107 protein-coding genes, 2 tRNA genes and 1 pseudogene (2 of these 110 only partly in view) are annotated in these 115343 nt (G+C 60.0%); 54 read left to right on the forward strand and 56 right to left on the reverse strand.

Going from position 1 to position 115343, the window contains the following annotated elements:
- From GLS_RS02090 to fzlA, 6 genes are all read right to left on the reverse strand, one after another.
- Positions 1–964, reverse strand: partial view of a sensor histidine kinase gene (locus GLS_RS02090; protein WP_080691870.1) — the 5' portion only. Its footprint begins 467 nt before the window's first position; 964 of the gene's 1431 nt are visible here — the first part of the coding sequence; its start codon is at positions 962–964; its stop codon lies beyond the left edge, outside the window.
- Positions 951–1682 carry a response regulator transcription factor gene (locus GLS_RS02095; protein WP_034954579.1) on the reverse strand — a complete coding sequence of 244 codons (732 nt, stop codon included), beginning with the start codon at positions 1680–1682 and terminating at the stop codon, positions 951–953. Before GLS_RS02095 ends, GLS_RS02090 begins: the two co-directional genes overlap by 14 nt.
- 64 nt (positions 1683–1746) lie before the next feature.
- The gene (locus GLS_RS02100; RefSeq protein ID WP_041110864.1) at positions 1747–2979 is read right to left on the reverse strand and encodes a DNA recombination protein RmuC; all 1233 of its coding nucleotides are present in this window, start codon (positions 2977–2979) and stop codon (positions 1747–1749) included.
- A gap of 46 nt (positions 2980–3025) precedes the next feature.
- Positions 3026–3271: a hypothetical protein gene (locus GLS_RS02105; protein WP_024717246.1), complete on the reverse strand. Its 246-nt coding sequence runs from the start codon at positions 3269–3271 to the stop codon at positions 3026–3028.
- A 146-nt stretch (positions 3272–3417) separates the two neighbouring features.
- Entirely contained in the window at positions 3418–4593 is a 1176-nt protein-coding gene (locus tag GLS_RS02110) for a BaiN/RdsA family NAD(P)/FAD-dependent oxidoreductase (RefSeq protein WP_041112555.1), read from the reverse strand.
- 11 nt (positions 4594–4604) lie between these two features.
- The gene (gene fzlA, locus GLS_RS02115; RefSeq protein ID WP_041110865.1) at positions 4605–5273 is read right to left on the reverse strand and encodes an FtsZ-binding protein FzlA; all 669 of its coding nucleotides are present in this window, start codon (positions 5271–5273) and stop codon (positions 4605–4607) included.
- 77 nt (positions 5274–5350) lie between these two features.
- On the opposite strand from fzlA, the gene minC reads away from it, so the two are divergent.
- The 4 genes and pseudogenes from minC to GLS_RS02135 all read left to right on the forward strand — a co-directional run.
- Positions 5351–6079, forward strand: a complete 729-nt coding sequence (minC, locus tag GLS_RS02120) for a septum site-determining protein MinC (RefSeq protein ID WP_041110867.1) — start codon at positions 5351–5353, stop codon at positions 6077–6079.
- A gap of 148 nt (positions 6080–6227) precedes the next feature.
- The gene (minD, locus tag GLS_RS02125; protein ID WP_041110869.1) at positions 6228–7040 is read left to right on the forward strand and encodes a septum site-determining protein MinD; all 813 of its coding nucleotides are present in this window, start codon (positions 6228–6230) and stop codon (positions 7038–7040) included.
- Between the two features lie 4 nt (positions 7041–7044).
- Positions 7045–7323 carry a cell division topological specificity factor MinE gene (gene minE / locus GLS_RS02130; RefSeq protein WP_011251986.1) on the forward strand — a complete coding sequence of 93 codons (279 nt, stop codon included), beginning with the start codon at positions 7045–7047 and terminating at the stop codon, positions 7321–7323.
- A gap of 63 nt (positions 7324–7386) precedes the next feature.
- Positions 7387–7767 (forward strand): annotated as a pseudogene (locus GLS_RS02135) (YidB family protein); the annotation flags it as partial.
- Positions 7768–7839: 72 nt separating this feature from the next.
- Here the strand turns inward: GLS_RS02135 and GLS_RS02140 are convergent.
- Positions 7840–9036, reverse strand: coding sequence for an L-dopachrome tautomerase-related protein (locus GLS_RS02140; protein WP_041110870.1), 1197 nt, complete (start codon positions 9034–9036; stop codon positions 7840–7842).
- A gap of 258 nt (positions 9037–9294) precedes the next feature.
- On the opposite strand from GLS_RS02140, the gene GLS_RS02145 reads away from it, so the two are divergent.
- On the forward strand, positions 9295–11718 hold the full coding sequence (locus GLS_RS02145; RefSeq protein WP_226986663.1) for a TonB-dependent receptor plug domain-containing protein: 2424 nt from the start codon (positions 9295–9297) through the stop codon (positions 11716–11718).
- Between the two features lie 189 nt (positions 11719–11907).
- Here GLS_RS02145 and GLS_RS13225 read toward each other — a convergent pair whose 3' ends face one another.
- Positions 11908–12102 carry a hypothetical protein gene (locus tag GLS_RS13225; protein ID WP_148295876.1) on the reverse strand — a complete coding sequence of 65 codons (195 nt, stop codon included), beginning with the start codon at positions 12100–12102 and terminating at the stop codon, positions 11908–11910.
- Positions 12103–12637: 535 nt separating this feature from the next.
- Here GLS_RS13225 and GLS_RS02155 point away from each other — a divergent pair.
- The 6 genes from GLS_RS02155 to acs all read left to right on the forward strand — a co-directional run bounded on the left by GLS_RS02155 (position 12638) and on the right by acs (position 21705).
- Positions 12638–14746 carry an AfsR/SARP family transcriptional regulator gene (locus tag GLS_RS02155; protein WP_041112557.1) on the forward strand — a complete coding sequence of 703 codons (2109 nt, stop codon included), beginning with the start codon at positions 12638–12640 and terminating at the stop codon, positions 14744–14746.
- Between the two features lie 135 nt (positions 14747–14881).
- Positions 14882–15400 (forward strand): DUF3576 domain-containing protein, encoded by a 519-nt coding sequence (locus GLS_RS02160; protein WP_080691872.1) that lies wholly within the window; start codon positions 14882–14884, stop codon positions 15398–15400.
- Between the two features lie 7 nt (positions 15401–15407).
- On the forward strand, positions 15408–18005 hold the full coding sequence (leuS, locus tag GLS_RS02165) for a leucine--tRNA ligase (protein WP_041110872.1): 2598 nt from the start codon (positions 15408–15410) through the stop codon (positions 18003–18005).
- Positions 18005–18676, forward strand: coding sequence for a hypothetical protein (locus GLS_RS02170; RefSeq protein ID WP_011251995.1), 672 nt, complete (start codon positions 18005–18007; stop codon positions 18674–18676). Before leuS ends, GLS_RS02170 begins: the two co-directional genes overlap by 1 nt.
- Before the next feature lie 3 nt (positions 18677–18679).
- On the forward strand, positions 18680–19681 hold the full coding sequence (gene holA / locus GLS_RS02175; protein ID WP_041112559.1) for a DNA polymerase III subunit delta: 1002 nt from the start codon (positions 18680–18682) through the stop codon (positions 19679–19681).
- Positions 19682–19797: 116 nt separating this feature from the next.
- The gene (gene acs / locus GLS_RS02180; protein ID WP_041110873.1) at positions 19798–21705 is read left to right on the forward strand and encodes an acetate--CoA ligase; all 1908 of its coding nucleotides are present in this window, start codon (positions 19798–19800) and stop codon (positions 21703–21705) included.
- A gap of 20 nt (positions 21706–21725) precedes the next feature.
- On the opposite strand, the gene GLS_RS02185 is transcribed toward acs, so the two are convergent.
- A complete protein-coding gene (locus GLS_RS02185) occupies positions 21726–22037 on the reverse strand; it encodes a hypothetical protein (protein WP_041110875.1) in 312 nt (103 codons plus the stop codon).
- Positions 22038–22197: 160 nt separating this feature from the next.
- Here GLS_RS02185 and GLS_RS02190 point away from each other — a divergent pair, with 160 nt between their 5' ends.
- The 3 genes from GLS_RS02190 to GLS_RS02200 are packed head-to-tail and all read left to right on the forward strand — an operon-like array spanning position 22198 to position 24612.
- The gene (locus tag GLS_RS02190; RefSeq protein WP_041110877.1) at positions 22198–23178 is read left to right on the forward strand and encodes an AEC family transporter; all 981 of its coding nucleotides are present in this window, start codon (positions 22198–22200) and stop codon (positions 23176–23178) included.
- Positions 23175–23642 (forward strand): low molecular weight protein-tyrosine-phosphatase, encoded by a 468-nt coding sequence (locus GLS_RS02195; protein ID WP_041110879.1) that lies wholly within the window; start codon positions 23175–23177, stop codon positions 23640–23642. The genes GLS_RS02190 and GLS_RS02195 overlap by 4 nt, the downstream gene beginning before the upstream one ends.
- Positions 23643–23679: 37 nt before the next feature.
- Positions 23680–24612, forward strand: coding sequence for a 2-hydroxyacid dehydrogenase (locus tag GLS_RS02200; protein WP_041110881.1), 933 nt, complete (start codon positions 23680–23682; stop codon positions 24610–24612).
- A 3-nt stretch (positions 24613–24615) separates the two neighbouring features.
- On the opposite strand, the gene GLS_RS02205 is transcribed toward GLS_RS02200, so the two are convergent.
- From GLS_RS02205 to edd, 13 genes are all read right to left on the reverse strand, one after another.
- Complete coding sequence (locus GLS_RS02205) at positions 24616–25374, reverse strand: NAD kinase (protein ID WP_041110882.1); 759 nt, start codon at positions 25372–25374, stop codon at positions 24616–24618.
- Between the two features lie 438 nt (positions 25375–25812).
- On the reverse strand, positions 25813–27912 hold the full coding sequence (flhA, locus tag GLS_RS02210; RefSeq protein WP_052327603.1) for a flagellar biosynthesis protein FlhA: 2100 nt from the start codon (positions 27910–27912) through the stop codon (positions 25813–25815).
- Between the two features lie 52 nt (positions 27913–27964).
- Positions 27965–28282 carry a flagellar motor switch protein FliN gene (gene fliN / locus GLS_RS02215; RefSeq protein WP_041110883.1) on the reverse strand — a complete coding sequence of 106 codons (318 nt, stop codon included), beginning with the start codon at positions 28280–28282 and terminating at the stop codon, positions 27965–27967.
- A gap of 9 nt (positions 28283–28291) precedes the next feature.
- Positions 28292–28942: a hypothetical protein gene (locus tag GLS_RS02220; RefSeq protein WP_041110884.1), complete on the reverse strand. Its 651-nt coding sequence runs from the start codon at positions 28940–28942 to the stop codon at positions 28292–28294.
- A complete protein-coding gene (locus GLS_RS02225) occupies positions 28942–29955 on the reverse strand; it encodes a flagellar motor switch protein FliG (RefSeq protein ID WP_041110885.1) in 1014 nt (337 codons plus the stop codon). Before GLS_RS02225 ends, GLS_RS02220 begins: the two co-directional genes overlap by 1 nt.
- On the reverse strand, positions 29952–31631 hold the full coding sequence (gene fliF, locus GLS_RS02230; protein ID WP_041110886.1) for a flagellar basal-body MS-ring/collar protein FliF: 1680 nt from the start codon (positions 31629–31631) through the stop codon (positions 29952–29954). Before fliF ends, GLS_RS02225 begins: the two co-directional genes overlap by 4 nt.
- Positions 31632–31805: 174 nt before the next feature.
- Complete coding sequence (locus GLS_RS02235; protein WP_041110887.1) at positions 31806–32546, reverse strand: flagellar hook assembly protein FlgD; 741 nt, start codon at positions 32544–32546, stop codon at positions 31806–31808.
- Between the two features lie 15 nt (positions 32547–32561).
- On the reverse strand, positions 32562–33890 hold the full coding sequence (locus GLS_RS02240) for a flagellar hook-length control protein FliK (RefSeq protein WP_148295877.1): 1329 nt from the start codon (positions 33888–33890) through the stop codon (positions 32562–32564).
- Between the two features lie 214 nt (positions 33891–34104).
- Complete coding sequence (locus GLS_RS02245) at positions 34105–34455, reverse strand: hypothetical protein (RefSeq protein ID WP_041110892.1); 351 nt, start codon at positions 34453–34455, stop codon at positions 34105–34107.
- Positions 34452–36029, reverse strand: coding sequence for a bifunctional phosphoribosylaminoimidazolecarboxamide formyltransferase/IMP cyclohydrolase (gene purH, locus GLS_RS02250; protein ID WP_041110894.1), 1578 nt, complete (start codon positions 36027–36029; stop codon positions 34452–34454). Before purH ends, GLS_RS02245 begins: the two co-directional genes overlap by 4 nt.
- Complete coding sequence (locus GLS_RS02255; protein WP_024716532.1) at positions 36026–36589, reverse strand: metal-dependent hydrolase; 564 nt, start codon at positions 36587–36589, stop codon at positions 36026–36028. The genes purH and GLS_RS02255 overlap by 4 nt, the downstream gene beginning before the upstream one ends.
- A 103-nt stretch (positions 36590–36692) precedes the next feature.
- Positions 36693–37316, reverse strand: a complete 624-nt coding sequence (gene eda / locus GLS_RS02260; protein WP_041110897.1) for a bifunctional 4-hydroxy-2-oxoglutarate aldolase/2-dehydro-3-deoxy-phosphogluconate aldolase — start codon at positions 37314–37316, stop codon at positions 36693–36695.
- A 12-nt stretch (positions 37317–37328) separates the two neighbouring features.
- Positions 37329–39176, reverse strand: coding sequence for a phosphogluconate dehydratase (gene edd, locus GLS_RS02265; RefSeq protein ID WP_041110899.1), 1848 nt, complete (start codon positions 39174–39176; stop codon positions 37329–37331).
- Between the two features lie 412 nt (positions 39177–39588).
- Here edd and GLS_RS02270 point away from each other — a divergent pair, with 412 nt between their 5' ends.
- On the forward strand, positions 39589–40287 hold the full coding sequence (locus tag GLS_RS02270; RefSeq protein ID WP_041110901.1) for a YfdX family protein: 699 nt from the start codon (positions 39589–39591) through the stop codon (positions 40285–40287).
- An 84-nt stretch (positions 40288–40371) separates the two neighbouring features.
- On the opposite strand, the gene GLS_RS02275 is transcribed toward GLS_RS02270, so the two are convergent.
- Genes GLS_RS02275 through aroQ form a run of 4 tightly spaced genes read right to left on the reverse strand, consistent with a single transcriptional unit; the run spans position 40372 to position 43209 of the window.
- Positions 40372–40941, reverse strand: coding sequence for an NIPSNAP family protein (locus GLS_RS02275; RefSeq protein WP_041110903.1), 570 nt, complete (start codon positions 40939–40941; stop codon positions 40372–40374).
- A gap of 14 nt (positions 40942–40955) precedes the next feature.
- Positions 40956–42308, reverse strand: coding sequence for an acetyl-CoA carboxylase biotin carboxylase subunit (gene accC, locus GLS_RS02280; protein ID WP_011252019.1), 1353 nt, complete (start codon positions 42306–42308; stop codon positions 40956–40958).
- Positions 42308–42763: an acetyl-CoA carboxylase biotin carboxyl carrier protein gene (locus GLS_RS02285; RefSeq protein ID WP_041110905.1), complete on the reverse strand. Its 456-nt coding sequence runs from the start codon at positions 42761–42763 to the stop codon at positions 42308–42310. Before GLS_RS02285 ends, accC begins: the two co-directional genes overlap by 1 nt.
- Positions 42760–43209, reverse strand: coding sequence for a type II 3-dehydroquinate dehydratase (aroQ, locus tag GLS_RS02290; RefSeq protein WP_041112562.1), 450 nt, complete (start codon positions 43207–43209; stop codon positions 42760–42762). The genes GLS_RS02285 and aroQ overlap by 4 nt, the downstream gene beginning before the upstream one ends.
- Positions 43210–43362: 153 nt before the next feature.
- Here aroQ and GLS_RS02295 point away from each other — a divergent pair, with 153 nt between their 5' ends.
- Positions 43363–44013, forward strand: a complete 651-nt coding sequence (locus tag GLS_RS02295) for a septal ring lytic transglycosylase RlpA family protein (protein ID WP_052327420.1) — start codon at positions 43363–43365, stop codon at positions 44011–44013.
- Positions 44014–44039: 26 nt separating this feature from the next.
- On the opposite strand, the gene GLS_RS02300 is transcribed toward GLS_RS02295, so the two are convergent.
- Positions 44040–45041: a YihY/virulence factor BrkB family protein gene (locus GLS_RS02300; protein ID WP_405002432.1), complete on the reverse strand. Its 1002-nt coding sequence runs from the start codon at positions 45039–45041 to the stop codon at positions 44040–44042.
- A 459-nt stretch (positions 45042–45500) separates the two neighbouring features.
- Here GLS_RS02300 and GLS_RS02310 point away from each other — a divergent pair, with 459 nt between their 5' ends.
- Both GLS_RS02310 and GLS_RS02315 read left to right on the forward strand, forming a co-directional pair.
- On the forward strand, positions 45501–46640 hold the full coding sequence (locus GLS_RS02310; protein ID WP_041110907.1) for a type III PLP-dependent enzyme: 1140 nt from the start codon (positions 45501–45503) through the stop codon (positions 46638–46640).
- Positions 46641–46771: 131 nt separating this feature from the next.
- Entirely contained in the window at positions 46772–46978 is a 207-nt protein-coding gene (locus GLS_RS02315) for a TOBE domain-containing protein (RefSeq protein ID WP_041112564.1), read from the forward strand.
- 25 nt (positions 46979–47003) lie between these two features.
- On the opposite strand, the gene GLS_RS02320 is transcribed toward GLS_RS02315, so the two are convergent.
- The 7 genes from GLS_RS02320 to GLS_RS02350 form a co-directional block, all read right to left on the reverse strand.
- Positions 47004–47219, reverse strand: coding sequence for a hypothetical protein (locus tag GLS_RS02320; RefSeq protein WP_041110909.1), 216 nt, complete (start codon positions 47217–47219; stop codon positions 47004–47006).
- Positions 47219–47809 carry a hypothetical protein gene (locus GLS_RS02325; RefSeq protein WP_226986608.1) on the reverse strand — a complete coding sequence of 197 codons (591 nt, stop codon included), beginning with the start codon at positions 47807–47809 and terminating at the stop codon, positions 47219–47221. Before GLS_RS02325 ends, GLS_RS02320 begins: the two co-directional genes overlap by 1 nt.
- Positions 47810–47921: 112 nt before the next feature.
- Entirely contained in the window at positions 47922–48434 is a 513-nt protein-coding gene (locus tag GLS_RS02330; protein WP_041110911.1) for a molybdenum cofactor biosynthesis protein MoaE, read from the reverse strand.
- Positions 48431–49270, reverse strand: a complete 840-nt coding sequence (locus tag GLS_RS02335; protein WP_041110913.1) for an NTP transferase domain-containing protein — start codon at positions 49268–49270, stop codon at positions 48431–48433. The genes GLS_RS02330 and GLS_RS02335 overlap by 4 nt, the downstream gene beginning before the upstream one ends.
- A complete protein-coding gene (moaC, locus tag GLS_RS02340) occupies positions 49267–49749 on the reverse strand; it encodes a cyclic pyranopterin monophosphate synthase MoaC (protein WP_041110915.1) in 483 nt (160 codons plus the stop codon). Before moaC ends, GLS_RS02335 begins: the two co-directional genes overlap by 4 nt.
- Before the next feature lie 46 nt (positions 49750–49795).
- Positions 49796–50830: a GTP 3',8-cyclase MoaA gene (gene moaA / locus GLS_RS02345; RefSeq protein WP_080691874.1), complete on the reverse strand. Its 1035-nt coding sequence runs from the start codon at positions 50828–50830 to the stop codon at positions 49796–49798.
- Positions 50820–52016 carry a molybdopterin molybdotransferase MoeA gene (locus GLS_RS02350; protein ID WP_041110916.1) on the reverse strand — a complete coding sequence of 399 codons (1197 nt, stop codon included), beginning with the start codon at positions 52014–52016 and terminating at the stop codon, positions 50820–50822. Before GLS_RS02350 ends, moaA begins: the two co-directional genes overlap by 11 nt.
- A gap of 169 nt (positions 52017–52185) precedes the next feature.
- Between GLS_RS02350 and GLS_RS02355 the strand changes: the two genes are divergently transcribed.
- Both GLS_RS02355 and GLS_RS02360 read left to right on the forward strand, forming a co-directional pair.
- Positions 52186–53157: an XdhC family protein gene (locus GLS_RS02355; protein ID WP_041110917.1), complete on the forward strand. Its 972-nt coding sequence runs from the start codon at positions 52186–52188 to the stop codon at positions 53155–53157.
- On the forward strand, positions 53154–53750 hold the full coding sequence (locus tag GLS_RS02360; RefSeq protein WP_041110919.1) for a nucleotidyltransferase family protein: 597 nt from the start codon (positions 53154–53156) through the stop codon (positions 53748–53750). Before GLS_RS02355 ends, GLS_RS02360 begins: the two co-directional genes overlap by 4 nt.
- Positions 53751–53785: 35 nt before the next feature.
- Here GLS_RS02360 and GLS_RS02365 read toward each other — a convergent pair whose 3' ends face one another.
- The 3 genes from GLS_RS02365 to rplM form a co-directional block, all read right to left on the reverse strand.
- Complete coding sequence (locus GLS_RS02365) at positions 53786–54865, reverse strand: branched-chain amino acid aminotransferase (RefSeq protein WP_041110921.1); 1080 nt, start codon at positions 54863–54865, stop codon at positions 53786–53788.
- Positions 54866–55108: 243 nt separating this feature from the next.
- Positions 55109–55600, reverse strand: coding sequence for a 30S ribosomal protein S9 (gene rpsI, locus GLS_RS02370; RefSeq protein ID WP_011252035.1), 492 nt, complete (start codon positions 55598–55600; stop codon positions 55109–55111).
- A 10-nt stretch (positions 55601–55610) separates the two neighbouring features.
- Positions 55611–56084, reverse strand: a complete 474-nt coding sequence (gene rplM, locus GLS_RS02375) for a 50S ribosomal protein L13 (RefSeq protein ID WP_011252036.1) — start codon at positions 56082–56084, stop codon at positions 55611–55613.
- 328 nt (positions 56085–56412) lie between these two features.
- On the opposite strand from rplM, the gene GLS_RS02380 reads away from it, so the two are divergent.
- Positions 56413–57819: a hypothetical protein gene (locus GLS_RS02380; RefSeq protein ID WP_041110923.1), complete on the forward strand. Its 1407-nt coding sequence runs from the start codon at positions 56413–56415 to the stop codon at positions 57817–57819.
- Positions 57816–58739 carry an SDR family oxidoreductase gene (locus GLS_RS02385; RefSeq protein ID WP_052327422.1) on the forward strand — a complete coding sequence of 308 codons (924 nt, stop codon included), beginning with the start codon at positions 57816–57818 and terminating at the stop codon, positions 58737–58739. The genes GLS_RS02380 and GLS_RS02385 overlap by 4 nt, the downstream gene beginning before the upstream one ends.
- Positions 58740–58769: 30 nt before the next feature.
- Here GLS_RS02385 and GLS_RS02390 read toward each other — a convergent pair whose 3' ends face one another.
- Positions 58770–60191, reverse strand: coding sequence for a mannose-1-phosphate guanylyltransferase/mannose-6-phosphate isomerase (locus GLS_RS02390; protein ID WP_041110925.1), 1422 nt, complete (start codon positions 60189–60191; stop codon positions 58770–58772).
- A gap of 235 nt (positions 60192–60426) precedes the next feature.
- Between GLS_RS02390 and GLS_RS02395 the strand changes: the two genes are divergently transcribed.
- Positions 60427–61359 carry a DMT family transporter gene (locus tag GLS_RS02395; RefSeq protein WP_041110927.1) on the forward strand — a complete coding sequence of 311 codons (933 nt, stop codon included), beginning with the start codon at positions 60427–60429 and terminating at the stop codon, positions 61357–61359.
- A gap of 33 nt (positions 61360–61392) precedes the next feature.
- Here GLS_RS02395 and GLS_RS02400 read toward each other — a convergent pair.
- Positions 61393–61468, reverse strand: a tRNA-His gene (locus GLS_RS02400).
- A 101-nt stretch (positions 61469–61569) separates the two neighbouring features.
- Positions 61570–62433, reverse strand: coding sequence for an SDR family oxidoreductase (locus tag GLS_RS02405; protein ID WP_041112568.1), 864 nt, complete (start codon positions 62431–62433; stop codon positions 61570–61572).
- Positions 62434–62656: 223 nt separating this feature from the next.
- Between GLS_RS02405 and GLS_RS02410 the strand changes: the two genes are divergently transcribed.
- From GLS_RS02410 to GLS_RS02420, 3 genes are all read left to right on the forward strand, one after another.
- Complete coding sequence (locus tag GLS_RS02410) at positions 62657–64111, forward strand: SulP family inorganic anion transporter (RefSeq protein ID WP_041110929.1); 1455 nt, start codon at positions 62657–62659, stop codon at positions 64109–64111.
- 91 nt (positions 64112–64202) lie between these two features.
- On the forward strand, positions 64203–64844 hold the full coding sequence (locus tag GLS_RS02415) for a hypothetical protein (protein WP_041112569.1): 642 nt from the start codon (positions 64203–64205) through the stop codon (positions 64842–64844).
- A 74-nt stretch (positions 64845–64918) separates the two neighbouring features.
- On the forward strand, positions 64919–66079 hold the full coding sequence (locus GLS_RS02420; protein ID WP_041110930.1) for an OpgC family protein: 1161 nt from the start codon (positions 64919–64921) through the stop codon (positions 66077–66079).
- Between the two features lie 10 nt (positions 66080–66089).
- Here GLS_RS02420 and hflX read toward each other — a convergent pair whose 3' ends face one another.
- The 6 genes from hflX to dusB are packed head-to-tail and all read right to left on the reverse strand — an operon-like array spanning position 66090 to position 73369.
- Positions 66090–67403, reverse strand: a complete 1314-nt coding sequence (hflX, locus tag GLS_RS02425) for a GTPase HflX (protein WP_024716520.1) — start codon at positions 67401–67403, stop codon at positions 66090–66092.
- Positions 67400–67654 (reverse strand): RNA chaperone Hfq, encoded by a 255-nt coding sequence (hfq, locus tag GLS_RS02430; protein ID WP_041110931.1) that lies wholly within the window; start codon positions 67652–67654, stop codon positions 67400–67402. The genes hflX and hfq overlap by 4 nt, the downstream gene beginning before the upstream one ends.
- A 48-nt stretch (positions 67655–67702) precedes the next feature.
- Positions 67703–69115: a nitrogen assimilation response regulator NtrX gene (gene ntrX / locus GLS_RS02435; RefSeq protein ID WP_041110932.1), complete on the reverse strand. Its 1413-nt coding sequence runs from the start codon at positions 69113–69115 to the stop codon at positions 67703–67705.
- Positions 69105–71492 carry a sensor histidine kinase NtrY-like gene (locus GLS_RS02440; RefSeq protein ID WP_041110934.1) on the reverse strand — a complete coding sequence of 796 codons (2388 nt, stop codon included), beginning with the start codon at positions 71490–71492 and terminating at the stop codon, positions 69105–69107. Before GLS_RS02440 ends, ntrX begins: the two co-directional genes overlap by 11 nt.
- Positions 71489–72229 (reverse strand): sigma 54-interacting transcriptional regulator, encoded by a 741-nt coding sequence (locus tag GLS_RS02445; protein ID WP_193363835.1) that lies wholly within the window; start codon positions 72227–72229, stop codon positions 71489–71491. Before GLS_RS02445 ends, GLS_RS02440 begins: the two co-directional genes overlap by 4 nt.
- Positions 72230–72253: 24 nt before the next feature.
- Positions 72254–73369: a tRNA dihydrouridine synthase DusB gene (gene dusB / locus GLS_RS02450; protein WP_041110936.1), complete on the reverse strand. Its 1116-nt coding sequence runs from the start codon at positions 73367–73369 to the stop codon at positions 72254–72256.
- A 130-nt stretch (positions 73370–73499) separates the two neighbouring features.
- On the opposite strand from dusB, the gene GLS_RS02455 reads away from it, so the two are divergent.
- Both GLS_RS02455 and GLS_RS02460 read left to right on the forward strand, forming a co-directional pair.
- Positions 73500–74309 (forward strand): alpha/beta fold hydrolase, encoded by an 810-nt coding sequence (locus tag GLS_RS02455; protein ID WP_041110938.1) that lies wholly within the window; start codon positions 73500–73502, stop codon positions 74307–74309.
- Positions 74310–74313: 4 nt separating this feature from the next.
- Entirely contained in the window at positions 74314–75165 is an 852-nt protein-coding gene (locus tag GLS_RS02460) for a sugar phosphate isomerase/epimerase family protein (RefSeq protein ID WP_041110940.1), read from the forward strand.
- Positions 75166–75167: 2 nt separating this feature from the next.
- Here the strand turns inward: GLS_RS02460 and GLS_RS02465 are convergent, their stop codons facing one another.
- Positions 75168–75407, reverse strand: a complete 240-nt coding sequence (locus GLS_RS02465; RefSeq protein WP_041110942.1) for a hypothetical protein — start codon at positions 75405–75407, stop codon at positions 75168–75170.
- Positions 75408–75531: 124 nt separating this feature from the next.
- Here GLS_RS02465 and GLS_RS02470 point away from each other — a divergent pair, with 124 nt between their 5' ends.
- The 3 genes from GLS_RS02470 (at position 75532) to GLS_RS02480 (ending at position 79772) form a co-directional block, all read left to right on the forward strand.
- The gene (locus GLS_RS02470; RefSeq protein ID WP_041110944.1) at positions 75532–76605 is read left to right on the forward strand and encodes a quinone-dependent dihydroorotate dehydrogenase; all 1074 of its coding nucleotides are present in this window, start codon (positions 75532–75534) and stop codon (positions 76603–76605) included.
- A 163-nt stretch (positions 76606–76768) separates the two neighbouring features.
- Positions 76769–79192, forward strand: coding sequence for a DUF3772 domain-containing protein (locus GLS_RS02475; RefSeq protein ID WP_041110946.1), 2424 nt, complete (start codon positions 76769–76771; stop codon positions 79190–79192).
- Positions 79193–79286: 94 nt separating this feature from the next.
- On the forward strand, positions 79287–79772 hold the full coding sequence (locus tag GLS_RS02480; protein WP_041110948.1) for a hypothetical protein: 486 nt from the start codon (positions 79287–79289) through the stop codon (positions 79770–79772).
- 32 nt (positions 79773–79804) lie between these two features.
- Here the strand turns inward: GLS_RS02480 and GLS_RS02485 are convergent, their stop codons facing one another.
- Genes GLS_RS02485 through GLS_RS02495 form a run of 3 tightly spaced genes read right to left on the reverse strand, consistent with a single transcriptional unit; the run spans position 79805 to position 82651 of the window.
- Positions 79805–80818, reverse strand: a complete 1014-nt coding sequence (locus tag GLS_RS02485; RefSeq protein ID WP_041110950.1) for a zinc-binding alcohol dehydrogenase family protein — start codon at positions 80816–80818, stop codon at positions 79805–79807.
- A gap of 41 nt (positions 80819–80859) precedes the next feature.
- Entirely contained in the window at positions 80860–82044 is a 1185-nt protein-coding gene (gene ubiM, locus GLS_RS02490; protein ID WP_041110952.1) for a 5-demethoxyubiquinol-8 5-hydroxylase UbiM, read from the reverse strand.
- Positions 82045–82048: 4 nt separating this feature from the next.
- Positions 82049–82651 (reverse strand): nitroreductase family protein, encoded by a 603-nt coding sequence (locus tag GLS_RS02495; protein WP_011252059.1) that lies wholly within the window; start codon positions 82649–82651, stop codon positions 82049–82051.
- A gap of 210 nt (positions 82652–82861) precedes the next feature.
- On the opposite strand from GLS_RS02495, the gene hisB reads away from it, so the two are divergent.
- The 8 genes from hisB (at position 82862) to GLS_RS02535 (ending at position 87499) form a co-directional block, all read left to right on the forward strand.
- Positions 82862–83458 (forward strand): imidazoleglycerol-phosphate dehydratase HisB, encoded by a 597-nt coding sequence (gene hisB, locus GLS_RS02500; RefSeq protein WP_041110954.1) that lies wholly within the window; start codon positions 82862–82864, stop codon positions 83456–83458.
- Complete coding sequence (locus tag GLS_RS02505; RefSeq protein ID WP_041110955.1) at positions 83455–83859, forward strand: hypothetical protein; 405 nt, start codon at positions 83455–83457, stop codon at positions 83857–83859. Before hisB ends, GLS_RS02505 begins: the two co-directional genes overlap by 4 nt.
- Positions 83844–84482, forward strand: coding sequence for an imidazole glycerol phosphate synthase subunit HisH (gene hisH, locus GLS_RS02510; RefSeq protein WP_041110957.1), 639 nt, complete (start codon positions 83844–83846; stop codon positions 84480–84482). Before GLS_RS02505 ends, hisH begins: the two co-directional genes overlap by 16 nt.
- Complete coding sequence (hisA, locus tag GLS_RS02515; RefSeq protein WP_041112571.1) at positions 84479–85831, forward strand: 1-(5-phosphoribosyl)-5-[(5-phosphoribosylamino)methylideneamino]imidazole-4-carboxamide isomerase; 1353 nt, start codon at positions 84479–84481, stop codon at positions 85829–85831. The genes hisH and hisA overlap by 4 nt, the downstream gene beginning before the upstream one ends.
- Positions 85825–86586 (forward strand): imidazole glycerol phosphate synthase subunit HisF, encoded by a 762-nt coding sequence (hisF, locus tag GLS_RS02520; RefSeq protein WP_041110959.1) that lies wholly within the window; start codon positions 85825–85827, stop codon positions 86584–86586. The genes hisA and hisF overlap by 7 nt, the downstream gene beginning before the upstream one ends.
- A 4-nt stretch (positions 86587–86590) precedes the next feature.
- The gene (locus GLS_RS02525; protein WP_011252065.1) at positions 86591–86992 is read left to right on the forward strand and encodes a phosphoribosyl-ATP diphosphatase; all 402 of its coding nucleotides are present in this window, start codon (positions 86591–86593) and stop codon (positions 86990–86992) included.
- Positions 86993–87006: 14 nt separating this feature from the next.
- Positions 87007–87375 (forward strand): histidine triad nucleotide-binding protein, encoded by a 369-nt coding sequence (locus tag GLS_RS02530; protein WP_041110961.1) that lies wholly within the window; start codon positions 87007–87009, stop codon positions 87373–87375.
- Between the two features lie 48 nt (positions 87376–87423).
- Positions 87424–87499: transfer RNA gene (locus GLS_RS02535), tRNA-Glu, on the forward strand.
- Between the two features lie 285 nt (positions 87500–87784).
- On the opposite strand, the gene GLS_RS02540 is transcribed toward GLS_RS02535, so the two are convergent.
- The 3 genes from GLS_RS02540 to GLS_RS02550 form a co-directional block, all read right to left on the reverse strand.
- On the reverse strand, positions 87785–88930 hold the full coding sequence (locus GLS_RS02540; protein WP_405002422.1) for a c-type cytochrome: 1146 nt from the start codon (positions 88928–88930) through the stop codon (positions 87785–87787).
- A gap of 179 nt (positions 88931–89109) precedes the next feature.
- Entirely contained in the window at positions 89110–90888 is a 1779-nt protein-coding gene (locus tag GLS_RS02545) for a GMC family oxidoreductase (RefSeq protein ID WP_041110965.1), read from the reverse strand.
- A 13-nt stretch (positions 90889–90901) separates the two neighbouring features.
- Complete coding sequence (locus GLS_RS02550) at positions 90902–91600, reverse strand: gluconate 2-dehydrogenase subunit 3 family protein (protein ID WP_052327423.1); 699 nt, start codon at positions 91598–91600, stop codon at positions 90902–90904.
- A gap of 210 nt (positions 91601–91810) precedes the next feature.
- Here GLS_RS02550 and GLS_RS02555 point away from each other — a divergent pair, with 210 nt between their 5' ends.
- On the forward strand, positions 91811–92794 hold the full coding sequence (locus GLS_RS02555; protein WP_231097750.1) for a LacI family DNA-binding transcriptional regulator: 984 nt from the start codon (positions 91811–91813) through the stop codon (positions 92792–92794).
- Positions 92795–92888: 94 nt separating this feature from the next.
- Here GLS_RS02555 and GLS_RS02560 read toward each other — a convergent pair whose 3' ends face one another.
- Positions 92889–94112, reverse strand: coding sequence for a carbohydrate porin (locus tag GLS_RS02560; protein ID WP_226986665.1), 1224 nt, complete (start codon positions 94110–94112; stop codon positions 92889–92891).
- 15 nt (positions 94113–94127) lie between these two features.
- Entirely contained in the window at positions 94128–94514 is a 387-nt protein-coding gene (locus tag GLS_RS13485) for a hypothetical protein (protein WP_226986609.1), read from the reverse strand.
- A gap of 518 nt (positions 94515–95032) precedes the next feature.
- Here GLS_RS13485 and GLS_RS02565 point away from each other — a divergent pair.
- From GLS_RS02565 to GLS_RS02590, 6 genes are all read left to right on the forward strand, one after another.
- Complete coding sequence (locus GLS_RS02565) at positions 95033–95449, forward strand: GlcG/HbpS family heme-binding protein (RefSeq protein ID WP_226986610.1); 417 nt, start codon at positions 95033–95035, stop codon at positions 95447–95449.
- 43 nt (positions 95450–95492) lie between these two features.
- Positions 95493–96161, forward strand: coding sequence for a sorbitol dehydrogenase family protein (locus tag GLS_RS02570; protein WP_226986611.1), 669 nt, complete (start codon positions 95493–95495; stop codon positions 96159–96161).
- Positions 96162–96164: 3 nt separating this feature from the next.
- Positions 96165–97823: a GMC family oxidoreductase gene (locus GLS_RS02575; RefSeq protein WP_041110969.1), complete on the forward strand. Its 1659-nt coding sequence runs from the start codon at positions 96165–96167 to the stop codon at positions 97821–97823.
- Positions 97820–99250: a cytochrome c gene (locus GLS_RS02580; protein ID WP_041110970.1), complete on the forward strand. Its 1431-nt coding sequence runs from the start codon at positions 97820–97822 to the stop codon at positions 99248–99250. The genes GLS_RS02575 and GLS_RS02580 overlap by 4 nt, the downstream gene beginning before the upstream one ends.
- A gap of 43 nt (positions 99251–99293) precedes the next feature.
- The gene (locus GLS_RS02585; protein WP_041110971.1) at positions 99294–100439 is read left to right on the forward strand and encodes a beta-propeller fold lactonase family protein; all 1146 of its coding nucleotides are present in this window, start codon (positions 99294–99296) and stop codon (positions 100437–100439) included.
- A gap of 555 nt (positions 100440–100994) precedes the next feature.
- Positions 100995–102452 (forward strand): sugar porter family MFS transporter, encoded by a 1458-nt coding sequence (locus tag GLS_RS02590; protein WP_080691877.1) that lies wholly within the window; start codon positions 100995–100997, stop codon positions 102450–102452.
- A gap of 208 nt (positions 102453–102660) precedes the next feature.
- On the opposite strand, the gene GLS_RS02595 is transcribed toward GLS_RS02590, so the two are convergent.
- Complete coding sequence (locus GLS_RS02595; RefSeq protein WP_041110972.1) at positions 102661–103236, reverse strand: TetR/AcrR family transcriptional regulator; 576 nt, start codon at positions 103234–103236, stop codon at positions 102661–102663.
- 128 nt (positions 103237–103364) lie between these two features.
- Here GLS_RS02595 and GLS_RS02600 point away from each other — a divergent pair, with 128 nt between their 5' ends.
- The 8 genes from GLS_RS02600 to GLS_RS02635 form a co-directional block, all read left to right on the forward strand.
- Entirely contained in the window at positions 103365–104552 is a 1188-nt protein-coding gene (locus GLS_RS02600; RefSeq protein WP_041110973.1) for a lipase family protein, read from the forward strand.
- Positions 104553–104927: 375 nt separating this feature from the next.
- The gene (locus tag GLS_RS02605; RefSeq protein ID WP_041110974.1) at positions 104928–105818 is read left to right on the forward strand and encodes a LysR family transcriptional regulator; all 891 of its coding nucleotides are present in this window, start codon (positions 104928–104930) and stop codon (positions 105816–105818) included.
- 135 nt (positions 105819–105953) lie between these two features.
- Entirely contained in the window at positions 105954–107567 is a 1614-nt protein-coding gene (locus tag GLS_RS02610) for a serine hydrolase (RefSeq protein ID WP_041110976.1), read from the forward strand.
- A gap of 215 nt (positions 107568–107782) precedes the next feature.
- Positions 107783–109003 (forward strand): FAD-dependent oxidoreductase, encoded by a 1221-nt coding sequence (locus tag GLS_RS02615; protein ID WP_041110978.1) that lies wholly within the window; start codon positions 107783–107785, stop codon positions 109001–109003.
- Positions 109004–109020: 17 nt separating this feature from the next.
- Positions 109021–111408 carry a penicillin acylase family protein gene (locus GLS_RS02620; protein ID WP_226986612.1) on the forward strand — a complete coding sequence of 796 codons (2388 nt, stop codon included), beginning with the start codon at positions 109021–109023 and terminating at the stop codon, positions 111406–111408.
- Positions 111405–112688, forward strand: coding sequence for a serine hydrolase domain-containing protein (locus tag GLS_RS02625; RefSeq protein ID WP_041110980.1), 1284 nt, complete (start codon positions 111405–111407; stop codon positions 112686–112688). Before GLS_RS02620 ends, GLS_RS02625 begins: the two co-directional genes overlap by 4 nt.
- Positions 112685–114757 (forward strand): S9 family peptidase, encoded by a 2073-nt coding sequence (locus tag GLS_RS02630; protein WP_041110981.1) that lies wholly within the window; start codon positions 112685–112687, stop codon positions 114755–114757. Before GLS_RS02625 ends, GLS_RS02630 begins: the two co-directional genes overlap by 4 nt.
- 159 nt (positions 114758–114916) lie before the next feature.
- Positions 114917–115343: the 5' portion of a TonB-dependent receptor plug domain-containing protein gene (locus tag GLS_RS02635; RefSeq protein ID WP_226986613.1), read on the forward strand. Its footprint extends 2462 nt past the window's final position; the window shows 427 of its 2889 coding nt (coding positions 1–427); its start codon is at positions 114917–114919; its stop codon lies off the right edge, out of view.

Below are 115343 nucleotides of genomic sequence, written 5' to 3' on the forward strand. Positions count from 1 at the left end.
GCATGGCAAATCCCGCCCGGCGGCGACCGTTCTCGATTTCGCCGATCCGCAGCAGGGCCGTGATGACGGAAAAACACTGTTCCAGATCCAAAGCCGCCCGCTCGATCGCCCCCTGAAGCGCCGCCGGGTCATTCGTGATGGCCGAAACACGCTCCAGCCGGGCTTTCACCCGCGCCAGAGGGGTCCGCAGATCATGGGCGATGTCATTACCCACATCCCGGATCTCGTCGAGCAGATGTTCCAACCGGTCCAGCATCCGGTTGACCGAGACCGCCAGCCGCTCGATGTCGTCACGCTCGCGACCGGTCGGCAGACGTTCATGCAGATCACCATCCATGATGCGGTCGATCGCCTCATGCATGTCCTTGATCCGCCCCAGCGCACGATGGCTCAGGAAAATCCCGGCCATCAGGGCAAACGCCACGACCGGGACGACGGACATCAGCGCCGCACGCTTGGTGATGTAACGCAGTTCATTGGCCATGTGCAGCGAGCGGGCCAGAACGAGAATACGGTCGCGGTTGCCGTTCGTCCCCTCGACCTCGACGGCCAGATACCGCATTTCGTAGGGCGTATCTCCCGGCGGCGCATCCCACAGACGCTGCGTCCTGGGAGAGACCTCAAGCCCGACCGGCCATTTCTTGATGTCACCCGCAATCCGGTTGCGGCTCATGTCGAACAGGGCCGCCCCGTTGAGGATCACGCGCAGATCGGTCTTGCTGCGCTCGCGGACTTCATATTCAAGTTGGGCCGGTGTTTCGTGAACCAGCAGCGCCGCCTCACGCTGGAGCAGATCGGTCGAGCGCTGCTGCTCGTATCCGCTCATCTGGCCGTAAACAAGCCCGAACTGCAGCGCCATCCCCGCAATGATCGCCACAACAAAGGCCAGTGTCAGCCGGAACGTGGCCGTCCGGAAAAGATCAGCCCGGAAAAGTTCGGAAAGGCGCAGGTCAGCCCGGGACACGCAGACTGAACCCGGCACCGCGGATGCTGTGAATGAGCGGCGGCTCGCCGGGCACATCGATCTTGCGACGCAGCTTCCCGATATGGACATCCACCAGGTTCGTCTGCGGAACGAACCGGTAATTCCACACATCCTCAAGCAGCATGGTACGCGTCAGCACGGTGTCGGGACGGCGCATCATGTATTCCAGCAGCCGGAACTCGCGCGGCAGAAGATCGATTTCCTGCCCGTTGCGGAACACCCGGCGCTCGATCAGATCCATTTCAAGCGGACCGACCCGGAGCATCGTCACACGACTGTCCGTCGGACGGCGCAGCAATGCCTCCAGGCGGGCGGCAAGCTCTTCCATGGCAAAGGGCTTGGTGAGGTAGTCGTCTCCGCCGGCCTTGAGACCGCTCACCCGGTCATCCACCGCCGAAAGCGCAGAGAGCACCAGAACGGGAATGTTGATCCGCTGGGCCCGGACGCTTTCAATGACGGTCAAGCCGTCCAGCTCCGGCAGCATGCGGTCCACGATCATTAGATCGAACTGGCCCGTGCAGGCATGATCCAGCCCTTCGACACCTGTCGCGGCACGCGTGACCTCATAGCCACGGGTCGTGAGTTCCTCGGCGACCTCGGCCGCAATGCTGTCGTCATCCTCGATCAGCAGGAGCCGGGGAGAGGATCCGACAGTGCGCTCGGGCGCCCCATGTTCTTGTACGGACGTCATGGTCATGATCCTCACATGAGGCACTCCCCCATGTCATCCAATTAAAATCGGTCTTAAAGGGGTAAAATGTTCAGGGAGCGGCCGGTTCGTCCAGGGCTTCTTCCATTTCATCGGCCGTACCGTCCAGCGCCCGAAGCCGCCGCCCGAGCACACGCGTCCGGCGGCGGGCCTCTTCGATCGTGTTACCCATGGTCCCGGCATTGCGATGCAGCTTTTCCAGAACCTGATCCATCCGCAGCATCTCCTGCCGCGTCGCCCCCAGAAGCCCGGCGATCGCCTCCGTCCGCTCTTCAAGAGTCAGCGTGACATATCCCAGATGCACGGTCCGCAGCATCGCAGGCAAAAGCGACGGCCCCATCACCATCACCCGATACAACCGGCCGATCTCGTCAATCACGCCGGGCATGCGGGCGATTTCGGCATAAAGCCCGTCCGTCGGCAGATAGAGTACGGCAAATTCGACCGTCACTGGCGGCAGGATGTATTTGGAGGCGATCTTCTTCGCTTCAAAGCGGATGACGTTTTCAAGCTCCCGCCGGGCCTGACGTTCGGCCAGTGCATCGCCTGCTTCCGCGGCATTCAACAGCCGCTCATAGGCTTCGGTCGGGAACTTGCTGTCGATCGCAAGCCGCGGCGGCGTCTCCGTTCCACGCACCGGCATCTTCACCGCAAATTCCACATTCTCGCCCGCGGTTCCGAGGCGGAAATTCGTGTCGTAGCTGCCTTCGGGGAGAATATCGTCCAGAATGGCCCGGCACTGCGCTTCGCCCCAGCCACCACGCGTCTTCACATTCGAAAACAGCCGCTTCAGATCACCAATCTGCGCCGTGACACTCGTGACCTCGCCCAGTGCCTTCTGCATAGCGCTGAACTGCTCCACCACACGCTGGAAGCTGGTCTGCATCTGCTTTTCGACAGCGCCATGAAGCTGTTCGTTCACGGTCGCACGAATGCGCTCGATCTGTTCGTTCTGGCTCTGCGCCATTTCGCGCAGCGCATCGGACAGCAGGAGCCGTCCTTCGGCCTGATCCTGCCCCAGATTACGCGCCAGCGTACTCAGACGCTCACTGGTCTCCAGCCGGAACTGGTCCAGCCGCCCGGACAGCACCCGCTCGACTTCCGACAGATGCGCCCGGTGATATTCGACGTCCTGTGAGCGCTCCTGCGCCTCACGCTCCAGCAGGCGCTCGAACCGGCCACCGCCATTGCCGCCCCGCAGAACAGCCAGAAATGCGACCAGCAGCGCTACAGCCGCCACGATCCAAGGAAGAAACTGCGCCATTCCGGAAATATTCTCCTGCATGGCGCAGTCCTACCCCCTCAGCACAACGGGGCCAATGGTCGGCGTCTTAGGGCTGATGGATATTCCCGTAAGATGCGGCACCAAGACCCGGGCACGAGCACGGCGCGCCCAGCGGAACCTGCGTCGGCATCTTGCAGGTGTAGATCCCCGCCTTGCAGGTATAGCCATACCCCGCGATCGGCGTGCCCGGCGCGACGGGACCGGACGCCGCCGTGCCGACACAGGCGCCAAGCCCCAGAAAGGACAGACCGGCAGCAGCACGCAGAACATGACGGAAAACGGAACGAGACATTTCGATGTGTCCTTGATCGGCCAGTTTCAGAAAACCGGAATTGGAAAAGCGGAAACGGATCGCCACCTCATCGGTTGCCGCGTGATCGGACGTCAGGATGGCAATCCTGTGGCAAAGACATGCTGACGCCCCCGACGGGTGAACGACTAGCGATGTCCGGCCGCCGCCTGGCCTGCCGCAACACCACTCGCCCAGGCCCACTGGAAGTTGTGACCGCCCAGCCAGCCAGTCACGTCCACGGCCTCACCGATCGCATAAAGTCCCGGAACATCACGGGATTCGAGTGTCTGGGATGACAGGTCCCGCGTATCGATCCCGCCCCGCATGACTTCCGCCTTGGCGTAACCTTCCGTACCAGCCGGGCGAAGCTGCCAGTTTGACACACGCTCGGCCAGTGCCTTGATCGCACGGTCCGGCTGGTTCGCCAGCATCGTGTCCCCCAGCCCGGCAGCCAGAACGCGGGCCAGCCGCTGAGGCAGTGCTTCCAGCAGACTCGGCGGCAGGGCTTTCGGACGGTCTTTCTTGACCTTCAGCAGCACGTTCAATGCATTCTGCCCGGGCAGAAGATCGATCTGCGCCGCCTCCCCGGCTTCAAGATAGGATGAAATCTGCAGGATCGCCGGGCCGGACACACCCCGATGGGTGAAGACCATTCCGTCTTCAAACCGCGGGCCCTTCTTACCCACCCGCGCCACGATCGGCAGCGACACACCCGCAAGCTCCGGATCGGCATCCGCCAGAACCAGTGGCACGAGGGCGGGTGCCGGCGACACAATCCGCAGACCAAATTTCCGCGCCAGCCGCAGCGACAGGTCAGACGCTCCGAGCTTGGGAATGGACAAACCACCCGTCGCGAGGATCACCGCCCCGGTCCGGATCTCGCCCCCATCCGTGACAACGATGAAGCCGTGCTCCGCCTGCCGCACGTCGAGAATGCGGGTCTGCATCCGCAATTCACACCTGGCGGTTCGGCACTCCGAAACCAGCATGTCCACGATCTGTCCGGCCGACCCATCGCAGAACAGTTGACCCCGCGCCTTCTCATGCCAGGCAATGCCGTAGCGGTTCACCAGCTTGAGAAAATCCTGCGGCGTGTATCGCGCCAGTGCGGAACGCGCGAAATGGCGATTCTGTGAGATGAAGCAGTTGGGCCCGGTCTCAAGATGCGTGAAATTGCATCGGCCGCCGCCCGAAATCAGGATCTTGCGCCCCGGCTCCGGCCCGTGATCCAGAACAAGGACCCGCGCCCCGTTCTGACCGGCCGTTGCCGCAGCCATCAGCCCCGCTGCACCGGCTCCGAGCACAATCACATCGGGGTTCATCATGGCGGCTCTCAGAAATCCAGATTGGCGTAATGCGCCGGCGGCGTGATGCCACTGACCTTGTCAGACAGCAGCCCCCGGAAACAGGGCCGCGACTTCACCCGCGCATACCAGTCCTTCGCGGCAGGGGCCTTGGACCAGTTTACATCTCCGATGAAATCCAGCGCCGACAGATGGGCCGCAGCCGCGAAATCGGCGAGCGACAGCGCAGGTCCCGCAAGCCAGGACCGCGTCTCCGCAAGCCACCCGATATAATCAAGGTGAAAGCGCATGTTCGCATAGCCGGCCCGCAGCGCATTGCCGTCCGGGTGGCCGCGTCCGAACTGCCGCTTGTCGACCTTTTCGCCGAGCAGGTTGCGGGTGACCTCCTGCGCGAAGCGGGTGTCGAACCAGTCCACGAGCCGCCGCGTCTCGACGCGATCGGCGAAAGTACGCCCCAGAAGCGGCGTGTCGGGATAGGCGTCTTCGAGATATTCGCAGATGACACGCCCGCCCGGCACGGCCAGACCATTTTCCTCAACCAGCACGGGAACCTCGCCCGCGGGATTGAGATGCAGGAATTCCTCACGCTGTTCCCAGACCCGCTCGATGACGGGTTCGAACGGGAGTCGCTTCTCACTGAGGGCGAGCCTCACGAGACGGCATTGCGGAGAAAGTGGAAGGTGATGCAGGATACGCATTGCCACTTTCTAAGTCAGCCGATACCCGCTCACAAGAGCCTCACCGACTGCCCGACACAGGTCCGACGATTTTCACGATGCCCGATCCCGTTTCCGCTACCTCTTCGAACACCCCCATGCGCATCCGTGCGCGCGGCCGCTCCTTCCTGGCGCTCGTCCTGTCCCCCGAGGCGCCCCTTCCCCTCTGGCTGGAAGGTCTCGACTATCAGATCGCCCGTTCAGGCGGCCTTTTCACCGGAAAACCGGTCATTCTGGACCTCGGTCTCCTCAGCGAAACCACGCCGGGCCTGGCGACGCTGCTGGACGATATCCGCAGAAGAGGTGTCCGGATCATCGGCATCGAAGGCGGCAGCCGTCACTGGCCGGCCGTTGCGCACTGGGACTGGCCGGAGACGCTCGACGGTGGCCGCCCGGCCGGGGAAGTCGAGATCCCGGAAGATCCTGCTGCCAGTGCGGCGGGGCCGGTGTCCGGTGGCGGGACGCTCATCATCGAACAGACCGTCCGTTCGGGGCAGAGCATCCAGCACATGCAGGGCGACGTGATCATCCTCGGATCGGTCTCGTCCGGCGCGGAGATCGTGGCCGCGGGGTCCATTCACGTGTACGGAACGTTGCGGGGCCGGGCGATCGCCGGAGTGGGAGGACAGTCCCAGAGCCGGATTTTCGCAAGCCGGATGCTGGCTGAACTGCTGGCCCTGGACGGGTATTATGCGGTGACGGAAGACATCGATCCCGCGATCCTCGGGCAGGCCGCGCAGGCCACCCTAGACGAGGACCGCGTCCGGGTCCTGCCTCTGACGCCGTGAACTGAACTGCGAATTGATGGGGTCTGCCACGAAAGCGCCCCTATTCGCAGGTTGCCGCGGGGTATAAAACTTTCATAGAATGGGAAACCGGTTGCGGTAACCCGTCACAGGCAGACGCCGACCGCAGAGACGTTTTTTTGGAGTATTCATGGCCAAGGTTCTGGTTGTCACTTCCGGCAAGGGTGGCGTCGGCAAGACGACATCGACCGCCGCACTCGGCGCCGCTCTCGCCCAGAGTGGGCAGAATGTGGTGGTGGTTGATTTCGATGTCGGGCTGCGGAACCTCGACCTGGTCATGGGTGCCGAACGCCGGGTGGTCTTCGATCTCATCAACGTCGTGCAGGGCGATGCCCGCCTGTCACAGGCCCTGATCCGGGACAAGCGCTGCGAAACGCTGTCCATCCTCCCGGCATCCCAGACCCGTGACAAGGACGCGCTGACCTCCGAGGGCGTCGCCCGCGTGATGGACGAGCTTCGTGAGAAGTTCGACTGGGTTATCTGCGACAGCCCGGCCGGCATCGAGCGTGGCGCACAGCTCGCCATGTATCACGCCGACATGGCCGTGATCGTGACCAATCCGGAAGTCAGCTCGGTCCGTGACTCCGACCGGATCATCGGCCTGCTCGACAGCAAGACCCAGAAGGCCGAACAGGGCGAGAAGGTCGAAAAGCATCTGCTTCTGACGCGCTACGACCCTGCCCGCGCCGCGCGCAAGGAAATGCTGAGCGTCGAGGACGTTCTCGAAATCCTGTCCATCCCGCTGCTCGGCATCGTGCCCGAAAGCGAGGATGTGCTGAAGTCCTCCAATGTCGGTGCGCCCGTCACGCTGGCTGCGCCTACGAGCCTTCCTGCCCGCGCCTATTTCGAAGCAGCCCGTCGCCTGAGCGGCGAGAAGCTCGAGGTCTCGGTTCCAGTCGAGAAGCGCGGTTTCTTTGACTGGCTCTTCAAGAGGGACGCATGAGTTCATGAGTTTTCTCTCAAACATCTTCGCCCGGCGCCAGCAGTCCAGCAGCGTCGCCAAGGACCGTCTGCAGATCCTGCTTGCGCATGAGCGCGGTGCGGGTGAGGCCGGTGAGTCTGATCTGATCCGCCAGCTTCACAAGGAAATCATGGAAGTGATCGCGCGCCATGTCGCCGTTGATCAGGACAAGGTCCAGATCAAGGTCGACCGTGGCAGCGGCTGCTCCATGCTCGAAATCGACGTCGAGGTTCCGCAGGAACTCAGCGGCAAGCGGGGTTCGTGATCCGGAGCCTTCCGGACATAACCCAGTTTTAGAGATACCGGCTGCGGCCCTGATGCCGCATCTGCAAGAGACGGAACAATACGGATGAGCGGCTTTCTCGGAAACCTCATGAATCAGGCTGTCGGCGCCATTGGCGGACAGCTGGGCGAAAAGTTTGGCGGCAGCATTGGCGATTTCCTCAAGGGAGATGGCCTGAACATGCTCATCAGCCAGGCCCAGAGCGCTGGCCTGACGGACAAGATCCATTCCTGGATCGGTAATGGCGAGAACCTGCCCATCACGGCGGATGAACTGCGCAGCCTCCTGACGGATCAGCAGATCCAGATGATCGTCAGTAAGACGGGTCTGCCCGCCAACACAATCCTGCCGGCACTGGCACAGCTTCTTCCCGCCGCCGTGGACAAGCACACGCCGGACGGTCAGGCACCGTCCACGACGGCCTGAAGCAAAACTTCTACAAAGAAGCTGCAGAAAGCCCCGATGGATTGCTCCATCGGGGCTTTTTCGTATTCGGGGTCAGGTTTTCTGCCCCTGCGGCAGGGCGTTGTAAGGCCGCGGCTGTTCGATCGGAAAGCGGATCAGAAGATAGGGCGTGACCCTGCGATCGGTCCCCTCATTGAACGACGCCAGCCGGTTCCACTGCCCGAACGTGCAATAGACATGATCTGCTGTCGCAAAGATCCCGTCCGGCGAGAGGGCACGAGGATCGCGGAGCATCATTTTGAACGATCCATCCTGATCGCGCCGCAGAATGCAGTCATGCTCGTAATTCGTCGTATAGAGCCGGTTCTGGTCATCCAGGGCCAGACCATCCGCCACTCCCTTTTCGCCTTCATCGCGGATTGCAGGGCCGAGAACAGCATCATCCGACGCCGGATCTGCGAGAAGATCCACCGACAGGCTGTAAAGCCGGCGGCTGGTCAGGGGCGCGAAATAGAGACGTTTTTCGTCCTTCGTCAGCGCGATCCCATCCACGCCGCCTGAGACCAGCTGCGGATGACCAGGGATATAGCGGCGGGGTTCGCCTTCCACGATGGCCAGAAATCCGGTTTCCGGAAGGATTGCGGGATGCGTCGTCAGCACGCGACGGGCCTGCTGGGTCGCGACATCAACAATCACCAGTCCGGGGCTTGTTCCGAACGATGAGTCGGTCACGAAGACCGTCCCCTGCGCCCCATGGGACAGCGACACCCGCAGATCGTTCATGTGACTGTCCGGTAGAAGCACCGGCGCCTTGAGGATGATCTTGTGCGCGACCCGGTTCGTTGCCGGATCAATGCAGACGATCTTCGCTGCCCCCGGCTGCAGGGGATGCCCGGCGCGCTTGCCGTCATCGATCACCCACAGCCTGCCGCTCCGGTCCATGGTCATGCCGTGAACGGAAACAAGACACTCTGCCGGAACATTCCCGGGTAGACTCATTTCGGCACTGGGATAAGGTACAACCTTCCCACCTACCAGTTCGCCAAGAGTTGCTCCCTTATGATCCACGGCATGACGTGGAAAACCGACAAAGGTTCTGCCATTCGGAAGAACCACGATCCCCGAGGGGCCAGGTCCATTGAATTCGGCAACAATATCGAGCTCCCCGTAAGGACCCGTGCCATTATCCTCGTTTCCGGCTGCACGCGCCTGGGCAACCGGCAGCGCTGCAGAAACCGCGAAAGAGGCTGGGGCCGCCGAGGCCGCCCGCAGGAAATGACGTCGCTTCATGCACAAACTCCCGAGATCCATTTGCAAGACACACCGTTTCCATAACGCCCCAACCGTGTAAGGAACGCCACAGCCCCTCCAAAATGTGATCAGAATTTTTCCGGAACCGGAAAATTATGTTGACGTTCCGCAAATACGAAACGACTTTGTATTTCGTATAAATTACTAACTTATCGCGTGGTAAAAGTGCTGACCCAGCTTTCCCTTCGTCATGTGACCCTTCTGGGGACTTCCCTTCTTGGCTCTGCATTTGTCCTGATGATGGACGAGGGCCGGGCTGCGACAACGCAATCCGTTCCGGTTCAGCACAAACAGGCCCATGCAACCCCGACGTCCCGGAAGGCCACTTCCCGGCCGGCTCCGAAGACACCAGTGGAAGTGTCGGGAGGCAGTGAAGCGGTCGTTGTGACGGGGACGCGTGAGTTCGGAAAGAAGGCGCGGGATTCGATTGCTCCTGTCGACATCGTGACGAATCGCCAGTTGACAGGCACCGGCCAGCCCACGCTCCGTGACTCCCTGGCGCTGCTGTTGCCGTCCCTCACCGTTCCCACAGGCGGTTTTGATGCGGGCGCCCTGACCGACACCATTTCACTCCGCGGGCTCAACCCCAACGAAACGCTCGTTCTGGTCGACGGCAAGCGGCGCCATACCACGGCAAACATCTATGCGGATGGCGGCCCGGCGCAGGGGTCCACGCCTGTCGATATCGACATGATCCCCATGTCCATGATCGACCATATCGAGGTCCTGCGTGATGGTGCGTCCGCCCAGTACGGTTCGGACGCCATTGCAGGCGTCGTCAACATCATCCTGAAGAAGCAGAACCATGGTCTGACCATGCGTTCGAACACGGGGATCACGAGCGAAGGCGACGGTTTCCAGCAGGGCGTGTTCATCGACGGCGGCCTGAACCTGAACAATCGCGGTTTCGTTCATATCGGCGGCGATTTCGTGCATCAGGACCATACGGTCCGGTCCGGAGCGGACAACCGGACCAACACCTATGTCAATCAGCTTCTCGGACAGCCCGAACAGACCCGTGAGAGCGTCGCCATCAATGCCGGCTACGACATCACCGATAATGTGCAGGCCTATGCCAGCGCGACCTATGCGCACCGGCATGCGGAATCGTATCAGAACTACCGACTGGCCTCCACGCTCGCCAAGTATCCCGGCTATGCCGCGATCTATCCTTACGGCTACGCCCCCATCGAGGCCCTGAACGAGGACGACTACGAACTGACTGCCGGTTTCAAGGGAACGCTGGCGGGCTGGCACTGGGATGTATCGTCGGTTTTCGGGCGGGATTACGATGCCTTCGATACCGAGAGCTCAACGAATGTGGGCCTGTACACGGCCACGGGGCAGACGCCGACATCCTTCGCCGCGCAGTCCTATAACGACACGCAGTGGACGAACAGCGTCGACCTGAGCCGCAAGTTCCAGACGTCCTTCTGGCCCTATGCCATCAATGTCGCTGGTGGTGCGTCCTATCGTTACGAGGCCTATGCCATCGGCACCGGCTCTCCGGCGAGCTACACCTATTCCAGCTCGGACGGCTTTCCGGGCACCAACCCGGCCAATGCGGGCAAATGGTCCCGTGACGTTGCGGCGGGCTATCTCGACATCTCCACGAACCTGATGAAGCACTGGCAGATCGATCTGGCAGGCCGCGTCGAGCATTACACGGATGTCGGCAACACCAAGACCGGCAAGATCTCGACCCGTTACGATTTCAGCCCGCGCTTTGCCATCCGCGGTACGTTCAGCAATGGCTTCCATGCGCCGACGCTGGCGCAGGAGCATTATTCCGCACTCTCCGTCTCTCCGACGGCGGCCAGCGGCATCATTGCGGCGAACTCCGCCGGCGCACTTGCCAACGGCGCCTCGGCCCTGAAACCGGAATCTTCCACGAGTGCGGAAGGTGGCATCATCGTCGAGCCGATCAAGAAGCTGCACGTCACCGTCGACGTATATCAGATCGACCTGCGCGACCGGATCATGCCCGGGGGTACGATCTACGGATCGCAGGCCTACAGTGCGCTCCAGGCTGATGGTTTCAACCTGCCTGCAGGATCTGAAAACTGGACTGGAAGCCAGCTCGCCACGCACTGGTTTGCCAATGTCGCTAACACCCGCACGCAGGGCCTCGATCTGACGGCGACCTATCCGACTGATTTCGGTCGCTATGGTCATGCGGACTGGGATGTTGCGATCAACCTGAACCGTACGCGTCTGCGCCATCAGGCAACCAGCACGACCGGCGCGGCCCTCCTGAACGCCCAGTATGTCGCCTACCTCACTACAGCGTATCCGCGCAGCAAGATCATCTTCGGTGGGACCTGGCGCTCTGCCCGCAACAAGTGGGCCGTCTCCGTCCATGAGATCCGTTATGGCGAGACAACGTCCCAGCTCACCTACTACACCGGACCTTATACCTACTCCACGAGCCACTTCCTGGAGTTCCAGAATGTGCCGAAATGGACGACGAACGCCTCCGTTACCTACAACATCACGCCCAAGTGGAGCGCTACGATCGGCGGGAACAACATCTTCGCCAAATTCCCGTCCGTCGTACCGGAAGGAAACCGCTATCTGGGCGTACCCAAATATTACATGAGCACGTCCCAGCTCGGCATGAATGGCGGGTATTACTATCTGGATGTTTCAGCCCGCTTCTGAGCGAGCTGCGTACGGCGAGGTGATGGATGCATTACCTCGCTTCAGACTGGAATCTGCGCGGGCGCTCGCCAGACAGGATCGCTTGTAGGAAGAACCCATGCCCCTGACCTGAGGGGATAGAAAATATAGCTCGGGAAATATTATGTTTGTTGGTGTCCGCGAGAGGATTCGAACCTCCGGCCCCAGGATTCATACCACTTCGGTTTTCACCGCCATGCCCGGAAGCATGTTCGTGGTCTGGACTGTCTCTTCACCATGGCCAGAAAGCCAAGGTGTCGCCCGTACAGTCTCTACACCTTCTTGCCGGCACGCCGGAAAGCTTGGCTCGGGATTGGCACGATCGAGATGATCAGAGCGTTCCCCGAATTTGAGCGAATCCACCATGCGGTTTCCCATCATGGCGCCCAATTCAAAACCTTAGGAATCCTGTGCTCTATCCTGCTGAGCTACGCGGACAAACAAGCTGACCGTATCTCAGTTACGGTGCCGCTGCAACCGTACCCTTGCCACATCGGGCAGTGGAAGACGTCGGGAACTCTCCATCCAAGCCAGAGTACCCGGGGAAAAATCAGGGAAACGGGAAGCCTCGACGGGCATATCATCGGGGATGAAGATTACCTGCTCTGTTTATGCTATCTCAACTTTTTCTGGTTAGTCTTTTAAGCGAGGCTTCTGCTACGGCCTTGCATGACACCTCTTTTCCATCAAAAAGGTGATCTGTTTTTCTGGTAGTACCAAATCCTGAGTAGGATAGAGCGCGTTCGCAGCTGGCATCCTACACAATACCTCTTTGTGGGGGTTTTGCAGGTTTGACTGGGTTGAGAATTGCCATGATCTGCGTTGCTGACAACGATTTACTGAAACAGTCTGGAATTTCCGTGCCTTTCGGCAAGGGATCCTGATCGTGGAGGCGGCGAAGATGGTGGACAGTTCATCCCGTCATATCCGCGAGACTGATCCCACCCTTCTGCGCGTGCGACTGATCGGGCAGATGGAAGCAAGAACCCTCACAGGCGAAAGCGTGCTTCCGGTGGGGGGAAAGACACGGGCCCTTCTGGCTATTCTGGCTCTTTCTGACCGGAAACCTGTCCTGCGATCCCGGCTGGCGGAATTGCTGTGGAGCCAGCGGCCTGAAGAAATGGCACGCGCGTCCCTGCGGCAGGAAATCCACCGCCTTCTGGATGCGCTCAGTCCGCTGGGCGTGGACGTCATCGATGTTCAGCGGCACTCGCTGGCCCTGAAGCCAGCCCTTACTTCGGTGGACGCCGAGAGGCTGCTTACAGTCAGTGTGCGAACGATCGACAGCGTGACGCTGCCTGACGAACCGCTGCTCGGCGAGTTGGCAGGTGTGGATCCGGCGCTGGACGAATGGCTTGTCCAGCAGAGAGAGCGCCTCTCAACACATCTCCAGCAGGTTTATGAAAGTGCCGTCCGGGAATTGACCGACCCGGACCAGGTCGAGGACGTGGCCGAACGTCTGTTGAAGTTTGACGGCCTGAACGAGGTTGCCTGGCGGGCCAGGGTTCAGATGGCCCTGCATCGTGGTGACAAGGGTCGGGCAGCCGCACTCGCTGACCAGATGACACATCTTTTCGGAGACGCCGAAGGGCATAATCTTACGCCGGCCACACAGGCGCTGATCAGGAGTATTCCGACTGAAAGCAGCGGCAAGGATCTGGTTCAGGACTTGTCCCAGGCGGCGCTGGCTGCGGGAACTCCTGAAGCATCTTTCACAGCGCCAGTACCGCGCCCGGATCCGATGCTTGCCCTGCCGCTTCATTACGCGTCGCAACATCCGGCTGCGGCAGAACCGCGGAAGATCTCGCTGGTTTTTATGATCCCGTCGTCCACGGATAAAACGCTTGCCGAACAGGGCCAGCGCCTGCGGGATCAACTGGAACTCATGTTCGTCAACATGGGAACTTTCGACATTCTTGCACTCCCCGAAGCCTCCCTGCCCGACCCTGTAGGTGCGGCTGCGGCCTACCGGGCCTGGGGCATGGATTACATCATTTCCGGCAATCTACGGGCAGGCCCTGAGGGAGCTGAAAACCGGCTGATCCTCAGGGTGCTGGACGCCCGGCGCGGGGGCGTCATCATCTGGGGGACGCATTACGATTTCCCACGCTCCGGTCCGAATACGGCAAAAAACAGCCTTCTGGCGCCTGCCCAGGCGATGCAGTGGAGCATCTTCGTCACCGAAGCCCGGCGCATTGCAGCCCGACCCGATGCAGAACTTTCAGCACTCGGAATGGCGCTACGGGCTTTCATGCTGCTCCTGCGGCATGATTCTTCACTTTTCGACAGAATTGGATTTCTGCTGGAACGCGCCGGCGAGCAGGACGGCGACGACGGTGCCATTGCGCTCATTGATGCCCTGCACTGCTATATCCGCTTCCTGAATGAATGGAGCCCTGAAACCGAGGCTGTTTTCGCCCGAGGTCTTCGCAGCGTTCGAACCGCCATTTCGCTGATGCCGGATCTGCATGCAGTCGAAGTTCTTCTCGCCGCGTATCTGATGCACGAGCCTGCCATGCACAGCACGGCTCTTTCGGTTGTCCAGTCCGCGGCTGAGGGAATCTTGCGGATCGAAGGACATCACAAGGATTCTCCTGATCTTCTGATGGCAGAGATTGTCCTGGCCCTGCTGGGGGGGAAGATGAAGGTAGCAGCGGGAAAGGTGAAGCTGCTGCTGAAAAACGGGTATCGCTCACAGTTGCTTGAACTCCTGCGCCCGGTTTTCATGATGGTCCTGCTCCTAGGGGAAGACTATCAGGAAGTAATCTCGATGGGTCGGTTGATATCCGGTCTTTATCCGTCCTGCCCGAGTTCGCTGGTTTATTATCTCATTGCCCTGGTTGAAGTGGGTGACTGCGCCGAAGAGATGCATCAGGTCTGTCGCCACCTCCTTCGTCTGGTGCCGGATCTGACCATTTCCAGAGCTGTCAGCCGGTTTCCTTGTACGGGAAAGACACGACTGACGAGGCTGGCTGAAGCATTAGGCAAGGCCGGCGTGGCTGAAGGATAAGAACATCTTCCTTCTGGTGCTTGGCCTCTTGCCGCCGGCACGATATGAACACTCAAACAGAAGTTGCCGGCTGCAGGCCTCGCCAGTCTGCATCCTTGCTTGTGACCGGCCCTGGCGCGGCCCGCAGGACCACACATGATGTCTCGCATCCAGTTGACCGTTCTTCGCCCCCTTCACCGACCGACAACCCGGCTTGCCTTGGGATTTCTGGCGCTCGGCGCTCTTGCCGCCTGTGGCAGCGGGCGTGACCCCAGCACCCTGACCGCACCTCGCAATCATCTTCTCGGAGTGGATCGCGGTGCCGAAGGTGGCGCTGACGAGCTTCGCGGCGGTGTGAACGCATATCTGTGGCGTGGAGCGATCGACACCCTGTCCTTCATGCCGCTGGCCTCTGCCGATGCCGTGGGCGGTGTCATTCTGACGGACTGGTATCAGCCGTCCGCCAGCCAGAACGAGCGGTTCAAGATTGCAGCCTATGTGCTGGACCGTCGCCTGCGTTCGGACGCCCTGCGGGTTTCCGTGTTCCGTCAGGTTCTGCAGGACGGCCAGTGGGAAGACACTCCCGTTTCCGCCACCACCACTTCCGATATCACCACCCGTATCCTGACACGCGCACGTCAGCTGCGTGCCGAAAATGGCGAGCGGGACAACTGAGTCAGACATGAGCGATACCACAGCCCCCGCATTCGATTTCCAGAACCGCGAACCGTTCTGGCAGAACGAATGGAAGCGGCGGAATACCTTTGCGGTTCCGGATATTCCCCCGGCCGACCGTCCGAAATACTATGTGCTGGAGATGTTCCCGTACCCGTCGGGGCAGCTTCATGTCGGGCATGTCCGAAACTATACGCTCGGGGATGTGGTCGCGCGCTACAAGCGGGCCCGTGGTTTCGCTGTCATGCACCCCATGGGATGGGACGCGTTCGGTCTGCCGGCGGAAAATGCCGCCCGTGAACGCAATGTCCATCCTGGCAAGTGGACGATGGACAACATTGCCACCATGCGGGGCACGCTGCAGCGTCTGGGCTTCTCGCTGGACTGGGACCGTGAGATCGCGACCTGTCTGCCGGAATATTACGGCAAGCAGCAGAAGCTGTTCACCGACATGCTGGCCGCCGGTCTGGTTGAGCGGCGTGATTCTCTGGTCAACTGGGATCCGGTCGATGAGACGGTTCTTGCAAACGAGCAGGTCGTGGACGGGCGCGGCTGGCGCTCGGGAGCGCTGATCGAGAAGAAGAAGCTCTCCCAGTGGTTCCTGAAAATCACGAAATTCGCTCAGCCCCTGCTTGATGATCTGAAGACGCTTGATCGCTGGCCCGAACGCGTCCGGACGATGCAGGAGCGCTGGATCGGCCGTTCGGAAGGTGCGCGGGTCCGCTTTGCGCTGCATCAGCCGCCCGCAGGTTATGACGAGGATCTCGATAGCGTCGAAGTCTTCACGACGCGTCCCGATACCCTGTTCGGCCTGAGCTTCATCGGAATTTCGGCAGAACATCCGCTGGCCCGCAAGGTTGCGGAAAACAACCCGCAGGCCGCTGCCTTCATTGAGGAATGCCGCCGTCTCGGGACGTCCGAGGAAGTGATCGAAGCTGCCGAAAAGCGCGGGTTCGACACGGGGCTGCGGGTGGCCAATCCGCTTGATCCCGAAAAGACGGCGCCTGTGTGGATCGCCAATTTCGTCCTGATGGACTATGGCACCGGCGCTGTTTTCGGCTGCCCGTGCGGCGATCAGCGCGATCTCGACTTTGCCCGCAAGTACGACCTGCCGGTTCCGCAGGTTCTGCTGCCCCCCGGCCAGGATGCCGAGACCTTTGTCCTGGGCAAGAAGGCGGTTTCGGGTGATGCGACCCTGTTCAATTCGGGTTTCCTGGATGGGCTGGATCCTGCTACTGCGCGGACGAAAGTCATTGAGCGCCTTGAAGGTCTGGGGGCTGGCAAGGGCGTCGTGAACTGGCGCCTGCGCGACTGGGGCATTTCCCGGCAGCGCTACTGGGGCTGCCCCATTCCCATCATCCACTGCGACACCTGCGGCCCGGTTCCGGTGCCGGATGACCAGCTTCCCGTCATCCTGCCGGAAGACGTGACATTTGATCGTCCCGGCAATCCGCTCGATCACCATCCGACCTGGAAGCACGTCAACTGCCCGCATTGCGGCAAGCCTGCGGTTCGTGAGACCGATACGTTCGACACGTTCGTTGACAGTTCCTGGTATTTCGCCCGCTTCACCAGCCCGCATGCCGAGACCCCGACGGTTCCGGCGGCGGCGAATGGCTGGCTGCCGGTGGACCAGTATATCGGCGGCATCGAGCATGCGATCCTGCATCTGCTCTATGCGCGTTTCTTCACCCGCGCGATGCATGAAACCGGGCATCTGGATGTGGACGAGCCGTTTGCCGGCCTCTTCACCCAGGGCATGGTGACGCATGAGAGCTACCGCGACGACAGCGGCTGGCTGTATCCCGAAGAGGTCGAGCGGCAGGGCGATCAGGTCGTGCGCCGTGAGACGGGAACGCCGGTTCAGGTCGGCCGCTCGGAAAAGATGTCCAAGTCCAAGCGCAACACGGTGTCTCCGGTCGACATCATCGAGCGTTATGGTGCGGATACGGCCCGCTGGTTCGTTCTCTCCGACAGCCCGCCCGAGAGGGACATGGAATGGACGGCCGCAGGCGTTGCCGCTGCTGCCCGCTTTGGCCAGAGACTGCATCGTCTCGTGGCATCCGTGGCCGCACGGGATGCAGTCGACAGTGCGCATGGTGCGGCGGGAGATGACCTGCGTCGTGTCACGCACCGGACCATTGCCGCCGTCGGTGAAGCTCTCGAAGCCTTTACGCCGAATGTTGCCGTGGCCCGTCTGCATGAACTGACCTCGGCTCTGGCGGATGCCGAACGCATCGAAGGCGCTGGTATTGCCGCTGCGCGCCGTGAGGCGGCCCGCGTGCTGTGTCTGCTGACGGCTCCGATGATGCCCCATCTTGCGGAAGACATGATGGCGGTTCTGGAACCGGGCAGTGCGCTGGTTGTGGAGCGTCCCTGGCCGGAAGCCGAAGAAAAATGGCTGGCCGTGCAGAGTGTGACGATCGGTGTGCAGATCCTTGGCAAGCTGCGCGGAACCATCGAGGTTCCGCCCAATGCGCCGAAGGAAGAGGTGCTGGCCGCAGCGAAGAGCGAGCCGAACGTGGCCCGTCTGCTTGAAGGAAAACGGCTGGTGAAGGAAATCCATGTTCCGAACCGGATCGTCAATTTCGTGGTGGCGGGCTGATGTCTGACCGGCGCGGCGCCTTTCTGCTCACGGCTTTCCTTATGCTGGGGGGGTGTGGTTTTTCCCCCCTCTATGGCAAGCTGACCCCGAAAACCGACATGTCGGAAGAGTTGGCACAGATTTATGTGGACAACATTCCGGGGCGTTATGGCCAGGAACTCCGTCTGGCCCTGCAGAAAAACCTGGCTGGCGCCGGGCCGGAAGATCCTCATAAATACATGCTGAAAGTCTCGTCCGGCATGAATGAGGAAGCGGTCGACATCCATCAGGACAATACATCCGGCCGCACCCGGAGCACGGGCTCGGCACACTGGATGCTCATCACGGTCGAGCAGAATCCGCGCCTGCTGGCGCAGGGGGATGCCACGACACTCGATGGTTTCAACACCACGTTCGAGCAGTATTTTGCCCAGACGCTAAATGATGAAACGCTTCAGGCACGCGTCTCGGACACGCTGGCGCAGACCATGACGCAGCAGATCGCGATCTGGTTCCGCAATCACAACATGCCCGAGAAAGCCGCCCCGGATGAACTGCCGCGCTACCTGAACACGGACCGCATGCCGGATGACAACGGCAATGCCGCCACCGACCGGACGGGTGTCGATGGCTTCCCGGCTTCCGCAACGGGCCGTCTGTCCAGAAGCACGACCAGCACGTCTGCGCAGTAAGTGGTGAAGATCGACGCACGAAGCATCAGTCGGACACTGGCCGATGCCGGGTCCTGGCGGGCCATCGTGCTTCATGGCGAAGATACCGGTCTTATTCGCGAGCGTGCCGCGCAGGCAGTCAGGCTGGTGGCCGGGACGACGGATGATCCGTTCCAGGTGGCGCAACTGGATCGGGAAACACAGGACCGGCTTGAAGAAGAGGCCACGGCGCTTTCCCTGATCGGCGGGCGACGGGTGGTCTGGGTGCGTGAGGGGCAGGACAGTCTGGCCCCTCTGTTCAAGCGGGTGCTTGAAACCGACACGGAAACGCTGATCGTTATCGAGGCTCCGGGAATTACGGCGCGCTCGAAACTGCGTGCGCTCGCCGAAGCCCACAAGCAGGTCGCGTCCATCGCCTGTTATCCCGAAGAAGGACGCGCCCTCTCCCAGACCGTGACGGATGCTCTCGGTCAGGCCGGTGTGACGATCGACCGCGATGCCCTGAGCTGGCTGATGGGCGTGCTTGGCTCCGACCGCAGTGGCGTGCGGGGCGAAATCGAAAAACTTGTTCTGTATGCGGGCGAAAATGGCCGTCTCGATCTGCAGGCCGTTCAGGACTGTGTCGGCGATGCAGGCGGCAATTCTTTGGAAGACGCCGCTTTTTCCGCGCTGTGCGGAAACCGCATGATGGCCGATCAGGCTCTTGAACGGGCGCTGGCCGATGGTGCCAACCCCGTAGCCGTTGCGCGGACCGTTCTGGGCGTTCTGGTGCGGCTTCAGAAGGTTGCGCAGGGCGTGCAGGATGGTCAGGGGCGGGCCGAGTCCATGAAGGCTCTCAAACCGCCCGTATTCTTCAAGCGGACGGCGGCTTTCAATCAGGCGCTTGACCGGTGGCCTCTTGCGGCACTGGCCGCGGCAGCCCGGGAAACGCAGGCGTTCGAACTGGCCTGCAAGCAGAGCGCATCCCCCGACATGGCGCTGTGCAGGCGGCACATCGCTTCTCTGTGCACCGTCAGGAAGGCCTGAACCGTTCGGGCAAGAATGGGGATGAGTAATTTTCCTCTATTTCCGATCCTGCAAGCCAAATATAACGATGCGCCCGCTATATGGCGTTCGTCTTTCGTGCGTAAGGTTTCAGGTCCATGTCTCTTTCCTCCCAACCTCATACATTCCGCCTGACTCCGGCGGACTATGGCCATCTGGTGGAGCAGGCCACTGTCGCGCCTGAACATTACTGGGAGCGTGAGAGCACACGGCTGAACTGGAGCGCCACGCCCACTCAGGCCCATTGCACCGAACGCGGCTGGTTTCCGGATGGGGTGCTCAATGCGAGCGTCAACTGCCTGGACCGGCATCTTGAGACGCGCGGTGATCAGAACGCCCTTGTCTGGCAGGCCGAAGAAACCGACCGGGTTGTGACCTTCACCTACCGGACACTCCACGAGCGCGTCTGCCGCATGGCGAACGTGCTGCGTGAACAGGGCGTACAGACCGGGGACCGGGTTGCCATTCACCTGCCGTCCGTGCCTGAAGGCCTGATCGCCATGCTTGCCTGCGCGCGGATCGGCGCCATCCACGTGGTTCTTTTCGGCGGGTTCTCTCCGGAAGCGATCGCCGACCGGCTGGCTGACAGTGGCGCAGTGCTGGTCATTACCGCCAATATGGGACGCCGCGGTCCCAAGCGGATCCCGTTCAAGACGACGCTGGACGCCGCTCTGGACCTCCGTCCGGAAGCTCTCGCCGTCAGGCATGTTCTGGTCGTGAGCGTGACGCAGGACGACGTTGATCTGACGGCGGGACGGGACCTGTGGCTGACGCCCCTTCTGGATGAGGCATCGGCCGACTGCGCTGCGCAGGACATGCCGGCCTCAGCCCCGCTGTTCCTGCTGTACACATCGGGCAGCACCGGAAAGCCCAAGGGGATCGTGCATGGCACGGGCGGCTATCTGGTCTGGGCATCCTACACCCATGAATTGGTTTTCGATCATCAGGAAGGCGACACCTTCTGGTGCACCGCCGATATCGGCTGGATCACCGGGCATACCTATGGCGTTTACGGCCCGCTGCTGAATGGTGGGACGATTCTGCTGTTTGAAGGCATGCCGTCCTATCCTGGGCCGGGCCGCTGGTGGAGCGTCATTCAGGACCATAAGGTCACGACATTCTATACGTCTCCCACCGCCATCCGCGCCCTCATGCGCGAAGGCGACGAGGTCGTGCAGCGCCATGATCTCTCTTCCCTGCGCGTTCTGGGGACTGTCGGCGAGCCTATCAGCCAGGAAGCCTGGTCCTGGTTCAATGACCATGTCGGCGGCGGCCGCTGCGCTTTCGTCGATACCTGGTGGCAGACGGAAAGCGGCGGGATCATGATTTCGCCCGTTCCGGGCGCCGTCCGGGAGAAGCCCGCTTCCGCCACGCTGCCTCTGCCCGGCGTCCATCCGGTTCTTCTGGACGAACGCGGCGCTCCGAAAGAAGGCGCAACGGAAGGTGTGCTCTGCCTCAGAGGTTCCTGGCCAGGCCGGGCGCTCACGATCTGGAATGATGCGGCCCTTTTCGAGCGCACCTATCTTCAGCCCTATCCCGGCTATTATTTCACGGGTGACGGCGCGCGGCGTGACGAGGACGGTTATTACTGGATCACCGGACGCGTTGACGACGTGATCAACGTCTCGGGTCACCGGATCGGCTCTGCCGAAATTGAAGACGCTCTGGCGACTGAGCTGGCCATTGCGGAGAGTGCAGCGATCGGCGTGCCGCATGACCTCAAGGGACAGGGGATCGTCGTCTATGTCGTCCCGCGCGATAACGCGCCCGAGGATCTTCACGTCCGGGCAGCGAAGGCCATTACGTCAAAAGTGGGCCGCTATGCGGCACCGGAGCGCATTCATGTCGTGCCGGACCTTCCCAAGACACGCTCGGGGAAAAGCGTTCGTCGCCTGCTTCGCAAGATTGCGTGCGGAGAGACCGAAGGATTTGGTGATCTCTCCACGCTCGCCGATCCTGAGATCGTTGCAACGCTGATCGCGCTGATCCAAGTGCCAAAAGGCTGATCTGTCAGCCCTGACAGGGTTCAGACATCGGTCGTGCCGCCCGATGTCTGAACCGGGATGAGCGCATCGCTCAGGAACCCGAAGACGACATGCATGAAATAGACGGAAAAAGCCGCGACCAGCAGCACGGCAAACAGCCGTCCGAAAATCCTGAACGACGCCACGATCAGCGCTCCCAGGAGCAGGAACAGCAGCACCGTCTGTGAGTTTCCCTGTATCCCGAGACTGGCCAGGACGGTGCGGGCCATGACCTCGATGATCGCCACACCGGCCACAACCACGCCCAGCAGTCCGAGGATCAGACCCCACAACGTATCGAGTATGGATTGCATCACGTGATCTGGCACCGATTAAAAGAGGACAAGATCACTCCACAAAGCCATTCTCCGCGGCTCCGGTCAACTGTCATCTGCCATGGGGATAGACGAATGTTGGAGCGACCGTTACGAAAGGTGATCCTTTCCTGACCGGATTTTCTGACATGGATCATCGATGACGAATTCGCCTGCCCTGCTGCTGACGATCGTTCAGTCCATTCTCCCGATTCTCGTAACGCTGGGATTTGGATATTTCGCGGCATACCGAAAGGATTTCGATGCCCAGCAGGCTGGTGTTCTGACACGTCTGGTCATGCTCTACGCGCTTCCGCTGGAACTGCTGGCATCCATTCTCAGTACGCCCCGCAACCAGGTTCTGGCAGCCGGTCCGGTCGCAGCGCTGATCCTGCTGGCCATGATCGGCGGCTATGGCCTGATCTTTGCCATCCTGCGCGTAGTGCTCAAACGCCGTCTGGGCGAAGCGGCCCTGATCGCGATGACCATTACGGGCCCCTCCGTTCCCTTCATCGGTATTCCTGTCCTGGGACAGATCTTCGGGCCGGCCAGTTCGGTGCCGATTTCAATCGCGTCCCTGGCCATGAATCTGGTTCAGCTTCCCATCACCCTGATCCTGATGGGACATGACCGTGGCACCCGCCATCGGGTCGAGACTGAAGGGGAAACCCGGAACGAACTCCGCGAGCTTTTCGGGCATCTGATGCATTCCTGCCGGGAGCCGGTCGTCTGGGTTCCGATGATGGCGCTTGTCCTGGTCAGTGCCGGCGCCTTCCTGCCACAGTTTCTGAAGGGCTCACTTCAGTTGCTCGGCCGCACGACAGGTGGCGCGGCGCTGTTCGCATCAGGCGTGGTGCTCTTCACGCGTCAGGTGAAATTCAGCCCTCTGGTCGGCGTGATCGTCAGCGTCCGGAATGTCATTATTCCCGGAATCATCTATGCGCTGGCCCGTCTGTGGCACCTTCCCCTGCCTGCACTTCAGGAGAGCGTCCTGACGATGGCGATCCCCAGTGCGTCGATCAACGTCATCCTTGCCATGCGCTATCATGTTCTGGAACGTGAAATTGCATCCGTTCTGTTCTTTGGAACGTTAAGTTCAATCTTCACGATGGCATTTTTCATTTGGCTGACAGGTGCATGACCAGTTTTCTTTTCGTGTGTACGGGCAATATCTGCCGCTCACCTCTGGCCGAACTGGCCATGCGCCGCGAAGCCAGCCTTCGCGGACTAACCCTCGATATCGACTCTGCGGCAACCGGACGCTGGAATCTCGGCGAGGCTCCTGACCCCCGTGCGCGTGTCGTCGCGTCCAGACAGGGTCTGGATGCCTCACCGCTTCGGGCACGTCTGGTCACCGAAAAAGACTTCGACCGGTTTGACCACATCATTGCGATGGACCGTTCCCATCTCGCCATCCTCAGGCAGATGCGCCCTCACCACTCAAAAGCGCGCCTTTCCCTGATGCTGGACCATATTCCCGCCCGTACCGGACAGGACGTCATCGACCCCTATTACGGGCCGGATGAAGGATTCGTCACGACATGGGAGGACGTGGAGGGCGCTTGTGCCGCCCTTGCCAGAACAGTTCTTGGTCCCCGCCCCTGAAGCTTCTAGCTTGAGCGGAACAGAAATGGAGAGTTTCATGTCATCCAAACCTGACATTCTGACGATTGATCCCCTCGTACCGCTTATGAAGGAAAGGCTGGAGAAATCGTTTACACTCCACCCCTACACCTCACTGGAAAATCTGAAGAACATTGCTCCTGCCATTCGCGGGATTACAACAGGTGGCGGGTCCGGGGTTCCTTCCGAAATCATGGACGCCCTGCCCAATCTTGAAGTCATTTCCGTCAACGGTGTGGGTACGGACCGCATCAATCTGGATGAGGCAAGACGCCGCAACATCGGGGTCGCAACCACCCAGAACACCCTGACGGACGACGTGGCCGACATGGCCGTGGCGCTGATGATGGCTGTGATGCGGGACATCGTAACGAATGATGCCTTCGTCCGGGCTGGAAAATGGCCGTCCGCCACGGCTCCCCTCGGACGAAGCCTGACCCGGAAAAAAGTGGGCATCGCAGGATTTGGACATATCGGCCAGGCGATTGCCAAACGCGTCTCGGCGTTCGGTATGGAGGTGGCCTACTTCAACTCACATGCCCGGCCTGAAAGCACCTGCCACTTCGAGCCTGATCTGAAGGCGCTGGCAACCTGGTGCGACGTCCTGATCCTGGCGGTCTCAGGCGGTCCACGGTCCGCCAACATGATCGACAGGGATATCCTGGATGCTCTGGGCAAGGACGGTTTCCTGGTCAATATCGCCCGAGGAACAGTGGTGGACGAAGCCGCACTCCTGAGCGCCTTGCAGGAAAAACGCATCGCGGGCGCCGGACTGGACGTTTTCCAGAATGAACCGAATATCAACCCGGCTTTTCTAAGTCTGCCCCACACCGTTCTGCAGGCCCATCAAGCGTCGGCCACAGTCGAAACCAGGACGGCCATGGCTAATCTGGTTGTGGACAACCTGATTGCCTATTTCACCCACAAAACCCTGCTGACACCCGTCATCTAAGACCTATGCCACGAACTGTTCGGCAATGATCCGCTCTGAAAGACCGTGATCGGGATCGAACAGGATCGTGGCTTTCCGGGAGCGGTCTTCCCGGACGACAACCTCCGCCACATCACGGATTTCCGTAAAATCCGCTACCGCTGCTGTCGCCCTTTTCTCGGTATCAAGCAGTGTCAGTTTCACGACTGCGCTCGACGGCAGGAGAGCCCCCCGCCAACGGCGAGGCCGAAAAGCGGAAATCGGTGTAAGAGGAAGAATATTGGCGCTTAAAGGCACAATAGGTCCATGAGCGGACAGGTTATAAGCTGTTGAGCCGGCCGGCGTGGAAACGATTATTCCGTCGCAGATCAGTTCCTCAAGCCGCAACCGGCCATCTATTTCTATCCGGATACGGGACGTCTGCCGCGTCTGACGGAAAAGAAACACATCATTGAATGCCAGTGCGCTTTTGACTTTCCCGGCCACTGTCGTGGCAGTCATGTGCAGCGGGTGAAGAACCGAAGGCTGGGCATTTTCGAGGCGCTGTAAAAGGTCCCCCTCATCAGCAGCATTCATCAAGAACCCAACTGTTCCATAATTCATGCCGTAAATGGCAATGCTTTTATCCAGAACCTTGTGCAGGGCCTCGAGCATGAAACCGTCCCCCCCCAGACAGACAACAACATCCGCCTCGTGAAGCCGCACATTTCCACATTTCTGTGAAAGTCGAGCCAGTGCAGCTTGGGCGCTGTCAGTGGAAGAGGCAACAAAATGAATTTTCATAAAAATCGCATCAGCCTGAAATCAGCAGAGATCATTTTTCCTATTGCCGAACTCCTTAGCAGATGAAGGGCTTGAGGGAGGATTATTTTTCAGAGCCGACAGAAGGGTCGCAAATCGAATACCAGACCTGAGAACGCTCACCTACACGCCACTGGCCGAGCTTTAAAGCAGAGTGACATCAGAAATGTCTGCATTTTTCGAAACCGGATCGACAACAGAAGCTCAGGGGAGCCCGAAAGAAACATTGCACCTTATTGAAAGATTGAAGCGGCCATGTCCCCATATCAGAACTTCGAAGAATGGCCGATATTCCTTCGTTCATCAGGCAGACCGAAGAAGATTTCGCATGTCGGTAAAATCTCTACCCCACTATCCTCTGGCATATACATCTAGAGGTCAAACAACTCAGTTCGACCAACCAAAATTGTAACGAATTGATTATATTGACCCAATAGTCCGTATTTTAACACGCGGGAAAATTTCCTCTTGTGCCAAAACACTTATAGAAGGCTGTATACGCTCTATTATGCGCCGTATGGGAAGGCGGATACTCCTCGAAACCAATATTACTGGCACCTCTCCTTGCTTGGAGGCACTATCAAGACAGAATTTAACGCGAGACACAAATTCATTCATTTTTGACGGAGAAAAATTAATCTGCTTTTCTTCACCCGAATTAGACAAATGATCCAAAATAAATATCTCCCAGTCAGGGCTGAGAGTCACAATTGGAATATATCCTTGGGGCCCCGTGACTGATGCGCTGATTTGACGCGCCAGTCTGATCCGAACATGGGCGACTAGTGCAGCAACAGTTTTTAATCCCTGGCTACATCCCTCCTGCAACGCCTCCAGAATACTAACCAGATCACGGATTGATACCCGTTCTTCAAGAAGGGACTGCAGAGTTCTTTGTATTACACTAACTGAAATCTGAGAGGGAACCAGATCTACGACCAACTTCTGCTGCTCTCTAGGCATCTCATCCAGCAGTTTTTGCGTCTCCGAATAAGAAAGAAGATCTGGCATATTATCTTTAACCAATTCGGTTAAATGCGTGATGATTACACTTGCAGGATCAACAACCGTATATCCCTGAACAATGGCATTCTCACGCAAATTTTGATCTATCCACAATGCAGGCAAACCGAAAGCGGGTTCTTTAGTTTTCTCTCCCTCGATATTTGGCTCCCCCCCCCGTGGATCCATCGCTAAAAGCTTATTCAGTCTGACTTCACCATGACCGACCTCTATCTCCTTAATAGAAACAGAATAAGAATCAGGCGGCAAAAGCAGGTTATCTTGAATACGAACAGGCGGAAGGACGAAACCCATATCGCTTGCGATTGTTCGACGAAGTATTTTTATTTTTTCTGTTAAACGCGTTCCCTCACCGCTTGCGATCGCCAACAAATTAAAGCCCAATTCCAGTCTCAATAGATCCACCTTCAGGCTTTCCGAAATTGGAACCTCTGCGGGAACAGGATTTTCGGGAACTACAACAGAATCTCCATCATTATCCGTACCAACCACGGGTGTCCGGTATCTTATCCAAGCCGCTCCCCCAGCCAAAACTGCTAGAAACAAAAAAGGAAATGTCGGCAAACCTGGTATTAATGCCAAAACCACTGCTGAGCCGGAAGCCAAGGCAAGCGGTTTAGAATTGCCACCCAATTGACGGACCAGAGCAACGTCAGCTCCGCCTTCAGTCCCACCCTTTGTTACGACAATACCTGAAGCCGTAGAAACCAACAGGGCAGGGATTTGCGAGACAAGGCCATCACCTATTGTCAACGTCGTAAACGAGGTAGCTGCATCTGCTATCTGCATACCGTGGCGAACAACACCTATAGTTAATCCGCCTACAATGTTGATAGCGGTTATGATCAGACTGGCAATCGCATCTCCTCGCACGAATTTGGCAGCACCATCCATCGCGCCATAAAAACCACTTTCTTCTTCAAGTTCTCTACGTTTTTTACGTGCTACAGAATCAGTAATAGCGCCTGAGGATAGTTCAGCATCAATTGCCATTTGTTTTCCCGGCATGGAATCCAGAGAAAACCTAGCCGCAACCTCGGCAATACGTCCTGAGCCTTTGGTAATAACCATAAAGTTAACAACCAGAAGTATCGAGAACAAGATAGCCCCGATAACTACGTCTCCGCCCATTAAGAAGCCACCAAAAGCCGCAACAACATGGCCAGCGGCGTAGGTACCTTCGTATCCGTGACTCAGAATCAAGCGTGTAGTTGCTACCTCGAGCGAAAGCCTCAGTAGGGTTGTTAGCAGAAGCAGTGTTGGAAAAGATGTAAAATCAAGAGGCTTATTTAAAAATAACGCCACCATCAGAACCAGAATAGATAACGTAACTGACAACGATAATCCGACGTCTAAAACAAACGTCGGAAGAGGCAGAACCAATATCGACAACAGCGCAGAAACAGAGAGAGCGAGCCCGATATCTGAGCCAGGCACCCACTTTTTTAAAGTGAGTACGCTCTGAGGAATATTATTTGATGAAAAAATCCTTCCCATCTCGGAAGAGAAACTTTTTTTTATATTATTCATTTTTCTTCCGATATGGTTTTTAATTTTCTGACTTTACAATTTCAGTCATGGTGACGCCTAAACGCGTCTCATCAACCATAACCACCTCGCCTCTTGCAATTAAGCGGTTATTGACAAGAATATCGATTGGATCTCCAATCTTTCGGTCCAACTCCACCACAGCTCCCCGCCCCAGCTTCAATAGTTGGTTTATCGGCATTGTAGCCCGCCCCAATACTGCACTTACTGTAACAGGAATATCATAAATAGCCTGCAAATCATTAGGCGTTTTATCGCCAGAAAATTCTTCTTTTGAAAACTGTTCTTTTTCTACACTGAAATCATCTTTATCCAGCATTTTTTCCTCCTATTTTTCCTGAGAGAGCGAGAGAATTTCTGACGTTATTTCAGAAACAACTTTATCCGCATTCCGAACAAACAGACCTGTATCCCAAGACACCTTGAAATCCCCACCTTTCTTCGCTTCATCTACAATAATATTTATTGTTTTTTGTTTAGATTCTCCAAAATACCCTTCTATTTTTTCAGAAAGCTCTTGAGAACAAGTTAATTCCAGCTGAAATTTATCTTTTATGAATGAATTAATTTTTCCGATCGTTCGCTTTGCCTCTTCCACTCCAAACTGCGTCAAAAGCTCCGGAAACAGATTCACAAGCATTTTTAGGAAGAAAGACGTAGCCTGCTTAGAAATATCCTTTTCTATGTTTTTTATACTATCAGATATTCTATATATTTCTTTTTTTATTTCATTTTTATAAAAACTCTCCATGCTTATTTTTTCATTATCAAATGCTTCCTTTTCTAATATTCTTCCTTCCTGCAGTCCTCTTTGATAAGATTCTTCTAAAAGTTCATCAGATAGCGTATTAGTGTTTTCATTCTCGGTGGGCGGCGATATATCGTCATTTTTCTCTACATTGTCCGGCAAGACCCTATCGAAGTCCTCCGCGTAGAGAATTCCAGAAGCATTATTGCCTCCTGAGAAATTGTGGACCATCAGACAATCATCTCATTTCCAGGCTGTTCTTGATCAATCAGATCAATTTCGCCTCGGTCCACAAGGTCTTTCGCAATAACAAGAATTTGGTTCTGCGCAGTATCAACATCTTTTACTCTTACAGGACCCAAATCTTCAATTTCATCCATAAGAATACGACCTGCACGCTCCGACATCGAAGCAAGAAATGCCTGTCTCAATTTATCGCTTGCGCCTTTAAGGGCTAGCGGAAGGCTTTCCCGAGGTATCTGATTCAGCAATACTATCAAACTCTCACTGGAAAGATTGACGAGTTCCTCGAAGGTGAACATAAGACCTTTGATCTGTTCGGCATCATCCTGGCTCCGCTCTTCCAGAGCAGTCATAAATCTACCTTCAATGCGCCTGTCAAAATTGTTAAATATGTCTGCTAGAACCTCATGGCTATTCCGGTTTATTCCGCGCGGAATATTTGACACAAATTCCGACCTCAGTGTCTTTTCAACGCTTTGAAGAACGTTTTTCTGTATTGTTTCCGTTTTAAGCATTCTCATCATGATATCTAATGAAAATTCTTCCGGAAAAAGCGCCAGAACTTTAGCCGCATGAGAAGGTTTGATCCGACTCAATATAACAGCAACAGTCTGTGGGTATTCATTTTTCAAATAATTTGCGAGAACTGTTTCTGATACATTACCAAGCTTATCCCACATTGTACGTCCGGCAGGCCCACGGATTTCTTCCATGATTGCTGCAGCCCGGTTGGCGGGAAGAGCATTTTTGAGAAGCTTTTCCGTACTTTCCAGATCTCCCACTACACCTTCAGCAGACCCCAAGCCCTGGCTAAATTCGTGGCATACTTTTTCGACGGTATTTGACGAAACAATACCCAACTGAGCCATTGCAGATGAAATTTCTCTAATTTCTTCTTCATGCATCTGCTCGAACAAACGAGAACAGTTTTCCTCGCCCAAGGCCATCATCAGAATGGCAGCTTTTTGTACGCCGGAGATATTTTTTTCCATATTCATCATCCTCCCGCTCCTTCCTGAGAAGGCATCAACCATCCCCTTACCAAGGCAATACTTTCAGATGGATGAGTTTCCACGAGATCTACAACTTTCTGAACGGAAGAAGCTCTAATCCGTCCCTGTACTCCGCTGACAGAAACTGTTTCTTCATCAACCGGTTCAGCATTCACATAAGCAGGCTCGAGCATAGGAGTTCTTGCTCTCTCGGATTGACTGTCGGGCAGATAAACAGCTCCCTGCGAAGAAAGATCGGCGGCCGGGTTACGATCTTCAGAAGCGGCAAAATTGAGCAATTTCCCAGAGTTGGACTCTCCAACCGGCCGGAGTAATGGGCGCACGACAAAGAACAGAACCATCGCCAGACAAGCTGCGAATAATCCAAACCTTATCGCCTCCATCTGATTTGAATGGGTGAAAAACTTACTCCAGCCGGAGGTCTCTGGCTTCATTTCCATGTCCATATCCGTAAACTTCATGGACATTACGGTTACTACGTCACCTCTGCTCTGATCGAAGCCAACAGCACTTTTAGTCAATGCGGTCAGCCGACCAAGTTCCTCCTGATTGCGCGGCTGCCATGACGCGTGGCCTTTTCCATCAGACTGGCTGATACCATCGACCATGACGGCCATACTGATACGGGCAATGCGTGGCTGATCCTGAACCAGGGTCCGGACTGTCTTGCTTATCTCATAGTTATTCGTTTGTTCCTGGCGGTTACTCTGACTTCCATTCTGCTGCTGTCCCGCATTGGCGTTCGGAAGATTATTTGACACCGTCGTGTTGGTAGAGCCTTGGGTATTGATGCTTTTTTCTGTCTTGGTCTGTTGCGACCTCAGAACCTGCTGGTCGGGATCATAATTTTCCTGGGTTTCCCGAACATGATCGTTATTCATGGTGACGTTGGCTTCTACACGCACATGCCCCGGCCCCAGTGAAGATCCCAGCAGATCCTCGACTTCACGCGCGATACGCTGTTCAATCAATTGCCGCTGCTCTTCCGCAGACTGACCGCCGTTCGAGTTTCCTTCTCCCTGCTTGAGAAGAACATGACCACGGTTGTCGATCAGGGAGATATTGTGAGCGTCCAGTCCGGGGACCGCTGCGGAAACCAAGTTCACGACTGCTGCAATGCTTTCCTCATCCAGCCGACGTCCACCATCCATTGAAAGAAGGACGCTCGCCTGAGCATTCTGCTCGTCTGTTGAAAAAAGCTCCCTGTGACGCAACACAAGATGCACCCTGGCATTCCGGACACCATGGATCAGACGGATTGAACGTTCCAGTTCCCCCTCGAGTGCACGGGTTTCATTGATCGTCTGTTCGAATTGCGTGGCCGTAAAACTGTTGCCCTTGTCGAATATCTCGTATCCGACAGACCCGCCTGATGGCAGGCCACTTTGAGCCAGAAGCAATCTGGCACGTGCAACGTCATCATCAGGCACCATGATCGTGCTGCCCTGATCCTGAAGACGATATTTGATGTGGGCCTTTGCAAGCTGTTCTACGATTTCACCTGCTTCATGCGCTTCCAGATCACGGTAGAGCAGGCCATTTGTGGCGTTGACTCCATGAAGGACAAGCACGCCGAGCAGGACCAGCATCGCAACGCCAACGCCGCCAAGAGCAGCCAGACGCGGCAGCCCCAACTGCTTGAGGTTTGCTAGAAGCGCTTTCACCGGCTGCTCTCTTTCCGGTTTTTCAGTGAATCGTCATCTTGGCGACTCTCTTTAGAAAAACCTTCCTGCACTGCCCACATGAGCACTCACCCCTAAACCCAACTGTCGATAATGCTGATTGTGGAGCAAAAAGGTTAACGTACGCCTAACAACGGGCATTATCAGTCGCTGGAATCAGGTAGTCGAAAATCCGGTCAGATCGCTCATGTCAATGGTAGCATCGCCCATATCAATATTAACGCCCGTTGTTCCCTTTGAAACACCCGTGACAGTCCCCGTTATCGTGGTCGGAAGAGCAACGCTGGTACCATCAGTAGAGCTTCCCTCTACAGCAACCGTATAGGCGCCATCGCTTAACTGCGTCCCGCTGTTGTTCTTGCCGTCCCATGTCCAGGTATTTGTTCCTGCGGACGCATTGACTGTTTCGGACTTCACGACCGCCCCCGTACTGTCCGTTACGGCAATCGCAACATCTTCTGCCTGAGGCGCGGTAAACGACAGGGATGCAGAACCGCTCTGAAGCGGCAGGCTGGAACTGCTCGCAGTTGTCGTCTTGCCGATCAGGCTGACCGCTGAAGCCATCTGGTTATCCTGCGTCGCGGAAATCAAGCTGGTCAGATTTGTATTGGTCTCGACCTGCTGCTGAACGCCAGCAAACTGAGCAAGTTCGGCCGTAAAGGAATCAGTGCTGGTTGGGTTACTGGGGTCCTGATGCTGCAGCTGTGTTGTAAGCAGCGTGAGGAACTGGTTGAAATTCCCCCCCAAAGATGAGAGCGAGCTACTCGAACTGCTGGCACTCGTTGAAGTACTGGAAGAAGCAGCGGCTGCGTTTGCTGCCGCATTACTTTTCGCGGCAGCAATAGCCTGACTTAGAAGCGACGTGCTGGCGGTCGTTGTACCAACTGAAGAAACCATGTTTCGAATCCTATGTTAGACGGTGAGATCGACGACGCCACGCAGAAACCGGCGTTCAGGGGTTGGAGTATCAGTCGCAGATGCGCCTCCCCTTGCTCCCCCTCCTGACTGATTATCGCTTCCCTGCCGCTCATCCTGAGATGACATGCCCAGAAAAGAGGGTTGCGAAAGACTGATCTGGATATCCGGGGGGATGATGCTCTGCGAGGCAGTCACGGAAACGGAACTCTGCGCCAGACTTGCGAGCAATGTATCGCAGTCGTCTTTTAAAGACTGATAGACTTCCGGATTATCAGTATTGATGTGAATACGCTGCTCCTTGGCAATCGTTTCACCAATTTCCACATGGACTTTTTCGTGGTGGCCGACATTCATTTCAATATGAGTTGTCGTGCTCCCGTTACTGTTCTTCTGATAGAGCAAAGGCTGCTGCTCGTCATGACGGGACACCTGTTCATTATTGTCCGCCGCCTCTGAAGGATTTTCTGACTGAGCGTTATGAGACGTCTCGGCGGCTGAATCGGTGAATGTTTTCTCCGCGGGTACAGAGTCCAGTTGAAATGCCGGAACGCTCTGTGCTGCAGTCGCCACATCCGAGACAGTATTTTCTTTTATTTCTGCGCTATCCTGTTTTTCTGGCAAACAGCTGGTCTCTTTTTGAGTGGATGCTTCGATCCCGCCCGTTTCTGAATTTGACTGTGTGGTGTCAGCTAATGACGGGTGGTCTTTCGACGCCGCATCACCCACAGCAGAGACGCTTGATCCAGCCACAGGGATATTGTCCTGTGGCGATACGTTCTCCGTTGAATGGTCAGCAGCAGCGTCAGCCCCCTCACCCTGCGTCAGAGCAGGTTTTTCTGCCTTCTGCCCATCAGCAACCGAATATTTGTCACTGCTCTTTGGGGCATTTATTTGAGACGTCTTCTGCTCCCGATCCCCGGCGATTTTTTGAGGTTGTCCCTTATTAGCTGCCATGGCGCTCTTCTGAGCGGCATGAGGCGATACAGTATTCTGAGCCCTTGCACTAACCTGCTTTGCAGAAACAGAATGCTGCTGCGAGCTTGCAGCTTCATTGCGCTTCGTGGCGGCGGCCATTTCAGAGCTGGTTTTCTGAATCTGAGTTTGCCCCTTCTCCTGGGATAGAGATGCCGCAGCTTTTATGACGCGGGGCTTGTCTGTTGAAGCTTTCTGGCTCGCATCTGCATGTGCAGGGGTTTTCTGGTGCACATAGCTTTCCAGAAAATCGCGAAAACGCTCATTCGACGCCAGCTGGGTTTGCGGCAGGGTTTCGAGCCGTCCTGCCCCCGTTGTCGTTACAACTGCGGATGTCGTGACATGTGACAAAACTGTGTGCCTCCGGATCCGCTGACAATGGGAAACCCGGGGAAACTGTTGGCACAGGAACAGTAAAGAAAGCGTTTAGCGGCCCCAAAAGCATACGCCCCCGAGAAAAAACCTTTTTTCAGGCTTTCTCGGGGGCGCTAGAGCACAATGTCAGGGGCTACAGAACTGAAAGGCTCATCCCCTCAGAAACATGCAGCGACTGGCACCTTAGGACTCAGGGATGGATCGCATCATAAGCCGGAGACCCCGCAAAAGGTCCGCGCGGGATTGTGGGCGCGCTGGGGCATACAGGCGGGTTGCCTTCCAGAGCCAGCGCCTGAACCGTATGCGTCGTCGTAGAGACCAGACCCCTGACAGCCAGTTTCTGGTTCAGCCGGACACCTGCCAGGAGTTCGTCCGGCAGAATGACCGTGGTTCCATCGCGCAATTTCACGCCCGTGGGCGTGATGCCGGAGACGATCCCCTGCGTGACGGGCAGCGGCGTCATGTCATAGACGCAGGGAGCGGCCTCGGCTGCGGAGACGGAGAGCGCCAGGACCAGGCTGGCGAAAGCGAGCTTTTTCAATGTCGGAAATGCCTCATGCCGGTGAATACCATGGCGATCCCGGCAGCATCTGCTGCATCGATCACCTCCTGATCGCGAATGGAGCCGCCTGGCTGAATGACAGCCACAGCACCAGCCGCAACGACGCTCTCAAGACCGTCAGCGAAGGGGAAGAAGGCGTCCGAAGCCGCGACCGAACCTGTCGTCAGCGGTGCACGTTCTCCGGCTTCCTTCGCAGCGTCCTCGCTCTTGCGCGCTGCGATACGCGCGCTGTCCACCCGAGACATCTGTCCGGCGCCAATGCCGACCGTTGCCCCGTTACGGACATAGATGACAGCGTTTGACTTCACGTGTTTTGCGACACGGAACGCAAACAGCAGGTCCTTCATTTCCTGAGCCGTCGGTGCGCGCTTGGTCACGACCTTCAGATCGACTTCCGTCACACGACCCGCATCACGGGTCTGTGCCAGAAAGCCACCCGCGACGGAACGGAAGGCCAGTCCTTCAGCTGTCGGGTCGGGCACGCCGTCGGTGAGCAGCAGACGCAGGTTCTTCTTGCGCGACAGGACCTCAATGGCTTCTGCATCGGCATCAGGAGCCACGATCACTTCGGTGAAGATCTTGCTGATCCTCTGGGCCGTGGCACCATTCAACGTCCGGTTGACTGCAACGATGCCACCAAAAGCCGAAACCGGATCACAGCGCAGGGCCGCGATCCAGGCCTGTTCCAGAGTGGTAGCAGAGGCCACACCACACGGATTGGCATGCTTGACGATCACAACCGTCGGTTCATCGAACTCGGCAACAGCTTCGAATGCGGCGTCCGTGTCGTTGATGTTGTTGTAGCTCAGGGCCTTCCCCTGAACCTGACGCGCACTTGCGACGCCCGGACGCTGGCTGCCATCGCGATAGAAGGCGGCCTTCTGGTGCGGGTTCTCACCATAGCGCAGCAGATCATCGCGGGTGCCGCTCAGCGTCAGAACGGGAGGAAGGATCTCACCGGCCTGTTTTGCGAACCAGCGGGAGATCATGCTGTCATAGGCAGCCGTATGGGCATAGGCGGAGGCAGCGTAATCGCGACGTTCCGCCAGAACCGTGCCGCCCTGTTCCAGAGAGGCGATGACCGCCGCATACTGACGCGGATCGGTCAGGATCGTGACGTGATCGAAGTTCTTGGCGGCAGCGCGGATCATGGCCGGCCCACCGATATCGATGTTCTCGATGCAGTCCTCGTCCCCTGCCCCGGACGCGACGGTCGCGGCAAAAGGATAGAGATTCACACAGACCAGATCGATCGGCGCAATGCCGTGTTCCGCCATCTGCGCGACATGGGCCGGAAGGTCGCGGCGTCCGAGGATGCCACCATGCACCTGCGGGACGAGGGTCTTGACCCGGCCATCCAGGATTTCAGGAAAACCGGTATGCTCCGAGACATCCTTGACTGTCAGACCCGCTTCACGAAGGGCCTTTGCAGAGCCTCCCGTCGAAAGCAGTTCCGCACCGTGGGCGGCAAGCGCACGCCCCAGTTCGATCAGTCCCGTCTTGTCAGAAACGGAGAGGAGGGCGCGACGGACGGGGAGTCGGGTCTCAGTCATGATGAGAATGAAATATCCTTCAAAACATGTCCGCGCAACCGCGAGTGATGCGCAGAGGGAGGAACATGACCCGGAACAGGGCCATTACCGGAAAATCCTGCCCAACCCAGAAGGCAGAGAATGGGCACAAGAAGCATGATTTCTCCGATCCCGCCAGTCCGGACATAAGGCCAGAGCGAGAGTCGCGAACGGCTGAGGGGCGCGAAGAGCTGACACCCGCCTGTCGGAAGGTCAGCCGCGATATGCGTTCCTGCCCCCAGCAGAAGCGCGCCCCAGGGGCCACGCAGGCTTTCGGGCCCCATCAACCCATTCAGCGCGGCCGCGGCCAGAAGCAGCATTACGCCGGAATGTGTAAGGCCGCGATGACCAAAGGTCTTTGCCAGAAAACGGGAAAGGAATTTCAACCGGCTGCCGAGCATGGAGCGTTCGGTATCGATGTCTGGCAGAAGACTACCCAGCAGCCCTGTGCAGACGGAAAGCGGTTCAGGCGACAGGATGTGCCAGCGCATCGCGCACAGCACGGCAAAGCCGCCAATCAGCAGATGGGAACGTCCGGTCACGCGCCCTATATGGTCTGCTTCGACGTGTCTCGCAAACCATTTGTTCACAAAACGTTCACGGATGCCGCAACATTCTGACGGCATCCGCAAAACGCCTCGAAGATCAGACCGTGAAGAGTGCCGCAGCCGTGGCGCGCTGACGGACCTTGTCCGCATCGAACGTGCCGGCCGTCACCCAGGACCCGCCGACGCAGGCCACGGACGGAAGCGCCAGCCAGTCCGGCGCGCTCTCTTCCGTAATGCCGCCCGTGGGGCAGAAACGGACATTGCTGCCGAAAACACTGGCGAGACTCTTGAGCGCAGGAATGCCGCCATTCGTCACAGCCGGAAAGAACTTGAAGCGTGACAGGCCCAGATCCAGACCGCGCATGATGTCACCTGCATTGGCCACGCCCGGAAGGAACGGAACGTCATGCTCGACAGAGGCCTTGGCCAGCGCCTCGGTCAGACCCGGACTGACGATAAAGCGGGCACCGGCCTTCACGGCGCGGTCCATGTCAGACGGATTCAGAACCGTACCGGCACCGACAAGCGCACCCGGCACTTTCGACATTTCCTGAATGACTTCCAGGGCACAGGGTGTGCGCAGCGTGACTTCCAGCGTGGACAGGCCACCGGCGACCAGTGCTTCAGCCATCGGACGGGCCAGCGCCACGTCATTGACCACCAGCACCGGCATGACCGGACAGCGGCTCATGACGGCATCGAGTTTGGCAGTGTCGATCATCAGAACTCTTCCTTAGTGAATGTCGTCGCCAACGGCTTCGATCACGCGATCCATCTGGGCCAGCATCGCGGATCCGCCAGCTTCGGCCGGATCATGCACCGAACGCATCAGCGCGAATAGTTCGCGGCCCGTTCCCAATGCCGGGAGTGGCGGAGCAACCGGCTTGCGGCTCTCCCACTCGGCGGCTTCCACCAGAACCTCGATCTGTCCCGTCACGGCGCAGACGCGGATCATGTCACCATCCCGCACGCGGGCGATCGGTCCGCCAACCTGCGCTTCGGGGCCAACATGAATGGCTGCCGGCACCTTGCCGCTTGCACCGGACATGCGTCCATCTGTCAGCAGAGCCACCTTAAAGCCGCGATCCTGAAGGACACCCAGCGTCGGGGTCAGCTTGTGAAGCTCCGGCATGCCGTTGGCTTCCGGCCCCTGGAACCGGACAACTACGACGACATCACACTCAAGCTCACCGTTCTGATAGGCCGTGATGACATCATGCTGATCTTGGAAAACCCGTGCAGGCGCTTCCACCGTCAGATGCTCGGCCGCAATGGCGCTGCTCTTGTAGATCGCGCGGCCCAGATTGCCCGTCATCAGACGCATGCCACCATCCGGACGGAAAGGCGTAGCAACATCGCGCAGGATATCGGTGTCCGTGGACGGCTTTGCATGACTGTAGACGAGTTCGTCGCCTTCAAGCGAGGCACGACGGGCATAGTCGGAGAAACCGCCACGCGAAACCGTCAGGATGTCCTTGTGCAGCATACCAGCGCGCGTCAGTTCGGCGATCACGGTCGGCATGCCACCCACGCGGTTGAACGCATTCACGTCCTCGGAACCGCTTGGATAAACACGGGTGATCAGCGGAACCGCGGACGATAGACGACTGATGTCTTCCCAGTCGATCAGGATACCGGCGGCACGCGCAATGGCCGGAAGATGGATCGAATGGTTGGTTGAACCACCTGTTGCCAAGAGGCCCACTGCTGCGTTCACGATGGCCTTTTCATCCACGCAATGGGCAAGCGGACGCACATCCTCGCCGTTAAGGCCGATTTCGGCCAGACGGTGAATGCCCGAGCGGGTCATCGCCTGACGCAGCTTCGTGTTGGGATTGATGAAGGCCGAATCCGGCATCATCAGACCCATGATCTCGACCATCATCTGGTTCGTATTGGCCGTGCCATAAAACGTGCAGGTGCCCGGGCTGTGATAGGAGGCGTTTTCCGCTTCCATCAGTTCGTCCTGACCGACCTTGCCCTGCACATAGAGCTGGCGGATGCGCTGCTTTTCCTTGTTTGGAAGACCAGACGGCATCGGGCCGGCGGGGATCAGCATGGCCGGGAGATGGCCGAAGCGCAGGGCGCCCATCAGAAGGCCCGGCACAATCTTGTCGCAGATACCCAGCAGTGCCACGCCTTCGAACATGCCATGGCTCAGCCCGACTGCCGTGGACATGGCGATCACGTCACGGGAGAACAGGGAAAGCTCCATGCCCTCCTGCCCCTGCGTCACACCGTCACACATTGCTGGTGCGCCGCCTGCGACCTGAGCCGTTGCACCGACTTCACGGGCAAACAGCTTGATCTGCTCGGGATAGCGGCCATACGGCTGATGCGCCGAGAGCATGTCGTTATAGGTCGTGATCACGCCGATATTGGTCCCGGTGGGACGCATCAGATCCGGCTTGTCGGGGCTGGACGCTGCGATGGCATGCGCCAGATTACCGCAGGCCAGCTTGGGCCGGAGCACACCCTTGGCGCGGTTGCGCTCCATCAGGGCGAGATACCGGCGACGGGAGACTTTCGAACGCTCGATGATACGGGCAGTCACGCTCTCGACGACGGAATTCAGAGACATCTGGAAATACTCGCTACTCGGCTGATGCCTGCAATGCGTTCAGGAAAGGCCGACTTTCCGGCGCAAGGCACGGTATCGTGATTGAGGCATCGTACATACGGAAAGCCCCCCCCCAGAGCAAGCCATCCGCAAATGAAAACCTTGATATTCTCATTTTTATTTCAAGACATCACGCCGGATGGTCTCTTAGTTCCAAAAATAACACCTCCAGAGCAACAATGCGAATGAGATGTGTTAATACCGGTTTTCAGAAATCCCCTCCGCCCCCGCACGGAAAATGACGCACAGAGCTGGGAGCGTCGGCAAAAGAAACCGGGAAGACCTACAGTCACTAAATGATCGGTAATTTGCCCGATCTGTCCCCATGAAATATCCATGAGAGTCAGAACCGAATATTCACGGAGACGATATCATGAAATTCATTCCCGCCATGGCTGCGATTTCAGCCCTTCTCTGCGCAACACCTCTGGCCGGCGCTGCTTCACTTCACTCACACTGGGAGCAGTTCAAGGCACACCGGGCTTTTCATCACCTTTCCGCTGATGGACAGCGCGCCTTCCAGGACATCATGAACGCCCGTGACATCCTGCAGACGGGCGGCAAGACTGAAGCCGCCATTCCGGCACTTTATGACGCCCAGAAGCGTCTTGCCGCCGCCGAAAAGGCTGACAAGAAGTTTCAGGCCGCCGAAAACGATCTGCACCCCGCCCCGCAGCATCCTGTTGCAGCAAACCATCAGCCTGTTGTGGGACAGACCGACTGGCTCCCGGTTGGCGGTGAGTTCATCGTGAACGAAACCCTTGCTCCCGAAAAGAAGACGGCTGTTGCCTCGGCCAATGCGCAGCTGAAATCCGGCAATACGGATCAGGCCGCTGAAACCATGAAGGTCGTCGGCGAAGATACGGACTTCATTCTGGCGCTTGCTCCCATCACCCCGGTCCAGGGCGCGGTCTATCGTGCGACCGTGTTCACGGAAGGCCATCACCCGCAGGACGCTGTGGATGCGCTGAACCAGGCTCTGGATTCGGTGATCTTCGTGTCCGAAAACGCCGTTGAATCACAGGCTCCGGCTCCGGCTCCGGCTCCGGCTCCGGCATCTGCCACGAAGTAATCTTCAAGGGCTCTGCCCTCAGATAAAAAAAGCGCTACAGGCCAGACCTGCAGCGCTTTTTTCGTGCCTGTTTTTCAGGATATCTCAGCTCCAGGCGGAGCCCTGTGCCGGAAGCAGGATCGCATTTTCCATGGCAACCAGCCCACCACCGATCTTCGGCGGCCACACACCGGTGGCCACGGCCTGCGCCCGGATCTCCAGACGGGCATTCATGTCTGCATACGGCCAGATATGCGCCAGCCTGGGCGTTCCCTCGATCGAAATCATCCCGCAAAGCAGTGGGGACAGTTCCAAGCGTGCCGGAACCGCAGCGGCAAAAGCCTCTTCCACGTTCCCGACCTGTCCAAGCTTCAGATCGTAGCAGCGCCATTCATAGAGGCTGCCATGCTCCCCGGCCGGAAGCAGCGGGGAAATGACGCGCCAGCTTGTCACCTCGACATTCTGCACAGGTTCTTCCTGAATGGCAGCAAGCACATCCGGACGCCCTTCCAGAAGGGCGTCATAAGTATCTGCCGTCCGGAAGAGGACAACCCGGTTCAGGGCACCGATCTCGCTCACCCAGACGGCGAGCCCGTCACGGCCAGTGAGGGCAGAAACCACCTGCGGCATCTGTCCGATACGGACATCGAGAACGATGGTTTCTGCGTAACTCATGAGCTGTCTCCGGTTTATTTCCCTGCCTGCTGGGCAGCGACAAAGTTTTCCAGCCAGTGGATCGTATAATCCCCCTTCTGGAAAGACGGGTCCGCCAGAATCTTCTGATGCAGCGGGATGACCGTCTTCACACCGTCAACCACGCATTCGTCCAAGGCACGCTGCATGCGGGCGATGGCTTCGGCGCGGGTCGGGGCGTGCACGATCAGCTTGGCGATCATGCTGTCGTAATAAGGCGGGATGCGATAGCCAGCGTAAATAGCGCTGTCCATACGAACACCCAGCCCACCCGGAGCATGGAACACCTTGATCGTGCCGGGGCTCGGCATGAAGGTTTCCGGATCTTCGGCGTTGATACGGCACTCGATCGCGTGGCCGGACATCTTGACGTCAGCCTGCGTGTAACCAAGCGGCTCACCGGATGCGATGCGGATCTGCTCGCGCACGAGATCCACGTTGCAGACCATCTCCGTCACCGGATGCTCGACCTGCAGACGCGTGTTCATCTCGATGAAGCAGAACTGACCGTCCTGATACAGGAACTCGAGCGTTCCGGCATTGCGATAGCCCATGCGTGACAGGGCCTCGGTCGCGGTGCGACCGATTTCCTCACGCTCGGCATCCGTCAGAGCCGGCGAACCGGCTTCTTCCAGAAGCTTCTGGTGACGGCGCTGCAGCGAGCAGTCACGCTCACCGAAATGCACGACATTGCCATGCGCATCGCCAAGGATCTGAAGCTCGATGTGACGCGGACGGTTGAGATACTTCTCGAGATAGACCTCGTCATTGCCGAATGCCGCACGGGCTTCGGCGCGGGCCACCGACCAGGCTTCCTCGATGTCGTCCGCCGTCATCGCGACCTTCATGCCGCGTCCACCGCCACCGGCGGCCGCCTTGATCAGGACCGGATAACCGACCTTCTCGGCGACTTCGCGGGCGGCCTGCAGATCCGGCAGGGCGCCGTCAGAGCCCGGAACCAACGGCACGCCGAGCGCGCGCATGGTCGTCTTGGCCGTGATCTTGTCGCCCATCGTGCGGATATGCTCGGCCGTCGGGCCAATGAACGCGAGGCCGTGTTCTTCCACGGTCTCGGCGAATTCGGCATTTTCCGACAGGAAGCCGTAGCCCGGATGAATGGCGTCCGCGCCCGTGATCGTTGCGGCCGAGAGAATGGCAGCCACGTTCAGATAGGAGTCGCGTGCGCTCGGCGGCCCGATGCAGACGGCTTCATCGGCAAGACGCACATGCATTGCATCGGCGTCGGCCGTCGAATGCACGGCAACGGTTTTGATGCCCATCTCGCGGCAGGCGCGCTGGATACGCAGCGCGATCTCGCCCCGGTTGGCAATGAGGACCTTGGAAATCATTACTCGATGATCGCCAGGGCTTCGCCGAACTCGACCGGCTGACCGGACTCGACCAGGAACTTCGTCAGCGTACCGGCGCGGGGCGCCTTGATCTGGTTGAAGGTCTTCATGGCTTCAATCAGCATGATCGTCTGACCGGCAGCAACCGGCTGGCCTTCAACGGCGAATGGCGGGGATGCCGGGTCCGGCGTCAGATAGGCCACGCCGACCATCGGGCTCGGAACCATGCCCGGATGCTTGGCCGGATCTGCCGGAGCGGCGACGGGCACTGCAGCGACCGGGGCAGCAGGTGCCGCAGCGGCGGCGGCCGGAGCAGCAGCCTGGACCACACTGACATTGCGGGCCACACGGATCCGGCTGTCAGATTCGGAAATCTCGATTTCGGTCAGGCCGGTTTCCGTCAGAATATCGGCCAATGCCCGAATGGCATCCTTGTCCACGAGCATACGGCTCATCCTTCGTCTTCGATCATGTCGGTTATTGCCTGAAGCGCGTGCGCGTATCCCCTGACGCCGAGGCCGCAGATCACGCCGATGGCGGCCTGCGAGACGTAGGTGTGATGACGGAACGGCTCCCTGCGATGGATATTGGAAATATGAACCTCAACCACGGGAAGCTCGACCGCCAGAAGCGCATCGAGCAGGGCAATCGAGGTATGCCCGTAAGCGGCAGGATTGATCACGATTCCGTCTGCACGGCCGCGACATTCCTGCACCCAGGACACGAGTTCACCCTCTCCGTTCGTCTGGCGGAAATCAATGGCGACATCAAGCCGTTCGGCAGCCTGAATGCACACCTGCTCGACATCATCGAGCGTGGCGTGACCATAGATTCCGGGCTGGCGAAGACCCAGCATGTTGAGATTCGGACCGTTGAGAACGGTGATCAGAGGGCGTTTCATCTGGCCGCGCGATAGCACTTTCGGAGCCGTCATGAAAGCGTCATTGCCCTATTGCTGCCGTCTTCAGGGTGTCCAAAAGGGGACAGGGCCGCATTTTTGTGCTATCTGGTGCGATCTGAGCCCGTCCCGTCCACTGGAGAAGAACCTGATATAGTGCGCTTTGATCTGTCTGTCCTTCGCAATCCCTTACGTTGCATTCCCCTGCGCAGCATGACGTTCGCCGTGGCGCTTGCCGGGCTAGCCAGTCATCACGCCGCTCACGCGAGCGACGATTCTGCCACTGATGGAACGCCGAAGACGAGCTGGGCAGACTCCGTTCGGGCCGCACTTGCAAACCGTGCCCACCAGGCCGCTCACGCCTGGTCCCAGCATGGCATGGCGAGCTGGTATGGACGGCATTTTCATGGACGGCGCACGGCCAGCGGGACGACATTCAACACCAACGATCTGACAGCAGCGCATCCTTCCCTGCCCCTCGGTACGAAGCTTCTCGTGACGTCGCAGGATACGGGACGCTCCGTCGTGGTGACGGTCAATGACCGTGGGCCTTTCAACAGCCGCATCATCGATCTGTCCCATGCCGCCGCCGCAAAGATCGGCATGCTCGGCGCGGGCACGGCCCATGTCACGATTGCGAAAATGACGGATATTGCGCCGTCCATGCATCCCGCCACAGAGCCGGAAGTGGCCGAGGCCGATCCGTCGGATACGAGCGCGCAGGCCATTCAGGCGGCGGGAACCAGCATCGCCCCTGCCTCACGGCACGGCAGCGGCACACATCGTACGCCGCACCACCATCACTGACCTTTAACGGCGGCCTGACCTGAATGTCAGGCTGCGCCGGTCTGAGGGGGGACGTCCTGACTCTGACCGGCCCGGGCTTCGAGGCTGGCATTCAGTTCCGCCCCGAACAGCACCACATACGCACTCACGAAAAACCACATCATGATGGCAGCCACGGCACCGAGCGGCCCGTAGGTTGCGCCGTAGCTCGCGAAATGCGCGACATACCATGAAAAGCCGAGCGACGTGATGACCCACAAAATGGTCGCCAGTGCCGAACCCGGAAAAATCCAGCGCCACTGCGTATGCACGCGGCAGGGTGCGAACCGGTAGAGCAGCGTCACCGCAATGAAGACGAACAGCAGCATCAGCAGCGGGGCGAGCGTGTGCACGACCATGGGCGCGCCGTAAGAAAGCAGCAGATCAACCGGAAACGGCGGATCGCTCAGGAAACTGACATGACGCGGCAGGTAATCCACCAGTGCCGGTGCGGCCACCATCAGGGCCAGTGTCAGCGCAGCCCCCAGAATGGCCGTCAGCGTAGTGGAGAGTGCGATGGCCTGAAACTTCAGGAAGCTCCGGGTTTCCTGGGCATTATAGGCCATGTTGAGCGCGGAAAGGATCGACTTCGTGCTCGCCGAAGCCGACCACAGGGCGACCGCGAGTGAGAAGATCAGCCCGATCGTCAGGGACGAATGAGGCTGGGAAATCAGTTCGTGAATCCGGTCTCCGATCAGATCGTAAGCCGAGGGCGGCAGGAGATGCCGGAGGACTTCGAGCTGGGGCTCGACTGTCTGCAGGTCAAACGCCAGACCATAGAGGGAAATCAGGCTGGAAATGGCCGGAAAAAGGGAAAGCGTGGCATAGAAGGCGCACCCCGCAGCCGACAGCGATGTCTGGCTTGAGCCCACTTCGGCAAACAGATGCTTCGCGATAACGCGCCAGGCCGCATGGTGCAGCCGGTCCGGAGACGATGCGGCGTCCGGCTCAGCCGTGCCTGCCGCAGCAGGTGCGTGTCCGGCTTCCGAAGGTACGGCATGTCCCGGCACGGTTCGGGAGCCGGAGAGGGTCGCAGATTCGGGTGTCAAACTCACGCAGGGTGTCCTCGGCAGTTTCCTGTTGGGGGCAGCAGTCTTGGCGTCTTTGCCGCTTCGTCCCGGAATATCCGTAACGAACAGTCCGGATTGAACGACATGAGCCAGTACAGACGCGGAAGATGCCTTCAGCGTTCCGAATTCGCCCTGATTCAGCTCACCAATATTGGCAAAACCATCACAATGCAAAATTATCGGTTGCGTGACGGGGGATTTGGTCTCATATCCCGCCCTCACGCAGCAACGCACGTGCCACTGGCCCACTCGAGGTTACGCAACGACGTCAAGCGTTCTGGCCTTCAGGAATCCACCCTTTACGGATTCCCGCTATTCGCCGGTCCGTTCGACCGTTTCGCAACATACTCGCAGGGCGATATCGTTCCCTGACGAGTCCGGTTCTGGGAATTGAGTGTCATGACTCCCAAAATCACCCGCTTCCTTGCCGAGCAGCAGCCGGCAACCCCTTGCCTCGTCGTCGATCTCGACGTCGTCGGGGCGCATTACCGTGCCCTGCACGATGCGCTCCCGGAAGCGAAAATCTATTACGCCATCAAGGCCAACCCAGCCCCGGCCATCCTCGACCGCCTTGTGGCCCTGGGCTCATCCTTCGATGTCGCATCCCCTGCGGAAATCCGGATGTGCCTGGACGCCGGCGCAACCCCGGACCGGATTTCCTACGGCAACACGCTGAAGAAAGCCGAATGGATCCGCGAAGCGCATGATCTGGGCATCAGCCTGTTCGTTTTCGACAGCATCGAAGAGCTGGAGAAGCTTGCAAAGCACGCGCCTGGCGCGCGCGTTTTCTGCCGCCTGGCCGTCGAGAACGAGGGCGCGGACTGGCCCCTGTCGCGCAAGTTCGGCACCACGCTGAGCAACGCGCGCGCGCTGATGCTGCGTGCCCGAGACCTGGGCCTGAAGCCTTACGGCCTGTCCTTCCATGTCGGAAGCCAGCAGACGGGCGTTGCCGCTTACGATCATGCGATCGCCAAGGCGGCCGGCCTGTATCATGATCTGCGCGCGCAGGGCGTGGACCTTCAGATGCTTAATCTGGGTGGCGGCTTCCCGACGCATTACCGCGAGAACGTGCCATCCGTTCAGGATTTTGCCGACACGATCCATGCGTCCCTCAGGACGCATTTCCCGGACGGCGCTCCTGAAATCCTGCTGGAGCCAGGCCGCTACATGGTCGGCCAGTCCGGCGTGGTGTCGAGCGAGGTCATTCTCGTCAGCCGTCGCGGCGGTGCCGTAACCGATCCGCGCTGGGTCTATCTTGATATCGGGCGCTTCGGTGGCCTGGCCGAGACGGAAGGTGAAGCCATCCGCTACACTTTCCGCACGTCCCGCGATTCAGACGAGGCCACCCGCTCCCCCTGCGTGGTCGCCGGCCCAAGCTGCGACGGCGTGGATATCATGTACGAGAAGAACCGCATCCCCCTGCCGGACTCTCTGGAATGTGGGGACCGGGTCGAGATCCTCGCCACTGGCGCGTATGTCTCGACCTACGCCTCCGTGGGCTTCAACGGCTTCCCGCCGCTGACCGAATATTACATTTGAAAACGGCCCGCTCCGGACCAATCGGGGTCCGGAGGCATTTTCCAGCCCCCTCTCTCTGGACGCGGGCGTGAAGCCTTCCGATATGGGACAGACAGGCATTCCTGTCTGCCATCCTTATGGAAGGTTTTTTCATGAAGCTCAGCGCACGTAACCAGCTCAAGGGCCGGATCACGAACATTCTCAAGGGCGCGACGACGTCCCACATCACCATCGATGTCAACGGCACGGTCATCACCAGTGCCATTACCAACGAAGCCGTCGCGGATCTTGGCCTCGAAGTCGGCAAAGAGGCCTATGCCGTCATCAAGGCCTCCAGCGTCATGGTCGGCGTAGACTGAGTGTTCAGGAAGCGCTTCGGGAGCCTCAGTTCCTGAAAGCCGCTTCCAGTCCGGACTGGTATCCCAGCGCGGACAGCAGATCCTCTGCGGAAATTTCGAGGTTCAGGCAGGCCAGCCAGCAGAACCCGACCACTCCGACAGCCAGCAGCAGCAGACAGACCGTCATGTGTTCCAGCTCCTCAAGTCCCGGACGCTGCGGTTCTGCCCCGTTCCGGGCGGGGCGTCCGCTCAGCGACATCATCAGTGCATCACCCGGCTGGCGTCATGCGACATGCCAGCATGTAAAGGCCCGCTATCCTGCGGCCACAGAACCCGCATCCGCGACGGACTGACCGACCGCCAGCGGTTGATTGAGGACAGCGCCCCTCCCCCCGAAATGGTGGTCTCGTCTTTCAGCAGTTTTTTGGGCAGCCAGTGCCCGGCTCCTGCCAGACAGTCCGCCAGCAGAGTCAGCGCAGTGGCCAGGCAGCCCTGGACAAATCTGTCGGGGAAGACTTCGGCAAGAAGCACGAAAACTTCGCGCTGGCCCTCGTTCTGGGCCGCGATGATCCCGCGCAGGAAGCGTTCCTCCAGCGCCGTCAGGGACTGCATGCCCGGTGCGTTCACCGCAAGGCGCGGCTGATCTGCAACCTTCAGAAGATGGGTGGCGTCCGCAAAAGCTCCTTCCGCGGCATCAAGGGCCGGGCGGAAACAGGCGGGAAACAGACCATCGGTCGTTTTCGTCTCGGGACAGCTTGGCAAGCGGTAATGGCTGATGAGGCAGCGGATACTCCACAGCGCGAGGCGTTCACAGCAGCAGAGGTCGGACAGGGAAAGCGACAGCCGTGTCATGGGAAAACTCCGAATCAGCAGAACCGGAGTCACCCTAATTGAGAATGATTTGCAATTACAACTTAAAAACGCTCCGCAGGGCATAAAGATACGGCCCCGCGGAAACGCTCAGTCAGTGATGATGGTGGCCGCAGCTTCCATGATCGTGGCCATGGCCGTGGTCATGATCGTGCGTCCCCGTCTCCGAGGCACGCGGAGCAGTCTGGCAGTGATGGCAGGCCACCCATTCGGCATCTCCGTCCAGATAGTGCTCCTTCTTCCAGACGGGCACCCGATGCTTGATCTCGTCGATGATGTAGCGACAGGCCCGAAACGCGGCATCCCGGTGGGGCGCCGAAACGCCGATCCAGACCGCAACATCCCCGACCTTCAGGCTCCCGGTGCGGTGCATCGCTACAGCCTGGCTGATCTCGAAACGCTCCAGAGCCTCAGCCACGATCCGCTCACCTTCGAGCTGGGCCAGCGCCTCATAGGATTCATATTCCAGACCATCCACCGGACGGCCCTCGTTCCTGTTGCGGACCCAGCCTTCAAAGGTGCAGAACCCGCCTGCCTCGGCCAGATGAAGATCCTCACGCAGCGCGTTCAGATCCACGGGCGCGGACGCCATGCGAAAGCGGCTCATCCGCCTGTCACCGGCGGAATGAACACGATATGGTCCCCGTCCTTCAACGTCTGTGTCCAAGGGGCGAAATCACCGTTGATCGCCACGCGGAGCTTCGAGGCTTCGAACGGGAAGGCGTATTTTTCACGCAGTTCCTCGTACAGCGGTCCCACAGTGGCGAATGCGGTCTCGAGCGACTGCTCCCGCGTTCCGGCAAGCTCCCGGAGCTGTGCGAAATATTCCAGTGTCAGGCGAATCATCGGCCCTCCCGGCAGATCCTTCAGGCGCCGGGCCGCATCGTCGCGTTCCTCCGGCGTATTGATGTTATCGAGCGCACCGCGGCTATGCGGTTCCAGCAGCTTCGTCGGACTGTTGATCAACAGCTTGCGCGGACAGACGCGCCCACCCGCAACCTGCTTTTCCAGACGATCAAGCGCTTCCGGCTCCCAGATGGCACAGAGCGGTTCGGGCAGACCGTCATGCTCGCTGCGATAGGACACGGCGACATGCTCTCCATCCCGCGCGGCAATCAGGGTGTCGAGCGTGCCGCGATCCAGCATCGGCAGATCACAGGCCAGAACCAGCCAGGCCACATCCGGATAAGCCCGATGGGCCGACAGCAGACCCGCTGCCGGTCCGTCAACGTCTACCGTATCAACGATCTGTGGAAAGCTGGACCGCAGTGGGTCGGACGCCTGATCCGGCCTCACTGAAACAAAACACCGGTCCACAACAGGTGTCAGAACCTCGAACGCCGCCTGAAGCTGCGGTTTGCCGTGATAGTCGAGCGCGGCCTTGTCCGTTCCCATGCGTTTGCTGGCACCGCCCGCAAGGATCAGGCCGTAAAGTGGTGTCATGATTCAATCCGCTGGAAGGCGCGCTTACCGCCGGCCTTGCCCATCAGCCTGACCTCGCGGATGACCATGTCATGGGACATGGCCTTGCACATGTCGTAGATCGTGAGCGCGGCCACGGAGGCCCCGGTCAGCGCCTCCATTTCCACACCCGTGCGCCCCTTGCACGAAACCCGGCAGTCGATCACCGCTTCATCACCTTCGATCGTGATGTCCACCCGACAGCCACTGAGCGACAGCGGATGACACAGCGGAATCAGTTGCGACGTCGATTTCACGCCCATCACGCCTGCAATCTGCGCCACGGTCAGCACCGCACCCTTGGCCGTCATGAACCCGGCATCCGACAGGGTCCGCGCCATCTCGGACGGAAAAACCAGACGTGCCTGGGCATGGGCGCTGCGTTCCGTCACATCCTTGCCGCTGATATCGACCATGCGCGGATCCTCGCCGCGCTCGTTGACATGGGTGAGCGTCTTCATCGTCTTCGATCTCCCGGTCTGGTCACCGAATTCTGGCCACCAAATTCTAGCCGCCGATATAGTTCATCTCGATGCGGCGTCGTGCGGGCGCATCCGAAGAGGCAGCCCGTTCCTCACTATACCTGTCCGTCCGGCGGCGCCACACCCCGGCCAGAAGGTCGCGCAGGGCTGCGTCATCCGCATCGCTGCGTAAAAGCGTGCGCAGATCCGTTCCTTCCGAGGCAAACAGGCAGGTGTACAGCTGCCCTTCCGACGACAGGCGCGCACGAGAGCAGTCTCCGCAGAACGGCGCCGTGACGGAAGAAATGAAGCCGACTTCTCCCGCCCCGTCGCAATAGCGGTACCGCTGGGCCACTTCCCCACGATAATGCGCATCCACGGGTTCGAGCGGCCAACGGGCGTCAATGCGCTCGCGCAGTTCACGTGACGGTACGACTTCGGCGCGCTCCCAGTGATTGCGCGTTCCGACATCCATGTATTCGATGAAGCGCAGCACGACACCGCTATGACGGAAGCGTTCGGCCAGAGCCTCGACACCCGCATCGTTCAACCCGCGCTGAATAACGGTATTGAGCTTCACACCGCCCGAAAATCCGGCCTGCGCGGCGCTGTCGATCGCATCCAGAACCGGCTCAAGCTGCGCCCGCCCGCCACTCATTCGGGCAAAGACGGCCGGATCCAGACTGTCGAGACTGACCGTCACGCGGTTCAGCCCGGCCTCTTTCAGATCCCGGACATGCCGCTCCAGCAGGACGCCATTGGTGGTCAGGGCAATATCTTCCACACCCTCAATGGACGCCAGACGCGCTACGAGTTCTGGCAGCTTCGGACGCAGCAATGGCTCCCCACCCGTCAGCCGGAGCTTGCGAACACCGAGCGAGACCGCCACACGCGCCACACGCTCGATCTCGTCGAAGCTCAGGCGCTCTTTTGGTTCCAGAAAGCGGAAATGCTCGTGATAGGTCGCTTCCGGCATGCAGTAGGGGCAACGGAAATTGCAGCGGTCCATGACGGAAATCCGCAGATCATGCAGCGGACGGCTGAAACGATCAGTCAGAACAGGCGTCGGGTTACCAGCCATGAAACATCGCAGCTGTTCCACGGGGAGCCACACCTTCACCGCGCGGCAGTTCCACAAATCCGTCCGTAGATGCCAGGAAGCTGAAATCGCCAGAGGTCGGCATGGGGCACGGCGTTGCCAGAGCCTGTCCCGTAGCGTCATGGCGGACTTTGATCGGCAGAAACCGGGTGAGCGTCGGGATCAGATCGGCCTCTGCATCGAGCATGACCGTGTGAGGCTCGGGGCGGCACAGCCCCTGCCCGGCCAGAAGCATGGGCATGACATATCGCACGCCACAGGTCGTGGCAGACACCGGATTGCCCGGCAGACCGAACACGCGCTGCCCCTCTGGCCCCACACCAAACCAAAGCGGCTTGCCCGGACGCTGCGCCACCTTGTGGAACACCCGCTCCACCCCGATTTTCGACAGCGCCTTAGGGACATGATCGAACGCCCCCATCGACACACCCCCGCTCAGGATCAGGACGTCATGACGCGAGAGCTGTTCACGCAGAGCTACAATCGTTTCCGCGAGATCATCGGGAACAACGGAACGCTCGATGCAGTTGAACCCGCGCGACAGCAGAGCACCCGACAGGGCGTATTCATTGGAACGCCGGATTTCCCAGTCCCGTACCGGCGCACTGACATCCACAAGTTCATCGCCCGTAGCCACAATCCCGATGGACGGAATCCGCGATACGCTAACTTGAGCATGACCATTTCCCGCCAGAACAGCGAGGGCGGGCCCATCAAGACGCTGACCTGGCGCGAGAAGCTCCGTTCCCGCCGCACAGTCGGAACCCCGGCGATGAATGAACTGCCCCTTGCGCGGCTCATAACCCTCTTCAAAGCGGATCAGCCGACCTTCCCGGACGAGACGCTCCACCGGAACAACCGTATCCGCCCCCTCAGGCAGAACGGCCCCTGTCATGACTTCAAGACAGACATGTCCTTCCGGAAGCGGCTGCCCCGGCGCCCCGGCACGCTGGATTCCGTGCGACACCAGCGTTGGACCGCTCCCGTGACGAAAGGCAATGCCGTCCATCATTACCCGGTCATAAGGCGGCTGGGCGCGTTCGGCGCGGATTGTCTGCTGGAGGATACGCCCGGCTGCCATCGTCAGATCAACCGTCTCGGTCCCGAAGCTGCCGGCATAATCCAGCACAAGCTCCATGGCCCGTGTAACGCTCAGGAGTTCACTCATTTCCGCTCCGGTCGCTGCCGTGTCTGTTCCGCTGGCTGAAATGCCGACGCTGTATTCCCTGCCGATATAGACCTCATGGCCTACGGATCAACAGTCTGAGGGTGAAAGGGTATGTCATAATCGTCTTTGGCGTTACCCTTATACCACCAAAGAGCATCAGGACCCCTCCATGACGGCCGCGGCACAGTTTTCTCCCCTTCCCCAGTGGCCGCTTTATGGCCTGACAGACGACCTGTTTCCCACACTGGAACGCTGGTCCGCTGAGGGGAAACGCGCCGCACTGGCAACGCTGGTCAGTATCATCGGCTCTTCCCCACGTCCGCTGGGGAGCGAAATGGCGATCTGCGAGGACGGAGAGGTTCAGGGCTATGTATCCGGCGGCTGCGTGGAAGCGGCCGTGCGCGCAGAGGCCCTGGACTGCCTGAAAGACGGACAGCCACGGATGCTGGATTATGGCGCGGGCAGTCCGGTTCTGGACATCCAGCTCACCTGCGGCGGCCGCATCGGAATTTTCGTGCGGGCCGTGCCGGACCTGTCCGCCCATGTCGCAGCTCTCCGGGCGGCCCGGGAAAACCGCAGCCCGGTCACGCTCCTGACCGATCTCGACACGGGCAACATGCAGTTCTGCGAGGAGGCACACTCTACCGGAAACGAGGCCGGTCGCTTCTTTCGTCAGTATCTGCCGCCCCTGCGCCTGATCCTCTCTGGCGGGGATCCCATTACGCTTGCGATCCTGAGCCTGTCCGGCCTCATGGGACTCGAGACTATCCTGCTTCGGCCCTACGGGCCGCCTGAACCGCCGCCCGGCCTCTCGCCAGCACGCTATATCCGCGGCAGTCTGGACGCCGCCCTTCCCACGCTCGCACTCGATCGGTGGACGGCCGTTTACAGCCTGACGCACGACGCTCTTTCCGACCTGACGCTCACAGCCCATACCCTGAAATCCGAAGCATTCTGCGTCAGCATTCTCGGAAGCAGGCGCAAGATTCCGGGCCGGCTTGAAGCCCTCAGGGCCGCCGGGGTCCCGGAAAACGCGTTCAGCCGTCTGCACCTGCCGGCGGGACTGGAAATCGGCGCCCGGACCCCGATGGAAATCGCGCTCTCCATCCTGACCCAGATGATCGCGACACGGCCCCGATGAAACGCCATTCCGCCCTTCTTCTGGCCGCGGGGGGAAGCACCCGCCTCGGCCGCCCCAAACAGCTTCTGAGCATCGGCGGCGTCCCTCTGGTGCGATATGTCGCCCGGCTCCTGCTGGCAACACGACCGGAGCATCTTGTTGTCGTGACGGGCGGTGCTGAAGCCGCGATACGGCAGGCCCTTGCAGGGCTCGATGTCGTTCTCGTGCAGAATGAAAACTGGCAGACCGGCATGGCGTCATCGCTCAGATGCGGTCATCAGGCGCTCGCTGAGAGCAGCCTCCCGCTCCTGATCACTGGGACGGATCAGCCCTGCCTGACCGAGCGGCATCTTCGCACTCTTCTGGAACAGGACGCCGACGGGAAAGATGTCATCACGTCTTATGGCGAAGACGGACGGGGCATTCCGGCGCTGCTGAGCCCGGCAACCCAGCAGCGTATCCAGGGTCTGCAGGGCGATACCGGCCTGCGGCAACTCTGGAAGAACACGCAAACTGCACCGATCTGCGTCTGCGCGCCCGAACTCGGCTTCGATATCGACACGCCGGAGCAGCTTGATGCTGCGGTTCGTGCCGGCTGGATCGACCGGGAGTGAAAAGCCGGGCTCTTTACGAACCCGGCTGACAGGCGTCAGGAAATGCGGTGGATCCAGCCATGGACGTCGTTCGTCCGGCCGCCCTGCACATCCGTCAGGGCCTTCTTGAGCTGCTGCGAGACCGGGCCGGGCGTCTTGCCGTCACCGAACACGGCTTCACCCGTGGGACGCACGAATTTCCCGATCGGCGAAAGAACCGCCGCCGTACCGCAGGCGAAGGCTTCCGTGTACTTGCCCGAAGCCGCACCCGAGAAGAGTTCATCGATATCGACCGGCTCTTCAACCACTTCGATCCCCTGATCGGCGGCGAGCTGAATCAGGCTGTTGCGCGTAATGCCGCGCAGGATGGTGCCACCAAGCGGCGGGGTAACGATCTTGCCGTCCTTGCGAACGAACATCACGTTCATGCCGCCCATTTCCTCAACGAAGCGACGCTCCCGCGCATCAAGGAACAGGACCTGGTCGCAACCCTTGTCCTTGGCTTCAGCCTGGGCAATCAGGCTGCCGGCATAGTTACCGCCGCATTTGGCTTCGCCCGTGCCACCGATGGCAGCGCGCGTGTAGTGTTCGGACACCCAGACGGAAACGCAGCCGGAGCTGAAATAGGCACCGACCGGGCACGCGATGACGATGAACAGGTATTCTGTCGCCGGCTTCACGCCCAGGAACACTTCGTTGGAGATCATGAACGGACGCAGATAAAGGCTCTGTCCCTCACCGGACGGCACCCAGTCCTGATCCACGCGTACCAGTTCATCCACGGCCTGAACGAACAGATCTTCCGGCAGTTCGGCCATGCCCATGCGACGGGCGGACGCGGCAAAGCGCGATGCATTGGCTTCGGGACGGAAGGTGGCGACATGGCCGTCCTTCTCCCGATAGGCCTTCATGCCCTCGAAGATCTCCTGCCCGTAATGCAGGACCGTCGATGCCGGATCGATGCTCAGCGGGCGGCGCGGCGTAATCTTCGCATCATGCCAGCCCTTGTCAGCAGAGTAGCTGATGAGAGCCATGTGATCGGTGAAAACACGCCCGAAAGCCGGGTTGGCGAGCAGTTCGGTCCGCTTGACGGGATCGGTCGGGGTTTCGGTCTTTTCAATAATGAAGGGCGTCATGGGGAAAACATCTTCCGAAGATTCTGGTCTCAAAAACAGCGGCTGCACTCTGCCATACATGCTTCCCGGTGGCGATACGGAAAGTTTGTTTCGTTTTGAATTTATTTATTGGAATTAAAATCCGTCACAGTGGACGTTTTCAGTTCTTTTATTCAAAATCAGGCTCATGCCTTCCGAAATCAGCCACAAAAAAAACCCGACCATTTCTGGCCGGGTTTTCCGTCGTTCGAAAAGGCTGAAGGATCAGCGCTTCGAGAACTGGAAGGAACGACGTGCCTTCGCACGGCCGTACTTCTTACGCTCGACAATACGGCTGTCACGCGTCAGGAAGCCGGCAGCCTTCAGGATGCCACGCAGGCTCGGCTCATAGTACGTCAGTGCACGGGAGATACCGTGACGGACAGCACCAGCCTGACCGGACAGACCACCACCGGTCACCGTGCAGTACACGTCGAACTGGTTGTAGCGGTCGGCAATCAGGAACGGCTGCGTCAGAAGCATGCGCAGAACCGGACGGGCGAAATACGTCGTGACCGGACGGCCGTTGACGATGATGTCACCCTTGCCAGGCTTGATCCACACGCGGGCCACGGCGTCCTTACGACGGCCGGTTGCGTAGGAACGGCCCTGGGCATCACGCTTGACTTCGTGAACCGGGGCAGCGTTGGAGGTAACGGCAGGAGCAACGCTCGCAAGGTCCTGCAGCGTGCCGGTGCGCTCTTGGGTCTCGGACATGATACAGGCCTTACGACTCGTGGGTTACGGTGTTTTTGCGGTTCATCGCAGCAACGTCCAGCTTGACAGGCTTCTGGCCGTCATGCGGATGCTCGGAACCGGCATAGACATACAGGTGCTTCATCTGGGCGCGCTGCAGAGGACCACGGGTGATCATGCGCTCGACGGCCTTCTCGACAACTTCACCCGGGTTCTTGCCCGTGAGACGCTGCGTGATGGTGCGCTCCTTGATACCGCCCGGGTGACCCGTGTGGTAGTGGAACAGCTTCTGGCCAACCTTGTTGCCCGTCAGAACGACCTTCTCGGCGTTGATGACGACGATGTTGTCGCCGCAATCAACGTGCGGGGTGAACTGCGGTTTGTGCTTTCCGCGCAGGCGGGTGGCGATGATGGTGGCGAGACGGCCGAGAACGAGCCCTTCGGCGTCGATCAGCACCCAGTTCTTCGTCACCTCCGCTGGCTTCAGCGAACGTGTGGTCTTCATTAGTGACATTCCAGCTTGGGGCACGACCCTCAGGCCGCACCGTGGATGGCGCTTGCAAAGAAAAACGGTGCCCGAAAGCACCCTCTTCTCCGGCGAAGCGGATCAGGTGGGGCCTTATTGCCGTCTCCGGCGCGCGCGTCAAGCCCCGTTCACACATTGAATTATGTGATTCGCAGGAGTTTTCCGCCGTTTTCAGCTATATGGTATCCCGTTACCGCAACAAAAACGACGTCTGCATTGCCCCGTGTCGCGACAATGGTATCCTGCCGCAACACAGACCGTTCGCGCCCGACGCCTGTGCGGGGCCGTTTCAGACAGGAACATCAACGTGAAAAGACCCTGGCTCACGGCGAGCCTGATTTCGGTAACGGCCGTGATCGGCATGGCCGGCGTTCACCACGAAGCCCACATGGAGCTGGTCCGCGGCCTTTCAAGCTTCCGCGCGGCTCTCCCGCCCGGGACGACATTTACTTATGGAAGTGCGCACCCGGCCATTCTCTCGCTGGGCGCGACCCTGACCGACATCACCCTGCGGGATGGATCACTCACCCTGCGCGCTTCCCGGATGAAGCTGGGCCATCCCCGCCCGACGCCGGATGGTGGCCTCTCCATCCGTGCCGTCGAAGTCCGCGAACCGTTCCTTCAGACGCCGACGCAGATCATCCATGGCAGCACGCTCAGCCTGCGCCAGCTGGTTCTGCCGCCCTCCCGGCCCGCAACGGAAGGTCATTCCCGAATCGATCCCGCACATATCGCTCTCGCGCACGGACAGATCGAGCAGCTTTCGGTCCAGAACCTCGTCCCCTCGCCCTCACCCGGCCCGATCAATGTGCACAGCCTGTTTTCCGGTCGTCTCACGCTGGACAACTACGGCCCCGCCCTCGTCACGACGCTGCGCACCGAAGGTTCGACCATCGCGTACGAACGGACCGTTCACGCCCCCGGTCAGGAGCCGCAGCTTGTCAGCGGACAGGCCAGTCTGGAGCGGCTGGACCTGAAGCAGAAGGATCTCGCCGCCCAGGTTGCAGCCCTGTGGGACCACCATCCCCTGCCGCCGCACATGGCCCCGCCCGAGAGTTTTGCGGCGCGCAATTTCAGGCTGAGCATGACGTCAGGCACAATCCGGCTCGATGAACTGCACGGGACGGGAACGCTGGAGAATCAGACCGCGACCATGACGCAGGATCTGAAGGGCTTTCATTTCCAGAGCGACGAGAAGCTGCCCTTCCCGATCAACGGCGCTGGCTCGACCGCCCATTCTGTCCAGGTTTCGAATCTGGACGATCACACATCCCAAACCGACGCGTCCCTTACGGTCCCGGGTTTCATGACCCTGACGGCCAGCGCCCGGACCGTCCAGACGGATTTTGCGCAAGGCCATTCCTCACCGCAGCAGATGCTCCAGTCGACGGCCCTGCAAAACGTGAGCTTCTCGCTGAAGGGAGACAGGCTTCTCGACACCGGTTTCGTCCTGTCCGCCCGGCAGGCCGGAAATGGCATGACAGCGGACCAGCTCCGCCAGCAGGCAGCGCAGGTCCTGCAGACGGCCCTTTCCGTCAATCCGGCCCTGAGCGCGATTCCGGATTATGTCGCTAATCCGGCTGGCCGCACCCTGACGGTAACCTATGCTTCCGGAACGCCCGTCTCCCTCCGGGTCCTCAATGACGCCTTCTCTTCCCCGGCCTCGATGCTGGCATTTCTCGCTTCCCCCGATCTGAAAGCTTCCGCGCAATGACGACCGGAAACATCCCAGACCCGTCATCGCCTGCGAAAGGCCCGGTCTGCATCATCGGCGCCAGTGGCCGCTCAGGATCCGCGCTCTGCCGCGCGCTTCTGGCTGAAGGCCAGAAGATCATTGCCGTCGTGCGCAGCCAGAGCAATCTCGCGCCCGACATCGCAGAAGCCTGTCAGGCCGTGCGGATCGCTGACCTTACGGACAGCGCCACGCTGGCTCTGGCGTTCGAAGATGCCGCGGTTGTCGTCAACACTGCCCATGCGCGCCACCTGCCCGCCATTCTGGCCGCTACGAAAGCCCCCATCGTGGCGCTGGGCAGCACACGCAAATTCACGCGCTGGCCCGACGATCACGGACGGGGTGTTCTCGCTGGCGAAGCAGCCCTCAAGGCCGACGGTCGCCCGTCGATCATCCTGCATCCGACCATGATCTATGGTGCCCAGGGCGAAGACAATGTGCAGCGGCTGGCGAAGCTTCTGGAGCGCCTGCCCGTCATCCCGCTTCCTGGCGGTGGCCGTGCCCTCGTTCAGCCCATCGACCAGCGGGACGTTACACGCTGCCTGGTCTCGGCCATACATCTGATCCAGAACGGAGACGTCACGGGGCCGGAGAGCATCGTGATCGCCGGTCCGACGGCGGTGGCTTACCGGACATTCGTGCGCATGGTGCTGTATTTTGCAGGGCTTGGCGGCCGTCCCATCGTCTCACTGCCGGGATGGATGCTCATGGCGCTGTCTCATCTGACGCGGCATATCCGCAGACTGCCGCAGATCGCGCCGGAAGAAATCCGCCGCCTTCTGGAAGACAAGAATTTCGATGTGGGTCCGATGGAACAGCGACTGGGCGTCACGCCCGTTCCGCTCGCCAACGGGCTGCACCACCTGTTCGGCAACAGAACCCACCACCAGCAGGAGCCCTGATCCGAGAAGGATCAGGGCCTCCGTCCCGCATCAGTTCCGGGAATAGACGTCCTCGATCCGGACGATATCGTCTTCGCCCAGGTAAGGCCCGGACTGCACCTCAATGAGGGTCAGCGGAATCCGCCCTGGGTTTTCAAGCCGATGGACACAGCCCAGCGGCAGATAGATGCTCTCGTTTTCACGCACCATGATCTGCTCGGCATCACGGGTGACGACTGCCGTGCCACCCACGACAACCCAGTGTTCGGCACGATGGAAATGCTTCTGCAGCGAGAGTTTCTGGCCTGGCTCAACCACGATCCGCTTGACCTGGAACCGGTCCGCCTGGATCAGGCTCTCATAGAAGCCCCACGGGCGATACATGCGGTTATGGGCCACCGCTTCCTTGCGCCCGGCCTTCTTCAGCCGGCTGACCATGTGCTTGACGTCCTGAGCCCGGTCACGATGCGAGACCATGACGGCGTCCTGCGTCACGACGACGATCAGATCTTCCACACCGGCGACCGTGGCCACGATTCCGTCCGAGCGGACATAGCAGTTCCGCGCATCATCGAGGAAAACATCCCCGAACGTGGCGTTGCCCGCTTCATCCTTGGACGTCAGCTCCCACAGCGCATCCCAGCTGCCGATATCCGACCAGCCGAATGTTCCCGGCACCACGGCCGCCCGTTTCGTCCGCTCGGCCACGGCATAGTCCACGGAAATATCCGGTGCCTGACGGAAACTCGCATCGTCCAGGCGGTCGAAATCGAGGTCGCTCCGGCGCCCCCGGACGGCCTGTCCGACATGCTCATGGATCGCAGGCTCGAAGGTCTGGATCTCGGAAAGAAAAACGCCGGCCTGGGTGACGAACATGCCGGAATTCCACAGATACCGCCCATCACGGAAAAAGGCTTCCGCCGTCACGGCATCCGGCTTCTCGACAAAACGCGAGACTTCATAAACGCCTTCAAGGCCCGAAAGGGGCGCGCCGCTCTCGATATAGCCATAGCCCGTCTCGACGCGTGTAGGCTTCATTCCGAACGTCACGATCCGTCCCTGGGCTGCTGCGGCAACGGCATGCTCAAGCGCGGAGTAGAGAGCGGCCTCATCGGTAATGGCCGCATCCGCAGCCATGATCCACAGAACGGCGTCCGGATCCGTCTCGGCCACCAGGAACGCGGCCGCAGCGATGGCCGGGGCGGAATTACGGCCCACGGGTTCGAGGACGATCCGGGCGTTTTCAACCCCGACATCCCGCAGCTGTTCCGCGACGATGAAGCGGTGCTCGGCATTACAGATCACGATCGGATCCGCCAGCCCTGCCCGTGCACCGCGCAGCGCCGTTTCCTGGATCAGGGTATGCTTCGACAGGAGAGGCCAGAACTGCTTGGGATAGCTGCTGCGCGAAACCGGCCACAGACGGCTGCCTGATCCACCGGAGAGAATGACTGGAACGATCTTCTGGGACATGGGGGCTTACGCTTTTTCATCCACAAGATGGGGGCCATACGGCTTCCCCGAAGGGCGCGCATCCTACATCAAGGTCGCGGCCTTTCCAATTTTGCCTCCAGCCCTCGTCCTGCTCTCAATAATGAGCGGAGCATCAGAAAAGACGCTTCCGGAAATCTGAAACATTGACTGTCAGCGCAAGCAGGTTTCCTTATCCCCGGATGGGAATCAGCTTTACCCGCGGAGAAACAGACTCATGAAACAGAATATTTTCTCCTCCGGTATTCTTCTGGCGCTTCTGGGCTATGCCGCCTTTTCCATCAGCGATGCCTGCTCAAAAGGACTTGCGGGACATCTGGACCCTTTTGAAGTCGCGTTTTCAGGCGGCATCTTCGGATTCATTCTCCTGCCTTTCATCCGCCGGCCCGACGAACCCTATTCCGACATTTTCGCGACGACCCGTCCGGGGATGTGGATTCTGCGCGCGGTTTCGACATTCGTCTCGACGGCCGCGAGCGTCATGGCCTTCATGCTGTTGCCCATGCCAGAAGCCCTGTCGCTGATGTTCCTGATGCCCTTCTTCGTCACCATCATTTCCGTGACGATCCTCAAGGAAAAGGTCTCGTTCTGGACGTGGCTATCGGTCGCAGTCGGATTTCTCGGTGTACTGATCGTCCTGCGGCCCGGGGCACGGACGTTCCATCTGGGCCATGTCTGCGCCATCGTCGCAGCCCTCGCCAATGCCAGCAGCGTCGTGGCCTACCGGCTGGCGGGAAATGGGAGCGCACGGCTTTCCCTGTTCGGATCAAGCCTGTTCGGCCCGCTGATTGGCGATGGGCTCCTCATGATCACCCATGCATCCTGGCCGCATGGCCTAAAGGTCTGGGCTATCCTGTTTGGATACGGCTTTCTCGCCGCGTTGGGCCAACTTTTCATGATGATGGCCACGGCCGTCGCCCCCGCGAACCGCGTGGCACTCCCGCAATACAGCCAGATGGTCTGGGCGGTGGCATTCAGCTACCTGCTGTTCAAGCAGCCGCTGGATAACTGGACTTTCGTGGGGATCGTGGTCGTCACGCTCTCGGGCATGCTGAACTGGATCCGCCAGAAACTGCGCTTCGAGCGTATGGCGCTGGAAGAACACTGGGAACACAGACACCACCAGGAGACTGATGTCGCGAAACCCTGAGGGCAATATCCAGATTTTGGGAGAAAGGATTGCTGGGGCGAATGACGGGGATCGAACCCGCGACAACCGGTACCACAAACCGGCGCTCTACCAACTGAGCTACATCCGCCACACAGCGACGCATTCTCTAGAGGAAGGTTGGGGCTGTCGTCCAGTCCTTTGACGCAATTTTTTTTGCGCCCCGGATTTTTTCGACCACCCCGTTCCGACTCAGATCACCGGAGTGCCCCCGGTGACGGCAATCGTGGCGCCCGAGACATAGCTGGCGTCATCACTGGCCAGGAAAACATACGCCCCGGCCAGTTCTGCCGGCTGCCCCGGACGCTTCATCGGCGTATCAGCGCCAAAGCGTTCAACATGCTCCACATCCATGGTAGCCGGAATCAGCGGTGTCCAGATCGGGCCGGGCGCTACCACGTTGGAGCGGATTCCCTTCTCACCCAGCAACTGTGCCAGGCCCCCGCTGAAGTTCTGGATGGCGCTCTTGGTCGCGGAATAGGCAAGAAGCTTAGGCTTGGGCTGATCGGCATTGACCGAAACCGTATGGATCAGCGCACCACCCCGCGGCATGTGCGGCAAGGCCAGACGCGACAGCCGGAAGGCGGAGCCGGCATTGATGTCAAATGTCTTGTCCCATTCCTCCTCACTGACATCCGCCAGAGATGAACGCTCGATCTGGAAGGCGGCGTTGTTCACCAGAATATCGATCTGCCCAAACTCCGCGACTGTCCGGTCCACCAGTTCGGCACAGACATCCCTGTCCCGCAGGTCGCCGGGAACAAGGAGGGCGCGTCGTCCCGCCTTGCGGATCCAGGATTCGGTTTCGCGGGCATCGTCCATTTCCTCAGGCAGGAATGACAGAACGACATCCACGCCTTCGCGTGCAAACGCGATCGCAACGGCCCGGCCGATCCCGGAATCGCCGCCCGTGATGATCGCAATCTTTCCGCGCAGACGGTCATGGCCCACATAACTCTGCTCACCATGATCGGGCTTCGGTGTCATGAGGGACGTCTGACCGGGAATATGATCCTGATGGGGGGTATTGAACGGCGGGGCGGGATAATTGGCCATGATATGCTCCAGATGAAGGAAGGTCTGTTCCGTCCCAACGCAAAGACGTCGCCCGCTGTTCAATTCGCGCGGAGAACATCCCCCTCCGAAGCTCATTCCTTCCACTTCAGGTTCATTCCAGACCTTCAATCCTGAACCGAGCCGGGTTACACTGTGAGCCTCATTGCCGCGCCGGGCCTGAATACGTCGCACCCTGTTCACGCCCTACGCTCAAGGATCCTTCATGACTCCCGCTCTCTATCGTCGCCAGTGGGCACAGAACCCGCTGCGCGAAGTGCTGGCCGGAATGGTCGGCACTTTTGCCCTCATCCCCGAGGTCATTGCCTTCTCCTATATCGCGGGCGTCTCGCCTGCCGTTTCGCTGTTCGCGTCCTTCGTCATTTCCGTCTCGATCGCCATTTTCGGTGGCCGCCCGGGCATGATTTCCGGCGCGGCCGGTTCGGTGGCTCTGGTTGCGGCACCGCTGGTGCACGCTCATGGCGTACAGGCCATGCTGCTCGCTACGCTGGTGGCCGGCGCATTTCAGGTCGTGTTCGGTCTGCTGCGTCTTCAGGCCGTCATGCGGTTCGTCCCCGCGGAAGTCCGCACGGGCTTCGTCAACGCGCTGGCCATCATGATCTTTTCTGCACAGGTGCCGCAGATGCTGGGCGTGACTTGGCACACCTATGCGCTGATCGCGCTGGGCCTCGTTATCATCTATCTGCTGCCCCGCCTGTCAGACACCATCCCCTCGCCCCTGATCTGCATCGTTATTCTGACTGCCATCACGATGCTGCATCCGATGCCGGTTCACACGGTTTCGGATCTCGGCGACCTGCCAACCGGCCTGCCCAGCCTGACCTTCCCGCATATCGTCCTGAACTGGGCCACATGGTCGGTCGTGCTGCCTTATGCGCTGGCCATGGCTGCCGTGGGTCTGCTGGAATCCATGATGACGGCCTCCGTCGTCGATGACATCACCGACACCCATGGCGACCAGCGCATGGAATGCACGGGTCTCGGTATTTCCAACATTCTCGTCGGCGCATTTGGCGGCATTGCAGGTTGCGGCATGATCGGTCAGACGGTCGGCAACCTGCGCTATGGCGGTCGCGGACGCCTGTCCACCTTCACGGCAGGCGCGTTCCTGCTAGCCCTTATGGTGCTGCTGCATCGCTGGGTCGGACAGGTTCCGATGGCTGCCCTTGTCGCCATCATGATCATGGTCTCCGCCAGCACGTTCTCCTGGAGCAGCCTGCGTGACCTGACCCGCCATCCGCGCCTGTCCAGCCTGACCATGCTCGTCACCGTCGCCGTGGTCGTCATGACCCACGATCTGGCTGCAGGTGTTGCGGTCGGTGTCATGCTCTCGGGCGTGTTCTTCGCCTGGCATGCCGCAAAGCTCCTGCGCGTTACGGAAGAGCGGTCAGGCGAGACGCTGACATACCGGGCGTCCGGACAGGTCTTTTTCGCATCCGCAGACAGCCTGTCTGACGCCATCGACTACCATACTGATGCCAAGACCGTGGTTCTCGACCTCACCCATGCCCGTTTCTGGGACATCACCTCGGTACAGGTTCTGGAAAAGATCATCGGCAAGCTCCAGTCCCACGGCCATACGGTCGAAGTCACGGGGCTTCATCACGACCAGCACGGCATCATCGCCATGCAGTCCAACGAGAGCCTGCTTGCACTGTAAGGGACAGCAGGGCCTGAAATCGCAAAACCGTGTGGATGCCTGACTGTTATAACGGCATCCCCGAGCGATCCGGAGAGACGCGTTGCGCAGCATGATTGATTTCAGTTCCTGGCACAGCCTGCTGGCCACCCTGATCGGGCTGGCTCTTTTCACGCTGATCGGCGTCGGCATCCGCCTGCTGACAATGCTGACCATCCAGCAGCGCCGGGAGCGGATGAACCGCCAGATCAACGAGCGCCTTCGCGTCCTGATGGCCGCCTATCGCACACTGGGCGGTTCGTTCACCGGCACCCTGCTTGTGGATCCGACACATAAGCGGGATCTGGGACCTGACCAGCTTTCCGGCTCGGACCGCAACCGCCGCATCCGCGATGCCGTCGAAGCCGCACTGTCCGACATCATCCTGCTTGGAACGGAAGAACAGGTCCGGATGGCGGGCCGCGCGGCGGCGGAGCTTGTAGCCGGACGTCCTGTCCCCACCCATGATCTAGTGGTGTCCCTGCGCAACTTCATCCGCAAGGCCCTGAACCTTGAAAGCCTGCCCTCCGATCTCGTTCTGCCCGAACAGGGGCCTGCCCGCCCCTCCTCGAATGGCGGGAACAAGGGTGACGGCAAAGAAGGCGGAAAAGGTGGCGGAGGAGGAGGTGACGGCGGCGGTGGAGGCGGAATGGGCATGCAGGGCGGAACGGACCCGACCCTGCATCATCCGGAGACGGACAGCCACAGTCTGTAATTCCGTCCAATCTTTAATCTGACCGTAACGACTCACCCATACCCCTCCCCCCGTACTGACGGTAAGAAGAAGTCATGGAGCCGCCCCAACAGCCCCCAGCAGCTTTAGCGCGCAAGAATTCCCGCGATCACCGCGTGGATGCGCTGCGCGGCATCGCCCTCTTGATGATGCTCGTGGATCATGTTCCCGATGATCTGCTCAACCGCATCACCATCCGCAATTTCGGCTTTGCGGACGCAGCCGAGATCTTCGTCATGCTGGCGGGCTATGCGTCTTATCTGGCCTATGGGCGCCTGATTGACCGTCAGGGCTGGAAAACCGGCATCCATCGTATCCTGGCCCGATGCCTCAGACTGTATCTGTACCAGACCGGCATGACACTGGTTTTCGTCTGGACCGTTCGCCAGTGGCGGCACTACCAGCCCCTGCCTGAATACACGATCGAACCTCAGCTTGCGCATGGCTATAGCTGGCTGTGGCGTATCCTGACCTTCGATGCCCTGCCGAGCTATCTGAACATCCTGCCGCTTTACGTCGTGCTTCTGGCGCTGTTTCCGCTGATTTACTGGGTCCTCAAGCGCAGTGTGTGGCTTCTGCTGGCGCTCAGCATCGGTATCTGGGCCATTGCCAATCTGGACCCGCGCATCACCATCCCGAACTGGCTTGATCCCAATGGCTGGTATCTCAATCCGTTCGGCTGGCAGTTTCTCTATATTTTGGGAATTCTGGGCGCCGTCTGGGCCTCGAAACACAATGGCGATCTGCCCTATCGCCCGTGGGCCAAGGCCCTGTGCCTGACCTATCTGGCAGGTGCTTTCGTGCTGTGCTTTCCGTATGAATACTGGCACGTCCCGTTTCTGCGGATTTTTCCGGCCCCGCCCAATACGGGCAAATCCACACTCGCCATCTGGCGGCTGCTGGACATCATGGCGATCTTCTATCTGGTGCAGTCGTCCAAGGCCCTGCGCCGCATTTCGGCCGACCGGATCGGCCAGAGCCTTGCCCTGCTGGGACGCAATTCACTGGAAGTCTTTGCCTGCAGCACGGTGCTGGACCTGCTGGGACGGCTGATGTTCGCGAGCTTTGGCATCAATCTGTGGGACCAGCTTGTGATGAACGTGGTCGGCCTCGGCCTGACCTACGCGCTGGCCATCCCGCTGGACCGCGCCCGCCAGCGGGCCAAGGCGGCCCGCCTGTCTTCGGGGCCGGCACGGCCCGTGCCAGCGCCCGAATAGGGACGTTCGTTCAGCCTTCCTGCTGGATGATACGGTTCGGGTGCAACAACTCGAACCGCTCCAGATCCGCCGAAAAAAGACGGACCTGCACGTCCATCCCGTCTTCCCGGTCTGTCCGCCCGACCACTTCACCATGCTGGTAAAGCCAGGCCAGAGCCGCCCCGTCCGTGATCGGAAGACGCACATCCACGGATTTCATCGATCGCGTCAGATACTGGTCCAGGATCTCAAACAGATCCGGCAGACCCTCACCCGTGATGGCCGAGATCGCCACCGCGTTCTCACGCTTGGGCACAGCCTCAACGCCACCGACCAGATCAGCCTTGTTCAGCACTTCAATTGTGCGGTCCGGCCAGTGCGCATCGAGCATCCCGTCGCGCACCATGCCGTCCAGCACGTTCAAGACGTCCGCCCGCTGCGCGGCACTGTCAGGATGCGAAATGTCGCGCACATGCAGGATCACGTCCGCCTGCGCCACTTCCTCAAGCGTCGCCCGGAAGGCCGCGATCAGCTCTGTCGGCAGTTCACTGATGAATCCCACCGTATCGGACAGGATCACATTGCGGCCCGATGGCAGGCGCAGTCCGCGCATGGTCGGATCCAGCGTAGCGAAAAGCTGGTCCTGCGCGTGAACGGACGCGCCCGTCAGCGCATTGAACAGCGTGGACTTGCCGGCGTTGGTGTAACCCACAAGGGCAACAACCGGGAACGGCACGCGCTTGCGGGAGTCACGATGCAGCCCGCGCGTCCGGCGGACCTGTTCCAGCTCTTTCTTGATCTTGCCGATCCGCTCGGCCAGCATCCGGCGATCCGCTTCCATCTGCGTTTCACCCGGGCCACCAAGGAAGCCGAAGCCACCGCGCTGACGCTCAAGATGGGTCCACAGCCGCACAAGCCGCGAGCGCTGGTATTCCAGATGCGCCAGCTCGACCTGAAGCACACCTTCACGGGTTGCTGCGCGCGCACCGAAGATATCGAGGATCAGTCCCGTCCGGTCCACGACCTTGCAGCCCAAGGCCTTTTCGAGATTGCGCTGCTGACCCGGCGACAGACGCGCATCGATGACGACCACATCCACGTTATCCAGCTTGACCGCCTCAGCCAGCTGTTCAACCTGACCACTTCCCAGCAGGGTGGCAGGACGGCGCGCGCGCAGCAGAATGGCCGCCTGACGCACCACCACAAGCCCGATCGATGCCGTCAGTCCGACCGCTTCTTCAAGCCGCGCATCGGCCGCGCGGATTTCCTCCTGCGGTCCCGACTTCTCCCAGGGCAGGATGACGGCCGCACGGGTTGCGGGTTTTTTGGTGTCGAAACCGCTCAAAGTTCTTCTTCCACAAAATGGGACATGGCCGCCACCGGCATGATCGTGCTGACGGCGTGTTTGTAGACAAGCTGCACATGGCCATCACGACGGAGCAGCAGGGTATGCGCATCGGACTGGGCAACGATGCCCTGAAGCTTCACGCCGTTGACCAGAAAGACAGTCACTGACGCTTCGGTCCTGCGCAGATGGTCGAGGAAAACCTCCTGCACGGCACGGGAGCCGGCAGAAGAGGAAGATTCTGAAGTCACGCTGTTAACAGTCGAGAGAAGGAAAAGGGAAAAAGAGGGTTCGACATCTCAGCCACTCACCGGCGTGGAAGGTGCGGCATTGCGCTCTTCATTCGTCGTCACCCCAAGCTGCTTGAGCTTGCGGTGCAGCGCACTGCGCTCCATGCAGACGAAGCTGGCCGTCCGGCTGATATTGCCGCCAAACCGCATGAGCTGCACCTGAAGATACTGCGTCTCGAACAGATCCCGCGCCTCACGCAGCGGCAGGCTCATGACATCCGCTCCGGAATTGAGACGCGTCATCGAGGGCGCCCCCTGGCTGATGGTGGCCGGCAGCATGTCCGCCCGGATCGGATCGTTGCCCGTCCCCGGCATCATGATCAGCAGCCGCTCCATCAGGTTGCGCAATTCACGCACATTGCCCGGCCATTCATAGGATTGCAGCGCGGCAAGCGCATCCACGGAAAGCTCCCGGACCGGAAGGCCGGAAGACTGCGCACAACGCTCCAGGAAGTGCCGCGCCAGACCGGGAATGTCCTCGCGCCGTTCGCGCAGGGAAGGTATCCGCAGAGGCACAACCGCAAGGCGGTAATACAGGTCTTCGCGGAAGCGGTGCGCGGCGATCTCGGACTGGAGATCCCGGTTGGTGGTGGCGATGACACGGATGTCCACCTTCACCCGCGTATTGCCGCCAAGACGCTCGAATGTCTGGTCCTGAAGCGCACGGACGATCTTGCCCTGCGTCTCGGGCGGCATGTCAGCGACTTCGTCCAGCAGAAGCGTCCCGCGATGGGCCCGCTCCAGCACGCCACGGCGCATCGGCTGCCCGTCTTCGCCTTCAAGGCCGAAGAGTTCTTCCTCGAAGCGGTTCGGTGCCAGTGTTGCGCAGTTCAGAGCGATGAAGGGCCCTTCCGCACGACGGGACCGCGCATGGATCATGCGGGCTGCAACTTCCTTGCCTGATCCGGCCGGGCCGCTGATCAGCACGCGGGAATTGGTGGGGGCGACACGCTCGATCTGGGCACGAACGGCCGAAATGACGGCGCCGTCCCCCGACAGCGTCGTCTCCGGACCGGCCCGCAGACGCAGTTCCGCATTTTCCCGCCGCAGACGCGCGGCTTCCAGCGCACGGCGGACCACGACCAGAAGCCGGTCCGACTGGAACGGCTTTTCGATGAAGTCATAGGCCCCGAGCTTGAGGCTGGATACCGCCGTCTCGATGGTTCCGTGACCCGAGATCATCAGCGTCGGCAGGCCAGGCTCCTCGGCCTGGAAGATCTTGAGCAGCTCGATTCCATCCAGCCGGGATCCCTGAAGCCAGATGTCCAGAATCGCCAGCGACGGACAATGCGCGCGGAAGAGTTCGAGCGCCTGATCCGAATTGGCGGCCGTCCGGGTCTTGTAGCCCTCGTCGTTCAGAATGCCCTCGATGAGAAACCGGATATCCGGTTCGTCATCGACGATCAGGATCTCATGTTCCATCTGCTGTCCTCATGGTCTGAAGGTCCGTTCCACCCGGGACATGGCTCTCCTGCTCCCATAACGGCAGGGACAGGGTGACACGCGTTCCCCGCTGTCCGGGCGACGCGCCACGGGACTGGTCTGGTTCCCGATCAGTGAGCTGAAGCATCCCGGAATGGTCCTCCATGATCTTCTTGACGATCGCAAGGCCGAGGCCGGTGCCCTTCGCCTTGTGGGTTACATAAGGCTCGGTCAGCCGGTGGCGTTCCACCGTCGGCAGGCCGATCCCGTCATCTTCTATGTCTAGCAGGACATGCCCGCCGCGAATGTGCAAGCCCACCACAATGTGTCCAATTGGCTGCACTGGCTGTCCGGAAGCGTTTTCTCCCGGTTTTCCGCGGCCTGCCATGCTGATGGCATCAGCGGCATTCTGTAGAAGGTTTGTCAGCGCCTGGCCGATGAGTCGCCGGTCACAACGCACGATCGGCCCTGAGGGCGGCAGTCCGGTCGTCTCGAACACGATTTCGGGATGGGCATTCCGCTGAAGCACCAGCGCCTCACGGCAAAGCCGTGAGAAGTCTTCCGGCTGCATGACGGGCTGTGGCATTCGCGCAAAGGCGGAAAACTCGTCCACCATCCGCCCGATGTCTCCGACCTGCCGCACGATCGTATCCACAAGCTGGGTATAGGTCTCGGGATCGGAGTGGATTTCCTTGAGAAAACGCCGTTTGAGACGCTCTGCCGCAAGCTGGATCGGGGTCAGCGGATTTTTGATTTCATGCGCCACCCGCCGTGCCACATCCGCCCAGGCCGCCTTGCGCTGTGCGGACTGAAGATCCGTGATGTCATCGAAGGTCACGACATAGCCCGCGACGTCCTGCCCCCGCAGTTCCGCCACGACCCGCACGAGAAGCGTCCGTCCCGCACCGGCCCCAGCCCCCTCACCTGGTCCGCCCGGACGCTGCGCGCCTTCCGTGTCCACCTGGATTTCCGCCGTATGAACGCGTTCCGGCGCCATGCGGGCGGCCTCCAGAAGACCCGAGAACTCCGGAACCCGGTCCGTCAGCTTCATCCCGATGGCTGGCTGAAGATCGCGCTGGAGCACGCTGGACGCCGCGCGATTGGGCAGTTCGATGACCTGCATCCGGTCCAGCCCGATCACACCGGCCGACACACCGGCCAGCACGGTTTCGGTAAAGCGGCGGCGCTCGTTGATCTGGTCATAGGCCTGCATCAGCTCGGAGCGCTGGCTTTCAAGCTGGTCCGTCATGCTGTTGAAAGCACGGGACAGGCCCGTCACTTCATCGTCCTTGTCCTGCCCCGCATCGTCGGGGACCGGAACCCGCACCCCCAGATCGCCTTTGGAAATCCGCTGGGCCGCCAGAATGAGCAATCCGAGCGGGTTGGCGATACGATTGGCCAGTGCCAGCCCGGTCAGCATCCCGACGGCCAGAACCAGCAGCCCCATCAGGGCGAAAATGACCGCGAACAGGACCTGCGTCTTGCCGCGATTGGTGATCAGCCGCTGATAATCCGCGACCAGCGCATCAGTACGGCGCATGTGTTCCACGACATCCGGATCGACGGGACGCGTGATGACCAGCATGAGGCCCGAATTGCCCCCCAGCGCCACCACGGCGCGCACTTTCCGCTGATCCGGCCGGTCAAGGATGACCGCCTCGCCATGCTGGGCCAGTTCGACAACCGATTTCGGCGGCAGAGGTGGCGCGGTCGTCATATCCGCGTCGCTGCCCAGAAGACCACCGACCGCCAGAACCTTGTAGGTCAGCGGATCAAAGACTTCCGCATCCGTCAGGCCGCGCTCGGTAACTTCATCATCCAGGAATTCCTGAAGACGGGCGGGGTCGTGGAAAAGATCGGTCCCACGCGAGAACAGCTCATCGTTCTGGACGGTAATCAGCGTGTTCGCGAGCGCGAAAGCCTCGGTCCGAGCGTTGTCATTGTGTTCGCGCAGATATCCGACCGCGACCGAACGGGCTTCGTTCAGCGCATCGTTCACGCGGTTGGAGAACCAGATTTCCACGCCATAATGGAAAAACAGCGTCGCCACCGCCCCCACCACGATGGTCGGGGCGACCGCCACGATGCCGAACAGCGTAATAAGCCGCACATGCAGGCGTGCACCGGCCAGACCGAGCCTGCGTTCGGCCAGCATCCGCCCGATCTGCACCACGGCCGCCGCCGCGATCAGCATGAGCATGATGAAGTCGAGCAGGAAGACGATCGCCTGCACCTGCGGACGATGCGCCAGAGACATGCCCCCCGACAGCACGACGAACGTCGCAAAGGCGAGCACCAGCGCCATGACTGTCAGAAGAACCGCCCCATTGGCACTCGTCAGCCTTGCAAACAGGCGCCTCAGGGAAGGAAGCCTCACTCGTCGATGCCTTTCGGGATCGTGATGTCCAGTTCACGGATGCGCTTGCGCAGGGTGTTGCGGTTTACACCCAGAATGGCGGCGGCGCGCAACTGGTTGCCGCAGGTCCGGCGCAGAACCATCGTGATCAGCGGTCGCTCAACCTCGCCCACCACACAGGCATGCAGATCGCCAGCTCCGTTTTCCAGATCGCCCTCAAGATATTCGGACAAGGGCCGTTCCAGCGCGCGTTCCAGCCCGCGGAGACGCGCCGTGCCCGTTCCGGCCGCCAGACGACAGACCGCGCTGATCCGCTCCGGCCCCAGACGCTGCGCCGAGGGCAGCGCCGACAGCCAGCGATGCAGGGCGGCGGACAGACCACCCTGTCGGAGCAGAAGAACGGGATCATGCCGGCTCCCCGCAATCACGCGCAGATCTGTCTCATCCTGTGCCAGCCAGTCCATGAACCGGTCCTGCATCAGCGGGCACAGACAGTCGATTTCATCCAGCAGCAACGTTCCGCCCTGCGCCTGCTGGATCCAGCCGGCCTCGCCATTGCCAAAGAGCGCCGCTTCACGGAGCGCACGCGGCGTCGCGGTCAAGGCTGCAATCACGAACGGATTTTGTGCCCGCGGGCTGTGACTGTGCAATCGCCGGGCGACATCCTGCCGGTCCAGCCGGGACGCTCCATACAGAAAAACCGGATGGCAGCCCTGCTCGACCAGACCTGAAGCGGACTGTTCCGTCATGGCTGCCATGGAAGCGCGTGGCGGCTCACGCCCTCACGCCGCTTCACGCGTGCCGTCGCGGCTCAGACTGCCCGTCGGGCCGGCCTCACGGTTGCGCACGACACCGGCGTCGATATGACGGTCATAGAATGCGGTCAGCAGCGCAATGGCCTCGGCTGCACTCTCCACACCATTGATGGTGGAGCGGAACGTCGCAGAGCCCGGCAGCCCGGCGGAATACCAGGAGACATGCTTGCGGGCGAGACGTAGGCCCGGCCGCTCACCGAAATGGTCGAGCATCATCCGGTAATGCCGCAGGGCGATTTCCTTTTCGGTCGCCATATCCGGGTCCGGCACATCCTCGCCGGTGCGCAGGGACTGCGCTACCTGCGCCGTAAACCATGGCCGTCCGTAGCAGCCGCGCCCGATCATGACACCATCGGCCTGCGACTGATGCAGCGCCTCCCGCGCATCGCGGATCGTGTTGATGTCACCATTGACGATGACCGGCAGCGACACCGCGTCCTTCACCGTTTTGACAAAACGCCAGTCCGCCGTGCCGTTATAGAACATCTGCCGCGTGCGACCGTGAACCGTTACAAGCCTGATGCCGCTCTCTTCCGCGATTTTCGCCAGACGCGGCGCATTGAGCGAATTGTGGTCCCAGCCCATGCGCATCTTGAGCGTCACCGGCACATTCACGGCCCGTGCGGTCGCTTCAAGCAGCTTTCCAGCCAGAACCTCGTCCCGCATCAGCGCCGATCCGGCCATCTGCCCGATCGCGACCTTCTTCACCGGGCAGCCAAAATTGATGTCGATGAGGTTCGCGCCCCCATCTACCGAAATCTTCGCAGCCTGCGCCATGGCCTCGGGATCACATCCGGCCAGCTGGACCGCATTCGGCCCGCGCTCGGCCATCCGGGCCATGCGCATGGTGTTTTCATTCTCGCGGATCATCGCCCAGGAGGCGATCATTTCCGACACGACGAGCCCTGCCCCGAGATCACGGGCAAGCTGACGAAACGGCAGATCCGTGACACCCGAAAGCGGAGCAAGGATCACCGGATCCTCGATCACCACGCCCTGCCCCAGGTCGATGGGTTTCAGGACACGGTTCGGGGGTGCTGCGGCAGGCGCATCAGGGACGGCGGAAGGAGCGGAAGCAGTCATGGCAGGATCAATTTAGCGGCCCGTCTCCGCAAGCGCAAACGCTCCTTTGCACGCAACCCCGCCCCCTGTCCGTGCGCTATTCCCCCGACAGTCTTCACGCCACTTCCACCATCCCTTCATGGAGAAGAGCATGCCGCACATTACGACCAGCGACGGAACGCGTATCCATTACGAGGAACAGGGACACGGACGCCCTCTCGTCATGCTTCATGGCTGGACGTTCTCGGGACGCTTCTTCCATCGCAATGTCGGGCCGATCTCGGAACAGGCCCGCGTCATCACCGTGGACCTGCGGGGACACGGACGCTCCGAAAAGCCGCAGCATGGCTATCGCATCTCCCGTCTGGCCGCCGATCTGCGGGATCTTCTGGTTGCGCTGAACCTTCAGGACGTGACGGTTCTGGGCTGGTCGATCGGCTGCCCCATCATCTGGTCGTATCTGGAGCTGTTCGGGTCAGAGCGCATCCGTAACGCCATTTTCGTCCAGCAGACCCCGAAGCAGTATTATTCGGCTGACTGGAAGCTCGGCCACGCCGCCTGTTTCGATCAGTCCGGGCTGACAGCCGTGCAGCAGCAGCTCACGCTGACACCGGACGAGTTCGACAGGGGTAATCTGGAAAGCTGCATCTGCCACCCGCTGCCCGAAGACGAGAAAGCGCTCCTGCTCCGGGAAATGGCGCAAAGCCCAGCTCATGCCCGCAGCGCCATGATGGCGGATCACACCACGCAGGACTGGCGTGACATTCTGCCCCGCTTCACCCTTCCCGCCCTCATGATGATCGCCCGCAAGGACAAGGTCCTGAATCCGGACGGTCCCGCCTGGGTGGCGCAGCACATGCCCAACTGCACCGGCGTGGAGTTCGAGGACAGCGCGCACATGGTCTTTCTCGACGAGACCGAAAAGTTCAACCGCACCGTTCTCGACTTCCTGAAGAGGTGATCCCATGACGAAACTCCCCTTTCCTTTCGGCATGAACGAATTCACGACCCAGCCCTGGTCGTTCGAGGAAGACGTGGCGCGTTACCGCAACCTCGGCGTAGATGCGATCGAGATCTGTGAAGCCAAGCTCGATCCGGCCCGCATTGAGGAGCAGATGCGCCTCGTCAGGGAGAGCGGGCTGAGCGTCAGTGCGGTCCAGCCACTGGTAAGGACCTTCTTCGGAAGCGCTATGGTCCCCGAACCTGAAGCGACTGAAGCCCGCGTCAAACGCCTAGCCCACAGCCTGAAAACGCTCGCGCCTCATGTCCCCGGCAGCGTCTTTGTGACCAATACCGGCGCGCCACCCAAGGGTAACATGCGCCGCACCATGGACGAGACGGTGCGTTACCTGAAGGAGCTCTGTCCCCTGGCCGAGGATCTGGGTGTTTCCCTGTCGCTGGAGCCGCTCAACCCGACCTCCGTGAACACCGAAAGCGCCATCTGGACCATCGAACAGGCCATGGACATCATTGACGACGTCGGCCATCCGGCGATGGGTCTGTGTCTGGATTACTGGAACATCTGGCAGCAGAAGGACGTCTGTGCGGCTATCCGCGCTGCGGGAAGCAAAATCAACGTCCTGCAGGTCAGCGACTGGCGCACGCCCTATTCCGCTGCGGACCGTCTGATCCCCGGCGATGGCTGCATTCCGCTTCATGAAATGCTGCATGCCACATGGGATGCGGGCTTTCGTGGCGCCTGCACGGTCGAGATCTTTTCGTCAGATGTGCCGGACAGCCTTTATGACCGCGACCTGAGCGACGTCATCCGCTTCTGCCGCGAGGGACTGGATCAGGCCTGGACCGGCGAGGCCTGACGTCACTCCGTCGGGCCGATTTCCTCGCGGTGCCGTTTCAGCCCGTCCTGCGTGATGACGAAACGCCCGTCATCGCGCAGTTCCGACAGTCCGAGCCGTTCCAGCCGCTCCAGACAGGGCTGGTCTTTCAGCCCTGTCGGTCGCCCCGTCGCCGCACACAGCAAAAGCCGGTGCAGCGTCGAGCGGCAGCACGTCTCCAGATAAGGCTCGTCATAGGATTCAGCAGCGGATGCGTCGGACATGAGTTCGCGTCTATCGCGTCCCTGCGCCACCGCCAAGACAAAACGCCATCAGATACACTCCGGGGGTGAGCCAGACGCGCGAAGCTGATGCGTCACACCGCGGATTAGGGTATGGAAACGACTCATGATCGATCTCGGAACGCTCGTCACTCCGCTCCTGCACCGCTTCGACACCGAAACGGCGCACGAACTCGCCATCCATTCCCTCGCACTCGGACTCGGCGGCCATGCCCCGAAGGACGTGCCGGCCCTCTCGACCCGCACGCTCGGCCTGCGCTTTCCCAACCCGATCGGCCTGGCCGCCGGGTTCGACAAGGACGCCCGCGCCATCCGTCCGCTGGCAAAGCTGGGCTTCGGCCATATCGAGGCCGGAACCGTGACGCCCCGCCCTCAGCCCGGCAATCCCGGCCCCCGTCTGTTCCGACTGGTCGAGGACGGTGCAATCATCAATCGCATGGGGTTCAATGGCTGCGGCGTTGACCGCTTCTGCCGTCGTCTCGCCCGGCTGCACCGCCCGATGCCCAATGGCAGGATGCGCGGCCCGACCGTCCCGCTCGGCGTGAATATCGGGATCAACAAGACCGGCTCCGACCCGCTGCGGGACTATCCGGACCTCGTGGCCCGCGTGCGCCCCTATGCCGATTACATCACGATGAACCTGTCCTCGCCCAACACGCCGGGTCTGCGGGATCTTCAGTCGGCAACGATGCTGAAAGAGCTTCTGGACGCCATCAACACGCGCAATCCGGAACGGCCGCCGCTTCTGGTCAAGCTCGCACCCGATCTGGATGACAGTTCCTATGAGCCGATCCTTGAAGCCGCGATCGAAGGCGGCGCGCAGGGCCTGATCCTGACCAACACGACCATTGCCCGCCCCGCGACCCTGCATGATCCGGCGGCCCGCGAAAGCGGTGGCCTCTCCGGCCGTCCCCTCGCCCCGCGTTCGCGCGAGGTCCTGCGGATTGTCTCGGGGCTGAACAAGGGCCGGCTGGCGCTGATTTCCTGTGGCGGCATCGAGACCGGCGAAGACATTCTCGCCCGCATCCGCATGGGTGCGGATATGGTGCAGATCTATTCGTCTTTCGTGCTGCAGGGCCCCGGCATCCTGACCCGTATGAAGACGGAACTGCTCGACGCCATGCGCCGCGACGGGTTTGAGACGCTTGCCGATGCCCACGGCGTTGACCGGCCGAACTGACGGACCGGTAAGTTCCCGTCTCAGGGCATCTTTCCCTTTGGGGGAAGGTGCCCTTTTCGTATCCATCCGCCCCGCGCAATGAACCGCTTCAGGGCGGAAATCGAACCCCTGCGGCCGCAAGCCGTTGAAAACCCCATCAAGACACTGGACGGAACACCTTCGCATGACCACACGGCCTCCCGCGCGCGCCTTTTCACATCTCCGTAGCCCGCGCCCCGGAACGACCTGTGGATCCATGCTGGGCGCTCTGTTCCTCGTTTTCGGTCTGCTCTGCGCAGGCGTGACGACACCTCCTGCGCTGGCAGCAGCGGCTCAGACGGCGGCGGCCCCGACCAGGGACGCGCCCAAAGATGCTGACAAGACCCAGCAGTCAGATCCCGCCAATTCCGGCCTTGGCTGGAACGCAGTGTCCGCCTCCATCAGCCGTCAGCTCGATGACAGTGCCGCAGTATTGCAGCAGGTTTTCGCGACGCTGAACCGCAAGGACGTCAACACGGGCAATAACGAACTCGATGCCCTCTCGGCCCAGATCCAGAAGGTCCAGCAGAACACGCAGGACGCGGTCACGCAGATCCAGTCCTATGACAGCATCAACGAATCCTTCCTGAAAATCCTTGGCCCCAAGGCCGCGGAAAACGAGGATGCGTCCGTTACCGCACAACGCCAGCGGATGCAGCAGAACTCGCAGTCCGTGAAATCGGCACTGATGCGGGCCAAGCTCTATAATCTTCAGGCCCAGCAGCTCAACACGGCCATCAATGCACGGCGCACACGCCTGCAACACGCGGCCCTGTCCGAACGGACGGTCTCGCCCCTCGCCCCACGCTTCTGGAACACGCTCCTTACCGAGCGTGCTGAGAACCGCTATTCGCTCCATGCCGGTGGCGTGCTGTCCGACTGGCTCTATCTCCTGATCGGCTGCGCGATCACCTTCGCGGCCATTGGCCTCAGTTCACCGCTGATCCTGCGCCTGCTCAAACGCTGCGGCGCCCATTTCCGTCCCGCCACCGAAGACAGCGTGAAGGAAGCCCTTTCGGGCAGCATCATCGCCATCACGCTCAACGGCGCGCTGGAGGCCCTGCTTGCAACACTTGTCTGGTTCATCTGGGCGGCGGCAGCCCTGCCCGACGGCGGCGGCCCGATCGGTGCGATCATTGGCGAGACCGTCCCTGTCTGTGGCTTCATCATCGGCGCCGGCCTGCCCATCTTTGGCCGCAGCGGCGTTCTCGCACAGGGCAATCCGGGGGAACGCAAAGCGTTGCGGGGCGTGGACTGGATCCTTGCCATCAGCATCCTTCTGCTGGACCTGCTCCGGGCCTTTCAGGCTCAGGACGCCTTTGGCCAGACGCTTCAGCTCCTGCTGGAAATCGCGTTCTCGATCGCCATTGGCCTGTGCGCCGTGGACACGTTCCGCAGGCTTGGCAACCAGAACGATACCCGTGGCTTCGCACCTTCCGCGCTGGGTGTTTCCAGCCTGCTTCTGGCGGTGACGGTCATCTCCATCCTGCTGGGCTATGTGGCTTTCGCCTTCACGCTCAATGGCTGGCTGCTCTCGCTGGGTACGGGTGTTGCCATCGTGACGCTTCTGGGCCTGTGCTGGCGCGACGTACTGGACCGGCTGTTTTCGGAAGGCGGGTTCTTCAGCCTGCGCCTGGTCCAGCTCGGCCTGACGCAGCGCCGCCTGTCACAGATTGGCGTGATCCTCTCGGGGCTCGGCAACGTCCTGCTCCTGCTGCTCCTGTTCTCCATCGCACAGACGGATGGCAGCTTCAGCGTCGCTGACATCACGAACCGGCTCTGGCTGCTGTTCGTCGGCAATACCATCCACGGCGTGAAGATCTCGCTCGATACCGTGGTGCTGGCCATTGTTCTGCTGGTGGTGGCCTATTACGCGATCCGTCAGACGCGCGGCTGGCTGCGGGACCGCTTCTTCCCCACCACACGCCTCGATATCGGCAGCCGCACCTCGATCCTCAGCATTTTCACTTACTGCGCCTGGATCCTCGTCGGCCTCGGCATCCTGTCCATCGCGGGTGTCTCGGTCCAGAACCTGACCTGGGTGGTCAGCGCACTCTCGGTCGGTATCGGTTTCGGCCTGCAATCCATCGTGCAGAACTTCGTCTCCGGCGTGATCCTGATGGCCGAACGCCCCGTTCGCGTCGGCGACATGGTCGAAATCGCCGGCACGCGCGGTGACGTCAAACGCATCAGCATCCGCGCCACCGATATCGGCCTGAGCGATGGCTCGACCATGATCGTCCCGAACTCCCAGTTCATCACGACCAGTATCAAGAACGCGACGCTGAGCGGTGCCACCGGCGTCCTGACCCTGACGTTCAAGATCCCGCTGACGACGGATCCCGAGAAGGCGAAGGCCATGCTGCTGGAAGTCGCGGCGCATCGTGACGAAGTCCTCGCAACTCCATCGCCGAAAGTCCGGGTCAGCGCGATTGCCGACGATAGTCTGACCATGACCCTGAGCGTCGCCCTCATCTCGGCCCGTGACGGCGGCAGTGTGCAGGACGCCATTCTCTTTGACGTCTTCCGCCGTTTCCATGCCGAAGACGTCGCCATCACAACAGCCTGATCGGAAAATACTTTCCGGGACTCCGTGCAATACTCGATTTTCAGACGGGCTGGTCCTAAGGTCAGTCCGTCCAGAGAGGCCAGGATCCAGACCGATGCCATCCCCGACACAGATTTCCGGAGACAAGACGCCGGGTCAGGTTTTTCACCTGCCAGTCCGTTCCAAGACGCTCTCCATGGCGGAAGCCGCGGTTCATCTCGGGCTGCCGGAACGCCGGATGAAGCTGCTCGCCCTGCTCGGCACGGGGCCGGCACGTACACAGGCACCCGACGGGAAAATCGCGTATCGCCGTGAGGATCTGGAACTCTATCTCACCGCCCTGCACGAAAAGGCCGATATCTCCGGCACGGAAATGATGCGCCGGCGCGCCCAGGCCGCAGCCAGCCGTCAGCGGGCGCTGGAACTCGTCCAGATCGGCAGCAAAACGGGCTTTCCCGATCCCGATCCGTTCATGATGCTGGCCACGGGCGCCGATGCGCGTCAGCACGCCTGTTTTTTTGTCATCAAGGTCATGGCGCTGTTCGGACTGATCATGCTCTGCATCTCGTCCACCCCGCTGCTCCGGGCGCATTTCAACTGACGGGCCATATCCTGCCCGTCAGCTGACAGTTCTTACTCAAAGCCGCAGAGCACGGCCTTTCCAATACCCTTGCCGCTTTCGAGCAGTTCATGCGCCCGGCGCAGATTGGCAATGGTGATCGGCCCCAGCATCTCATGCAGGGTCGTCTTCAGAAGACCGGCATCCACAAGCGATGCCACCTGCGCCAGAATTCTGCCCTGCGCAGGCATGTCCGGCGTCTCGAACATCGGACGTGCGAACATGTATTCCCAATGCACGGAGAGGGCTTTGCGCTTGAAGGGCATGATGTCGAACTCGCCCGGATCGTCGATCAGAGCCAGCGCGCCCTGCGGCGCGAGAGAGCGCACGATCGCATCCCTGTGCTCGCCGGATGCGGTCAGACCAGCCACATAGCGCACCTGCGGAATTCCGATCCGCGCCAGTTCCTGATCGAGCGGCCGGCGATGATCGATAACGTGGTGCGCGCCCATTTCCAGGCACCAGTCCGTGGTCTCCGGACGGGACGCCGTAGCAATGACTGTCAGCCCCGTGAGACGGCGCGCGATCTGCGTGAGGATCGAGCCCACGCCCCCCGCACCGCCGACGATCATGATTGCCTCCGGATTATCCATCTCGCCCAGCCGCACACCCAGACGGTCGAACAGCAGTTCCCAGGCCGTAAGCGCAGTCAGCGGCAAGGCGGCAGCTTCGGCATCGGAAAGGCTTTTCGGCGCGAGCGCGATCAGGCGTTCATCAACAGCCTGAAACCGCGCATCGCTCCCCTGCCGGTTGGCAGTACCCGCATAGAAAACGCGATCCCCGGCCCGGAAACCCCGGACCTGACCACCCGTCGCAACAACAGTGCCGACCGCGTCATATCCCAGAACCCGTGGCTCATCGCCCGGCGGATCCATCGACCGCAGCTTGGTATCGACGGGATTGACTGAAACTGCCCGGATTTCCACAACGACATCCCGCGGCCCCGGAACAGGGGTCGGAATGTCGAGTTCGACCAGCGCATCGGTTTCGTCCATGCGGGTTGCGCGTCTGTGCCCGAAAGCCTTCATGGGAGAGATCTCCTAACTCTGAAAGAGCGCTGCCAGAGGGATCAGCCGTGGCGGTCCATCAGCATGTTCGTCACCGCCGCCTTGAACGGCAGCAGACGGTTGGCCACTGCCAATCCGGCTCGCCGCGCCATCAGGAACGGTGGCTCATCGCGGGTATAAACCGTGGCGATCGCATTGGTCGCGGCAAAGAGCGGCGCTGTTGCCAGGCGATGCGCGCGCTCGAAACGCGACAGGACGGACGGATCACCCGCATCCCCCGGGCCGTCGGCAATCGCCCGCGCCAGAACTTCCTGCCCCTTCAGGCCCAGATTGAACCCGTGCGCCGTAATCGGATGCATGCCCACAGCCGCATCCCCAATCAGCGCCAGACGCGGCGCCTGGAAACGGTGCGCATAAACCGCCTTGAGTGGATAGACGCAGCGTGTGCTTTCCAGCGTCATCTGCCCCATGCGTCCCTGCGTCCGGGCCGTGATGTCCTCGCTGAAAGCCTTGCCATCAAGCGCCTTGAGGCGCGCGATTTCATCCGGCTCCAGCGTCAGAACCAGCGACGAGCATGATCCCGGCCGGTCGTCGGGTGCGACGGGCAAAAGAGCAATCGTCTGTCCTTCGTCGAACCACTGAAGTGCCGTATTGGCATGGGGCTCCGGGTGCCGCATGCGGCAGACCATGATGTTGCGCTGGAAATCATGCACAATCGCACCGATCCCCGCTTCGGCCCGCAGACGGGAAAACCGCCCGTCCGCCGCAACCAGAAGATCAGCCTCGATCCGCTCCCCATTGGCCAGCACAACACCAGCCGAGCGGGTATCGTGCCACGAACTGGCAATGCCTTCCCCGGCCCGGATGTCCACGCCCGGCGTTCGCAAAGCGACACGATACAGGGCACGGCGGATCAGGTGGTTCGCCACCATGTGTCCCAGTGCATCGGGCCCATCGGAAGGTGCATCGAACAGAAGCGGCGGGCTGCCGGACTTTCCTGTCTCAATGCGCGCCGTGTACATCGGGCAGATATTACCGGCGGGGATCTCATCCCACGCGCCAACACTCTTCAGCCATTCCGACGCATGATGCGTCAGCGCAATCTCACGGCCATCAAACGGAGGATCAGCCAGCACGTTCGCTGGTGACCGCTCGACCACACAGACCCTCCGGCCATCGCGCCCGAGCGAAATGGCGCAGGCCAGACCGACAGGGCCGCCGCCCGCAACAATGACGTCGTAGCGCATCAGATCAACCGGCGTCCGCGGCGAACGTGATGGCGTCCCCTTTCCAGACGGCCATGTAATCATCGATCTCGGGCCGCTTGCGCTCATCCGAATGCTTGGCAGGCGTTCCGACGAACAGGAAACCGGCCAGACGATGCGGCTCGGGCAGACCCAGCGACTCAAGAAGCACGCGGTCCTCACAGAACGGCCCCGTCACCCACATGCCTCCGAATCCGGCAGCATGCAGCGCGTTCAGGACGTTCATCGCCCCCGCCGCCACAGCCATTTCCTGCTCGATCACCGGGATCTTCCCCTCCGGCTGCAGATGCATGCCCAGGGCAATGATCATCGGCATATTGGCAAAGCGGTGATGGCGCTTGGTCTTCTTGGCCTCGGGCGCGTCAGGCTCCTGCCGACCCATCGCTTCCACCACGAGATCGGCAAACGCCTCACGGTGCTTGCCCTTGATCACCGTATAGCGCCAGGGACGCATCTTCCCGTGGTCCGGAGCCCGCAGGCCGGCGGACAGGATGGTTCGGAGCTCATCCCCCTTCGGCGGGGGCTCGACGAGATGGTCCGTCGAAGCGCGGGAGAGAAGGACGTCGAGGGGGGAATGATGATGTGCCATAATCAGGAAATATGGCCCGATCTCCCCTCTCCGCCAAGGGCAATTTCCAGACTCCGACATTCTCAAGGAATAGTGACGCCCCCTCGTGCCGGTCGATACGGATCAGCATCCTCTCCATCCTGGATTTTCTCCCTGTCTGCCAACGTATTTTGCAGGCATCTTTGCCAGACAGCGTGGAAATCCGCGTCGTGCTGGTGTAGCAGGAAGAACATGAACGAAAGCCGCCACGCCCGCCTGCATCGCGCCACCAGCGAAACCGACATCACTCTTGCCCTCACGCTCGACGGCCAGGGCCGCTCCGACGTGGACAGCGGCATCGGTTTCTTCGACCACATGCTGACGGCACTGGCCAAGCATGGTGGTTTTGACCTTGAGCTGAAAGCCAAGGGCGACCTGCATATCGACGGCCACCATACGGTCGAGGATGTCGGCATCGTCTTCGGGCAGGCCTTCCGTCAGGCCATCGGCGACAAGCGCGGCATCGAGCGTTTCGGCCATGCCCTCGTGCCGCTGGACGAAGCCCTGTGTGAGGCGGTCGTTGATATTTCCGGTCGCCCCTATCTGGCCTGGAACGTCGTCTTTCCGCGCGAGAAGATCGGCACGATGGACACGGAACTGTTCGAAGAGTTCTTCCGCGCCTTCGCCATGTCCGCCCATATCGCCCTGCACCTGACCTGCAAGGCGGGCACCAATGCTCACCATATCGCCGAAAGCGGTTTCAAGGCCGTCGCCCGCGCCCTGAAGGTTGCCGTCTCGCACGATCCCCGTTCGGCTGGCGCTATCCCTTCCACCAAAGGCGTGCTGTGAAGCTCTACATTCCCTGCACGAAACCTGACGCCGGTGGGCCGCAGACGCCCGTTATGGTGCAGGACGGATTTTCATGGCGCGTCCTGTTCTTTGGCTGGTTTGGCCTTCTGACCTACGGCGCATGGATCTCCGCCCTGCTGACCGCAGCCGCTACCATGATCACATTGCATGTTTTCATGGGCTTCTGGTCCCGGCTTGACCTGATCGTGGCCATCCATGCCGTTCTCGCCAGCTTCACGGCTGAGATCCGCCTGTGGGAACAGCGCCTGAACGGCCGCGTTACCGGCACGCCGATCGCGGCCCCCAGCCGGGACATCGCCCTCCTGCGCTGGATGGACCAGCAGCACTACGCCGCCCCTTACGGCAGCACATCTCCGGAGTTTCCATGCGCGTCGTCGTAATTGACTACAATGGCGGAAATCTCGCCTCGGCCGCACAGGCAGCCCGCAAGGCCGCAACCCGCAAAGGGATCGAGGCCGACGTCGTCATCTCCCGCGATGCGACCGACATCCTGAATGCCGACCGTCTGATCCTTCCCGGACAGGGCGCCTTCGCCGATTGCGCGCAGGGCCTTGGCCCCGAACTGCGCAACATGCTCGAAACCGCGACTGCCAACGGCACCCCGTTCCTAGGCATTTGCGTGGGCATGCAGCTCATGTGCGAATACGGCCTCGAACATGGCCGCACCGAGGGCCTGAACTGGATTTCCGGCAATATCCGCCGCATGGATGAGGCTGCAAATGCCGGTCTGCGCCTGCCGCATATGGGCTGGAATACCCTTGACTTTACGCCCGGCGCCCATCTGCTGACGGATGGCCTCACGCCCGGCAATCACGGCTATTTCGTCCATTCCTATGCCCTGCATGATGGTGTGGACAGCGATCTGGTCGCAACCGCGCAGTATAGTACGCAGGTTCCGGCCATCGTCGCGCGCGGCAACCGCTGCGGCACGCAGTTCCACGTTGAAAAAAGCCAGGATGTCGGCCTGACGATCCTCGGCAATTTCCTGCGGTGGACCTCATGACCATCACCTGTGAACGCGTCGTTTCCCCGCTTCCGCCCGAAGATCTGGACGCACTGATCGAGGCCACGTCTGCTGGCATTCTGGACGGTGGCGGCTTCGGCTGGCTTCAGCCTCCCGGCCATCAGGCTCTGGCCCGTTATTTCGAAGGCCTGCTGCTGGTGCCGGAGCGCAGCTTTTACGTCGTGCGTGAGAACGGAGTAATCTGCGGCGCAGGCCAGCTCGTCCGCCCACCGGCAAGTTATGAAGCCCATGCCGCCACCGCTAATCTGACAGGCTTCTTCGTCGCCCCCTATGCCCGCGGCCGCGGTCTGGGACGTGCGCTGCTGGAAGCCATGCTCAAAGGCGCGAAGGCCATTGGCTGCAAGGTTGTAAACTGCGACATCCGCGAAACGCATGTCGCCGCTATCGGGCTGTTCCGGTCGTTCGAATTCGAACACTGGGGGACCCATCCCTATTATGCACGGATCGGAGGGCAGACGGTGCGCGGACTTTTTCTCTCGAAACTTCTGGCAAACGAGAACGAGGCCGCCCGCTGGCAGTCCAGCATCGCCATGCCTGACACCAGCAGCGCGGCTTCAGACACGATGACCAACACAGCCCCCCCGGCTCACGGCCTGACGCTCTACCCGGCCATCGACCTCAAGGACGGCGCCTGCGTCCGCCTGCGTCGCGGGGAAATGGAAGATGCCACCCATTATTCCGATGATCCCGGAGCACAGGCCAAGCTATTCGCGGAAGCTGGCTGCCGGCACCTGCATGTCGTGGACCTGAACGGTGCGTTCGCTGGCCGTTCCACCAACATCCCGGCGATTGAATCCATCGTGAAAGCCACGAATCTGCCCGTGCAGCTCGGCGGTGGCATCCGGGACATGGCCGCCATTGAACGCTGGCTCGAAGCCGGCGTCTCACGCGTCATTCTCGGCTCGGTCGCCGTCAAGGACCCCGAACTGGTCCGTCAGGCCGCCCGCGCCTTCCCGGGCCGCATCGTCGCTGGTATTGACGCCCGACAGGGCCGCGTCGCCACCGAAGGCTGGGCCGAAGTCTCCGAACTGGAAGCCAACGATCTCGCTCTACGCATGGAAGATGCCGGTGTGGCTGCCGTGATTTTCACCGAAATCACCCGCGACGGCATGCTGGCCGGGCTGGATCTTGAACAGACCGCAGACATGGCCCGTCGTCTCTCCATTCCTGTCATTGCCAGTGGTGGCGTCGGCAGTCTGGAGCATCTCAAGGCTCTTCGCGATGTCGCCCGCGATGTTCCGGGCATTTCCGGCGCCATCGTCGGCCGTGCCCTGTATGATGGCCGCATCTCGCTCAAAGACGCCCTGGACGTCCTCGGTTCATGCTGAAACTCCGCGTCATCCCCTGTCTGGACGTCAAGGACGGCCGCGTCGTCAAAGGGGTGAATTTCGTCTCCCTGCGCGATGCAGGTGATCCGGTCGAGCAGGCCAAGCTCTACGACTCGGCCGGTGCCGATGAACTCACCTTCCTCGACATCACCGCCAGCGTCGAAAACCGCGACACTATCCTCGATGTCGTCCGCCGTACGGCCGAAGCCATCTGCCTGCCCCTGACCGTCGGCGGTGGCGTGCGCACCTGCGAAGACATGCGCCGCCTGCTTCTGGCAGGGGCGGACAAATGCGCCGTCAATTCCGCCGCCATCAAAAACCCCGGCCTGATCCGCGAAGCGTCCGAACGCTTTGGCAGCCAGTGCATCGTCGTCGCCATCGACGCCCGGTCCAATGGACAGGGCGGCTGGGAAGTCTATGCCAAGGGCGGCCGTGAACCCACGGGGTTGGACGTCGTGGAATGGGCACGAAAAATGCAGGATCTGGGAGCCGGCGAAATCCTGCTTACCAGCATGGACCGCGACGGCACCCGCGCAGGCTTCGATCTGGATCTGCTTCGTGCCGTCTGCGGCGCAGTGACGGTTCCGGTTGTCGCTTCGGGTGGCGTGGGTGAACTGCAGCATTTCGTGGAAGGCGCGGAAGTCGGCGCAAGTGGCCTTCTGGCGGCAAGTGTGTTCCACTTCGGCCAGTTCCGTATCGATGAAGTCAAGAACGCGCTGAACAAGGCCGGACTGCCGGTCAGGCTTGGAGAGTAAGACCATGGGAAAACCCGCCACCAAACCGGCCCCGAAGCCTTCGAAGCAGCAGGACGACAAGAAGTCCGACCTTCAGCAGGAGCTGGTTCTCCAGCGCCTGTATGATACGGTCCAGTCCCGCCGCGGCACTGATCCGTCCCTCAGTCACTCAGCACGCCTGATGGCCCGCGGCCGCAACAAGATCGCCCAGAAATTCGGCGAGGAAGCCGTCGAATGCCTGATCGAGGCCGTCAACGGCAACCGCAAGGAGCTGATCGGGGAAAGCGCGGACGTGCTGTACCACCTGATCGTCATGTGGGTAGACGCCGGCGTCTCTCCCGAAGACGTCTGGACGGAACTCAAGCGCCGTGAAGGCACGAGTGGCATTGCCGAAAAGGCTGCACGCCCCAAAGAAAAGCTCGGCTAAACAGGAAGCAGACCATGACCTACGATCCCGGCAACATCTTCGCCCGCATCCTGCGCAAGGAAATTCCGGCCCGCACGATTTATGAAGACGACTTCGCCCTCGCCTTTCATGACATTGCTCCTCAGGCGCCGATCCACGTTCTGGTCATCCCCAAGGGGCCATACGTCTCCATCGCCGATTTCGGTGCAACAGCCTCTCCCGACGAAATCACGGGCTTCTGGCGTGCTGTTTCCAAGATTGCCGAAGAACAGGGCCTCACCCGCGAAGGCTTCCGTCTCATCAGCAATTCCGGCCCCAATTCCGGGCAGGAAGTCCCCCATTTCCACGTCCACCTGTTCGGCGGCGCTGCCCTCGGCCCCCTGCTGACACAAAAAACTTCTTAAATAAGACTTGCCAAGACCCGAGGGGCCGACTATCAAGCCCCTCGCCTCGTCCCATTCGTCTAGAGGCCTAGGACACCGCCCTCTCACGGCGGCAACAGGGGTTCGAATCCCCTATGGGACGCCAAAGCTTTCAACCAAAAATTGAATTCTCCGCAAGATGGTAATGGTCCCACTGGACCAATACAGCGGAAAGTCATCTTTGATTGCGTGCAGATACGAGCAGGTTGCGCTTTCGATAGATCCGTCTTGGTATATCCGGCTTTGTTTTCAGGCAATCTATAGCTTGATCCGAATGGAACCTTCTCCATAGCCATCCGATGCGGCGAACTGTCTCTTCAAAGAAAATGGCCGAAAATCTTCTTTTCGGCCATTTTTCCTGCGCATTATCTTGGGCTTATGAAGCCTGCGTTTAATTCAAAGGGATAATACCTTTTTGAATTGTAGGCTCGGGGGCTGATTTCCGTAGCTCTTCCACCGTTGCAGCAGTGACCGGAGCGGCATTATTGCCCCAGGCCTTGCGGATGAAAGTGACGACATCAGCAATCTGCTGCGAACTCAGTATGCCTGAGTATGCGGGCATGGCGAAGGCAGATGGCGCTTTGGTCATGCCCGGCAGAACCGCACCACTTTGGACTACATGCACCAAAGAGGCTGGATCATCACTCATGAGAACAGGATTCCCAGCCAAGGGCGGGAAGGCAGGAGCATATCCACGGCCATCGGAACGGTGACAGGCCTCGCAGTGATCCACATAAACCTTGGCACCCTGTGCAGAGGCGTCTCCCGCCTGCAGCGCAGTGGTAGCTGACGGATCATAATGCCATGCCGAGAGCGTGGGCTGATGAGGCTGCAAGGAGAGCAGATACCGCGCCATCGCATGGAGATCCGCATCCGTCAGATGCTGCGTTCCATGGAAAATAGCATCTGTCATGCCCCCAAATGCTTCGCCGCGCCGGTTACGTCCTGTGGCGAGGAACTGCACGATATCGTCTTCAGACCATCCCGCCAGTCCGCTACGCTGATCCTGCCGCAGACTTGTCGGTACAAAGCCATCGATTGCCGCGCCGCCCGAAAGGAAAAGCGATCCGCTGCTATTTGAAAGAGCTTTCTCCTGCAAGGCCATGCCACGCGGTGAATGACATGCCCCGCAATGTCCTGGCCCCTCCACCAGATAAGCTCCACGGCCTATTCCATCATCAGGCAGAGACCGGTTGACATCCTTCTGGGCTGCGACAACGGAAGGAGAAAATACCGCCCGCCAGATGGTCATTGGCAGACGGATGGACAAAGGCCACGGAATGCCGTTGGGCGGAGCTGCCTGCGCAACCGGCTGCACACCCTTCATGAAATAGACATACAGGGCGTGAATATCGCCGTCGCTCATACGGGCATAGGAAGGAAACGGCATGGCCGGATAAAGGCTTGCCCCGTCCCGACGGACGCCTTCACGCACTGCACGGGAGAATTCCGCTTCAGAATAAGCCCCAATGCCGTGGGTCGGATCAGGCGTAATGTTGGATGAGTAGATCGATCCAATGGGAAGCTTGAATTCCATTCCCCCTGCGAACTCGCCCCTGCCCCGGACAGTATGGCATGCACTACAGTCGGAGGCTTCCGCGACATATTTTCCCTGAGCGATCAGGGCACTCGTATCCTCGGCCCGCAGTTCAGAAACCGAACCTGCCAGCAGAGTGGCAACGCCAAAAAACGCTGCGCGGGTGAACAAACCGTACTTCATGCCTGCACCATCGGACCTGGGTTTTTCAGATAGGTCGTCCGGATATGATAGGCGGCCCAGTATGCCAGGGCTGCGACCATTCCGGTCGGGTTATATCCCATCCCCTGCGGGAATGCGCTGGCGCCGATCACGAAAACATTCGAGACGTCCCAGCTCTGCAGATATCGGTTGACGCAACTTGTCTTGGGATCGGTTCCCATGATGGCCCCACCGCCGAGATGCGTGGTCTGATACCGGCGGGTGTCGAAAACCTCTCCGTCCTTCAGCATTCCCAGAGAATACTTGGTGGCCCCCATTGCCTTGATGATGGGTTCGATCTTGCCCACCACATACTGGTTCATCCGGATATCGTTGTCTTTCCAGTTGAACGTCATCCGGAGCAGAGGCTGCCCGTAGGCATTGCTGTAGGTGGGATCGAGATCCAGATAAACATCCCTGTAGGCCATATTACTGCCATGCGCGTCGATGGTCAGGGAATGACGATAGGTATCGACCATGGCCTCCTTGTATCCTTCCCCCCAGGTCGGCGCCTTGCCGCCAGGGCCGCCAATGGCAGCCGCAATCGGCTTCACACCTGCCTGATTGACCCAGACAGGCGACCCACCCACAAAGCCAAGCGGTCCATGATCGAAGTTCATGCTGTTGAAGTCATCGATGGCGACACCTGCGCCGCCGGCTCCAACGAAGAGATTGGTGTACTGCTTGGGCGACAGCCACGCCCGGGACGTCGTGATCGTCTGATAGACGAAGTTTCTCCCTACCGTTCCGGTGTTCTGTTGCGGATCATAAGGCTGGCCGATCCCGGACAGCAGCATGAGATGGACGTTGTGAAACTGGAAGGCACTGATAATGACCAGATCGGCATCCAACTCGACCTGCTTTTTGGTGCGCAGATCCAGGTAACTCACACCCGTCGCCTTTTTCTTGTCGGCGTCGAGATTGACCTTGAGAACATGTGCTTTGGTAATCAGCGTGAATTTCGGATCCTGGCGCAAAGCAGGCAGAATATTCACATTGGGAGAGGCCTTGGAATACATGTAACAGTCATACCCACTGCAATATCCACAGAAATTGCATGGCCCCATCTGCACGCCGTAAGGATTGGTATATTGCGCTGAAGCATTTGCGGCAGGGAGCGCATAGGGATGATAGCCTACATTCGCGGCGGCCGATCGGAACAGGCTGGCAGAATAGACCTCACCCATCGCTGGAAGCGGAAATGCATCGGAACGATCAGGGGCAAAACGGTTACCGTTTCCAGCGATCTTTCCCTTGATGGTGTAAGGTTCTCCGGACGTACCGAAAACTTTTTCCGCCTTATCGAAAAACGGTTCAAGTTCCTCATAAGTCACGCCGTAATCCTGAAGATTCATCCCTTCAGGAATGAAATTCTTTCCGTACCGGGCGACAACATTGGTGCGTAAGGCCAGATCATCCGGAGCAACACGGAAATGAACGCCCGACCAGTGCAGCCCCGCTCCTCCCACGCCCTCACCGGGAAGGAAGGCCGCCAGACGCCGGTAAGGCAGGGCCTCCTGATCCAGCGTATTCCGTATCGTAACCGTGGACTGGGACAGGTTCTGGAAAAGCCGGTGACGGATGGCTCCTCTCAACTCGTCAATGGAGGTTGGGTAATCGCCCTCGACTGCCGTAGCACGCTCGTCACCACGTTCGAGCATGACCACCGAAAGTCCTGCCTCCGTGAGTTCCTTGGCCAGGATGGAACCAGCCCAACCCGCACCGATGACGATGGCATCAACTTTTTTCGCACACATAATTCAAAAATCCTCAGGCGGTTTCGCCAGATATGGAAACAGGCCCGAACGGATACGGCGCTCCCTTCTGATTGACCCAGTCCATGAAATCGGCGCGCGCGCCGGGAAAGCCGAGCAGTGTCCATCCCGCCAGGCCCTTGTTGCCGCCGTAAAGGGGGTCGGAAAAAACACCCTCGAGCGTATTCTGACGCAACTGCTCGAAGAAGGTGTGGGCGGGGACGGCGCCAAGGGCCATCTTGCCCTGCTCGAACGCCTTGAGAAGTGCGATCTGCTCCGGAACGGCCAGCTGGGAGAAAGTCTGTCCCTGATGATGATCGCGGACATAGGCATTTGCCGCGGCAATAGCCTGGCGATAGAGGTCACGCGGCGGGAGGGACAACTGGTACCCCAGGTTCGGTGCGCCCTCCTTGAACGGGCCGGACATGTACCACAACTCTCCATGTCCATAAGGCGTATCCATCTGTCGATCGATGAATTCAGGCGCTCCAAGCAGGGCCGCGTCGGGTCCATGAGCGTCCGCAGGAAATATTCGCGCACAGGCGGCATTCAGGAACAGCCATTCCTCATGATTGAAATATTTAGGTTTGTATGACTGCGTACTTTCTGACTGCAGAGCATCGGCCCAGACTTTATGGCCGCCATACATCCAGAATGACGCTGACCCAAGAAGACCGGCCGTAAAATTGCGCCGCGTCGAAGAGGGGATTTTCATTTCTTGCTCCAATGACAAACATGACCTGACGACATGGAAAAACAGCCCATCGCCCCTTCAGCCTTTTCGCTTCCCGCTCACCCGGAAGTGTGGAATGATCCCGGGTAAGAATATCCGCTCTCGGAAAGGTCCGCTTTTGAATAGTTCCAATATATTGCAGCTTGTAAGGGCTGCCTGAGGGTTATGAAAAAAGCGGTAACCCTCAATTCTGTGGCAGTTGAAGCAGGGGTCTCGCGCGCTACTGCGTCGCTTGTGCTTCGGGACAGCCCCCTTGTCTCGCTGGAGACGAGAGACCGCGTCATCTGCGCGATGGATAAACTGGGCTATATCTACAATCGCGGCGCTGCGAACCTGCGGGGCCAGAAAACCGGCACGATCGGCCTGGTGCTGTGTGACATTGGCAGCCCGTTCTACAGCCAGCTGATGCTGGGGATCGACGAAGTTATCGTTGATGCCAATATTGTAGCCATTCTGGTCAACAGCGCCGAGAATCCCGACAGACAGCTGCGACAGATCCGCCGCCTGCGCGAACACGGCGTTGACGGCCTCATCCTCTGTCCAGCTGCCGGAAGCTCCGACGCCCTTCTGTCTGAGATCGAGCGGCTTCACCTGCCCTGCGTTCAGGTTCTCCGCCACGTCTCGCAGAGAAATGGCAACTATGTCGGCCCCGACTATGCGGACGGAACTTCCCTGGCCGTCACACATCTCGTCAGACATGGGCGCCGGAAAATTGCCTTTCTTGGAGGCAGACCGGTGCATTCCGCTGCGCGTGAACGGCTCGATGGCTTCAGAAAGACCCTGAAAAAACACAAGCTGGAACACGATCTGATCATCCCGACCCATCTGGAGAACCTCTCCGATCTGGGTACCTTTCCGGAACTCCTGGCCTCCTCCACCCCGCCGGACGCCGTTGTCTGCTACAATGACATGCTCGCCCAGTCCGTCATGGGGTATCTGCTGGCCAGAGGGAAAATGCCCGGACGCGATTTTGCAGTCATCGGAGCCGACGACCTGCCTCAAAGCGCCGTGTCTTTTCCGACCCTGACCACCATCGTGACGGATCCGGTGGGCGTTGGCCGCAATGCAGCCCGCCTGTTGCTTGACAGAATCGACAACCCCACCACGTCCAGCACCCGTATCCTGGTTTCCGGACAGTTGATGATCCGCCAGAGCTGTGGAGGCCAGCTTCCCTGATCCATCGCGATTTTCCGACAACTTTCCAGCCGCGGAAATTCTCGGGTCGGTTGTTTTCTGCGCAGTGCTCATGTTCCGGATCCCATAGATCGATCTAAAAAAGAGACACATAGGACTTGAATCCCAGCATCGCTGAATTACGCAACCCGACCTGTCCATTGGGATGGATATAATACTGAAAATCCGGCCGGAACGTTACGCCTCGCATCACATTTATGGAATAATCGACTTCCAGAACCTCGGCGTTGGTCTGCACGCCGGTTGCGTGGTTCGGCATGCCCGAATAATCCCCCGCAGCAACCATGGCCATGGTCGTGTCACGCGTTCCCGGTGCGATGCTAACATAGGAGAAAGCAACGCCAAACATGTCCTCTGGACGTCCAGGAATAAGTCCCTGGCTCATGAGAGCACCGTAAACTTCGAAATCGCGAACAGCAGTATGGGGAGAGTTGTAAATATAACCACCCATGAAAGTCAAACCAGCAGACTTTGGCCTTCCGGGATAGTTCATTAACTTCTGATCAAACATGAAATATGTTTGCCATGAAGAGTTTCTCATCAACTGCTTACCGCCATACACGTAGTAAGACTGGCCAGCCGTGTTGTAATAATTATCAGCACGCCGCACATCATCATAAACAAATCCCAGCTTGTAATGACCAGGGAGATCATGATGAGGCCCGAAATGGGGCTCCCACTGAGCTTCGATCGGGATTTCATATCCAACGATATTGGCGCCGTTGAACTTGAATCCCGTCCTGTGCTGATAGTTCTGATAGATCCCGTTTTCGGCGAAATAGACACCCGCCTGGATGTAAAGATCCTTGCGGGGCCGGCCCTTCATGCGAAAAGCCCATGTCGCCGCAGGGTAGCTGCCATAATAGGTGCTATCCGCAGCCGCCTTTGGACGTCCGCAGAAAGAATTGTTCTGAAAGCTACAGAAAATAGGGCTCGATGCGAAATCGGACATCTGGGACATACGCCCACCCGCGATCAGGAACCGGCCACCAAAGAGGCTCTCTTCTCCATACAGCGAGACGAGATGAACCACCACGTTCCCTCCGCCGCCATAGATTTCAGAACTATGCGCCAGCCAGTCACCGAACATCCGGTTAGCAGTTGTTCCATAGCGACCAACGGTCGTCATGCGAGTCACAAACCCCTTGATGCCCGCAAGATGCTCCCAGTCAACAATAAGGTTTGCTGAATATTGCCCGGCATTACTCGATCCGTCCTTATAATTTCCGTAATGCGGCCCTCTTGTCGGGTGTTGAAGCGCCCCGGCATATTCATTTGTATTATCAAAATGAAAACCGATACCGTGTTTTCTAAGCTAGGGCGTCATGCCGAAAAAGTCCGGAAAAATGGAAGGTGGTCCTTCCGTAATTGCGGAAGGCGCTGCCTGCGGAGGAGACAAAGGCGGTGCGGGATATGTGGTGAAAATGCCCGGAGCAATAGAGGACTGAGGCGGAGCATTCTGCTGAACCGAATTCAACGGCGTTGACGCATTTTGCTGCGGCCCCAAATTCTGGGCTTGGGCTTTGGTCTGGGTCTGGGTCTGGGTCTGGGTCTGGGTCTGGGTCTGATCTTTCGCAAACAAAAACGGGAATCCACCAGAAACGCAATAAATCAAAAAAACATATAAGATTTTTTTACAGATTCTTTGCGCATAAAACGAGCGTCCTGTCGAATTGCTTATTATAAGCCGATTCTTAAACATCTTCGTTCCAGTGAATCATACTTCATGCATCTACCAATCTACTCTATCCAACCAGAAAAAGCAGAATCAGTACTTCGCATATTCTCTGGAAGCGGCATGCCATATAATTTTCGCATTTCCCATAGCGGAACTCATCACGAATTCTGTGAAGACGTCCTCACGACATTGAGAACCTGAAAAAAGAATTTAGAGCGATCTAAAATTTTCGGGGATTTCGAATTATGAAAAACAACGTTTTTTCATTGAGATAGCAGCCCTTATCATCATTGAGCGCCAAAAACCCAGCTTTCTCCTCGGCGGCAAATCCCCGATTTTTCCATACTTTGTCACAATATAGTGAATTAGATCGATCTAGGTGGACTCTCGGTTCTCGTGGCACATGCCGTTTAGCCGTTACGAAATATGACCGAAAGGCGCGTCCCGTGCTGCTATTCAGGAATATGTCCACGAAGAACGCTCGCGGAATCCTGCAACGCATCTGTTGTGCAGTGATTCTCGGAGCTGGAGTCATTCCGCAGGTGGTTCAAGCGGAAGAAGCCTCTTTCCCACCCCTTTCCCTTTCTCAGGCGCGCCGTCTGGCCCAGGCGGCTGAAAAGAGAGCTGCGTCAAACCAGACGAGCATCGTCGTGACTGTGGTTGATCCTTCGGGCCAACCCATTCTGGTCGAACGTATGGCGGGAGCACAGCTCGCCAGTATCGATCTTTCCCAACGCAAGGCGGTCAGCGCTGTCTTTTACAAGCGCCCGTCAGCCGCTTTCGAAGCGGCTCTGAGTGGCGGGAAAATGGCCGTTCTGGCTCTTCCCCATGCCATGCCGGCAGGGGGTGGGGTCCCTATTTTCCGTAATACCCAGCTTGTGGGCGGCATCGGTGTCAGTGGAGGCAACAATGCCCAGGACGCCGATGCCGCCAATACCGCGGTGGGAGCTCTGAAATGACAATGATCTCTGTTGCGGAACATCGTGGAAAAGGAGCCAGGGCATGACCAAAGGCCGCCATCCTTCCGCCCCTGTTCAGCAGTCTGTCCTAGGGCGCCGCTCCCTGCTGCTCGGCACCATCATGGGCAGTATTTCTGTTGCTGTCGGCAATTCAGTCCTTGGAAAGGCAGGCGCTCTTGCCGCCACTCCACTCGATGAAACATTCCTGGCCATCTCACGGGCGATCACCGGGCGTCAGGATCTCGATCCGGTCCTCAGCAGCCGCCTCTGCGCTGCCATGCAGGCCACTTTTCCTGGCTATGCAAGCACAATCCAGGCTCTGGCTTCTGTCACGGCGCAAGGGGGGCAGCCCCGCGAAATTCTCGAGCGCTCCGGCGATCTGAAAAAGGCTTTCCTGGCCCTCAATGCCGCCTGGTACACCGGCTCAGTCGAGGACAGAACGGGCGCCCCCATGGTCGCCTATTACAATGCTCTCATGTACCAGCCCACGAAAGACGGCCTGCCGGTACCAACCTACTGCTTTGCACGTCCAGGATGGTGGACCGAGACACCGCCGGCACTTGGCATTCCGATCCATGCTCCGCTTCCGGCGACGCCACCGCCCCCGGCTCCTCTCGGCGTGGAAAGCAAAACTCCGCCGCAGTCGCCGCCTCTGAAACCCATCACGCCCTCTTCTCCCCCCTACGTTCCCAAACCCCGTCAGGAGCACTAACCCATGGCCAAACCGGACTTTTCATCCTCTGGAGATGTATCGGCGGATGTCGTTGTCGTCGGCTCCGGAGTGGTGGGCGGCATGGTGGCAAACGAACTTGCTGCTGCTGGCCATTCCGTACTGATTCTGGAGGCAGGACTGCGCCTCAAACGCGCAGAATATGTGGAAAACTGGCGCAATATGTCGTTCCACAACCGGCTTCATTCTGATTTTCAGGGGCTTTATCCCCAGTCCCCGCTGGCTCAGGCCCCCTTATATTTTCCGCCCAATGACTATGTAGGCCTGTCGGGCCCCAATGGCTCGGCGTTCAAGCAGGGCTATCTGCGCACCGTCGGCGGAACGACATGGCACTGGGCCGCTTCCTGCTGGCGCCATCTTCCTTCCGATTTCGAGATGAAAACGCGTTATGGCGTCGGCCGCGACTGGGCCATCTCCTACAATGAGCTGGAACCGTTTTATTGCCGCGCCGAAGAGGAAATGGGCGTTTCAGGCCCGCACGACAAATCTCTCCAGTCCCCTCCGGAACGAAGCCGTCCCTACCCCCGGGACATGATTCCGTTCGGGTATGGAGACCGTCGGGTCGCTGAAATCGTCAATCCCCACGGTTTTCATCTCGTTCCCATTCCACAGGGACGGAGTATCGAGCCTTACGGTGAGCGCCCCGCCTGCTGTGGCAATAACAACTGCCAGCCCATCTGCCCCATCGGGGCCATGTACAATGGCATTCAGCACATCGAAAAAGCTGAGTCCAAAGGCGCTGTCACCATCGCCGAAGCGGTCGTCTATCGTATTGATACCGATGAAAACAACCGCGTGACGGCCGTGCACTGGTATGACGCGCACCGGCAGTCCCACAAGGCGACCGGCAAGACATTCGTGCTCGCCTGCAATGGTATCGAAACCCCGCGCCTGCTGCTGCTGGCGGCGAATGAACGCAACCCGAACGGCATCGCCAACTCCTCGGATCAGGTGGGCCGCAACATGATGGACCACTCGGGCGTCCATGCATCCTTTCTGGCCAACGAGCCTCTCTGGTTCGGACGCGGACCAGCGCAGAGCAGCTGCATCGTCGGCCCCCGGGACGGAGATTTCCGGCGGGAATACTCAGCCAACAAGATGATCCTTAACAATATCAGCCGCGTCGCTCCTGCGACGGAACAGGCCCTCAAACTGGGCCTGGTTGGCAAAGAGCTTGATGACGAAATCCGCCGCCGTGCAGCATGCGGTGTCGACCTCTCCATCAGCCTTGAACCGCTTCCTGATCCGGAAAACCGCCTGACGCTGAGCAAAACCCGCAAGGATCCTCTGGGGCTGGCCTGCCCCGACATCCATTACGATGTCGGCGACTATGTCCGCAAAGGACTGGATGCGGTCAACACGCAGGTCAAGCAAATTGCCGGCCTGCTGGGTGGCACCGAACTCCGCATCACGACGGACTACAACGCCAATAATCATATCATGGGCGGTACGATCATGGGGCGGGACCCCAAGGACTCGGTCGTAGACGGAGACTGCCGAGCCCATGATCACCCCAATCTGTGGATTCCCGGCGGCGGCGCGATGCCGTCTGCCAGCGTCGTCAACACCACGCTCAGCATGGCAGCGCTCGGTCTGAAAGCTGCCGATTCCATCAAGGCCGCTTTCGCACGGGGGCAGGCATGAAACAGAAACGACAGAAAAGCCTGGGTCTGCCCGGCTATTTCGCCCTTTCCGCTGCAATCGGACTTGGAACCGGCACATTTGCGCATGCGCAGGACACCGATCCCAACACGGCTGTCGCCGAACGCGGACATTATCTTGCCATCGCCGCTGACTGCGCGGCCTGCCACACGGCGCCCGGATCCAGCAAAGCGTTTGCCGGCGGGTATGGCATCGCGTCTCCACTTGGATCGATCTATTCGACCAACATCACGCCTTCAAAAGAATACGGCATCGGGAACTACACCGAGAAAGAGTTCGCCCATGCGTTACGGGAAGGCATCCGACGCGACGGGGCTCATCTTTACCCCGCGATGCCTTACACCTCGTACACCAAGCTGACAGACGACGACATCCACGCCCTGTACGTCTATTTCATGACATCGGTGAAACCGGTCGAAAGCAACCCGCAGAAAACCGAGCTGCCTTTCCCCTATAATATCCGGGCTTCCATGGCGATCTGGAATGCCCTTTTCCTGGATGATACCCGCTTCAAGCCTGATCCTTCCAAATCCGTGGAAGTCAATCGCGGGCATTACCTGTCCTACGCCCTGGCGCATTGTGACACCTGCCACACGCCCCGCAACGCCATGATGGCGGAAAAGGGAAGCAGCCCTCTGGCCGGTGCGTCGCTGTCCTCATGGTATGCGCCGAATGTGACTTCAGACCCTGTCAGCGGTATTGGCGGCTGGAGCAACGACGATCTTTTCCGCTACCTCAAAACCGGCGATGTTCCCGGAAAAGCTCAGGCAGGCGGCCCCATGGCAGAAGCCATCGAGCACAGCTTTCAGTATCTGAGCGATGCCGACATCCGCGCCATGGTTGCTTACATCAAGCAGGTTCCGGCCATTTCGGACAGCAAGGACAAAGCCCCCCGCGAAAGCTACGGGAAAATTTCCGATCGTGAATCCGTCTACCGCGCTCTGCCCGCCAGCCGGATCAGTCGCGGCGAATATCTCTTCTCGGGAGAGTGCGCGGCCTGCCACCGCCCAACCGGCCAGGGCAGCGCGGACGGGTACTACCCCCAGCTTTTCCATAATACGGCCCTGGGCGCCCCGATCGCCGATAACCTGATCACCACGATCCTCGTGGGGGTCCGGCGGGAGGTCAACGGTCATACGACCTATATGCCGGGATTTGGACCAGGTTCGTATGTGGACTCCCTGTCCGATCAGGACATTGCCGATATCAGCAATTACGTTGAGCAACGCTTCGGTAATCCGAATGTCAAAGTCACACCTGACGATGTGAAGCTCATCCGTTCCGGCGGTCCCAAGCCGCTTATTGCACAGCTGGGCGCTTTCACAGTCCCCGCGATGATCGGAGCAGCCCTGATCTTCGCCGTCGCCATTCTTTTCTTCATCCGACTTTCCCGAAAGGCGAAGGCCTGAGGCTTTCCGCCCTTTCGTCTAACGTCTCCAGGAGACCCCAGAGATGCAAAGACTGTGCCTGCTTTCCTGTGCCGCACTGCTTGCGTTCGCTTCATCCACCCACGCCCAGACTGTGGTTTCGGCGAATGATGCACATTCCATTCTTCAAAATGGGGTGCAGGTTCTGCCACACCCCCTGAAATCAGACTCTCTGTCGTTTCTTGCCAGAACACCCGATGGCGCCTGGAAAGTCCGGACGAGCATCAACGTGCCTACCAGCGTCATCGGGCCACCTACCGCCGTTACCTTCAGTCCCGATGGCAAAACCCTCGTCGTCTCTGCTGCTTCGAAGGCTGATCCTGAAGCCGGGAAAATCGTTCCGGATGATGAGATCACCGTCATCGATATTTCCGGGGCAGAACCGAAAATCATACAGCGCGTAGCATCTGCTCCCGGCGCAACCACCCTGCGCTTCACGCCTGACGGACATCACCTTCTCGTCGCCAATGGCAAATCCGGCGTTCTGACCTGGTTCAGGTTTGACGGACACAACCTGAGCAACCGGCGTGTGATTTCCCTACCTGTCTCCGGCTTTCCGGGTGGTCTCGCCATCCTTCCCGATGGGAAGCGCGCCCTTGTGAGCCTTTGGCAGGCGGACAAGGTCTATACCCTCCATATCAACGGCGACCAGATTACCGTCGATCCTCATCCTCTGAACATCAAACCCGGGCCCTGGAACATCCAGTTGAGCAAGAACGGGCATTACGCCGTCATGGGAATGCTGGGCCATGGTGAAGGGTTGCCAGGTGCTCTTTCGGTTCTGGATCTGAGCGCCGAACCAATCCGGGAAATCCAGCGCACTCCCGTCCCCAACGCGCCGGAAGGGCTCGATATTTCTCCAGATGGCCAGTATGTCGCCGTCGTTTCCCAGAACGGCTCCGCACTTTCCCCGACCTCTCCACTCTATCATGACCGGGGCATCGTCACGGTTTTCTCATTCAGCGACGGTCATCTGACACCACTGGCACAGGCTCCCGGTACACTCTGGCCGCAGGGGCTAACCTTCTCTCCAGATGGTCATGACATTCTGGTCCAGGGTGTCATGGACCGTAGTCTGCTGACCCTGACATGGGACGGCACGCAACTCCGCAAGGCTGGCGAAACTCCGCTTCCGGGAGGAGGTGCCGACCTCGAAAAAACCCTGCGGTAACAGGAACCAGAGACATTTTTCTGGTTGGGTGTTCCTTTTTGCTGCTCTTGGCGCGGAGCAGAGAGGCCTGTCCTCCCTAACTTTCAGGGCCAGCTCAGAGCCCCTTGATTGTATGGGTAAACCACACACCCGTAAAAGACTGGTGGAAAGGCAGGCAGCGCCATTTCAGAGCTTCGGACATGCCGGAAGAACGGTCTTATGACGTTGACGGGCACAGCGGGGCTCCGGGAAAAGGGGGACCAAATCCTGCCCCCAGAACGAATATCTCGAAAAATTCATCAGAGCTTTTTCTGCAGGATAAAACATTAAATCTTCTGCAGCAGGAAAATATTTCTCCAACCATTTCTGCGGCCATGAAAATGTATCGCTTTTCCATTTTATGCCTTTGTTTAATATTTAATTACATTATATTTTATCAATAGAATGGAAACTATTCTTCGAAATGACGAAACTTATACCCTGAAATGAGTGTTTAGCGCTCAGGCCGCAAAGCCCGGTGCGCATTTGGGTGCACTGTTTTTCAGGGAACGCAGTCGAAGGATTGCCGCAAGAAGGATGAGAGCACGCAGTGAGGCGAACAGACTGATCACGACGATCGTGGTGGTCGTCACAATGGGAGCGCTGGCCTTCGGGTATGACACGGGCGTCATTGCCGGTGCCCTGCCGTTCATGCAGCTTCCAATCGCACAAGGAGGGCTGGGGCTCACTCCGCTCACGGAAGGGCTGGTGACCTCTGCTCTGGTTCTGGGGGCGGCATTCGGCTCTCTGGTCTGCGGAATGATGGCGGACCGCTTCGGGCGCCGGGACAGCCTGATGGCCCTTTCTGTGCTGTTCGTCATCGGTGCCATCGGCACGGCGCAGGCGCCTTCGGTTGCGGTCATGATCGCCATGCGTGCGGTTCTCGGTTTCGCCGTTGGCGGGGCCTCGGCACTCGTTCCCATGTTCATTTCGGAAATGGCCCCTGCAGGACGCAGAGGGCGGCTTGTCAGTCAGAACGAGATGATGATCGTCACGGGACAGCTTGTCGCCTACACGCTCAACGCAGGACTGGCGCATTTTTCGGAATCACCCTCGATCTGGCGCACCATGCTCATGATTGCGGCAGTTCCGGCCGTGCTTCTGGGTGTCGGGCTGTTTTTCGTGCCGCGCTCTCCACGCTGGCTTGCAAGCCAGGGGCGAACGGATGAGGCCCGGCATGTGCTTGAACTCATCCGCTCTACCGATCAGCAGGTCCGGCATGAAATGCGGGCAATCTATACAGCCGTGGACGACGATGCGGAGCAGATCGGCTGGCATCAGGCGTTCCGGGAGGTCTGGGTCCGGCGTCTGCTGCTGCTGGGAATTGGGCTTGGATTTGCGACCCAGTTTACCGGGGTCAACGCATTCATGTACTTCACCCCGATCATCCTGCGTCAGACGGGCCTCGGAACCGAGGCCGCTCTGATCGCAACAATCGGCGATGGTCTGGTTGCGGTAGGTGCGACATTTGCCGGCATCTGGATGATTGGGCGCTTTCCGCGGCGCGTCACACTGCTGGGTGGTCTGGGGGGCGTGGTTCTGGCTCATCTGGGGCTTGGGGCTACTCTGCTGCTGCTCAAGGGATCGGCAGTCGAGAGTTATGTCGCTCTTGGGTTCATCCTTCTGGCCCTGCTGTTCATCCAGATGATGGTCTCTCCATTGTACTGGCTGCTGATGTCCGAGCTTTTCCCCATGCGGGCCCGTGGCGTTCTGACGGGCCTGTCGGTCTCGTCGCAGTGGATCTTTAACGCTACAGTAGCCTTTCTCTTTCCTATTTTCCTGCATGCGATCGGCCCCGGTACGTTTTTCGTCTTCGCTACGATCAACGTATTGTCCTTCTGCTTCGTGGCGCGCTTCCTGCCCGAAACGAAAGGCTTTTCCCTGGAAAAGCTGGAGGCGCATCTCAAGGAGCATTTTTCTCCGGACACGGCCGCTGCGGAAGAACCGGTTGATCCCGCACCGCTCAGGATAGACCGCCAGGCGGACGTCACCTGATCTCCGTTGCGAGCAATCTGCGAAATCTGGAAATGCCTGACGGATAGGGCGCGGCCACTGGGATATCCGCCCCGTCCGCTGGCGACAGTGCCACACGCTGCGGCCTTCAGCGGGTGCTGGCATGGACCGTCTTCTAGCCCTATAACCCCGTCCCTTCCAGTTCTGCCGTGAGAAATGCGACAGACGGGGGCTGCGGGTTACGCCCCTGTCACCGCAATGCGTCCTCCAGCAGATCCTCAAGAGACATGCCCTCTCCCTGACTGCTCAACAGCACGTCGAGAAATCCATCAATCGCCAGAACAGCCAGTCCATGAACCTTCGCCCACAGGGCCGCACGCGTTCCGGCCTGGGTACGCTGCGGCTGCGGGCTTTCGAGACTGTCGATCAACTGAGTCAGCATCCCCGATGTCCGCGCCCGGGCCGCAGCCAGTGCGGGTTCGTCCCTGTCGATCACGTCAGTACGGAACATCAGCGTGAACAGGCCGGGATTGAGAATGGCGAACCGCACATAAACCAGCCCCGCAGCATGCGCCCCCTGCTCCAGAACGGGCTCCAGAGCCGCAGCCAGTTCCTCATAACCCACCGTCGCAAGCGCACTCAGTAACCCCATCAGGTTCCCGAAATGCGGCGTCGCAGCCGCAGAAGATACGCCTGCATGACGCGTGATGGCTCGCAGGCCGAGCGCCGAAATCCCCTGCTCCTCAAGAAGCATCCGCGCAGAGGACAGAAGCGCCGCCCGCAGGTCCCCGTGATGATACGTTTTCTTCGCTTTCTGCACTGTCATGCCCTGCCCTCTCCCCGGTTACCCAACCCATCACCGTCCTTGACAACTCTGCCGCAAATGAATCTTATCATTGATAAGATTTCACCCGTAAAGCGGTTAAGCAGAGACTACTTCAGAAAGGATGCACCATGACCTTCCGTCATTCTTCCCTTGCCATTGCAGGCCTGACCGCAGCGCTGTGCGTGGCCACTCCCGCATTCAGTGCTCCTGCGGACACTCAGCCTCATCCCGGCAGCATCACGTCTGTCGAACTCCTGAATCCGACCTTCAGCCTGCCTGATGCCGGGCGTGCCCTGAAGATTACGTATCTATCCACGAATGGCGTCACGGATAAGGGTCTGATCCCCGTCACTGCGGAAGTCATCCTGCCCGCCGGTACGCCACCGGCCGGTGGCTGGCCCATCGTCGCCTGGGCCCACGGAACCGTGGGCGTTGCCGATCACTGCGCCCCCTCGAACAATCCCTGGACCGACCGTAACCGCCGTTATCTGTCGGAATGGATGAAGCGTGGCTTTGCCGTGGTGGGGACCGATTATCAGGGTCTGGGTACGCCTGGAACGCACGCCTATCTCAACACACGTGTCGAGGCTTATAGTTTGCTGGATGCCGTACGGGCCGCGCTCGGCAATATTCCGGGGCTTCAGAACAAGATCATGATCGTCGGGCAGTCACAGGGTGGTGGCGCGGCCTTCGCTTCGGCGGCGTTTTCGTCGACCTATGCGCCGGAACTCGGCATCCGGGGAACGGTCGCTACAGGCGCGCCTTACATCACGCCGGAACTCATGCAGCAGATGATCGCAGCCCCCGCATCCGGTCATACCGAAGCCGCCTATAATCCCGTGATGGTCTACACGCTGTATCTTGCCCGCGGACAGGCCGGATACGACCCCAATTTCCGACCGGAAGACGCCTTCACGCCCAAAGCCATGTCCGCCTATCAGGAAGCAGCCAATCTCTGTGTCTATGAGCTGACGGACAAGGTGAAACAGGACGGCCTCAACTTCGGCAATTCTCTGAAGCCTAGTTATTCCAAGGCACTGGCGCCTGCATTGGCCGCCATGACATACCCGACGCTCAAACTCTCGCAGCCACTGTTCATGGGCACCGGCGAACTGGACCGCGACGTTCCACCTGCCCTTCAGCACGGTCTGGTCAAGGCGGCCTGTGCCGCCGGAACAACCGTTCAGGCGCATGTCTACAAGGGCCTGAACCATGATCAGACGGTCAATGCCTCCCTTGCGGACTCCGCAGCTTTCACGAAAGCTGTCATGAACGGGCAGCCTGTCACACCGGAATGTAACCCCACCCCGGAATAATACCCGGATGGGCGGAAGAACTCCGTTTAAGACCGTTTTTCAGATTTCCCGTATGGCCGATCTTCCATACGGGTTTTCATCGCTGACCGTGGCCCCGGGCTGACGCTTCCGCCGCGTTCCAGCTTCACGCAAGGAAGGCGCATTTTCGGATTTCAATGTCGTGTTTGGCTTCCGATCCCCCTGCGCAATTTTCCGGGACCACAGCCGGCATGGAATTCTCAAAACGATCGTGAAACATAGCTTCAGGCTCGGAGGCTCTGCGGGCAGCAGATCTGGCTTCGCCATTTGCATCACCTTTTGCAAAAGGATGACAAAAAGGATTTCATTCCTCCCACGAACAGTTCAGAAACCTATCTTCCACAGCAAGGACCTCCAATGCGCCTGCGCCAGATCGAAGTTTTCTATGCGATTATGACTGCGGGTTCGCTCCGACGCGCTGCCGAACTGCTTCATGTCTCGCAGCCGGCAGCAAGCAAGGTTCTGCGCTATGCCGAGCAGTCACTGGGATTTGCACTGTTTGAGCGCGCTGGAGGACGACTGGTGCCGACCCGCGAGGCCCGCATCATGCTGCCACACGTCAACGCGATCTTCGAGAAACTGTCTGACCTCAAACGTCTGACCGACAATCTGCGTTACGCACGCGACGGACATTCGATCAGTATCGGATGCGTACCAAGTCTGGGGCTGAGCCTCGTCCCCCGTGTCGTGCAACGCTACCGCGCGGATCATCCAGGCATGGAACTGACAATCGATGCCATGCACGGACCCGAAATCGTGTCACGCATCATGAATCATGATCTCGACCTCGGAATTGTGTTCGGCGACTACACATGTGACGGACTGACGGCCCTGCACATCGCCGATATTCCGCTGATGATGATTGATGCGGAAGAAGGAGAAGGGCCGGTCAGTGTCACTGAAATCAACCCTGAACGCTATATCGGGCTCAGTGAGAACGATCCTACGGCCCGCATGCTTGATATGGTGATGGAAGAAGCCCGCATTCCCATCAAGGCGCATGTGCGGGTGCGGACCCATTTCATGGCAGCCGAACTCGTGCGCCTCGGTGGCGGGTGTGCCATCGTGGATGCTGTGACAGCCCTGCATCATCCGGGCCTGCCTCGCCCACGTCCTCTTTCTCCGCCCCTGAGCGTGACCTGTACGGTCCTGTTCCGGGCCGATCATGCCTTGTCCCAGATCTCCCAGAGCATCCTTACCCTGCTGCGCAGCGAACTGGACGTGGACCTGCTCAGCCTGAAAAAATAATGGCCGGGGCTTAGTCCAAGGTTAAGGGCAGCCTGCATCTTGAAACAGGACAGGCGGAACGTTTCGTGCTCTGACTCAGTCTTCCTTGCGGTCTTCCCCTGATCCGGGGCCGGAAATTCGTATTCAGAGCCGTCCATGATCCAGTTTCCCAGACAGTCCCTTATGCTCGCCCTTCCGGCAGCGATCTTTCTTTCCACATCATACACCGCCCATGCCGCAACGCTTCCGTCAGGGCTGAGCGAGCAGGACATCAGCACGACGGTGGAACATGCACGCTCGGCCTTCAACGTACCGGGCATTGCGGTGGCGGTGGTGCAGGACGGCGAGGTCGTATTCAGTCGTGGCTATGGACGACGCACGCAGGACAGTGCGAGCGCCCCGGTTGACGGCCGCACGCTGTTTGCAATCGGCTCCAACACCAAGGAATTCACCACCACAGCGCTGGCGCAACTGGTCGATCAGGGCAAACTGGGCTGGAACGATCGCGTCATCGACCACATGCCGGAATTCCGCGTGGCCGATCCGTCCATCACGCGGGACTTCCGTGTCTCGGATCTGCTGACGCATCACAGCGGCATGGGACAGGGAGCCGGGGATCTGATGCTGTTTTCACACAGCACGTTCACCCGTCCGGAGGTCCTGGCCGGTCTGCCGTTCATGCCGTTCACCGCGCCCTTCCGCAGCGAATACGCCTATAACAATCTTCTGTATGTCGTCGCAGGCGCGCTGGTCGAACGCATAACAGGGCAGAGCTGGGAAGACGTGGTGCAGAAGCGCCTGATCAATACCGCGGATCTGCCAGCCTGCCAGAGCACACCGCCGGTCAAAGGCCAGACGAACGTGGCTACCGGTGAAGGCGAAAGCAGTGTTCTGCCTGACAAAAGCGCCCTCCGCCTGCCAGCAGTCGCACCCGCCGGTAGTATCTGGTGCAGCGCCGATGGCATGGCGCGCTGGGTCCAGACCTATCTCAATGGCGGCCGCGCCCCGAACGGCCGACAGATCTTCAGTCAGGCCAGCCGCGATGCGCTCTGGGGGCCGCACGGACTGCTGCCTCTGCCCGATACGGCGGATGCCACAAAAACGCATTTCCGCGCTTATGGATACGGCTGGTTCATGGAAGATTTCTTTGGCCTGAAGCGTGTCTGGCATACCGGCACCATCGGCGGCATGGTCAGCTATGTGACCTTCCTGCCCGAACGCCGCTCAGGCATTGTCATTCTGACCAACCACGATGACCATGCTGCCACATACGCCATCGCAACAACGCTCAGCTCCTATGTCGCAACCGGGAAAAGTGCGGACTGGGTCACACATTTTCTGAACGAAAAGACCGCCAGACAGGCCGCAAATGCAAAAAAGGCTGCCGAAAGCGGTCCCGGCTCCCCCGCACATCCCTTCATCACGCTCTCACACGATGCACAACAGGACTATGTCGGGACCTATCGCGATGCCTGGCGCGGCCCGATCACGATCAGCCGGCGCGGGTCAGAGCTGCGGATGTCTTTCAGCCATGCCGATGGCCTGACCGGAACGCTCTCCGCCCTGCCGCATGATCTGTTCATTGTCCGCTGGGATAACCGGGGGCAGGATGGCGAAGACGACTCTTATGTGCAGTTCAAACGTGATGTCTCGGGTCAGGTCACGGGCATCAAAATGCAGGTGATCGGCTCCGATTTCAGCTTTGACGCGCAGGATCTGAATCCGAAGAAGGTCAGCTCTTCTGGGTCTGAACGAACCAAAACTCCCTGATTCAGTACTGAGCGTGATCGGACGGAATGGACGACAGGCATTTCTGCGCCCTGCATGTCGTTTTGACAGAAAAACTGCGTGTTAACCGCAGGTTATGGGAAGATGGCCTCTTTGCATTAGGCCGATCCGTTTGGGAAATGTAGGTTTTGTTTCCGATACCGGTGCAGGAGAACGCAGTTTTTCCTGCACCCAGCCTCTGGACGCTCGGGACTCTTATGGCCGGCAAACGGACCATCACCATCATCGGCGGAGGCGTCATTGGTCTGACATCCGCCTGTGCCCTCATTCGGGACGGACATGACGTCACCCTGATCGAACGCCGCGACGACGTTGGACGGGAAGCGAGCTTCGCCAATGGCGGCCAGCTCAGCTACCGCTATGTCAGCCCGCTGGCCGATGCCGGTATCGCGCAGGACGCCCTGGGCTGGCTGTTCCGCCCGAACTCTCCGATCTCGCTGCGCCTGAAAGCCGATCCGCATCAGTGGCGCTGGCTGCTGGCCTTCCTGTTCGCCTGCAACCGGCAGACAAACCGCCGCAATGCCACAGTCCTGCTCGATCTAGCGCTCAGCGGACAGACCGAGCTTCAGAAATATCGCGAGGAGGGTTTAGGCGACTTCCTGTGGCGCCGACCGGGAAAGCTCGTCCTGTACCGTAATGCCGCCACCTTCCGCAAAGCCGCGAAATCGGTCAGTGATCCGGAACGTCAGCGCGCACTTTCCCCTTCCGAATGCACAGACGTCGAACCGGCCTTCGCAGGCCTGCGGGAACAGATCGCAGGCGGTATCTTCTCGCCCGAAGATGAAGTCGGGGACTGCTTCCTGTTCTGCAAGGCCCTGCGCGAAACCCTCGCCGCTTCACCGAACTTCCGTCTCATACAGGGCGACGCCACGCTCACAACAGGCCCGAAAAACCGCTGCGACGTCCAGCTGGATGGCAAGCCGTTCGAAACCGATCTCGTCGTTCTCGCAGCCGGGATCGGCTCCCGGAAACTGGCACGCCCGCTCGGGCTCAACCTGCCGCTCTATGGCCTGAAAGGCTACAGCCTGACCACGCGGCCGCGTCCCGGCCTCGTACCCTCGGTCAGCGTGACGGATTACGATAACCGCGTGGTCTATGCCGGGCTGGGCGACCGCCTGCGGGTCGCCGCAATGGTCGATATCGGTTCGGAAAACACCCATCTGAACCCCAAACGCCTCGGAGAACTGCGCGCCCTCGTGTCGGAGACGCTTCCCGGCGCCCTGGGTCGGGGTGACGATACGCCCTGGGCCGGACTACGGCCTGCCACCCCGACCGGCGTTCCGATCATCGCCCGCACCCGGTATGACAATCTTCTGCTCAATGTGGGGCATGGTGCCCTTGGCTTCACACTCTCGGTCGGCTCGGGCCTGAGACTGAAAGAGATCGTGGCCGGGTTCGACACCCGCGCCGTCAGCTGAGAAAGGAACAGGTTTCTATGCAGGCCACCCGCCGCACGGTTCTTCTTGGCGGCGTCGCCGCCATCCTGTCCATGCCGGGACGCAGCGCACGCGCCGCCTCCCCTCTTCAGAGCCTGCCGGGCCTGAGCCAGCCGGTTGAAGTTCTCGAAGACCGCTGGGGCGTCCCCCATGTCCGCGCGCAGACCATCCCCGACGCCTTTTTTGCCGACGGCTATCTGGTCGCACGCGACAGGTTGTGGGAACTGGATTTCGGCCATCGTCAGTCTCTGGGCCGACTGGCGGAAGTATTCGGCCCGGCCTTCGTCCCGTCCGACACGGCCAACCGGCTGGTGCTGTTCCGCGGCGACGCCGAACGCGAACTCGCAGCCCTCCCCTCCCTGACACAGGATTGCGCACGCGCCTATGTCGCCGGGATCAACGCACGCATCGCCGAAGTCACCGCCACGCCTTCGCTCCTGCCGCCGGAGTTCGGCATTTTCGCCACCACGCCGCTGCATTGGGACGTGCTGGACCTGATCCGCATCCGCGCCGAAGTCACAGGCAACACCCAGACCGAAATCCGTCGCGCCCGACTGGCAGCACGCGGGGCGCTCGCCTATGACGCGCTCATCACACCGCTGGAACCCGTCCATGAGCTGCGCGTCCCGGAAGGGCTGGACACCACCGCCATCAGCGAAGACGACCTCGGGCTGTTCGGCGTGCTTCAGGCTCCCCTGCCCCGGCACGACCTGCATGCGGCCGTCGATGACGAGACGCGGCGACGGAATGAGGGCAGCAATTCATGGGTCATCGCCCCCTCCCGTACTGCCACTGGCCGCCCCATTCTGGCCAATGACCCGCATCTGTCCTTCGGCGTACCGGGTCCGCGTCACGTCATCCATCTGACAGCCCCGGGGCTGGATGTGATCGGCGGCGGCGGTGCTGGCATGCCCGGCGTCATGCAGGGCCATAACGCAACGATCGCCTTCGGCCGGACCAATTTCCACATCGATCAGGAAGACCTGTTCATCCTGCGCACTGACCCCGCCGATCCGCTGCGCTATGCCCATCAGGGCGGCTGGAAACGCATGGAACATGTCGAGACACGGATCGCAGTCCATGGCGAGGCCGAGCGGGTGGTGAACCTGTTCTACTCGGTCCAAGGCCCGGTCGTCTCACGTGATCCAACCCGCAACCGCGCCACTGCGGTCTCGGCCACCTGGCTCGCCCCCGGCGCCAATGGACTGCTGGCCAATATCGGGATCAATCTGGCGCATGACTGGAACAGCTTCCGCGAAGCCCTGCGCGTCCATACGAGCCCGACCAACTTCACCTATGCCGATACCAGCGGCAATATTGGCTGGCAGGCCGCCGGTGGCCTGCCGCGTCGCGCTCCGGAATATGACGGGCTCATGCCCGCACCGGGAGACGGGCGATATGACTGGCTGGGTCTTCAGCCCCTCGAAGCCCTCCCCAGCAGCTTCAACCCCGCACGCGGCTGGTTCGGAACCTCCAACGAAATGAACCTGCCCCCCGGCTATCCGGTCGAGGAACGGCGGGTCAGTTTCGAATGGCGTGACGGCTTCCGCCACGAACGCGTGGCCCAGATGCTGGACGCAACACCGCGTGCAACCCTCGCGGACAGCGTAGCCCTGCAACACGACACATTCTCCGTGCTGGCCCTGCAGATGGTCCGGCTCCTGCCAGACGTCCCGCCCGATCTCGCCGCCGAAGCCGCATTGCTCAAAGCGTGGAACGGCCACGTCGATGCCAGCAGTGCGGCGGCCGCGCTGTATGAAGTCTGGTGGACCCGCCTCGAACGCGCCCTGCACGCGCTCATCATCCCGTCCGCCCTGCACGACCTGCTTCCGGGGCCGGTCAACGCCACGGTTCAGCTTGCCCTGTTCCAGTCCCCCGATAGCCGCTTTGGCGCAGATCCCGTGGGCGCACGGAACAGGATGCTCGTCGAACAGTTCCGGGAAGCCGTTCAGGAACTGCGGGAACGGCTCGGCCCCCTCCCCGCCGCCTGGCGATGGGGCGCGCTCCACACCATCACGCTGCGTCACCCGCTCGCTATCGTCCCGGCCATCGCGGCGGCTTTCCCCACGATCGGCGGCCCCTCGGCCCAGAGCGGCGGCGACCCCTATACCGTCATGGCCCGCTGGTACAGTCCCCAGAAAGGCGGCGCGAATGCCTATGCCACCACCGGAGGGGCCAGCTATCTGATGGTGTGCGATGTGGGCAACTGGGACCGCTCGCTCTATCTCAACTTCCCCGGTCAGTCAGCCGATCCGAAATCGCCGCATTACGCCGATTTCCTGCCCGTCTGGCTGCGCGGCGCCATGCAGCCGCTGTCATTCAGCACCCAGAGCGTCGATGCAGCCGCCGTCCGCCGCATGACGCTCCGCCCGGAGGCTCAACCATGACCGTCCGGGGCCTCACACTCGTCGCCCTCGCCGTCCTGTCTTCAGCCGCACAGGCCCAGACGCCCACCGAGACCACCCACGCGCTGGATCGCGTCCTGACGCAGGGCGAAGTCCGCCCTCTGGCCGCCATCGCTGCAGTCCGTCTGCGGCACGGTCGCGTCGCTTACAGCTATTACGGCGGATTTGCCCGGCAGAGCCCGGATGGAGCCGTCCCCGTCGGTCCGCAGACGCTTTTCCGTATCGCCTCGATCTCGAAAGTCGTCACGACCATCGGGCTGATGGAGCTGGTCGAAGAGGGCAAAATCAACCTCGATCACGATGCCTCCGACTATCTGGGCTTCCGGCTCCGGAACCCGGATTTCCCGCAGACCCCCATCACCGTACGGATGCTGCTCAACCACACCTCCAGCATCCGTGACGCCGACGGCTACACGCTTCCACCGGACCAAAGGATCAGCGAGTTCTTCGACGCCATCCGCAAACCCGGTGACCCCGGCTATCACTTCGCGCATGGTGACGGACATGCACCGGGCACATGGTTCGAGTACTGCAACCTCTGCTACGGCCTCGTGGGCACGATCATGGAACGTGCCAGCGGCGAACGCTTCGACCACTACCAGCAGACGCATGTGCTGGATCCGCTCGGGATCGACGGCGGCTATAACCGTATGGTCCTCGCCCACCCCGACCGTCTGGCCACGCTCTACAGCCACCAGCCCAGAGGATGGGAGGCAGAAACGGACACCCAGCCCCTCACCCCGAGCTGGAACGCCGCATCCCTCGCCAGCTACACGCCAGGCACGAACGGTACGCTGTTCTCCCCGCAGGGTGGCTTGCGCATTTCCATGGAAGGGCTGACCCGTCTCGCCCGCTTCATGCTCGGCCACGGCACGCTGGACGGCAGAACGCTGCTTTCGCAACACAGCATCGACCTGATGCAGACCCCCACCTGGCAGTATGACGGCAGGAACGGCGACTGCCCCTACCCGATCGCCAGCTACGGCCTGAGCATGGCGCGCCTGACCGGAGCACGGGATTCTTCGGGGCACGAAACCCGGCCCTATAAAGGATATTCCGGCGATCTGGCCGGTCATCTCGGAGATGCGTATTCGCTGCATTCAGGCTTCTGGTACGACCCCGCAACCGGCGACGGCTTCCTGTTTGCCGCAAACGGCTTCCCCGATGCCGGGCAGGAACAACCGGGCGCCTATTCCTCATTCACCCGCATCGAGGAAGAAATCTTCACCGCCCTCGCCGAAGCCGGGACATCAGCCCCATGACCATCCGACTGTCCCTTCTCGCCGCTTCAGCCCTGCTCGCAGCCACCTGTTCCGGCACAAACGCAGCCTCCACGCAGGACACAACCCAACTGGGCGCCCTGCTGGCCATGCCCTATGCCAACGGCCTGACAGGAGCCTCCAAAACAGCCCGTCTGGCCTGGGTGGAACGTCGGGATGGCGTCCGCAACATCCTGATTTCCAACGGAGGCGCGGCTCCTCGCAAGGTCACCGCCTATACGCAGGATGACGGAACCGATCTGTGGGGCCTCGCCCTCAGCCCGGACGGGCGAACACTGGCCTTCGTCGAAGGCGGCGATGCTGAATACCCCAACGACCACGCCCCCAACGCCGGCAACGCAGCCGTCCCAGGCAGAGAAACCGTCCGCGTCATCCTGCCCGATGGCCGAACCGTCACTGCCGGGGAAGGACACAGCCCGGTCTTTTCCCCGGACGGACGCCTGCTGGCCTTCATGCGGGGTGGCGCGCTTCTGGTCGGACAGCCGGGTCAGACGCCGCATGTCGTCATGACCACGCCGGGCGAGATCACCGCCCTGCACTGGTCCCCGGACAGCACCCGCCTTGCGCTCGAAATCGACCGCGGCTCCCACAGTCTGATCGCGCTCTGGAGCGCCCGAAACAGCAGCGTCGCTCCCGTGTTCCTGCCCGCCGCACTGGGACACGATCAGGAAGCAACCTTCTCGCCGGACGGCCGCTCCATAGCCTTCGTCCGTGCCTATCAACCGTTGCTGACGGCCGAACGCGGCAAGGGGCATTTCTGGTCCCTCCACGTCTATGACACCGCATCCAGCGCGGAACATACGCTCTGGACCGCACCGGAAGGTGCCGGAAATCAATTCTGGGCACCGGAAGGCATGGACCTGACATGGACCCGCAACGAACAGCTTCTTTTTCCGTGGGAAGGCAGTGGCTGGCTCCGGCTCTGCGCCCTGCCTGTCGCTACCCCTGCGTCAACACCACGCTGCCTGACACCGGATGGCGCCGAAATCGCGTCCTATCGGCTGTCAGCGGACGAAACCCACCTGCTCTACACCGCCAATATTGGTGATAGGGATCACTGGCGCGCCTGGTCCCAGCCCCTCGATAACAGCCAGCCAGTTGCCCTCAGCGACCCAAACGAACAGGTCATGGACCTCACAATGGCGGGCCCGGCCCTCGCCATGATGGCTACGGGTAAAGAGCTGCCCGCCCATCCGGTCGTCCTTCAGGACCACACCCGCCACCTTCCTGTGACGCCCACCATCCCGGCCGGCTTCACATTCACAACCCCTCAGATCGTGCATCTCCGCAGCGATGATGGCCGCGACATCCACGGACAACTGTTTCTGCCGCCCGCCGGAACATACGGCCCGCATCCGGCGCTGGTCTTCGTCCATGGCGGTCCGCACCGGCAGATGCTCCCGGCCTTCAATGCGATGGGCTATTATTCCAATGCCTACGCCATGAACCAGTTTCTGGCATCGCACGGATATGTCGTGCTGGCCGTCAATTACCGCAGTGGCACCGGCTATGGCGCGGACTTCCGGACCGCCCCCGGCATCGGCCGGGCTGGCGCCAGCGAATACAAGGACGTCCACGCAGCCGGACTGTTCCTGCGCAGCCGCTCCGACGTAGCTCCGGGCAGGATCGGCATCTGGGGCGGAAGCTGGGGTGGCTATCTTACGGCCCTGGCCTTGGCCCGCAACAGCAACCTGTTCGTGGCCGGAGCGGACTTCCACGGCGTCCATGACATGACGGAACCAGATCATTCCGGCCTGTCCCCCGAAGAAAAGCAGCGGGAAAAGGGCAGCGAATGGCGTTCCTCCCCAATCGCCGACATCGCCCACTGGCGCTCACCGGTCCTGCTGATCCATGGGGATGATGACTTCAACGTCGAATTCGAACAATCCGTCCTGCTGGCCCGCATGCTCGTGGCGCGGAATATTCCGTTTGAGGATCATGTCTTCCCCGGCGAACGCCACGCTTTCCTGCGCACGCAGGACTGGCTGAACGCCTATCTGTGGACGCTGCATTTCTTTGACACAAAGCTTCAGGCTCAACAGCCTCGCTGATCTCTTTTCAACCCCTGAATCGTCAGGGAACGACGCAGACATAACTTCAGGTTATATGGCGCGCGCAGTTTCAAAATCGACGACGGCATGACAGATATGCAACATTAGTTCGATATCGCAACATCACCGCCCATCGGCGCTTATCGAGGGAATCAGGGTATGACGGTCAGACTGCCCCTAAAGTCTTATTTCCTGTCCTTTGCAGCCCTGTCGTCGGGCGCAACATTCCTCATGCCGCAGCAGGCTTACGCCGCAGCAACAGTGGCCAAGCCTGCCGATACCAAGCATTCATCTGCGCAGTCTTCCAAACCTGCTGCAAGTCATAAAAAGACACAGACGCAGACAGAATCCAACCGGGAAGTCATCACCGTTACGGGCAGTCATATTGCAAACTCCCATATCAAATCCCCGACCCCCATCAGTTCCCTGAACCAGCAGGAAATCCTGAATCAGGCGCCCAGCAACAACATTGCCGACCTGATCAATCAGATGCCGCAGTTCGCGGGAAGCCAGACACCCCAGAACTCGGCATATTCCCTGAGCGATGGCACAGCCGGCATCAACGCGCTCAACCTTCGCAACCTTG

It is taken from the genome of Gluconobacter oxydans DSM 3504, assembly GCF_000583855.1.
In the GTDB taxonomy this organism is placed as follows: Bacteria; Pseudomonadota; Alphaproteobacteria; order Acetobacterales; family Acetobacteraceae; genus Gluconobacter; species Gluconobacter oxydans.

Coding starts and splice junctions, on each gene's coding strand:
- fzlA (WP_041110865.1), bottom strand. CDS start 5,273: ATGCGTATCCTGCATCACCTTCCACTTTCTCCGCAATGCCGTCTCGTG.
- dusB (WP_041110936.1), bottom strand. CDS start 73,369: ATGACTGCTTCCGCTCCTTCCGCCGTCCCTGATGCGCCTGCCGCAGCA.
- aroQ (WP_041112562.1), bottom strand. CDS start 43,209: ATGAAACGCCCTCTGATCACCGTTCTCAACGGTCCGAATCTCAACATG.
- GLS_RS02110 (WP_041112555.1), bottom strand. CDS start 4,593: ATGAACCCCGATGTGATTGTGCTCGGAGCCGGTGCAGCGGGGCTGATG.
- flhA (WP_052327603.1), bottom strand. CDS start 27,912: ATGGGAAGGATTTTTTCATCAAATAATATTCCTCAGAGCGTACTCACT.
- fliN (WP_041110883.1), bottom strand. CDS start 28,282: ATGCTGGATAAAGATGATTTCAGTGTAGAAAAAGAACAGTTTTCAAAA.
- GLS_RS02585 (WP_041110971.1), top strand. CDS start 99,294: ATGCAAAGACTGTGCCTGCTTTCCTGTGCCGCACTGCTTGCGTTCGCT.
- hisB (WP_041110954.1), top strand. CDS start 82,862: ATGAACGAAAGCCGCCACGCCCGCCTGCATCGCGCCACCAGCGAAACC.
- ubiM (WP_041110952.1), bottom strand. CDS start 82,044: ATGCGCTACGACGTCATTGTTGCGGGCGGCGGCCCTGTCGGTCTGGCC.
- GLS_RS02275 (WP_041110903.1), bottom strand. CDS start 40,941: ATGAGTTACGCAGAAACCATCGTTCTCGATGTCCGTATCGGACAGATG.
- GLS_RS02105 (WP_024717246.1), bottom strand. CDS start 3,271: ATGTCTCGTTCCGTTTTCCGTCATGTTCTGCGTGCTGCTGCCGGTCTG.
- GLS_RS02365 (WP_041110921.1), bottom strand. CDS start 54,865: ATGACGCCCTTCATTATTGAAAAGACCGAAACCCCGACCGATCCCGTC.
- GLS_RS02630 (WP_041110981.1), top strand. CDS start 112,685: ATGACCATCCGACTGTCCCTTCTCGCCGCTTCAGCCCTGCTCGCAGCC.
- rpsI (WP_011252035.1), bottom strand. CDS start 55,600: ATGTCCGAGACCCAAGAGCGCACCGGCACGCTGCAGGACCTTGCGAGC.
- GLS_RS13485 (WP_226986609.1), bottom strand. CDS start 94,514: ATGTTTAAGAATCGGCTTATAATAAGCAATTCGACAGGACGCTCGTTT.
- GLS_RS02620 (WP_226986612.1), top strand. CDS start 109,021: ATGCAGGCCACCCGCCGCACGGTTCTTCTTGGCGGCGTCGCCGCCATC.
- GLS_RS02475 (WP_041110946.1), top strand. CDS start 76,769: ATGACCACACGGCCTCCCGCGCGCGCCTTTTCACATCTCCGTAGCCCG.
- GLS_RS02405 (WP_041112568.1), bottom strand. CDS start 62,433: ATGGCCAATTATCCCGCCCCGCCGTTCAATACCCCCCATCAGGATCAT.
- GLS_RS02325 (WP_226986608.1), bottom strand. CDS start 47,809: ATGACACGGCTGTCGCTTTCCCTGTCCGACCTCTGCTGCTGTGAACGC.
- GLS_RS02185 (WP_041110875.1), bottom strand. CDS start 22,037: ATGCAATCCATACTCGATACGTTGTGGGGTCTGATCCTCGGACTGCTG.
- GLS_RS02420 (WP_041110930.1), top strand. CDS start 64,919: ATGGAGCCGCCCCAACAGCCCCCAGCAGCTTTAGCGCGCAAGAATTCC.
- GLS_RS02330 (WP_041110911.1), bottom strand. CDS start 48,434: ATGAGCCGCTTTCGCATGGCGTCCGCGCCCGTGGATCTGAACGCGCTG.
- acs (WP_041110873.1), top strand. CDS start 19,798: ATGTCTCTTTCCTCCCAACCTCATACATTCCGCCTGACTCCGGCGGAC.
- GLS_RS02270 (WP_041110901.1), top strand. CDS start 39,589: ATGAAATTCATTCCCGCCATGGCTGCGATTTCAGCCCTTCTCTGCGCA.
- hisH (WP_041110957.1), top strand. CDS start 83,844: ATGCGCGTCGTCGTAATTGACTACAATGGCGGAAATCTCGCCTCGGCC.
- eda (WP_041110897.1), bottom strand. CDS start 37,316: ATGATCGACACTGCCAAACTCGATGCCGTCATGAGCCGCTGTCCGGTC.
- GLS_RS02315 (WP_041112564.1), top strand. CDS start 46,772: ATGAAGCTCAGCGCACGTAACCAGCTCAAGGGCCGGATCACGAACATT.
- moaC (WP_041110915.1), bottom strand. CDS start 49,749: ATGAAGACGCTCACCCATGTCAACGAGCGCGGCGAGGATCCGCGCATG.
- minC (WP_041110867.1), top strand. CDS start 5,351: ATGCCCGATCCCGTTTCCGCTACCTCTTCGAACACCCCCATGCGCATC.
- rplM (WP_011252036.1), bottom strand. CDS start 56,084: ATGAAGACCACACGTTCGCTGAAGCCAGCGGAGGTGACGAAGAACTGG.
- GLS_RS02545 (WP_041110965.1), bottom strand. CDS start 90,888: ATGTGTGCGAAAAAAGTTGATGCCATCGTCATCGGTGCGGGTTGGGCT.
- GLS_RS02410 (WP_041110929.1), top strand. CDS start 62,657: ATGACTCCCGCTCTCTATCGTCGCCAGTGGGCACAGAACCCGCTGCGC.
- GLS_RS02100 (WP_041110864.1), bottom strand. CDS start 2,979: ATGCAGGAGAATATTTCCGGAATGGCGCAGTTTCTTCCTTGGATCGTG.
- GLS_RS02465 (WP_041110942.1), bottom strand. CDS start 75,407: ATGTCCGACGCATCCGCTGCTGAATCCTATGACGAGCCTTATCTGGAG.
- GLS_RS02355 (WP_041110917.1), top strand. CDS start 52,186: ATGACGGCCGCGGCACAGTTTTCTCCCCTTCCCCAGTGGCCGCTTTAT.
- ntrX (WP_041110932.1), bottom strand. CDS start 69,115: ATGGAACATGAGATCCTGATCGTCGATGACGAACCGGATATCCGGTTT.
- GLS_RS02530 (WP_041110961.1), top strand. CDS start 87,007: ATGACCTACGATCCCGGCAACATCTTCGCCCGCATCCTGCGCAAGGAA.
- GLS_RS02170 (WP_011251995.1), top strand. CDS start 18,005: ATGTCTGACCGGCGCGGCGCCTTTCTGCTCACGGCTTTCCTTATGCTG.
- GLS_RS02350 (WP_041110916.1), bottom strand. CDS start 52,016: ATGAGTGAACTCCTGAGCGTTACACGGGCCATGGAGCTTGTGCTGGAT.
- GLS_RS02200 (WP_041110881.1), top strand. CDS start 23,680: ATGTCATCCAAACCTGACATTCTGACGATTGATCCCCTCGTACCGCTT.
- minE (WP_011251986.1), top strand. CDS start 7,045: ATGAGTTTTCTCTCAAACATCTTCGCCCGGCGCCAGCAGTCCAGCAGC.
- GLS_RS02095 (WP_034954579.1), bottom strand. CDS start 1,682: ATGACCATGACGTCCGTACAAGAACATGGGGCGCCCGAGCGCACTGTC.
- GLS_RS02220 (WP_041110884.1), bottom strand. CDS start 28,942: ATGGTCCACAATTTCTCAGGAGGCAATAATGCTTCTGGAATTCTCTAC.
- GLS_RS02155 (WP_041112557.1), top strand. CDS start 12,638: ATGGTGGACAGTTCATCCCGTCATATCCGCGAGACTGATCCCACCCTT.
- GLS_RS02595 (WP_041110972.1), bottom strand. CDS start 103,236: ATGACAGTGCAGAAAGCGAAGAAAACGTATCATCACGGGGACCTGCGG.
- GLS_RS02235 (WP_041110887.1), bottom strand. CDS start 32,546: ATGGTTTCTTCAGTTGGTACAACGACCGCCAGCACGTCGCTTCTAAGT.
- GLS_RS02455 (WP_041110938.1), top strand. CDS start 73,500: ATGCCGCACATTACGACCAGCGACGGAACGCGTATCCATTACGAGGAA.
- GLS_RS02190 (WP_041110877.1), top strand. CDS start 22,198: ATGACGAATTCGCCTGCCCTGCTGCTGACGATCGTTCAGTCCATTCTC.
- GLS_RS02225 (WP_041110885.1), bottom strand. CDS start 29,955: ATGATGAATATGGAAAAAAATATCTCCGGCGTACAAAAAGCTGCCATT.
- edd (WP_041110899.1), bottom strand. CDS start 39,176: ATGTCTCTGAATTCCGTCGTCGAGAGCGTGACTGCCCGTATCATCGAG.
- GLS_RS02610 (WP_041110976.1), top strand. CDS start 105,954: ATGATCCAGTTTCCCAGACAGTCCCTTATGCTCGCCCTTCCGGCAGCG.
- GLS_RS02550 (WP_052327423.1), bottom strand. CDS start 91,600: ATGAAAATCCCCTCTTCGACGCGGCGCAATTTTACGGCCGGTCTTCTT.
- GLS_RS02575 (WP_041110969.1), top strand. CDS start 96,165: ATGGCCAAACCGGACTTTTCATCCTCTGGAGATGTATCGGCGGATGTC.
- GLS_RS02540 (WP_405002422.1), bottom strand. CDS start 88,930: ATGGAATTCAAGCTTCCCATTGGATCGATCTACTCATCCAACATTACG.
- GLS_RS02160 (WP_080691872.1), top strand. CDS start 14,882: ATGATGTCTCGCATCCAGTTGACCGTTCTTCGCCCCCTTCACCGACCG.
- GLS_RS02145 (WP_226986663.1), top strand. CDS start 9,295: ATGATGGACGAGGGCCGGGCTGCGACAACGCAATCCGTTCCGGTTCAG.
- GLS_RS02310 (WP_041110907.1), top strand. CDS start 45,501: ATGACTCCCAAAATCACCCGCTTCCTTGCCGAGCAGCAGCCGGCAACC.
- GLS_RS02470 (WP_041110944.1), top strand. CDS start 75,532: ATGATCGATCTCGGAACGCTCGTCACTCCGCTCCTGCACCGCTTCGAC.
- GLS_RS02285 (WP_041110905.1), bottom strand. CDS start 42,763: ATGAGCCGTATGCTCGTGGACAAGGATGCCATTCGGGCATTGGCCGAT.
- minD (WP_041110869.1), top strand. CDS start 6,228: ATGGCCAAGGTTCTGGTTGTCACTTCCGGCAAGGGTGGCGTCGGCAAG.
- GLS_RS02485 (WP_041110950.1), bottom strand. CDS start 80,818: ATGAAGGCTTTCGGGCACAGACGCGCAACCCGCATGGACGAAACCGAT.
- GLS_RS02360 (WP_041110919.1), top strand. CDS start 53,154: ATGAAACGCCATTCCGCCCTTCTTCTGGCCGCGGGGGGAAGCACCCGC.
- accC (WP_011252019.1), bottom strand. CDS start 42,308: ATGATTTCCAAGGTCCTCATTGCCAACCGGGGCGAGATCGCGCTGCGT.
- GLS_RS02570 (WP_226986611.1), top strand. CDS start 95,493: ATGACCAAAGGCCGCCATCCTTCCGCCCCTGTTCAGCAGTCTGTCCTA.
- GLS_RS02625 (WP_041110980.1), top strand. CDS start 111,405: ATGACCGTCCGGGGCCTCACACTCGTCGCCCTCGCCGTCCTGTCTTCA.
- GLS_RS02385 (WP_052327422.1), top strand. CDS start 57,816: ATGACGACCGGAAACATCCCAGACCCGTCATCGCCTGCGAAAGGCCCG.
- GLS_RS02480 (WP_041110948.1), top strand. CDS start 79,287: ATGCCATCCCCGACACAGATTTCCGGAGACAAGACGCCGGGTCAGGTT.
- GLS_RS02615 (WP_041110978.1), top strand. CDS start 107,783: ATGGCCGGCAAACGGACCATCACCATCATCGGCGGAGGCGTCATTGGT.
- GLS_RS02445 (WP_193363835.1), bottom strand. CDS start 72,229: ATGGCAGCCATGACGGAACAGTCCGCTTCAGGTCTGGTCGAGCAGGGC.
- GLS_RS02580 (WP_041110970.1), top strand. CDS start 97,820: ATGAAACAGAAACGACAGAAAAGCCTGGGTCTGCCCGGCTATTTCGCC.
- GLS_RS02605 (WP_041110974.1), top strand. CDS start 104,928: ATGCGCCTGCGCCAGATCGAAGTTTTCTATGCGATTATGACTGCGGGT.
- GLS_RS02415 (WP_041112569.1), top strand. CDS start 64,203: ATGATTGATTTCAGTTCCTGGCACAGCCTGCTGGCCACCCTGATCGGG.
- GLS_RS02600 (WP_041110973.1), top strand. CDS start 103,365: ATGACCTTCCGTCATTCTTCCCTTGCCATTGCAGGCCTGACCGCAGCG.
- GLS_RS02320 (WP_041110909.1), bottom strand. CDS start 47,219: ATGATGTCGCTGAGCGGACGCCCCGCCCGGAACGGGGCAGAACCGCAG.
- hisA (WP_041112571.1), top strand. CDS start 84,479: ATGACCATCACCTGTGAACGCGTCGTTTCCCCGCTTCCGCCCGAAGAT.
- GLS_RS02460 (WP_041110940.1), top strand. CDS start 74,314: ATGACGAAACTCCCCTTTCCTTTCGGCATGAACGAATTCACGACCCAG.
- GLS_RS02195 (WP_041110879.1), top strand. CDS start 23,175: ATGACCAGTTTTCTTTTCGTGTGTACGGGCAATATCTGCCGCTCACCT.
- leuS (WP_041110872.1), top strand. CDS start 15,408: ATGAGCGATACCACAGCCCCCGCATTCGATTTCCAGAACCGCGAACCG.
- GLS_RS13225 (WP_148295876.1), bottom strand. CDS start 12,102: ATGGTGGATTCGCTCAAATTCGGGGAACGCTCTGATCATCTCGATCGT.
- GLS_RS02335 (WP_041110913.1), bottom strand. CDS start 49,270: ATGACACCACTTTACGGCCTGATCCTTGCGGGCGGTGCCAGCAAACGC.
- hisF (WP_041110959.1), top strand. CDS start 85,825: ATGCTGAAACTCCGCGTCATCCCCTGTCTGGACGTCAAGGACGGCCGC.
- GLS_RS02140 (WP_041110870.1), bottom strand. CDS start 9,036: ATGAAGCGACGTCATTTCCTGCGGGCGGCCTCGGCGGCCCCAGCCTCT.
- GLS_RS02590 (WP_080691877.1), top strand. CDS start 100,995: ATGAGAGCACGCAGTGAGGCGAACAGACTGATCACGACGATCGTGGTG.
- purH (WP_041110894.1), bottom strand. CDS start 36,029: ATGACTGAGACCCGACTCCCCGTCCGTCGCGCCCTCCTCTCCGTTTCT.
- GLS_RS02395 (WP_041110927.1), top strand. CDS start 60,427: ATGAAACAGAATATTTTCTCCTCCGGTATTCTTCTGGCGCTTCTGGGC.
- GLS_RS02495 (WP_011252059.1), bottom strand. CDS start 82,651: ATGGCACATCATCATTCCCCCCTCGACGTCCTTCTCTCCCGCGCTTCG.
- GLS_RS02525 (WP_011252065.1), top strand. CDS start 86,591: ATGGGAAAACCCGCCACCAAACCGGCCCCGAAGCCTTCGAAGCAGCAG.
- GLS_RS02205 (WP_041110882.1), bottom strand. CDS start 25,374: ATGAAAATTCATTTTGTTGCCTCTTCCACTGACAGCGCCCAAGCTGCA.
- GLS_RS02390 (WP_041110925.1), bottom strand. CDS start 60,191: ATGTCCCAGAAGATCGTTCCAGTCATTCTCTCCGGTGGATCAGGCAGC.
- moaA (WP_080691874.1), bottom strand. CDS start 50,830: ATGGCTGGTAACCCGACGCCTGTTCTGACTGATCGTTTCAGCCGTCCG.